The sequence below is a fragment of the Bartonella sp. W8122 genome (genome assembly GCF_016102485.1).
In the GTDB taxonomy this organism is placed as follows: Bacteria; Pseudomonadota; Alphaproteobacteria; order Rhizobiales; family Rhizobiaceae; genus Bartonella; species Bartonella apihabitans.
The window spans coordinates 461,372-576,714 of the sequence record NZ_JACFOO010000001.1 but is presented as its reverse complement, the minus strand read 5'-3'; the positions used below and the strand labels follow the sequence as shown (position 1 = coordinate 576,714).

94 protein-coding genes, 1 tRNA gene and 1 pseudogene (2 of these 96 running past the window's edge) are annotated in these 115,343 nt (G+C 46.0%); 52 read left to right on the top strand and 44 right to left on the bottom strand.

Going from position 1 to position 115,343, the window contains the following annotated elements; all coding sequences use genetic code 11:
- Together H3S83_RS02565 and H3S83_RS02560 are read right to left on the bottom strand one after the other, a co-directional pair.
- Positions 1-336, bottom strand: partial view of a PLP-dependent cysteine synthase family protein gene (locus H3S83_RS02565; RefSeq protein ID WP_369459004.1) — the 5' portion only. 771 nt of this gene lie to the left of the window's left edge; the window shows 336 of its 1,107 coding nt (coding positions 1-336); the start codon lies at positions 334-336; the stop codon falls past the left edge of the window.
- A 155-nt stretch (positions 337-491) separates the two neighbouring features.
- Complete coding sequence (locus tag H3S83_RS02560) at positions 492-1,058, bottom strand: GcrA family cell cycle regulator (protein ID WP_077973402.1); 567 nt, start codon at positions 1,056-1,058, stop codon at positions 492-494.
- Between the two features lie 573 nt (positions 1,059-1,631).
- Between H3S83_RS02560 and H3S83_RS02555 the strand changes: the two genes are divergently transcribed.
- From H3S83_RS02555 to H3S83_RS02535, 5 genes are all read left to right on the top strand, one after another.
- The gene (locus tag H3S83_RS02555; RefSeq protein WP_198238831.1) at positions 1,632-2,831 is read left to right on the top strand and encodes an aspartate aminotransferase family protein; all 1,200 of its coding nucleotides are present in this window, start codon (positions 1,632-1,634) and stop codon (positions 2,829-2,831) included.
- A 10-nt stretch (positions 2,832-2,841) separates the two neighbouring features.
- Positions 2,842-3,765 carry an ornithine carbamoyltransferase gene (argF, locus tag H3S83_RS02550; RefSeq protein ID WP_077973400.1) on the top strand — a complete coding sequence of 308 codons (924 nt, stop codon included), beginning with the start codon at positions 2,842-2,844 and terminating at the stop codon, positions 3,763-3,765.
- Positions 3,766-3,963: 198 nt separating this feature from the next.
- On the top strand, positions 3,964-4,989 hold the full coding sequence (locus tag H3S83_RS02545) for an Hsp33 family molecular chaperone (RefSeq protein WP_198226541.1): 1,026 nt from the start codon (positions 3,964-3,966) through the stop codon (positions 4,987-4,989).
- A gap of 507 nt (positions 4,990-5,496) precedes the next feature.
- Positions 5,497-7,566: a transglycosylase domain-containing protein gene (locus H3S83_RS02540; RefSeq protein WP_198238830.1), complete on the top strand. Its 2,070-nt coding sequence runs from the start codon at positions 5,497-5,499 to the stop codon at positions 7,564-7,566.
- A gap of 133 nt (positions 7,567-7,699) precedes the next feature.
- Positions 7,700-8,653 carry a DUF1402 family protein gene (locus tag H3S83_RS02535; RefSeq protein ID WP_198239638.1) on the top strand — a complete coding sequence of 318 codons (954 nt, stop codon included), beginning with the start codon at positions 7,700-7,702 and terminating at the stop codon, positions 8,651-8,653.
- Between the two features lie 335 nt (positions 8,654-8,988).
- On the opposite strand, the gene H3S83_RS02530 is transcribed toward H3S83_RS02535, so the two are convergent.
- Both H3S83_RS02530 and H3S83_RS02525 read right to left on the bottom strand, forming a co-directional pair.
- The gene (locus H3S83_RS02530; protein ID WP_198239637.1) at positions 8,989-9,546 is read right to left on the bottom strand and encodes a Smr/MutS family protein; all 558 of its coding nucleotides are present in this window, start codon (positions 9,544-9,546) and stop codon (positions 8,989-8,991) included.
- A gap of 64 nt (positions 9,547-9,610) precedes the next feature.
- Complete coding sequence (locus H3S83_RS02525) at positions 9,611-10,300, bottom strand: Tim44/TimA family putative adaptor protein (protein WP_198238829.1); 690 nt, start codon at positions 10,298-10,300, stop codon at positions 9,611-9,613.
- 184 nt (positions 10,301-10,484) lie between these two features.
- Between H3S83_RS02525 and H3S83_RS02520 the strand changes: the two genes are divergently transcribed.
- Positions 10,485-11,006: an FxsA family protein gene (locus H3S83_RS02520; RefSeq protein WP_198238828.1), complete on the top strand. Its 522-nt coding sequence runs from the start codon at positions 10,485-10,487 to the stop codon at positions 11,004-11,006.
- Positions 11,007-11,131: 125 nt separating this feature from the next.
- The gene (gene secB, locus H3S83_RS02515; RefSeq protein WP_077970048.1) at positions 11,132-11,611 is read left to right on the top strand and encodes a protein-export chaperone SecB; all 480 of its coding nucleotides are present in this window, start codon (positions 11,132-11,134) and stop codon (positions 11,609-11,611) included.
- Between the two features lie 677 nt (positions 11,612-12,288).
- On the opposite strand, the gene rpsA is transcribed toward secB, so the two are convergent.
- From rpsA to aroA, 3 genes are all read right to left on the bottom strand, one after another.
- Entirely contained in the window at positions 12,289-13,989 is a 1,701-nt protein-coding gene (gene rpsA, locus H3S83_RS02510) for a 30S ribosomal protein S1 (RefSeq protein WP_198238827.1), read from the bottom strand.
- A gap of 150 nt (positions 13,990-14,139) precedes the next feature.
- Entirely contained in the window at positions 14,140-14,787 is a 648-nt protein-coding gene (gene cmk, locus H3S83_RS02505; RefSeq protein WP_198238826.1) for a (d)CMP kinase, read from the bottom strand.
- Positions 14,784-16,112 carry a 3-phosphoshikimate 1-carboxyvinyltransferase gene (aroA, locus tag H3S83_RS02500; RefSeq protein WP_198238825.1) on the bottom strand — a complete coding sequence of 443 codons (1,329 nt, stop codon included), beginning with the start codon at positions 16,110-16,112 and terminating at the stop codon, positions 14,784-14,786. The genes cmk and aroA overlap by 4 nt, the downstream gene beginning before the upstream one ends.
- Before the next feature lie 302 nt (positions 16,113-16,414).
- Here aroA and H3S83_RS02495 point away from each other — a divergent pair, with 302 nt between their 5' ends.
- The 6 genes from H3S83_RS02495 to H3S83_RS02470 all read left to right on the top strand — a co-directional run bounded on the left by H3S83_RS02495 (position 16,415) and on the right by H3S83_RS02470 (position 23,030).
- A complete protein-coding gene (locus H3S83_RS02495) occupies positions 16,415-16,816 on the top strand; it encodes a TIGR02300 family protein (RefSeq protein ID WP_198232586.1) in 402 nt (133 codons plus the stop codon).
- 139 nt (positions 16,817-16,955) lie between these two features.
- A tRNA-Ala gene (locus H3S83_RS02490) sits at positions 16,956-17,031 on the top strand.
- 503 nt (positions 17,032-17,534) lie between these two features.
- A complete protein-coding gene (gene bluB, locus H3S83_RS02485; protein ID WP_198238824.1) occupies positions 17,535-18,170 on the top strand; it encodes a 5,6-dimethylbenzimidazole synthase in 636 nt (211 codons plus the stop codon).
- Between the two features lie 143 nt (positions 18,171-18,313).
- Positions 18,314-20,152 carry a dihydroxy-acid dehydratase gene (gene ilvD, locus H3S83_RS02480; protein WP_198238823.1) on the top strand — a complete coding sequence of 613 codons (1,839 nt, stop codon included), beginning with the start codon at positions 18,314-18,316 and terminating at the stop codon, positions 20,150-20,152.
- A gap of 128 nt (positions 20,153-20,280) precedes the next feature.
- Entirely contained in the window at positions 20,281-21,855 is a 1,575-nt protein-coding gene (locus H3S83_RS02475) for an AMP-binding protein (RefSeq protein ID WP_198238822.1), read from the top strand.
- Positions 21,856-21,857: 2 nt separating this feature from the next.
- Positions 21,858-23,030, top strand: a complete 1,173-nt coding sequence (locus H3S83_RS02470) for a thiolase family protein (RefSeq protein WP_077970034.1) — start codon at positions 21,858-21,860, stop codon at positions 23,028-23,030.
- Positions 23,031-23,330: 300 nt separating this feature from the next.
- Here H3S83_RS02470 and mutS read toward each other — a convergent pair.
- Positions 23,331-26,000: pseudogene (mutS, locus tag H3S83_RS02465) on the bottom strand (DNA mismatch repair protein MutS); the annotation flags it as partial.
- 375 nt (positions 26,001-26,375) lie between these two features.
- Between mutS and H3S83_RS02460 the strand changes: the two are divergent.
- The 3 genes from H3S83_RS02460 (at position 26,376) to pncB (ending at position 39,017) form a co-directional block, all read left to right on the top strand.
- Positions 26,376-28,670, top strand: coding sequence for an NADP-dependent malic enzyme (locus tag H3S83_RS02460; RefSeq protein ID WP_077970029.1), 2,295 nt, complete (start codon positions 26,376-26,378; stop codon positions 28,668-28,670).
- Between the two features lie 330 nt (positions 28,671-29,000).
- Complete coding sequence (locus tag H3S83_RS02455; RefSeq protein ID WP_198238820.1) at positions 29,001-37,595, top strand: GH36-type glycosyl hydrolase domain-containing protein; 8,595 nt, start codon at positions 29,001-29,003, stop codon at positions 37,593-37,595.
- Positions 37,596-37,712: 117 nt separating this feature from the next.
- Positions 37,713-39,017 carry a nicotinate phosphoribosyltransferase gene (gene pncB / locus H3S83_RS02450; RefSeq protein ID WP_078040292.1) on the top strand — a complete coding sequence of 435 codons (1,305 nt, stop codon included), beginning with the start codon at positions 37,713-37,715 and terminating at the stop codon, positions 39,015-39,017.
- A gap of 1,192 nt (positions 39,018-40,209) precedes the next feature.
- Here the strand turns inward: pncB and gyrB are convergent.
- The 4 genes from gyrB to H3S83_RS02430 form a co-directional block, all read right to left on the bottom strand.
- Positions 40,210-42,639: a DNA topoisomerase (ATP-hydrolyzing) subunit B gene (gyrB, locus tag H3S83_RS02445; protein ID WP_198233432.1), complete on the bottom strand. Its 2,430-nt coding sequence runs from the start codon at positions 42,637-42,639 to the stop codon at positions 40,210-40,212.
- Between the two features lie 369 nt (positions 42,640-43,008).
- Positions 43,009-43,224: a hypothetical protein gene (locus H3S83_RS11430; RefSeq protein ID WP_210327908.1), complete on the bottom strand. Its 216-nt coding sequence runs from the start codon at positions 43,222-43,224 to the stop codon at positions 43,009-43,011.
- A gap of 8 nt (positions 43,225-43,232) precedes the next feature.
- A complete protein-coding gene (locus H3S83_RS02435; protein ID WP_077970022.1) occupies positions 43,233-43,586 on the bottom strand; it encodes a RidA family protein in 354 nt (117 codons plus the stop codon).
- A complete protein-coding gene (locus H3S83_RS02430; RefSeq protein ID WP_198238818.1) occupies positions 43,583-44,578 on the bottom strand; it encodes an ornithine cyclodeaminase family protein in 996 nt (331 codons plus the stop codon). The genes H3S83_RS02435 and H3S83_RS02430 overlap by 4 nt, the downstream gene beginning before the upstream one ends.
- Before the next feature lie 147 nt (positions 44,579-44,725).
- Here H3S83_RS02430 and hrpB point away from each other — a divergent pair, with 147 nt between their 5' ends.
- The 3 genes from hrpB to H3S83_RS02415 all read left to right on the top strand — a co-directional run bounded on the left by hrpB (position 44,726) and on the right by H3S83_RS02415 (position 49,274).
- Positions 44,726-47,221: an ATP-dependent helicase HrpB gene (hrpB, locus tag H3S83_RS02425; protein ID WP_198238817.1), complete on the top strand. Its 2,496-nt coding sequence runs from the start codon at positions 44,726-44,728 to the stop codon at positions 47,219-47,221.
- Between the two features lie 116 nt (positions 47,222-47,337).
- Positions 47,338-48,630 (top strand): ActS/PrrB/RegB family redox-sensitive histidine kinase, encoded by a 1,293-nt coding sequence (locus tag H3S83_RS02420; protein WP_198238816.1) that lies wholly within the window; start codon positions 47,338-47,340, stop codon positions 48,628-48,630.
- A gap of 83 nt (positions 48,631-48,713) precedes the next feature.
- Positions 48,714-49,274 (top strand): ActR/PrrA/RegA family redox response regulator transcription factor, encoded by a 561-nt coding sequence (locus H3S83_RS02415; protein ID WP_077970019.1) that lies wholly within the window; start codon positions 48,714-48,716, stop codon positions 49,272-49,274.
- 193 nt (positions 49,275-49,467) lie between these two features.
- Here H3S83_RS02415 and H3S83_RS02410 read toward each other — a convergent pair whose 3' ends face one another.
- Together H3S83_RS02410 and H3S83_RS02405 are read right to left on the bottom strand one after the other, a co-directional pair.
- The gene (locus tag H3S83_RS02410; protein ID WP_198238815.1) at positions 49,468-49,971 is read right to left on the bottom strand and encodes an MmcB family DNA repair protein; all 504 of its coding nucleotides are present in this window, start codon (positions 49,969-49,971) and stop codon (positions 49,468-49,470) included.
- Positions 49,972-50,150: 179 nt separating this feature from the next.
- Positions 50,151-50,870: an arylesterase gene (locus H3S83_RS02405; protein WP_198238814.1), complete on the bottom strand. Its 720-nt coding sequence runs from the start codon at positions 50,868-50,870 to the stop codon at positions 50,151-50,153.
- A 73-nt stretch (positions 50,871-50,943) separates the two neighbouring features.
- Between H3S83_RS02405 and H3S83_RS02400 the strand changes: the two genes are divergently transcribed.
- From H3S83_RS02400 to H3S83_RS02390, 3 genes are all read left to right on the top strand, one after another.
- Positions 50,944-51,633, top strand: a complete 690-nt coding sequence (locus H3S83_RS02400; protein ID WP_198237960.1) for an ABC transporter ATP-binding protein — start codon at positions 50,944-50,946, stop codon at positions 51,631-51,633.
- Positions 51,630-54,188, top strand: a complete 2,559-nt coding sequence (locus tag H3S83_RS02395; protein WP_198238813.1) for an ABC transporter permease — start codon at positions 51,630-51,632, stop codon at positions 54,186-54,188. The genes H3S83_RS02400 and H3S83_RS02395 overlap by 4 nt, the downstream gene beginning before the upstream one ends.
- A 165-nt stretch (positions 54,189-54,353) precedes the next feature.
- Positions 54,354-55,124, top strand: a complete 771-nt coding sequence (locus H3S83_RS02390) for a Bax inhibitor-1/YccA family protein (protein WP_198238812.1) — start codon at positions 54,354-54,356, stop codon at positions 55,122-55,124.
- A gap of 181 nt (positions 55,125-55,305) precedes the next feature.
- Here the strand turns inward: H3S83_RS02390 and H3S83_RS02385 are convergent, their stop codons facing one another.
- A complete protein-coding gene (locus tag H3S83_RS02385) occupies positions 55,306-55,665 on the bottom strand; it encodes a DUF2794 domain-containing protein (RefSeq protein ID WP_246741760.1) in 360 nt (119 codons plus the stop codon).
- A gap of 220 nt (positions 55,666-55,885) precedes the next feature.
- Here H3S83_RS02385 and H3S83_RS02380 point away from each other — a divergent pair, with 220 nt between their 5' ends.
- On the top strand, positions 55,886-56,764 hold the full coding sequence (locus tag H3S83_RS02380) for an endonuclease/exonuclease/phosphatase family protein (RefSeq protein WP_198237964.1): 879 nt from the start codon (positions 55,886-55,888) through the stop codon (positions 56,762-56,764).
- A gap of 186 nt (positions 56,765-56,950) precedes the next feature.
- On the opposite strand, the gene H3S83_RS02375 is transcribed toward H3S83_RS02380, so the two are convergent.
- Positions 56,951-58,411 carry a phospholipase D-like domain-containing protein gene (locus tag H3S83_RS02375; protein ID WP_198238810.1) on the bottom strand — a complete coding sequence of 487 codons (1,461 nt, stop codon included), beginning with the start codon at positions 58,409-58,411 and terminating at the stop codon, positions 56,951-56,953.
- 191 nt (positions 58,412-58,602) lie between these two features.
- On the opposite strand from H3S83_RS02375, the gene H3S83_RS02370 reads away from it, so the two are divergent.
- Positions 58,603-59,175 (top strand): HdeD family acid-resistance protein, encoded by a 573-nt coding sequence (locus H3S83_RS02370; protein WP_077970008.1) that lies wholly within the window; start codon positions 58,603-58,605, stop codon positions 59,173-59,175.
- 50 nt (positions 59,176-59,225) lie between these two features.
- Here the strand turns inward: H3S83_RS02370 and H3S83_RS02365 are convergent, their stop codons facing one another.
- Positions 59,226-59,618: a septal ring lytic transglycosylase RlpA family protein gene (locus H3S83_RS02365; RefSeq protein ID WP_198237966.1), complete on the bottom strand. Its 393-nt coding sequence runs from the start codon at positions 59,616-59,618 to the stop codon at positions 59,226-59,228.
- 172 nt (positions 59,619-59,790) lie between these two features.
- On the opposite strand from H3S83_RS02365, the gene H3S83_RS02360 reads away from it, so the two are divergent.
- Positions 59,791-60,174, top strand: coding sequence for a YbaN family protein (locus H3S83_RS02360; RefSeq protein WP_198225407.1), 384 nt, complete (start codon positions 59,791-59,793; stop codon positions 60,172-60,174).
- 250 nt (positions 60,175-60,424) lie between these two features.
- Here the strand turns inward: H3S83_RS02360 and H3S83_RS02355 are convergent, their stop codons facing one another.
- Positions 60,425-61,045 (bottom strand): L,D-transpeptidase, encoded by a 621-nt coding sequence (locus H3S83_RS02355; protein WP_198238809.1) that lies wholly within the window; start codon positions 61,043-61,045, stop codon positions 60,425-60,427.
- Positions 61,046-61,518: 473 nt separating this feature from the next.
- On the opposite strand from H3S83_RS02355, the gene H3S83_RS02350 reads away from it, so the two are divergent.
- Positions 61,519-61,722, top strand: a complete 204-nt coding sequence (locus tag H3S83_RS02350; RefSeq protein WP_078038899.1) for a hypothetical protein — start codon at positions 61,519-61,521, stop codon at positions 61,720-61,722.
- Positions 61,723-61,765: 43 nt separating this feature from the next.
- Here H3S83_RS02350 and H3S83_RS02345 read toward each other — a convergent pair whose 3' ends face one another.
- The 5 genes from H3S83_RS02345 to H3S83_RS02325 form a co-directional block, all read right to left on the bottom strand.
- Positions 61,766-62,542: a glycosyltransferase family 25 protein gene (locus H3S83_RS02345; protein ID WP_198238808.1), complete on the bottom strand. Its 777-nt coding sequence runs from the start codon at positions 62,540-62,542 to the stop codon at positions 61,766-61,768.
- Between the two features lie 61 nt (positions 62,543-62,603).
- Positions 62,604-63,512, bottom strand: coding sequence for a metal ABC transporter permease (locus H3S83_RS02340; protein ID WP_198238807.1), 909 nt, complete (start codon positions 63,510-63,512; stop codon positions 62,604-62,606).
- Positions 63,509-64,360: a metal ABC transporter permease gene (locus tag H3S83_RS02335; RefSeq protein WP_198238806.1), complete on the bottom strand. Its 852-nt coding sequence runs from the start codon at positions 64,358-64,360 to the stop codon at positions 63,509-63,511. Before H3S83_RS02335 ends, H3S83_RS02340 begins: the two co-directional genes overlap by 4 nt.
- A gap of 5 nt (positions 64,361-64,365) precedes the next feature.
- A complete protein-coding gene (locus tag H3S83_RS02330; protein WP_198239636.1) occupies positions 64,366-65,190 on the bottom strand; it encodes a manganese/iron ABC transporter ATP-binding protein in 825 nt (274 codons plus the stop codon).
- Between the two features lie 8 nt (positions 65,191-65,198).
- On the bottom strand, positions 65,199-66,119 hold the full coding sequence (locus tag H3S83_RS02325) for a metal ABC transporter substrate-binding protein (RefSeq protein ID WP_198238805.1): 921 nt from the start codon (positions 66,117-66,119) through the stop codon (positions 65,199-65,201).
- 162 nt (positions 66,120-66,281) lie between these two features.
- Here H3S83_RS02325 and H3S83_RS02320 point away from each other — a divergent pair, with 162 nt between their 5' ends.
- On the top strand, positions 66,282-66,788 hold the full coding sequence (locus H3S83_RS02320) for a Fur family transcriptional regulator (RefSeq protein WP_077969991.1): 507 nt from the start codon (positions 66,282-66,284) through the stop codon (positions 66,786-66,788).
- Here H3S83_RS02320 and H3S83_RS02315 read toward each other — a convergent pair whose 3' ends face one another.
- Together H3S83_RS02315 and upp are read right to left on the bottom strand one after the other, a co-directional pair.
- Entirely contained in the window at positions 66,789-67,061 is a 273-nt protein-coding gene (locus H3S83_RS02315) for a PepSY domain-containing protein (RefSeq protein ID WP_078038894.1), read from the bottom strand.
- Positions 67,062-67,697: 636 nt separating this feature from the next.
- Positions 67,698-68,324, bottom strand: a complete 627-nt coding sequence (upp, locus tag H3S83_RS02310) for a uracil phosphoribosyltransferase (RefSeq protein ID WP_075869670.1) — start codon at positions 68,322-68,324, stop codon at positions 67,698-67,700.
- A 162-nt stretch (positions 68,325-68,486) separates the two neighbouring features.
- Here upp and ubiE point away from each other — a divergent pair, with 162 nt between their 5' ends.
- Positions 68,487-69,269 (top strand): bifunctional demethylmenaquinone methyltransferase/2-methoxy-6-polyprenyl-1,4-benzoquinol methylase UbiE, encoded by a 783-nt coding sequence (gene ubiE, locus H3S83_RS02305; protein ID WP_077969987.1) that lies wholly within the window; start codon positions 68,487-68,489, stop codon positions 69,267-69,269.
- Complete coding sequence (ubiB, locus tag H3S83_RS02300) at positions 69,270-70,850, top strand: 2-polyprenylphenol 6-hydroxylase (RefSeq protein ID WP_198237971.1); 1,581 nt, start codon at positions 69,270-69,272, stop codon at positions 70,848-70,850.
- Between the two features lie 363 nt (positions 70,851-71,213).
- Here the strand turns inward: ubiB and H3S83_RS02295 are convergent, their stop codons facing one another.
- On the bottom strand, positions 71,214-71,969 hold the full coding sequence (locus H3S83_RS02295) for a S1C family serine protease (protein WP_198238804.1): 756 nt from the start codon (positions 71,967-71,969) through the stop codon (positions 71,214-71,216).
- Between the two features lie 248 nt (positions 71,970-72,217).
- Here H3S83_RS02295 and coaBC point away from each other — a divergent pair, with 248 nt between their 5' ends.
- Positions 72,218-73,594, top strand: a complete 1,377-nt coding sequence (coaBC, locus tag H3S83_RS02290; RefSeq protein WP_198238803.1) for a bifunctional phosphopantothenoylcysteine decarboxylase/phosphopantothenate--cysteine ligase CoaBC — start codon at positions 72,218-72,220, stop codon at positions 73,592-73,594.
- Positions 73,595-73,756: 162 nt separating this feature from the next.
- Entirely contained in the window at positions 73,757-75,061 is a 1,305-nt protein-coding gene (locus H3S83_RS02285) for a serine hydrolase (RefSeq protein ID WP_198238802.1), read from the top strand.
- 327 nt (positions 75,062-75,388) lie between these two features.
- On the opposite strand, the gene H3S83_RS02280 is transcribed toward H3S83_RS02285, so the two are convergent.
- Positions 75,389-76,393, bottom strand: a complete 1,005-nt coding sequence (locus H3S83_RS02280; protein WP_078038887.1) for an adenosine kinase — start codon at positions 76,391-76,393, stop codon at positions 75,389-75,391.
- A 112-nt stretch (positions 76,394-76,505) separates the two neighbouring features.
- Here H3S83_RS02280 and H3S83_RS02275 point away from each other — a divergent pair, with 112 nt between their 5' ends.
- The 8 genes from H3S83_RS02275 to H3S83_RS02240 all read left to right on the top strand — a co-directional run bounded on the left by H3S83_RS02275 (position 76,506) and on the right by H3S83_RS02240 (position 84,197).
- Positions 76,506-77,210: a sulfate transporter family protein gene (locus H3S83_RS02275; RefSeq protein ID WP_198238801.1), complete on the top strand. Its 705-nt coding sequence runs from the start codon at positions 76,506-76,508 to the stop codon at positions 77,208-77,210.
- 67 nt (positions 77,211-77,277) lie between these two features.
- Positions 77,278-77,928: a phosphoribosylanthranilate isomerase gene (locus H3S83_RS02270; RefSeq protein WP_198238800.1), complete on the top strand. Its 651-nt coding sequence runs from the start codon at positions 77,278-77,280 to the stop codon at positions 77,926-77,928.
- Between the two features lie 64 nt (positions 77,929-77,992).
- Entirely contained in the window at positions 77,993-79,159 is a 1,167-nt protein-coding gene (trpB, locus tag H3S83_RS02265) for a tryptophan synthase subunit beta (RefSeq protein WP_077973392.1), read from the top strand.
- A gap of 16 nt (positions 79,160-79,175) precedes the next feature.
- Positions 79,176-80,006, top strand: a complete 831-nt coding sequence (gene trpA / locus H3S83_RS02260) for a tryptophan synthase subunit alpha (RefSeq protein WP_198238799.1) — start codon at positions 79,176-79,178, stop codon at positions 80,004-80,006.
- 38 nt (positions 80,007-80,044) lie between these two features.
- Positions 80,045-80,941 carry an acetyl-CoA carboxylase, carboxyltransferase subunit beta gene (gene accD, locus H3S83_RS02255; protein ID WP_198238798.1) on the top strand — a complete coding sequence of 299 codons (897 nt, stop codon included), beginning with the start codon at positions 80,045-80,047 and terminating at the stop codon, positions 80,939-80,941.
- 6 nt (positions 80,942-80,947) lie between these two features.
- Positions 80,948-82,267 carry a folylpolyglutamate synthase/dihydrofolate synthase family protein gene (locus tag H3S83_RS02250; protein WP_198238797.1) on the top strand — a complete coding sequence of 440 codons (1,320 nt, stop codon included), beginning with the start codon at positions 80,948-80,950 and terminating at the stop codon, positions 82,265-82,267.
- Positions 82,268-82,383: 116 nt separating this feature from the next.
- Complete coding sequence (locus H3S83_RS02245; protein ID WP_198238796.1) at positions 82,384-83,403, top strand: complex I NDUFA9 subunit family protein; 1,020 nt, start codon at positions 82,384-82,386, stop codon at positions 83,401-83,403.
- Between the two features lie 512 nt (positions 83,404-83,915).
- Positions 83,916-84,197: a hypothetical protein gene (locus tag H3S83_RS02240; RefSeq protein ID WP_198238795.1), complete on the top strand. Its 282-nt coding sequence runs from the start codon at positions 83,916-83,918 to the stop codon at positions 84,195-84,197.
- A gap of 116 nt (positions 84,198-84,313) precedes the next feature.
- Here H3S83_RS02240 and glpK read toward each other — a convergent pair whose 3' ends face one another.
- The 11 genes from glpK to nth form a co-directional block, all read right to left on the bottom strand.
- A complete protein-coding gene (glpK, locus tag H3S83_RS02235) occupies positions 84,314-85,822 on the bottom strand; it encodes a glycerol kinase GlpK (protein ID WP_198238794.1) in 1,509 nt (502 codons plus the stop codon).
- A gap of 45 nt (positions 85,823-85,867) precedes the next feature.
- On the bottom strand, positions 85,868-86,641 hold the full coding sequence (locus H3S83_RS02230) for an MIP/aquaporin family protein (RefSeq protein ID WP_198238793.1): 774 nt from the start codon (positions 86,639-86,641) through the stop codon (positions 85,868-85,870).
- 56 nt (positions 86,642-86,697) lie between these two features.
- Positions 86,698-88,200 carry a glycerol-3-phosphate dehydrogenase gene (gene glpD, locus H3S83_RS02225; protein ID WP_198238792.1) on the bottom strand — a complete coding sequence of 501 codons (1,503 nt, stop codon included), beginning with the start codon at positions 88,198-88,200 and terminating at the stop codon, positions 86,698-86,700.
- A 263-nt stretch (positions 88,201-88,463) separates the two neighbouring features.
- Positions 88,464-88,751, bottom strand: coding sequence for a hypothetical protein (locus tag H3S83_RS02220; RefSeq protein WP_198238791.1), 288 nt, complete (start codon positions 88,749-88,751; stop codon positions 88,464-88,466).
- A gap of 336 nt (positions 88,752-89,087) precedes the next feature.
- Entirely contained in the window at positions 89,088-91,502 is a 2,415-nt protein-coding gene (gene pheT / locus H3S83_RS02215; protein WP_198238790.1) for a phenylalanine--tRNA ligase subunit beta, read from the bottom strand.
- 42 nt (positions 91,503-91,544) lie between these two features.
- On the bottom strand, positions 91,545-92,630 hold the full coding sequence (gene pheS / locus H3S83_RS02210) for a phenylalanine--tRNA ligase subunit alpha (protein ID WP_078038876.1): 1,086 nt from the start codon (positions 92,628-92,630) through the stop codon (positions 91,545-91,547).
- 15 nt (positions 92,631-92,645) lie between these two features.
- Positions 92,646-93,467: a serine/threonine protein phosphatase gene (locus tag H3S83_RS02205; RefSeq protein WP_198238789.1), complete on the bottom strand. Its 822-nt coding sequence runs from the start codon at positions 93,465-93,467 to the stop codon at positions 92,646-92,648.
- Between the two features lie 87 nt (positions 93,468-93,554).
- Positions 93,555-93,956 carry a 50S ribosomal protein L20 gene (gene rplT / locus H3S83_RS02200; RefSeq protein ID WP_075869652.1) on the bottom strand — a complete coding sequence of 134 codons (402 nt, stop codon included), beginning with the start codon at positions 93,954-93,956 and terminating at the stop codon, positions 93,555-93,557.
- Between the two features lie 26 nt (positions 93,957-93,982).
- On the bottom strand, positions 93,983-94,186 hold the full coding sequence (rpmI, locus tag H3S83_RS02195) for a 50S ribosomal protein L35 (protein ID WP_075869939.1): 204 nt from the start codon (positions 94,184-94,186) through the stop codon (positions 93,983-93,985).
- 137 nt (positions 94,187-94,323) lie between these two features.
- Entirely contained in the window at positions 94,324-95,376 is a 1,053-nt protein-coding gene (locus H3S83_RS02190) for a bifunctional transcriptional activator/DNA repair enzyme AdaA (protein WP_198238788.1), read from the bottom strand.
- Positions 95,377-95,581: 205 nt separating this feature from the next.
- A complete protein-coding gene (gene nth, locus H3S83_RS02185; RefSeq protein ID WP_077969940.1) occupies positions 95,582-96,322 on the bottom strand; it encodes an endonuclease III in 741 nt (246 codons plus the stop codon).
- Between the two features lie 115 nt (positions 96,323-96,437).
- Here nth and H3S83_RS02180 point away from each other — a divergent pair, with 115 nt between their 5' ends.
- The 6 genes from H3S83_RS02180 to H3S83_RS02155 all read left to right on the top strand — a co-directional run bounded on the left by H3S83_RS02180 (position 96,438) and on the right by H3S83_RS02155 (position 101,949).
- The gene (locus H3S83_RS02180; protein WP_198225427.1) at positions 96,438-96,866 is read left to right on the top strand and encodes an Hsp20 family protein; all 429 of its coding nucleotides are present in this window, start codon (positions 96,438-96,440) and stop codon (positions 96,864-96,866) included.
- A gap of 17 nt (positions 96,867-96,883) precedes the next feature.
- On the top strand, positions 96,884-97,132 hold the full coding sequence (locus tag H3S83_RS02175; RefSeq protein WP_077969936.1) for a DUF1150 family protein: 249 nt from the start codon (positions 96,884-96,886) through the stop codon (positions 97,130-97,132).
- Between the two features lie 762 nt (positions 97,133-97,894).
- The gene (locus H3S83_RS02170; RefSeq protein ID WP_198238787.1) at positions 97,895-98,224 is read left to right on the top strand and encodes a hypothetical protein; all 330 of its coding nucleotides are present in this window, start codon (positions 97,895-97,897) and stop codon (positions 98,222-98,224) included.
- Positions 98,225-98,257: 33 nt separating this feature from the next.
- On the top strand, positions 98,258-98,758 hold the full coding sequence (locus H3S83_RS02165) for a hypothetical protein (RefSeq protein ID WP_077969932.1): 501 nt from the start codon (positions 98,258-98,260) through the stop codon (positions 98,756-98,758).
- 227 nt (positions 98,759-98,985) lie between these two features.
- Positions 98,986-100,356: a hypothetical protein gene (locus H3S83_RS02160; protein WP_198237980.1), complete on the top strand. Its 1,371-nt coding sequence runs from the start codon at positions 98,986-98,988 to the stop codon at positions 100,354-100,356.
- Positions 100,357-100,638: 282 nt separating this feature from the next.
- Positions 100,639-101,949, top strand: coding sequence for a hypothetical protein (locus H3S83_RS02155; protein WP_198238786.1), 1,311 nt, complete (start codon positions 100,639-100,641; stop codon positions 101,947-101,949).
- A gap of 8 nt (positions 101,950-101,957) precedes the next feature.
- On the opposite strand, the gene H3S83_RS02150 is transcribed toward H3S83_RS02155, so the two are convergent.
- The 4 genes from H3S83_RS02150 to H3S83_RS02135 all read right to left on the bottom strand — a co-directional run bounded on the left by H3S83_RS02150 (position 101,958) and on the right by H3S83_RS02135 (position 105,083).
- On the bottom strand, positions 101,958-102,326 hold the full coding sequence (locus H3S83_RS02150) for a hypothetical protein (protein WP_198238785.1): 369 nt from the start codon (positions 102,324-102,326) through the stop codon (positions 101,958-101,960).
- Positions 102,327-102,557: 231 nt separating this feature from the next.
- Positions 102,558-103,148 (bottom strand): DUF992 domain-containing protein, encoded by a 591-nt coding sequence (locus H3S83_RS02145; RefSeq protein WP_077969926.1) that lies wholly within the window; start codon positions 103,146-103,148, stop codon positions 102,558-102,560.
- Between the two features lie 255 nt (positions 103,149-103,403).
- Positions 103,404-103,982: a hypothetical protein gene (locus tag H3S83_RS02140; RefSeq protein ID WP_198238784.1), complete on the bottom strand. Its 579-nt coding sequence runs from the start codon at positions 103,980-103,982 to the stop codon at positions 103,404-103,406.
- Positions 103,983-104,162: 180 nt separating this feature from the next.
- Positions 104,163-105,083: a DMT family transporter gene (locus H3S83_RS02135; protein WP_077969924.1), complete on the bottom strand. Its 921-nt coding sequence runs from the start codon at positions 105,081-105,083 to the stop codon at positions 104,163-104,165.
- 484 nt (positions 105,084-105,567) lie between these two features.
- On the opposite strand from H3S83_RS02135, the gene H3S83_RS02130 reads away from it, so the two are divergent.
- Entirely contained in the window at positions 105,568-106,185 is a 618-nt protein-coding gene (locus H3S83_RS02130; RefSeq protein ID WP_198238783.1) for a hypothetical protein, read from the top strand.
- Between the two features lie 131 nt (positions 106,186-106,316).
- Here H3S83_RS02130 and H3S83_RS02125 read toward each other — a convergent pair whose 3' ends face one another.
- Positions 106,317-106,904, bottom strand: coding sequence for a hypothetical protein (locus H3S83_RS02125; protein ID WP_077969920.1), 588 nt, complete (start codon positions 106,902-106,904; stop codon positions 106,317-106,319).
- 183 nt (positions 106,905-107,087) lie between these two features.
- Between H3S83_RS02125 and H3S83_RS02120 the strand changes: the two genes are divergently transcribed.
- Entirely contained in the window at positions 107,088-109,550 is a 2,463-nt protein-coding gene (locus H3S83_RS02120) for an autotransporter outer membrane beta-barrel domain-containing protein (RefSeq protein ID WP_198238782.1), read from the top strand.
- 235 nt (positions 109,551-109,785) lie between these two features.
- On the opposite strand, the gene H3S83_RS02115 is transcribed toward H3S83_RS02120, so the two are convergent.
- Entirely contained in the window at positions 109,786-110,976 is a 1,191-nt protein-coding gene (locus H3S83_RS02115; protein ID WP_198238781.1) for a DNA recombination protein RmuC, read from the bottom strand.
- A 101-nt stretch (positions 110,977-111,077) separates the two neighbouring features.
- On the opposite strand from H3S83_RS02115, the gene def reads away from it, so the two are divergent.
- The 5 genes from def to H3S83_RS02090 form a co-directional block, all read left to right on the top strand.
- A complete protein-coding gene (def, locus tag H3S83_RS02110; protein ID WP_198238780.1) occupies positions 111,078-111,608 on the top strand; it encodes a peptide deformylase in 531 nt (176 codons plus the stop codon).
- Complete coding sequence (fmt, locus tag H3S83_RS02105; protein WP_198238779.1) at positions 111,608-112,537, top strand: methionyl-tRNA formyltransferase; 930 nt, start codon at positions 111,608-111,610, stop codon at positions 112,535-112,537. The genes def and fmt overlap by 1 nt, the downstream gene beginning before the upstream one ends.
- A 1-nt stretch (position 112,538) precedes the next feature.
- Positions 112,539-113,282: a tRNA pseudouridine(38-40) synthase TruA gene (gene truA, locus H3S83_RS02100; protein ID WP_198225437.1), complete on the top strand. Its 744-nt coding sequence runs from the start codon at positions 112,539-112,541 to the stop codon at positions 113,280-113,282.
- Between the two features lie 644 nt (positions 113,283-113,926).
- Complete coding sequence (ppk2, locus tag H3S83_RS02095) at positions 113,927-114,859, top strand: polyphosphate kinase 2 (protein ID WP_343211355.1); 933 nt, start codon at positions 113,927-113,929, stop codon at positions 114,857-114,859.
- Positions 114,860-114,947: 88 nt separating this feature from the next.
- Positions 114,948-115,343, top strand: the 5' end (the start) of a protein-coding gene (locus tag H3S83_RS02090) for a transporter substrate-binding domain-containing protein (RefSeq protein ID WP_198238778.1). It continues 459 nt past the right edge of the window; 396 of the gene's 855 nt are visible here — the first part of the coding sequence; the start codon lies at positions 114,948-114,950; the stop codon falls past the right edge of the window.

The window sequence follows — 115,343 nt, the reverse complement described above, 5'->3', positions numbered from 1 at the left end:
AGGAACGCCGATCAATTTTGCAAAATAGGCTTCCGACACGGCTGTCGAACCGCTCGAAGCTTCGACAATAGTCGTCTTGGGCCCAATTTTTCCATTGCAAAGAGAATAGAGAAAAAGCGAACGCGCCAAACGATGTTTCAAACTTCCTGTCGGATGGCAGGATTCATCTTTCAAATAGAGCGTTATCCCGCATGAAGCCGGTAAATCATAACGGATGAGATGGGTATCGGCCGAACGGTTTATTTCCGCTTCGATAATTTCAATTGCTTTTTTAAGCCATTCCTGACTGCAAGAATGCGGCGCGTCATAGCTTACGATTGAATCAACTTTATTCACTTTAAATCTTCCTTTTGGAGAGATTTAAATTATAGAATTGAATATTAAATTTGAAGAAAATACAGTTCGTTTTTTCTAATAAATAAAAAAACCTTGGAATAAACATTCCAAGGTTTTGCTTATTATTAGTATTTTATGCTCTTCTAGTTCGGCATTCAAGCTCTTACGCGACGGCGTTCCGAAACCGGCTGGAAAGCAAGTTTTGCATGGAAAGCGCAATAGGGACCTGACTCTCCCGCATCGGCACCGCAGAAATAGAAGTCATCCGACAGCGGGTCGCCAACAGGCCATTTGCATGTATTTTCACTCAATTGCAAAAGGCTCAAATGTCGTGACATCGGCACAACAACATCCGTTGAAGGCTGTTCTTCCACTTCGGAAACCGCATCGGCAACAAAATCCAGTTTCAAAGCTGTGGCGCCGATCGTTGAAGGCTGTGGTTTTTTGGCTGAAGCCGCAACAGCAGCGGCAACCGGTGCGACCGGCGTATTGCGGGGAGCACGTGGTGCCTGTGTTCCATTATTGACAACTGTTTCGACCGGCTTCTTTGTACGTGGCGTTGCTTTTGTTGTTTTGCCACGTCCTGACAATTTCAATCGATGAACCTTACCGATAACGGCATTACGGCTAACTCCGCCAAGCTGGGCAGCAATCTGGCTGGCACTCAACCCGTCACTCCAAAGCTTTTTCAAAAGTTCAACACGTTCATCTGTCCAGTTCATACCGGCACTCCGTTCCTTAATTTCCATCATTGCCTCATATCAGATAAGTGGCATGACAATTAACTTTATCATCTCTTTTATTGCCGGAATCCATCCCTGCGCTAAGAAGCGCAAAGCAGTCATACTTGTTATGATAATTATCCGGCAGAACCAAAAATGTTCCAGTTTTACGCTAAGTACTACTATACGCTTTGACTCTATGACAAGGGTCTACATGACCTTATATAGGTGTTTTGAGACGTTTTCCCCAACTTGCGAATCACTTTTTTTGGAAAATTCGAAAATTGCTCGTGAAAAATGTGATTTTTGCAAGATATTTTTTAAATATGGTCTTTCAAAGGCATCAATTGACTTTTTTCCCGACAGGCAGGATATTGAAAATGGATAGATTTTAGCAGCGTCGTGGCAAAATACGGCGCTGTTGATATTTTATCTCTGATAAAAACTGTTTTTCAAAAAACCTAACGTTTCATTCAGAAAAACAGAGATAATATTGTCCCTGCTATGACAGAGAGCCGGACTGTCCGGATTTTGTCACAGAGGAAAATTGACGATGGAGTAGGAGACCAGGCAATGACCCAAAACAATGCGCAACCACTTTATGATACTTTTGCACGTATCGGTTTGCGCTTCACGCGAGGAAATGGGGCCTGGCTGATCTCCGATAATGGTGAGCGCTACCTTGATTTTACCTCCGGTATTGCAGTCAATGCACTTGGCCATAATCACCCGAAGCTTGTCAAAGCCGTTGAAGAACAGGCCAACAAGCTCTGGCACGTATCAAACCTCTTTCAGTCTCCTGAACAGGAGAAAGTAGCAGAAAGACTTTGTGCAAATAGTTTTGCCGACAAGGTGTTTTTCTGCAATTCCGGCGCCGAAGCAATCGAATGCGCGATCAAGACGGCCAGACGTTACCAATATGTCAGTGGACACCCTGAACGTTATGAAATCATAACTTTTGAAGGTGCTTTCCATGGCCGCACACTGGCCACTCTTGCAGCCGGCGGCCAACAAAAATATCTTGAAGGCTTCGGCCCGAAAGCTCAAGGTTTCGTACAGGTTCCTTTCGACGATGAAAAGGCCTTGCGTGCTGCAATTGGCGAAAAGACTGCCGCTCTTCTTATCGAACCTATTCAGGGTGAAAGCGGGTTACGTCCGGTTCCGACCGAATTCATGCAATTATTGCGCCGCATCTGTGATGAAAACGGATTGTTGTTCATTGTAGACGAAGTCCAAACCGGTATGGGGCGGACAGGCAAATTATTTGCCTATCAGTGGTCGGGCATAGAACCCGATATCATGGCGCTTGCCAAGGGTCTTGGAGGCGGTTTTCCAATCGGTGCTTGTCTCGCAACAAAAGAGGCAGCCAAAGGCATGACACCGGGGACCCATGGTTCGACATTTGGTGGAAATCTTCTTGCTATGGCTGCGGCCAATGCGGTACTTGATGTTATGTTGGCCGACGGTTTTCTCGACCATGTCAATGCCATGGCCAACCTGTTCAAACAGGGATTGGCTTCCATTATTGACCGTTTTCCCGATGTCGTAGAGTCAATTCGTGGAGTAGGGCTTTTAACCGGGCTTAAATGTGTTGTTAAAAACACTGAAGTTATTGCTGCTATGCGTGATGAAAAACTTTTAGGCGTTGGTGCAGGAAACAATGTTATTCGTCTTTTACCGCCATTGACTGTCACCGAAGATGAAATTCGCGACGGCCTTCACCGCATTGAAAAAGCTGTCCAATACGTTTCTAATGCCCACAAACAAAAATAGGCTTGATATTATGACGAAGAATATTCGCCACTTTACTGATTTGTCCATTCTCTCGCCGGAAACTGCCCGCAACATCATCGAGCACGCCAAAAAGGTCAAGGCACTTCTTAAAAAAGGCCAATCGGAAAAACCTTTTACTGGCAAAACACTCGCCATGATTTTCGAGAAACCGTCAACACGTACACGCGTATCATTCGATGTCGGGATGCATCAATTGGGCGGCGAGACGATCATGCTCACCGGCTCGGAAATGCAACTTGGACATAGTGAAACGATTGCCGATACAGCTCGCGTACTTTCCCGCTTCGTTGACATTATCATGATACGGACAACGGCTCACACCAGAATGCTGGAACTTGCAGAATATGCCGGTGTTCCTGTCATTAATGGCCTGACAGATGATACCCATCCTTGTCAGATTTTGGCTGACATTATGACCTATGAAGAACATCGCGGACCAATCACCGGCAAAACTTTTGCGTGGATGGGTGACGGGAACAATGTTTTACATTCATTCATTGAAGCATCCGCACTTTTCAAATTCAATTTGAGAATTGCAACCCCCAAAGGCAGCGAACCGCAGCAAAAATATATTGATTGGGCTCGTCAAAATGGTGCGAACATTGTTCTCACCAATAATGCCGAAGAGGCCGCCAGAAATGCCGATTGCATTGTTACCGATACATGGGTTTCAATGGGACAGGAATTCCGGGCCCGCGGACACAGTGTATTCCAGCCTTATCAGGTTAACGAAGCATTGATGGATTTGGCCAAACCGGATGCCTTGTTTATGCATTGTCTTCCGGCCCACCGTGGCGAAGAAGTTGTCGACGCGGTCATTGACGGACCACATTCTGTTGTCTTTGACGAAGCCGAAAACCGCTTGCACGCCCAAAAGGCTGTTCTTGAGTGGTGCTTGCAGGCGTTAAAATAATACCTATCTATAAAGGCTACTTGCAAAAGGTTCTACTGTATTTACCGGCTTCAGGCATTATGAAGTATTCATCTGGACAATATGTCCAGAGACTTCATTGTGCCGGAGCATCTTTGCTTTTTAAAGTAAAATCAAACAGAACCATTTTTGCAATAATACTCTGGCAGTCTTTAAGGAAATGCGGTTTTGACAAAAGAAATGAATGTAAACGACCAATCGGCTCAATACAAAAAGAGCCCTTCCCTTGGTGATTTCAATTTTGCTGGCGATGATGCAGTTGTGCCTTTCGAGGTGGAAGAGCTCGACGCACGTGGCCGCGCTGTACAATTGGGAACCGCGGTCAACAGCATTTTGTCGCGCCACCACTATCCAGAACCAGTAGCGCGGTTGCTGGCTGAAGCAATGGTTTTAACCGTTTTACTCGGCACATCATTGAAATTTGATGGTAAATTCATTTTGCAGACTAGTTCTGACGGGCCGGTCAACCTTCTGGTGTGCGATTTTAAAACCCCGTCCAGTTTGCGTGCTTATGCAAGATTTAATGAAAAGAAACTTGAAGAGGCTGTTGCTTCCGGTCACGATGCCCCTGAAGAACTTCTTGGCAAAGGGACTTTGGCACTCACAATCGATCAGGGCGAACATATGCAACGCTATCAGGGGATTGTTGCACTTGACGGTTCGAGTCTTGAAGAAATAGCGCGTAACTATTTCAAACAATCGGAACAGATTCCGACCGAAGTCAAGCTTGGCGTTGCGACACTTTTCGACCGTGATGAAAATGGCCATTCAAGAGAAAGCTGGCGGGCTGGCGGTGTGCTTGTCCAACATCTTCCAAAGTCTTCCATCGAAAGCAAAACGACCAAGAAAATTGATAAGAAGACCGATCTCGACCATTGGACCGAAGTCAAGGCACTTGTCGACACGATCGAAAGTTCCGAGATGACGGATCCACAGGTAGGAGCGGAAAGACTATTGTTCAGATTATTCCACGAACATGGTGTCAGGGTTTTCAATGCAAGAACTATTCTTGATCAATGTTCATGCTCGCGTGAAAAAATTGAAAATGTCTTGAATACCTTCACCGCGGACGAGATAAACTCCAGCATTGAAAATGGCAGAATTACTGTAAAATGTGAATTCTGTTCGACGGTATATAATTTTAATCCGGAAGAATTCCGGAAAACTCAAGACAATGTAGCCAATCTGAAGGCAAAACAAAATTGAAAATTCAATGCAGCCGATTGGCTAAAACGCCATTCGGCTCCATTGCCATTTTAAACCTCGTTCCTCGAATAAAACCGGACAATCCCTTGAAGCTGATTTATCGTATTTTAACGGAAATCAGGAACTGATCTATTATTGGACTTTTCGATAAAAACACTTCTAGAGAAAAATGATCCCCTCCAAAAGACATCAAACCACTCCCATGCGGAAACCGGTTTGTTAAATTGCGGAAATCTCTGGTAGCGCGATATTTCGCTTCTCTTGAGAGAAAAATATAACAGATCATAAATAATAGTGAGGAAGTGCTTGAAGCTTTTGAAATGATTGGATAGTGCAATCGATCTTACTTAAAATTGCCGGAATCATTCTTCTATGCTAGCAAAACAGCGAAATGTTCAATCCGGTTTCCGGTTTAACGCTCAGGTTCTTGAAATTTTTTAAAAGTCTTTCCATGTCGGCAATATTCAATAAAAATGCTAGTCTTGAAAAAATCGGAGCGTTTCTGATATGCGCTTGACTGATGAAGACCGTGCATTGCCGCCGCAAGGCGGTTCCGGCGCAAAAAGGGGCAAGTCGCGGGAAAAACGAAAAAATCATGGGCTCATGTTCCGTCTGATCAAATGGTGTTTCATTCTTGCTATCTGGGGCGCGATAGCTGTCGCAGCTTATGTCGGCTATGTCGCACTTAAAATGCCGCAAGCTTCAACGTGGAATATCCCCCAACGACCGCCAAATGTGCGCATTATTGATCGCAACGGATTTCTGATTGCCAACCGCGGAACAACAGGTGGTGAAGCACTTTCATTGAAAGAAATGAGCCCGTGGATACCGAAGGCCGTGGTAGCAATTGAAGACCGCCGTTTTTACGACCACTATGGCGTTGACCCGATCGGAATTGCGCGCGCAATGGTAACCAATATTATCCATAGCCGCAGCAAACAGGGAGGCTCGACACTTACCCAACAATTGGCCAAGAATCTGTTTCTTTCTCCCGACAGGACATTGGAAAGAAAGGTGCAGGAAGCGCTGCTGGCGCTCTGGCTCGAGCATAAATATACCAAAGATCAAATTCTGGAAATCTATTTGAACCGTGTTTATCTTGGGTCAGGTGCTTATGGTGTCGAAGCAGCCTCAAGGCGGTATTTCGGAAAATCGGCTAAAGATATTGATTTGATGGAAGCCGCAACTCTGGCAGGATTGTTAAAAGCACCCTCGCGCCTTTCGCCTGCACGTGATCCGAAAGCTGCCAATGACCGTGCCAAACTTGTTCTTGCTGCCATGAAAGAAGAAGGCATGGTGAGTGATGCCGAGGTAGCGATGGCAGAAGCCGAACCGATGGCAAGGGCTCAATCCTATTGGACCGGCTCGGAAAACTATGTTGCCGATCAGGTTGTTCAACAATTACCGTTTCTCATCGGCGAGACAGATAAGGATATTGTGGTCGAAACCACGCTTGATATGACACTTGAAAGGGCTGCCGAAGAAGCAATCCGCACACAAATTTCCGAAAATGGAGAAAAACGCGACGTGAGCCAGGGCGCACTTGTATCGATTGATAAAAGCGGTGCAATCCGCGCCATGGTGGGCGGTGTCGACTATGCGCAAAGCCAGTTCAACCGCGCGACCGATGCAAAAAGACAACCCGGTTCAACCTTCAAACCCTTTGTCTATCTTGCTGCACTTGAAGCCGGTCGTACCCCCAATACAATCCGCAACGACGCACCGGTCAGAATTGGCAACTGGACGCCAAAAAATTACGGCGGCAAATATATGGGTGAAGTCACATTGACCACCGCTTTATCCCATTCGCTAAACTCTGTTGCCGCCCAATTGATTATGGAGGTCGGTACCGACAAGGTTATCGAAGTGGCTCACCGTCTCGGTATCCATTCGGCACTTTCGGACAATGCCTCTATCGCACTTGGCACGTCGGAAGTGAGCTTGCTTGAATTGACCGGCGCATTTGTGCCTTTTGCCAATGGTGGTTATAAGCCGCAATTAAGACTTATCTCGAAAGTAGAAGATACAAACGGTAAAACCATATATGATTTTGGTGAAATTACGGCCAATCGCGTCGTTCAATCAGATATTGTCGGCATGATGAATGCGATGCTTGAACAGACTGTCGAGAACGGTACTGCACGAAAAGCCGCAATCGACCGTCCGTCTGCCGGAAAAACCGGCACAAGTCAGGATTTTCGCGACGCATGGTTTATCGGCTATACAACAGATTATGTGACAGGCATATGGTTCGGAAATGACGATGGTCATCCGATGAAAACAATTTCCGGCGGTTCGCTTCCCGTGCGCGCTTGGAAATCCTTTATGACGGTTGCCGAAAAATCCTTGCCGGTATTGCCACTTCCGGGCAATTATAACCTGCAAAATGCGGTTCCCGGAGGCAATGATATTTTGCCTGAAAGCGAACAACCGTCGACAACGCCTTATCCGGCTCCGCCGCCTGAACCGGGTAGCAATGACGATTATTGGGCCCCCCGCCCGCCTGCCGATGTGAGTGAAGCACAACCTGCTCCACAAAAAAAACGTTCATTTTTTGACTTTTTACGTGGGCGGTAGTGCGTAAGGCGCTAAAAATATCCGATATATCTAGAAATTTACTATCGACTCGATAAAAATGCTCTTGTAACGACTAGACCTTTAATGAACAAACCTTTGCAATCTTAGATAGGGTAAGCACATGCCAATATTCATGAAGAAGCTGTGTTTGATTATCCCGTTGATTTTATCATTGCTCACCGAAGCCGAGGCCGTCACACTCGTTCCTCCCGGTAATCGTAATACGGTACAACCGCCCGTTCCCGGTGCTTCGGCAAAACGCACGCGTGAACTTTCAACAAGCTATGCTGCAAAATATACGAAAATCTATAATCTCCTGAAAAATGACACAAAACTAAGGGCACGCATTGTCGCAACCGCAAAAGATTACGGCATCGCCCCTATTCATATCGCTGGAGCAATCATCGGCGAACACACTTATAATGTCGATGTCTATGACCGTTTGCAGACCTATTATGTGAAAGGCATGTCCTATCTTAATCAGGGCGTACAATTTGCCTATAACGGCGAAGACGTAACCGATTTTGTTAAACGCCCGCAATTTTCTTCATGCAATGGTCTCCCGGATAGCTATAGATTGTGGACATGCCGTGAAAATATCTGGAATAAGGATTTTCGTGGCAAAACGGTTGACGGCAAAAAATATCCCGATAACCGTTTTAGCGCGGTTTTTTTCCAACCGTTTTTTGCCGGACAGACCTTCGGACTGGGACAGGTTAACCCGCTCACTGCTTTAATGATGTCCGACCGTGTCAACCGGATTTCCGGTTTGCCCAAGCTTTCTGCGGAAAATGGCGGACAAGTCTATAAAACAATTATGGACCCCGACCAGACCATTCCCTATATTGCTGCAACAATTCGCCAATCCATCGACGCTTACCGCCAGATTGCCGGTTTTGACATTTCGGATAATCCGGGGTTGACTGCAACGCTTTATAATACCGGTGGTGCAGAAGCACGTGCGCGCGCATTGGCAGAAGATAACAAGCAAGCCGTTGCACATGGAGAACAGCCCAAATTGCCACAAGAAAATTATTATGGCTGGTTTGTAAACAGCAAAATCAATGATCTTGAAAAGCTGTTTTAAAAACCTCGTCATTATTGCTCTCTCTGCTATTTTCTCTATATCTTCACTGTTACATAATCCGGCGATCTGATAATTCTTTTCATGATCCAATTTCGGCAGATCTTATTTCATATTGCCTGTTTCAAAAGCTTTCCGGTTATTTTCTCTTTCCTGTCAGAAATAGAAAACGACAATTTTTTTTCAAAGCGCGGATAGGTTGATCAGCCAATCAAAACTATCTGTTTTGAAAACACCGCATCTGCTTGAACGTCAATTATATCCGCTACCAATTAAATTATGGGGTACAGAAAATAATTCCTGACGATCAGAAAAACAGGCAGAACAGTTTTATCAAATCAGTTTTTTGATTGCCGCCGCAAGCGCACATAAAGCGCACCTTTACCACCGTGATTTCGCGGAGCATCTTCAAAGGAAGATATAATCTGGCGGAAAGGTGCAGTCTCCAGCCAATGGGGAACGGCTTGCCGCAAAACACCTTCGCTGCCCTGTGACAACCCTTTACCGGTTATAACAAGGACATGTCGTAAACCTCGGTGGCGCGCTGATTGTAGAAAATTAAGGAGCAACGAATAGGCTTCATCGCGATAGAGGCCGTGGAGGTCGACACGTCCTTCGATATTGACACGCCCGCGCGATATTTTACGATAGGTCGGTTTATCAAAAGGAAAAAGCTTCGGCAGAGCTTCTTTCCGATCACTCTTATCATCGGTTATAGTGTTCAGTCTGGTCTGCCGTAAAAGCTCCATTGAGAAAACGGCCGGCATATCCTTGATCTCAAGAGTGAAACGCTCCGATTTTGCCAAGGGAATTGCAGTACTTCTCACTTTATCCCATAAAATGCGGTCTTCAAGTTTCAGCCGATCAAACTCATCCCGATTATTGTCACGAGCCATGGTCATTCAACCTTCAAATTATACGCCCGATGTGATCGGCTGAACCTAGCGTTTCTAGAGAAAATTACTCACCATCTTCTGTGCCGATAATTTTCCAGTTTGGATCGCGCGATTTGACATTGCGTGCAAACGTCCAGATATCCTTGATTTCAGCTATTGTTTGCGGGTCACCATCTATAAGTTTCTGGCTATCATCGTAAGTTGCCGAGATAATCTCGCTCTCGACCCTGACGGTCAGTTGCGCAATATCTGCCTCACTCGACGCATCAATAATTTCAATTTTATCAATGCCGACAAATGTAAATTTGACAGTTTCACCTTTTTTATCACGCTCATCAATGGCGGAGGAAAATCCGGCAAAGACATCATCGGATAAAAGTGATTTCAAGGTATTTTTATCCGCTTTTGCAAAGGCTGTTACAACCATTTCATATGCGACCCTTGCCCCATCCAGAAATGAATTTGGTGAAAATGTTGCGTCTTCTTTGCGGATCGAGCGCAAGCCTTTATTAAGGTCGCTGTCTTCAGGTGCGATTTTATCAATATCGGAAAAATCGTCGGCTGCTTTTGCTTCCGGTTTCGGCAATGCAACAACCGTATCGTTTTCCTTTTCTTCCGCATTTTCCGGCTGGCGTGAATAAGGGTCGAAAGGCGGTCTTTCAAAGCCCGTACGTTTTCCCAACACACTGCGTAGCTGCAAAAACACCACTACGGCAATAACCAGGGCAATAACCAGTACAATGTCGAAATCCATCTTTGCGGCCAATCTCCAAAATTAAAGGGGCACCACGACGAAGAGTGTGGCAATAATCATTGACATAAACATATAGAACAGCAAAAGCCATCATTCAAATATGGCTTTTTAATCCCTATTTAAAGAAGGAATTGTACTATAGAGCGCATTAAACTCATAAAAAACCGTCGAAAGGATAGCGTTGGTGGGAAATATCTACCGTAACACACCCAATATTGCCGGTGTGATTTTGCTCATCGCAATTTTTATCGAGATTGCCGGTTTCATCATTGTCGGAAAACAGATCGGCGTTCTCGCAACTTTAGGTCTTATCATTTTATCAATGGTTGCGGGAGTTGTTCTTTTGCGCGTTCAGGGAATTACGCTTCTCGCCAAAATGCAAAGCGAGCTTGCCGCCGGTCATATGCCTGATCGTGAACTTGCCCACGGAGCGTTGGTTATTATAGCCGCTATCCTGTTGATCATTCCGGGTTTTGTAACCGATATTATCGGCCTTTTGCTTTTTATCCCGCAAATACGCGATCTCTTATGGAAATGGGTGTCGAAAAAGATGATAGTCCGCACCTCTTTTTCATCCGGTTTTACAAAAAACAATTACGATAACAGCCATTCGCAAACAATCGATCTTGATGCCGAGGATTATCATTCATCCGACCCCGAACATTCGCCGTGGCGAAAAGATGACGATAACAAGCGTTTAAATTGATCATTGAGTGAAAAATGGTGAAAGGCCGGGCCCCATTTATTGCAACAATGCACGTGACATGCTAGCCCATATTATCTCTAACCACACAAGGCGCGTTTTGGCGCTAATCATAGAAGGTTTTCATTATGGCCGAAGGCGATGCAAATAAAAATGGCGAAGCTCCCGTATTTACGGTCCTCACCCAATATCTGAAAGACTTTTCGTTTGAAAGCCCGAATGCTCCACAGGCATTACGACCAAGAGACAAAGCTCCCGAAATCAATATCGGAATCAACGTCAACGCCAATCCTATGGAAGATGGTAACTATGATGTTGTCCTTTCGCTTACCGCGAAAGCCGGTGAAGGCAAGGATATGCTCTTCAACGTCGAACTCGTTTATGGTGGTGTCTTCCGCGTAAAGAATATTCCGCAAGAACACATTATGCCGTTGGTTTTCATTGAATGTCCGCGTTTGCTTTTTCCTTTTGCACGCCAGATCGTTGCCGACGCAACAAGAAATGGCGGCTTTCCTCCTTTGATGATCGACCCGATCGACTTTGCAGGACTATTCCAGAAGCGCATTGCCGAAGAACAGGCAAAAGCACAAAAGTCCAATCCTTCGTAAGAATTTAAAGATTCTTCGATTATTCCATTATTCCCGCGAAATTCGCGGGAATTTTTTTGGTCACTCCCTATCCCCTCGCCTAACATTTACAAAAGAATGACGTAGCTCGCCAAAGATAAACAAATCAACGAATGCCTCTATCTTTTGTCATTTAATTTTTGAAACAAAATATTTTAAAAAACAGACCAAAGCGCATTCCGCTCAATCAATTGCAAAACGGAACTTTATTGATTTTTCAAAGCATAAAAAATCCGTTTCCCTTTGCTTTGATAAAATAGGGAGAGACAATCGCCACCGCACTTATCAAACGGGATTATATATGGCTCCGCCTTCAATGATATGAAGTGATTATTGGCCAGAAGTACCTGCCAGGCTTTGTTCAAAAACGGAAGAAACCTCCTTATTCTCGTCGCTGAAAAATAAGCTTATAGCCGCTTTTTTAATTACTAATTTTCGCAAATTATTTATTTTTGCAAATCCTTAATTCAACGTGCTTCACCGGTTGTGTTGATCAGGCAGGAATAATGCAGTTTTTCAGGCTTTATAAAGGAAAAACGGCAATTCAATTAAAAACCGCAAAAAAGCTATTGCCTATAAAAAAACCCGCCTCAAAAGGCGGGTTTCCTGATTTTGTCTCAAAGCCATCGCAGTCACCTACGATAACAGGATCGGAAGGATTATTCCTGTTCCTGCTTCTTCAATGCGGCACCCAGAATGTCACCGAGTGAAGCACCGGCATCTGATGAACCATATTGTGCAACAGCTTCTTTTTCTTCGGCAATTTCCAAAGCTTTGATTGAAACTGAGATTTTGCGGGTCTTTTTGTCGAATGCGGTAACGCGTGCATCAACCTTCTGGCCGACTGTAAAGCGTTCCGGACGTTGTTCATCACGATCAAGCGACAGATCCGAACGACGGATCGTTGTTTCGAGATCATGGTCGACCAGTTTTACATCAATGCCATTGTCGTGGATTGCAGTCACTTCGCAAGTCACAACAGCACCTTTGCGCAATTCACCGGAAGCAACGGCTTCACCGACCTTGTCGCCGGAAAGCTGCTTGATACCGAGTGAAATACGTTCTTTGTCGACATCAACATCAAGAACAACAGCCTTGACGACATCACCCTTGTTGTATTCCTCGATAACCTGCTCGCCAGGACGGTTCCAGTCGAGATCGGAAAGGTGAACCATACCGTCAACATCGCCTTCAAGACCAATGAACAGGCCGAATTCGGTCTTGTTCTTGACTTCACCTTCAACAACAGAACCAACAGGGAATTTGTTGGCAAAAGCTGTCCACGGGTTTTCGAATGTCTGCTTGAGACCCAAAGAAATGCGGCGTTTTGCCGGATCCACTTCCAGAACAACAACTTCGACTTCCTGAGAGGTCGAAAGAATCTTTCCGGGGTGAACATTCTTCTTGGTCCAGCTCATTTCTGAAACGTGGATAAGACCTTCGATACCCGGCTCGATTTCGACAAAAGCACCATAATCGGTAATGTTGGTAACAGTACCTTTGATCTTCTTGCCAACCGGATATTTATCGCTGATGCCTTCCCACGGGTCGCTTTCAAGCTGTTTCATGCCCAAGGAAATACGATGTGTTTCCTGATTGATACGGATGATCTGTACTTTTACAGTCTGACCGATCGACAGGATTTCAGACGGATGGTTGACACGGCGCCATGCCATATCGGTAACGTGCAAGAGGCCGTCAATACCGCCAAGGTCAACGAATGCACCGTAATCGGTGATGTTCTTGACGACACCTTCAACAACCTGACCTTCTTCAAGGTTCTGTACGATTTCAGAACGCTGTTCGGCGCGGCTTTCTTCAAGAACTGTACGGCGTGAAACAACAATATTGCCACGACGACGGTCCATTTTCAAAATTTCAAAAGGCTGCGGATTGTGCATCAACGGCGTTACATCGCGAATCGGACGAATATCGACCTGACTGCGCGGCAAGAAAGCAACTGCTCCGTCAAGATCAACCGTGAAGCCACCTTTGACCTGACTGAAGATAACGCCTTCAACACGTTCACCGGCGTTGAATTTTTCTTCCAGACGAACCCAGCTCTCTTCACGGCGGGCTTTTTCACGTGAAAGAACAGCTTCACCCATAGCGTTTTCGATACGCTCAACATAAACCTCGACTTCATCGCCGGGCTTGAGCGAACCGTCTTTACCCTTGGCACCGAATTCCTTTAACGGAACGCGGCCTTCTACTTTAAGACCGGCATCAATGATTGCCATATCTTTTTCAATTGCAATGATGCGGCCTTTGACAACCGAACCCTCGACGAGATCATGGGTCTGGAGGGATTCAGCCAAAAGGGCTTCGAAATCCGCTTTTGTGGGATTGTATTGTGACATAGAAACTCCTGAAGAAGTGCCTTTTGATAGAATTATGAAATAAGGCACGAGCGCGCCGGGTTAGTGTTAAAACGATGTTATTTTCCTGCCGCCCGCTCTTTGCGGGGTAGTTTGGCGCATGGCCGGAAATAACATTTCTCTTAAAGTCTTTTACCGTTTTGCCAAAATTGGATCAATCATAGCACAAGCGGCAGTAAACGCGCCTTCTATACTCAATTTTGTTGTATCAAGCAAGTGCGCATCTTTTGCAGGTTTCAACGGGCTTTCGGCACGATTCATATCGCGTTCGTCACGCCGTTTAAGATCGGCAAGAATGGCATTATAATCGGCTTTCTCGCCTTTCTCCATCATTTCTTTATAGCGCCGTTCGGCGCGAACTTCAGGTGTCGCAATAATATAGAGCTTAACATTTGCATCAGGACAGACGACTGTTCCAATATCGCGCCCGTCAAGAACCGCCCCTTTACTTTGTTTTGCAAAAGCTTTTTGCATGTCGACCAATGTCTTGCGCAAACGCCCCATTACCGCCACTTTCGAAGCCGCTTCACCGATTTCATGTTCGGATAAATGCGCCCGATCAAGTGAAGAAAAGTCAATCAACGAAGCGGTTTTTACAGCAATATCCTCGTCATCAAGTGGCAAATGACGTTTTAAGAGCTCATCGGCAACCGCACGATAAGTCAAACCGGTATCAAGATAGGAAAATTGGTAATGGGCGGCAAGTTTGCGCGCCAATGTGCCCTTTCCTGAAGCGGCCGGCCCATCAATTGCAATAATAAACGGCTTTTTCAGGTTCATTCGATATGCGCTCCCAATTTGGCCATCAGCCCCATAAATTCCGGAAAACTTGTTGCAATCATGCGTTTGTCATCAATTGTTACACGCTTTTCAGCTCCAAGACCAAGGACCAGAAAGCTCATGGCAATACGGTGGTCAAGATGTGTTGTGACTGTTCCGCCGCCAATGTTTTTTGCCGAAGGCTCGCCAGTCACGATCAGGAAATCTTTTCCCTCTTCACAGTCAACGCCATTTTTTTTCAAACCATTGGCGACGGCTGAAAGCCGGTCCGATTCCTTGACTCTCAGTTCTGCAAGCCCTTCCATAACTGTTTTTCCCTCGGCAAAAGCGGCTGCAACTGCCAGAACAGGATATTCATCAATCATGGAAGGTGCGCGCTCTTTTGGCACTTTTACGCCCTTTAATCGGGAGGAACGCACGCGAATATCGGCCACCTCTTCCCCGCCGGTCTGGCGTTTGTTTTCAAAGCTTATATCGGCTCCCATTTCCAAAAGTGTGGTGATTAATCCGGTACGGGTGGGATTTAACAATACATTTTCTATTGTTATATCCGAACCTTCGGTAATTAAGGCCGCCACAATCGGAAATGCTGCCGAAGACGGATCGCCGGGAACGATAATATCCTGCCCGTGCAATTCCCCCTGCCCCTCTAAATGGATATAGCGCACACCGTCATTATCAGTCTCGACCTCAAGATCGGCACCAAAGCCCACAAGCATTTTTTCGGTGTGGTCACGTGTCATGACCGGCTCGATGACGGTGGTAATGCCGGGAGTGTTGAGACCGGCAAGCAAAACGGCCGATTTCACCTGTGCCGATGCCATAGGAACACGATAGGTAATCGGGTTGGGCGTTACTGCGCCCCATAATGTCAACGGCAACCGATCACCTTCCGAGGCTTCAACCTGCACGCCCATCAACCGCAAGGGATCAAGGATGCGCCCCATAGGCCGTTTTGACAAAGATGCGTCACCTATAAATCGCGTCTTCATCGCATAAGTGCCGACAAGCCCCATCGTCAATCTTGCTCCGGTTCCGGCATTGCCGAAATCAAGCGGTTGTTCAGGTTCCAAGAGGCAACCGTTTCCGGTTCCGTGGATAACATAAACATCATTATCCTTAGTTATTTTTGCTCCCATTGCCCGCATGGCATTGGCAGTGTGAATAACATCGTCACCTTCCAAAAGGCCGGAAATGCGGGTTTCTCCACTTGCCAGAGCACCGAACATCAATGAACGGTGGGAAATGGATTTATCGCCCGGTATCCGGATATGTCCGGAAAGATCGGCAGATTTTTTCGAGGTAGCGGGAAGCGGTTCAGACATGGCAAACGTATTTCTTCTTTATATATAGGAAAAGCATGCTTCTAACATAACGAGTTTCATACGTCATGAAAAAATACATCGCTTCAAGGAAATTGAACATGGTTCTTATTGTTTATCTTTGACAAAAGCATATTTTTGCGCTTAAGCACCGTGAACGGATTTTTTGATTAATCTCAACGGCATTTTTATGGACGCGTAAATGCTCGTGTCCGGTTAAAATGCTTTCAAACAAAGGCGCGTGGCTATTTTTATAAGCATATAGCAAATAGAAACAGCACGACCAACCAAAAGAGGCTCGGTCCATGGCAAAACCTGAACTTGGAACCAAAAGAATAGACCCGGAAACGGGCAAGAAATTCTATGATCTCAATCGTGACCCGATTATTTCGCCTTATACTGGGATCTCCTACCCCAGATCCTATTTCGACGCCACAGCCGATGCTAAGGGCGAAGATGAGGAAGAGGAGACAGAGACGGAAGACCTTGAGACGGCATTAGAAAAGCCCGAGTTCATCTCGCTTGAAGATGCCGATGATGAAAACAAAGGTGGCGAAGATATACCCGATATCGGCGACGACGAGGATGTCGATCTTGGTGACGATGATGACGACGCATTCTTGCCGGATGATGAAGACGACGAGGATGATGACGTTAGCGGCATTATCACCGGTGGCAATAAAGTTCATAAAGACGACGACATTTAATGAAATACAAAGAGGGAAGTCGCTTTCTTTATAAAGATTGCAATTTCCCTCTTGATCTTTGGCGCCACTCAATTTAAGAAGCCGCCAGACAGTTTGTCTTTATCCCTGAGGGTCACAACGTGACCTTCTCATCCTGAATGGGGCTATAGCTCAGCTGGGAGAGCGCTTGCATGGCATGCAAGAGGTCAGCGGTTCGATCCCGCTTAGCTCCACCAATCTTCAAAATGCGCCCGCTTCATAAAGAGAGCTTCCCTAGGCTCTAATCCCGAAATTTTGCCGTTTAAATTTTTTGCCCGCTAACTTTTTTGCTAGTTAACTTCTTTGCCAGTTAACTTCCTTGAATGAAGACCCGTTTCTTCAAAGCGGCTTTATCTTTCCATTCCCAACCGGTCTTGTTCATTGCTTTTTCTATCCCGCTAATTCCCGTTTAAAAAAATCACCGTTTTTATGGTCCTTGAGAGACAGGCTGAAACTATTGGCAAACAATTCCGGTTTTTTAGCACTTTGCCTTCTTCAATCATAACCAAAAACATGTTCGACTATTTTTGTGCTTTCAAATTGGCTCACGAGAGCGGCGATAAACTTGATTGCTTCACATTATTAATTATAAGGCATTTGTTAGACGGCTAATAAATTTCGGAAAGCGTTCTTACGCCGCCAAGAGAACGATTTTCATTCAACCATCGGCACGATCAATAAGGAGTTCGGCACAGAATTTATGTTGGAAGATATCTATAAAGTTATTCATGAACGGCGCGATGTGCGCGACGAATTTTTACCTCAACCACTCGAAGAGGCTGTTATTAAAAGGCTCCTTGAAGCGGCTCATTCAGCGCCTTCGGTAGGCTTCCAGCAACCATGGAATTTCCTTCTTATCCGCGATAAAAAGCGAAAAAACCAAGTCAAAGAAATTTTTGACCGGGCGGCAGCCGAGGAAGCAAAAATTTTTAACGATGAAAGGCGAGAACTTTATAACCGCCTGAAATTACAGGGTATCGTCAAAGCACCTCTTAATCTGGTTGTCACATGTGACCGCTCGCGCGATGGCCGCACCGGTCTTGGCCGTTTTCATAATCCGCAAATGTCGGCCTATAGTTGCGTATGTGCTGTGGAAAATTTATGGCTTGCGGCACGGGCTGAAAACATCGGCGTCGGCTGGGTTTCGATCTATCATGATGACGAGCTAAAGGAATTGTTAAAGATTCCCGCCGAAATAGACATTATCGCCTATTTGTGTATCGGTTATGTCAGCCACTTTTATGACAGTCCGGAACTTGAGCAAAAAGGCTGGCGCAAACGCGTACCGCTCGAAAGCCTTATTTATCATGAAGAATGGCCAAAGGGTGCGCAATAATATTGCGTTTAAATTTAAAATTGTTTTTGATTCTAATCTAAATGTGATTGAGCATTGATCAAAAAAGCGTTTAAAATCCTTGCGTTTATATGATCTGTGCGGCAAAACCGTTACTACATTGGAATTATTCAAGGAAATTCGAAATGCCTCCCTATCGCTCAAGAACTTCTACTCATGGCCGGAATATGGCCGGTGCCCGTGGCCTTTGGCGTGCCACAGGAATGAAAGACGGAGATTTTGGTAAGCCGATTATTGCGATTGCCAATTCCTTTACGCAATTTGTGCCAGGCCATGTCCATCTTAAAGATTTAGGCCAACTTGTCGCGCGTGAAGTGGAAAAAGCTGGCGGCGTTGCCAAAGAGTTCAATACAATTGCTGTTGATGACGGCATCGCAATGGGGCATGACGGTATGCTCTATTCTCTTCCCTCCCGCGAGATCATTGCCGATTCGGTCGAATATATGGTCAATGCCCATTGTGCAGATGCTCTGGTCTGTATTTCCAATTGCGATAAAATTACTCCAGGAATGCTGATGGCGGCTTTGCGGCTCAATATTCCAACGATTTTTGTGTCCGGCGGCCCGATGGAAGCAGGAAAGATCAAATGGAAAGGCAAAGACCTTGCGGTTGATCTTATTGATGCCATGGTTGCGGCAGCCGATGACCATAACAGCGACTCGGAAGTTGCCAATATGGAACGGGCAGCTTGCCCGACATGCGGTTCATGTTCGGGCATGTTTACAGCAAACTCGATGAATTGCCTGACCGAAGCTCTGGGGCTTTCGCTTCCCGGCAATGGTTCAATGCTCGCAACCCATGCCGACCGCAAACATCTTTTTGAAAAAGCCGGTCACCGGATTGTTGAATTGGCCAAGCGTTATTATGAACAGAATGATGACAGTGTTCTTCCACGTTCGATTGCAACATTCAAATCTTTTGAAAATGCAATGACGCTTGATATTTCAATGGGCGGTTCAACCAATACGGTTCTTCACTTACTAGCCGCTGCGCAAGAAGGTGAAGTTGATTTTACCATGTCCGACATCGACCGGCTTTCACGCCATGTTCCGGTTATTTGTAAAGTCGCTCCGGCCGTTGCCAATGTGCATATGGAAGATGTCCACCGTGCCGGCGGCGTGATGGCAATTCTGGGCGAGCTTGACCGTGCAGGTCTTATTCACAGCGAAGTTGCAACTGTTCATGAAGCAACCTTGAAGGATGCTTTGCGTAAATGGGATGTCAAACACACAAATAATCCCGAAGTCCATGAATTTTATCGTGCAGCTCCGGGTGGTATTCCCACACAAATACCATTCAGCCAGTCACGGCGTTATGAAACAGTCGACCTTGACCGCGAAAAAGGCGTTATCCGCGATGTCGACCACGCCTATTCGAAGGATGGCGGCCTGGCCGTTCTTTACGGCAATCTTGCCAAGGATGGGTGCATCGTCAAAACTGCCGGTGTTGACGACTCGATTTTGAAATTCAAAGGTCCTGCACGGATTTTTGAAAGTCAGGATTCGGCCGTGGTTGCTATTTTGAACGGCAAAATCAAACCGGGGGACATTGTGCTTATCCGTTACGAAGGTCCACGCGGTGGCCCCGGAATGCAGGAAATGCTTTATCCGACAAGCTATCTGAAATCGAAAGGTTTGGGAAAAGCCTGTGCCCTCATTACCGATGGTCGTTTTTCCGGTGGTTCGTCAGGGCTTTCCATCGGCCATGTTTCACCGGAAGCTGCTGAAGGCGGCACAATCGGCCTTGTCGAAGAAGGCGATACAATCGAAATCGACATACCAAATCGCAAAATCCATCTTGCTGTCGATGACGCTACACTTTCCAAACGTCGCAAGGAAATGGAACAGAAAGGCGACAAAGCCTGGAAGCCGGAAGAGGTTCGCAAACGCAAAGTCTCCAAGGCATTACGCGCTTATGCAGCCATGACAACATCGGCAGCCAAAGGTGCTGTTCGCCAAATCTGATTTTAAAATTTTCTCTCCCGTTATGATCGTTGAATTGTAACGGGAGAGTTTTATGATCATTTTAAAAATACGTCGGCGCTTAAAAAAGCAGTCGCTCCATAATTATTTCCGAACCGTTAGGGGAACGAATGTCGGTTATTGATGTATTGGCAAAACATGCCGGTTTAACACCTGACAGAATTGCGATTTCGATCGCCGGAAATGAAATCACCTATAAAACACTCTGCCAACGCGCCGAAACTTTCAGGCGCAAGCTTTTCAATCTGGAAAAACGCCACCCTGACCGTTTCGGTTTACCGGATGATGGTCGGCTGGTTCTGCTCGCACTGCCGAACCATTTCCGCTTTGGTGAAATTTTTGTCGGCGGTTCGGCAAGCCCGCATTGCGTTGCTGTTCTTTCTGTTGCCACACCATCGAACCAGATTGAAGAAATCATGCGTCGGCTTAGTCCCGACATTGTCATTTGCGAGAATAAAGACTGTGTTATCGCTGAAATTGCCCGCAACCTTGATCTACCAGCGCTTTATGTTGAGAAAGGTGCTGACACCCCATCAACTTATGACCGTTTTCTGGCAACTTATGACCGTTTTCTGGAAGGAATCGTTCCTGATCGGGCAATAGCCGATTTACCGCTCGGGCCGTTTTTTATCGGTTTTACATCCGGCACAACAGGGCTTCCCAAAGCTTTTATCAGAAATCGCCAAAGTTGGCGAAACTCACTCGTCACCGGACGAAAACTCTTCGGCCTCGACAAATTACATAAATCAGTTGCCCCAGGGCCGATGGCGCATGGCGTGAGCCTTTATGCGCTTATTGAAACATTGGATAGCGGCCAGACATTTGAAAGCGTCAGGAAATTCAATGTCGATGAAGTATTGGAGCTTCTTAAAACTGCCACCCGTTTTGTCGGCGTTCCAACCATGCTCAACGAATTGAAACAACGGGCAGATGAGCGTAAGTTGGTTTTTAAAGGAGTGAAGCAACTTGTGACCGGAGCTTCAAAATTCGATCGTCAGCATTATGACGATGCCCGTGCGCTTTTCCCGAATGCGGAGATTTTACAATATTATGGCGCCTCCGAATTAAGTTTTGTTGCAGTCAACAAAATGACGCCCCGAACGCTTTCGCATGAAACTTCCATGTCGCCGGTAGGAAAACCGTTTCCCGGTGTCAAAGTCACAATACGCGATGAAAATTTGTCACCGCTCGCGCCTAATAAAATCGGCACGATTTTTGTCGAAAGCGATTTGATCTCGGACGGATATTTATGGGGCGACAATGGCAAGTCATTTGTCCGTAACCAATATGGTGCAACGGTTGGCGACCTCGGCATGATGGATAAAAATGGCGAGCTTTATGTGATGGGTCGTGCCGGTGGCATGATTATTTCGGGCGGCAACAATATTTATCTTGCCGAAATAGAAACCGCATTGAAAACTATTCCTCAAATCAGTGAAGCGATTGCGTTCGGCATTGCCAATAACGTTTATGGCGAACGTCTTGTCAGCGTTGTTTCATTCAAAGATGCTGCTTTAACTGAAAATGAATTGCGCGAGTTTTGCCGCCCGTTAATGGAAAAATTCAAAATTCCGAAAGATTTCTATTTAATCAATCATTGGCCGATGACATGGAGCGGAAAAATCGCGCGTGTCATCGTGAAAAAAATGGTTGAAGAGGGCAACCCCGAAATCACAAGGCTTTAAAAATGGATGAAAGCAGAACACCAGTTATTATTGCGGTCGCAAGAACAGCTATAGCGCGCGCATATGGTGCGCTTTCATCTGTTGACGTGGAATATCTTCTAAGCCCGCTCATTCAGGCACTCGTCGAAAGCACAAAGATCGAAAAAACCGGAATTGACGATGTTATGATCGGTAATGCTGCGGGCGGTGGCGGTAATCTCGCACGCCTTGCCGCTTTAACCGCCGGATTGCCTGTCGAAATTTCGGGGTTAACGCTCGACCGACAATGCGGCTCAGGTCTTGAAGCAGTGGTTATGGCGTGCAGACTTGTTGAAGCGGGAGCGGGTGACATTTATCTTGCCGGTGGTGCAGAAAGTGTATCAACTGCGCCTTGGCGCATAAAACGCCCGAAAACGCCGCGCGAATTGCCGCAATTTTTCTCCCGTGCACGGTTTTCACCGGATAGCGTCGGTGACCCCGATATGGGAAACATGGCTGAAAATATTGCCCGACATTTTGGTGTATCGAGACAAAGACAGGATCGTTTTGCGCTTCAAAGCCATCGACGAGCTTTGAAAGCTCAGGCAGACCATCGTTTTGATGATGAAATCATAGCACTTCAAACAGCAAAAGGCTTATTTTCCGCTGACGATTGCCCGAGAGCCGGTTTGAAACTTGAAACTTTGGAGCATTTGCGACCGGTATTTGAAACAGATGGAACGGTTACTGCCGGAAATTCCTGCCCTTTGAACGACGGAGCGGCACTTGTTCTGGTGACATCTCTCGAAAAAGCCAAACAATTGGGTATTCAATACGGGATTGTATTCGTTGACAGTGCTGTAAGCGGTGTTGATCCCAATCTTGCCGGTATGGGAGCGGTTCCTTCGACAAAAAAGTTGTTACAAAGAATGAAGCTCGACAATTGTTCGGATTTTAAAGTCATTGAATTCAATGAAGCTTTTGCAGCACAAGTGCTTGCCGCCATTGACGAATTGGATATATCGGAAGAACAAATCAACCGTGATGGTGGCGCAATCGCCCTTGGGCATCCCTTCGGCGCGTCGGGCACTTTTTTGACGATACGGCTTTTTTCCCAGATGAAAAATCTGGCTGACGATGCCCTTGGCCTTGCAACAATGGGAATCGGTGGAGGAATGGGAATAAGTGCAGCATTCAGGCCATATCACAACGCTTAAAAATCACTTCGCTTGAGCAAAAACGAAGTGTCATTTTTTGGGCCGGAGAATCGGAGTTTCCAGCAATAATCTCCTCTCGGTTTCACCAACCAACACAAGACAAAAATGCGATTAACGATCACATTTTATAGTGCACTTAAAAAACATCCGGATAGTTTTCCGGTATCATTCCACCCTGCATCATCCCGTTGTCGTTAAATGTCTTACAAAGGCGGACTGCAAGCGACCTTGCATGGTTCGAAACGCCATCATGCGCGGCAATTGTTGATTGCTTGATACGGTATTTCTTGAACCCTGCCGTTAATTTTCAGCCAATGAAAGTTGTTTCAGGCGATAGAGTTCTTCCAAGGCTTCCCTTGGCGAAAGCTCATCCGGATTGATTGCCTTCAAGGCTTCTTCAATTTTTGAAGTTTGACGGCTGTTTTCTGCTTCGCGTGCCAAAGCAACGGAAAAAAGTGGAAGATCATCTATCAATTTTGTGGCTTTACCGGCGACTTCGCCTTTTTCCAATTGGTGGAGAACATCTTTTGCCCGCGACAAAACAGCGGCCGGAAGGCCTGCAAGTTTTGCCACCTGCACACCGTAAGAACGATCTGCCGCGCCGTTTCCCACCTCGTGAAGAAAAACAACATCGCCATTCCATTCTTTGACTTTCATCGTCACATTATGAAGACGATCAAGTTTTTCGGTGAGCGCTGTCATTTCATGGAAATGGGTCGCAAAAATTGCACGGCAATGATTGACTTCATGAAGATATTCAATGGCTGCCCAGGCAATTGAAAGCCCGTCAAATGTCGACGTCCCACGGCCGATTTCGTCGAGAATGACCAATGAACGCTCGCCTGCCTGATTGAGAATTGTTGCTGTTTCCACCATTTCAACCATAAAAGTTGACCGCCCATGGGCAAGATCATCGGCTGCACCAACGCGGCTAAAAAGCCTGTCGACAACACCGATATGGGCAGAACCGGCAGGAACGAACGACCCCATTTGCGCCATTATCGCAATCAAGGCATTTTGACGCAAAAACGTTGATTTACCACCCATATTGGGGCCGGTGAGAAGCCAAATGGCGCCATATTTCGCACCATTTTTGGGAGAAAGATCACAATTATTGGCCACAAACGGTTCCTTGGCCTGCTTTCTCAATGCCTGTTCGACCACCGGATGGCGTCCGGCGACAATCTCGAAATCGAGCGACTGGTCGACAATCGGGCGGCAATAGCCCTGTTCTTCGGCAAGAGAAGCATTGGAGGCGGAAACATCAAAAACAGCAAGTGCCATAGCGGCTTGCCGGATAAAATCGGCTTGATCTGCAATTTCTGCGACAAGCTTCTCGAACAATTCAAGTTCGATTGTCAAAGCGCGATCGGCTGCATTGGCAATGCGGCTTTCAAGATCGGCAAGTTCGGTTGTGGTAAAACGCATGGCATTCGCCATTGTCTGGCGATGGATAAAACGGCTTTTTGCTTCAGCCGTTTCTGTCAGTGCGGGTGCCTGAAGCGCGGTGACTTCGATATAATAACCGAGAATATTGTTATGGCGGATTTTAAGCGCTTTAACGCCCGTCTCTTCCGCATAACGGCCTTGCAATTCGGCAATGAACCGGCGGGATTCATCCCTCAAGGTTCTTAATTCATCAAGCTCTTTGTTATAATTCTCGCGAACAAATCCCCCGTCCCGTTTCAACAAGGGCAAATCATCGGCCAGTATGCGATCAAGGTGACTGTGTAAATCAACCGGCAATTTTTCAAGAGTTGCAAAAGCATCACTTAATTCTTGCGGTAGAAGTTTACCCGCAAACAGATGTCTCACATCGCAAATAACAGCAAAGCCGCGCTGGATTGCAGCCATATCGCGCGGGCCGCCGCGACCAAGAACAAGGCGTGAAAGTGCTCGCGGCATATCAGGAGCGCTCTTCAAAATAGCCTGCAAATTTTCGGCAAACCGCATATCATTGAGAAAATAGGCAACCGAATCGAGCCTCTCGTTGATTGTTACCGGTGAAATCAACGGCGCCATCAAGCGTTCGCTCAAAAGCCTTGCACCGCCGCCGGTGACGGTCCGGTCAATCGCTTTCATCAAGCTGCCATCGCGCTGGCCTGAAAGTGTTCGTGTCAATTCCAGATTGTTGCGGGTTGCCGGATCGATAAACAGAGAGGCATTTTCATCTTCCCTTAAAGGACGCATAAGGGGGGGACGTTCATTGATCTGTGTTTTTTCAACATAACCGATTGCCGCAGAAATTGCCGAAAGTTCGGCACGATCATAGTGTCCGAGCCCTTCTAGCGTTGCCAGTTTGAAATAGTCGCAAATATTGCGTTCGGCCATATTGCTATCAAAGAGGCTTGCTGCTTGCGGTGTGACGATACGGCCAAGAATGTTGAATAACGGTTTCAATGCCTCGTCATGGAAAACACTATCGGCAACAATCAGTTCTTGCGGGTCAATGCGCATAATATCGGCAAGCAACCGGTCGGCATGGGCACGGCTTACTTTGAAAATTCCGGTCGAAATATCAATCCATGCAAGCGCAAATTCCTGATCTTTTCCCGACTTTATGCGTGAAAGCGCCATAAGATAATTGGAGCGTGCCGGATCAAGCAGTTTGTCTTCTGTCAAAGTCCCCGGTGTGACAAGGCGGATAACATTGCGCCGCACAACCGATTTGGCACCCCGTTTTCTTGCTTCAGCGGGATCTTCCATCTGCTCGCAGACAGCCACGCGGTAACCGCAGGCAATGAGTTTTTGTAAATAATCATCTGCGGCATGAACAGGAACGCCACACATTGGCACATCTTCGCCAAGATGTTTGCCACGTTTGGTAAGAGCGATACCCAATGCTTTGGAAGCTTCAACGGCATCATCAAAAAATAACTCGTAAAAATCACCCATGCGATAAAACAGCAAATAATCGCTATTTGCCGCCTTTATCTCGATATATTGCTCCATCATCGGCGTGATACGATCATCAGAGCGATTATGTTTTCTTTCCGGCTTTTCTGCCGCCATTTCCCGGGTTACTTCTTCTGCCATGCCTTTTTTAACCTTTGCTTTCGGCTTGTCACCAAAGAGCTTTTTTAAACCGCAATGCTTTGTCGGAATATTTCAAGCTATAGCATCCAAACTATGTGTCATGCCATTCAATATGTGTTTTAATACCCAACTCTTGTCGATTGAAATGTCATCAGAATTTGTTGTTCGAAACGTCCGGACAATATATGCAAAAGCAATAAAAAAACTTGGACTATTTTTTAAATATAATCCATAATTTCCGTTTATTATCACATATATACCGGCTTAAATGGAGCGAACAAACTCGCTACCTCAGAAAATGATAGAAAAATGAGCAAAAAGAATCAAAAAAACAACGACAAATCAACAAGTTACAGTTCTCTCGATCAGGAAGCGCTGGATTTTCACAGTCGCGGGCGTCCGGGAAAGCTCGAAATTATTGCGACAAAGCCCATGGCAACCCAACATGATTTGGCTTTAGCTTATTCACCGGGTGTTGCAGTTCCGGTGAAAGCCATTGCGCAAAATCCGGCTCTTGCCTATGATTATACAGCCAAAGGCAACCTCGTTGCTGTTATTTCCAATGGCACAGCCATTTTGGGCCTTGGTCATCTTGGTGCTCTCGCCTCCAAGCCGGTGATGGAAGGCAAAGCCGTATTGTTCAAACGTTTTGCCGATGTCGATTCAATTGACCTCGAAATCGATACGACCGATGTTGATGCTTTCATCAATTCGGTCCGTTATCTCGGCCCGTCTTTCGGCGGCATAAATCTGGAAGATATCAAGGCTCCGGACTGTTTCATCATTGAAAGCCGTTTAAGAGAGTTAATGAATATTCCGGTTTTCCATGACGACCAACATGGTACGGCTATTATTGCTACAGCCGGTCTCATCAATGCGCTTTACCTCACCGGTCGGGACATGAAACATACACGTCTCGTCTGTAATGGTGCCGGTTCTGCAGGAATTGCCTGCATTGAACTCATAAAGGCCATGGGGTTCAAGTCGGAAAATGTCATATTGTGCGACACCAAAGGCGTTGTTTATGAAGGTCGGCAAGAAAATATGAACCAATGGAAAGCGGCCCATGCCGTCAAGACCGACAAACGTACACTCGCCGAAGCACTTGATGGGGCAGATGTTTTCTTTGGCGTTTCGGCCAAGGGTGTTCTGACGCCCGAAATGGTCAAATCCATGGCTCCAAAACCGATCATTTTTGCTATGGCTAATCCTGATCCTGAAATTACGCCGGAAGAAGTTGCCAAGGTGCGTGACGATGCCATTATGGCAACAGGCCGCTCGGATTATCCGAACCAGATCAACAACGTCTTATGCTTTCCTTATATTTTCCGCGGAGCTTTGGATGTCCGCGCCAGCACGATCAATGAAACAATGAAAATTGCGGCGGCAAAAGCCATAGCCCAACTTGCCCGTGAAGAAGTGCCTGACGATGTCGCCGAAGCCTATCGGGGCACCCGACTGAAATTCGGTCCGAATTATATCATTCCGGTACCGTTTGATTCACGCCTGTTATCTGCCATTCCGACTGCTGTTGCCAAGGCGGCAATGGAAAGCGGCGTTGCCGGTAAGCCTATTGCTGATCTCGAAGCTTATGCACGGGATTTGGCTGCGCGGCGTGACCCGATAGCCGCAACAATGCGCGGTGTTTATAATCGCGTACGGCAAAATCCCAAACGGATTGTCTTTGCCGAAGGTGAAGAAGAACAGGTCATGCGGGCAGCCGTTTCTTACGTCAACCAGAACCTCGGTAGTGCCATTCTGGTTGGTCATGAAGATATTATTGAAAAAAGAGCACATATAGCCGGTATCGACCTTAACAGATCCGGAATAAAAATTGCCAATGCCCGCCTGTCCGATCGGAAAGATGCTTATGCCGATTATCTCTATAGCAAAATGCAACGAAGAGGTTGGCTATTGAGAGATTGCCACCGTTACATCAATAATGATCGCAACCATTTTGCCGCATGCATGTTGGCAATGGGCGATGCCGATGCGATGATTACCGGTGTTACCCGAAATTATGAAACCGGACTTGCCGATGTCCGCCGCGTTATCGACATGAAAGCCGGCGAACGGGTTGTCGGTATTTCTATGGCAATTTGCCGCGGGCGCACCGTTTTTATTGCCGACACGGCAATTTCCGAACACCCGAATCCGGAAGAATTAGCCGATATTGCCGAGCAAGCTGCAAATTTTGCCCGTGATATGAGCTATAAGCCACGCGTTGCACTTCTGGCATATTCTACTTTCGGTCACATGAAGGGTGAAGGCGCCCAACGTATTCAGGAAGCGGTCAAATTGCTTCGCGCACGCAATGTCAATTTCGAAGTTGATGGCGAAATGAGTGCCGACGTTGCGCTCAATCCGAAAATGATGGAGCAATATCCATTCATGGGATTGAGCGAACCAGCCAATGTTCTGGTTATGCCGGGCTACCATTCTGCTTCAATTGCCAGCAAAATGTTGCAGGAACTCGGCGGGGCAACCTTGATCGGACCTATTCTCGTCGGTCTCGAAAAATCGGCCCAGATTGTTCCCTTGGGCGCACGTGATTCCGACATAGTGACGATGGCAGCATTGGCAGCCTATAACACAACAAAATAGATCTATCCGGATTTTAAAGCCCCGTTTTCTCTAACGGGGCTTTTATTAATTGCTTTATAAATAAATTCTTGAACTTTATAGCTGGCTCACAGATATGGCGGGGAAGCGTTTTATTAAACAAATGCCTTGGCTTGCTGATTTTTCCCCCGTAGCAGCGCAATTTAATTCAATTTTTAACACTATGTCCTATTTTTATCGGCATGTAATATAAAGTGTTTGGCGTTTACCAAAAAAATTGAAAATTGGGCTTAATAAAAAAGATATAGTTTATCGGTAAAAAAACAGGCTAAATTCTGTCGCGTGAGCTTTTTAAAGCAAGGATCAAATAATATGGCGGAAACTGCATCATCAATCAAATGGCTTCTTTCTCAGCAAACGGAAGTACGCTACCTTCCTGATACAGCTTTTCCAATCCGTTCGACATTCAAGTCGGAAGACGAGCTACAGCAACTGGCCCATGAAATGGCCGAGGGCAAAAAAATTGTTTTGCCGGAATATACGCCATTCGATTTCAGAGAACGGCTCACCGAAAATTCCAAGCTCATTCTTCACACCTTCCGCTCGACCGATGCCGCAGCTCGCAATAACGAGGCCATCACACCGGCAGCACAATGGCTGCTCGACAACCATTATACGATTGATAAGACCATCCAGCAGGCGCGGCGTGATTTTCCGCGTGCATTCGTCAAACAGCTTCCCCCTTATAAAGGCGAAAATGAACTGCCAAGAATTTTCGCACTGGCTTGGCTTTATGTCGCCCATACCGACAGCAGTTTTTCGCTTAAAACTTTAACGGCCATGGTCAATGGTTACCAACAGGTTGCCGATTTCCAGATTGGCGAATTATGGGCTTTGCCGTCGGCTGTCCGTATGGTTCTCATTGAAAATGCGCGGCGACTTTCCATGCGCATTGAAAAAGCCCGCCGGATGCGGCGATTTGCAAACCAGGCCGCTGACCAAATGGCTCTGGCTGAAAATGACAATGCACTTCAGAACATTTTTTCAACTTACGAAGCGCTTGTTGCCGACCCGACTTTTGCCGCCCATCTTCTTTATCGTTTGCGTGGTGCATCTGTTGATTCAACGATAGCCTTGAACTGGCTTGAAGAGCAGTTACATCGTCATGGCAGCGACCCTGAATCGGCAACTGCCGAAGAACATTCGCGCCAATCAACCGGTGGTGTGACAATGGGCAATATCATCCGTGCCCTGAAAGCGATTGATGACGTTGATTGGACATATTGGTTCGAAACGGTCAGCCATGTCGATTTCATGTTGCGTGAAAACAGCGATTTCGGAGAAATCGACTTTCCATCGCGCAATACTTATCGCGTCATCATCGAAAAAATTGCCCGCCGTTCACCGTTAACCGAACTGGAAGTGACAAAAAAAGCAATCGACATGGTCGAGAATGCAAAGAAAGACGGTGTCGCGACTGGAGCATCGGTTGCATGGTATCTTGTGGGGCCAGGACGAGAAGCATTCGAACAGGCTTGCAATTATGATTGCCCGTTCTCGACCCGTTTCATGCGTGCCTTCCGCGCGATGAAAATTTTCAGCATTGCCATTCCGGTTTCAGTTCTCACCATTCTCATTCTCATTGCAGTTTATACATTGCTGAGGGAAACCGGCTTGAGCCATGCATTGTCGCTCACTTTCACAGCACTTGCGCTTTTCCCGACAATGGATACCGCTTTTGCGCTCTTCAATACTCTTGTTGCCTGGACTGTCGAACCACGGCGATTGATCGGATATGAATATAAAGACGGCATTCCGGAAGAAGCCAAAACGCTCGTCGTTGTTCCGACAATGATAACCTCGCGCGATTCTATTGACGAGCAGATAAGAAATCTCGAAGTTCACTATCTTTCAAACCCGCAAGGGGCAATTTATTTTGCATTGGTGACAGACTGGGCCGACTCGAAAAAGGAAGAAACAGCCGACGATCGCGATCTCCTCGAATATGCACAAAATGGTATTGCCGATCTCAACCGTTATTATCGCGGTGACGGGCAGCCACTTTTTTTCATTTTACACCGCCACCGTTTGTACAATCCCGGCGAAGATTGCTATATGGGCTGGGAGCGTAAACGCGGCAAGCTGCATGAGTTGAATCTGCTTTTGCGCGGTGACCGCGACACCAGTTTCTTCCCGACAGACCCACGTCTGCCAATGGATTGCCGCTTTGTCATGACACTTGATTCCGACACCAAGCTCACCACCGAGGCAGTCACCCGCCTTGTCGGAAAGCTCAATCATCCATTGAACCGTCCGGTCATTGACCCGAAAACACATACTGTCAAAAGTGGTTATGGCATTCTTCAGCCGCGCGTGACACCCTCGCTTACCACCGGTGATGATGCTTCATTCCTGCAGCGTGTCTTTTCCGTCAATCGCGGCATAGACCCTTATGTTTTTGCCGTCTCCGATACCTATCAGGATCTTTTGGGCGAAGGCACCTATACCGGTAAAGGCCTTTATGACATTGACGCATTCGAAATAGCGCTTGCTGACAAAGTGCGCGAAAACAGCGTTTTGAGCCACGATCTTCTTGAAGGTGGTTATGCACGCGTCGGTTTTGTGAGCGATGTCGAGGTGGTTGAAGATTATCCGACGGCTTATAATGTTGATGTTGCCCGTCACCATCGCTGGATCCGCGGTGATTGGCAATTACTGCCCTATCTCTTCACCCGTCACAATATCAACCTCATTACCCGCTGGAAAATGCAGGATAATTTGCGGCGTTCTCTGACCCCGCTCATGTGGATTATCGCCTCGCTTGTAGGTTGGTGTGTTTTGCCGCTTCATACGGCTGTTTTCTGGCAATTATTCCTGCTTTTGGGCATGTTTATTGCCCCCACACTTGGTGTTCTGCGCAACATTATGCCAACGAGTATGGACAATTCGTTACGTGGCCACTTCCAATCGGTGTTGACAAATATTGCAACCAGCACAGCAGATGTTGCGCTTCGCACGACCTTCCTTGCCTATTCGGCATTTTATATGGTTGATGCGATTATCCGTACGCTCTATCGCATGTTTGTTTCACATAAACATTTGCTCGAATGGAAAACATCGGCAGCAACGCGTTCTTCGCCCAACACGCTCTCCTATTATGTCACCACTATGTGGCCGGCGACATTAATTGGCGTGATTTCCATTGCACTTCCGGCAGCACTTCATAATTCTGCTGTCTTTGTGGCCCTGCCCTTTGGTCTTGCCTGGTTCTTTTCACCGCTTATTGCATGGATCGTAAGCCGTTCGGCTGCCTTTCAGGATTCGCTTGAAATCCGGCCAGCCGATAAAAACGAACTTCGGCGTATTGCGCGCCGCACCTGGCATTATTACGAAACATTCGCCAACGCCGATAACAATTTTCTTCCCCCCGACAATTTTCAGGAAGATCCGGTACCGGTTCTGGCGCGCAGAACTTCGCCAACCAATATCGGCGTTTATTTGCTCTCGACAGTCGCTGCACGCGATTTCGGCTGGGTCAGTTTTGATGACGCTATCCAACGCATCGAACGCACACTCGATACAATGGATAAAATGGAAAGATTCCGCGGGCATTTCTTCAACTGGTATGAAACCGACACTTTGCGGCCCCTTGTACCAAGCTATGTCTCGACTGTCGACTCGGGCAATCTTGCAGGCCATCTCGTAACACTGGCCGCGGCCTTGAAAGAGTGGTCTGAAGCACCATCCGTATTCCTACAAGGTGATCTCGCAGGCCTCCTTGATGTTAATGACATTTTGCAGGAAACATTAAACCTCATCCCCGATGACCGTCGCATCCTGCGCCCGCTTCGCAGACGAATTGATGAACGCATGGCCAATTTCCGCAGGGCTGTCCGCTCGATTATGGATGAACCGGAAACGGCAACATTCCGCACGGCAAATCTCACAATTGCGGCAAACGATATAGGCCGTCTCACGAGCGAGCTTGATGGTGAAATCGGAAGCGATGAATCCCGTCATGCTGTTTCATGGGCCGAATGTTTGATCGAGACATGCGAAGCTCACACACATGACGCGACCGCCGATCATGATACGGAGGCTTTACGCAAGACTTTAAGTGATCTTTCTGCAAGAGCACGGCAGTTTGCCTTTGATATGAAATTCGATTTCCTTGAACGAAAGGAACGTCGTCTCATGTCCATCGGCTATCGTGTTCAGGAAAACGAGCTTGATGAAAGTTGCTACGATCTGCTCGCTTCGGAAGCCCGTCTTTCGAGCCTCTTTGCCATTGCCAAAGGCGATGTCAAGGTTGAACATTGGTTCCGCCTTGGTCGTATGCTGGTACCGGTCGGCTGGAAAGGTGCTCTGCTTTCCTGGTCGGGTTCGATGTTCGAATATTTAATGCCACCGCTTGTCATGCGCGAGCCTCTGGGATCGCTCCTTGACCAGACAAACCGGCTTGTTGTTCGTAGACAAATCCAATATGCCAATGAACGCGGGTTGCCATGGGGCATTTCGGAAGCAGCGTTTAATGCCCGTGACCAACAGATGAACTACCAATATTCCAACTTTGGTGTTCCCAGTCTCGGTCTTCAACGTGGCCTTTCGCGCAATGCTGTTATTGCGCCTTATGCAAGCATTCTCGCTTCCCAATATATGCCGACAGAAGCAGTCGCCAATCTTGCACGTTTGCGCAAGCTCGGTGCGCTCGGCGAATACGGTTTCCATGACTCGGTTGATTTCACACCGGCGCGTGTGCGTGAAGGCGAAAAATATGCCGTCGTCAAGAATTATTATGCGCACCACCACGGCATGTCTATTCTCGCAATTGACAATGTCATTTTCGATGGCCGCATGAGAAACCGTTTCCATAGCGATCCGGTGATTGAAGCGGCACAGCTTCTGTTACAGGAAAAAGCTCCGCGTGAAATTCCTATGGTTCATGCAAAAACAGCAAATCCGATGCGCAGTGATGCTGGCGGCTTTGAAGACGCACCGGTTCGCGTTATCAAAACCCCGCTCACCAAACCACGTTCGACAGTGCTTTTGTCAAATGGCAATTATTCGGTCATGTTGACCGGCAAAGGTTCCGGCTATAGCCGCTGGAACAATATTGCTGTTACCCGTTTCATGCCCGATGCAGCCGAAGACCAGCAAGGCACTTTCATCTTTTTGCGTGACCCTGCTTCCGGCCGCTGGTGGTCGGCAACGGGTGAACCAACGCGCGTTGCCGATGAAGAAGCTTCAGCGGTTTTCACCGACGAAAAGGCCGAATATACAAAAACGGTCGATGGTATAAAATCGACTGTGGAATGTATTGTTGCATCCGAAGGTGATGGTGAAGGTCGACGTATCGAGCTTATCAACACCACTTCCAAAGATCGCATTCTTGAAATTACGTCCTATGCCGAACTGGTATTGACAACGCCCGAGACAGATGCGGCCCATACGGTCTTCGCACGCATGTTTGTGGAAACGGAAATTGCCGATCAAGGCGGAACAATTTATGCCAAAAGGCGTAAACGCGACCCGAAAGATCCGGAAATCCATGTTGCCCATTTTGTCACCGATACATCCGGTTCTGTTCGTGATGCGGAAGCCGAGACCGACAGGCGTGTTTTCATCGGCCGCGGGCGCTCTATCCGTCGTCCGGCTGCTTTCGACCGAGGTGCCACTCTCACCGGAACAGAGGGTTGTGTGCTTGATCCAATTGCAGCAATAAGATGTCGTGTTCGGGTTCCGGCACATAAAAAAGCCGCACTTATCTTCTGGACATTTGCAGCAAATTCGAAAGAAAAGCTTGCATCCCAAGTTGAATATTACCGTCAACCGAATGTATTCCAGCGCGAATTCTCGCTTGCCTGGACCCGTTCGCAAGTGTCGCTTTACCAGCTTGGTATCAAGCCAAAGGAATCCGTTGTTTACCAGAAATACGCGACTTCCCTTATTTATCCGGATCGCACGTGGCGTTTGCCTTCGGAGGCGCTCGCTGAAAACCTTGGCAAACAATCCGATTTGTGGCCGATGTCAATATCCGGCGATTTTCCGATCTTCCTGCTCAGGCTTGATAATGAAGCCGATCTCGAAGTCTTGCGCGGACTTTTAAAAGCGCATGAATATTGGCGGATGCGCGGATTGACTGTTGATATTGTCATTTTGAACGAACGGGCTTTTTCTTATGCGCAAGATACCCAGCGCGCCATTGAATGGATGTGCGAAGGTTATCGCAACCGCACCGCCGAAGCAGACGGACGCCAGCATATTTTCACTGTCCGCCGTGACCAGATGAACGAGCAGAGTTTCAAGACTTTGCTTGCCAGTGCCCGCATTGTTTTACAAGCCCAGAATGGCTCCTTGTCCGAACAGATGCAGCGCATGGAAAATATCGATTCCGACCTTTCCCATCGCAATAAAGATGAGGAAACTGCTCAATCTGCCAAGACGCATAACAATGGCAAAGCTGCGCAACGAAAAAGCGGCAAACACGAAGAGATTGTTATGCCGCTTGAACAGGGCCAATTTACATCAATCGGTATCATCGGCGACCAGCATAAATCCTGCCCGCTTCCGGATGGCAAAGACCTTGCCTATTGGAACGGCTATGGCGGCTTCGACAAGGATAATAGCTATGTCATTCGTCTTTCAGGAAGAAATGCAACGCCAAATCCATGGATTAACGTTATTTCCAACGAGCAGTTCGGTTTCCACGTTTCGGCAGAAGGGTCGAGTTTTACCTGGTCGGGCAATAGCCGCGATTACCAATTGACACCATGGGCGAACGATCCTGTTGTCAACCGTCCGGGCGAAGCTCTCTACATTGTTGACCGTCACTCGTTAAAACGTTTCTCGCCGGTTTCGGTTGTCGAATGTGATGATAGCGCACTCTATGAAGCGCGCCACGGCCTTGGCTATTCGACATTCACATCGAAACACGGAACGATAAGTCTGGAATTGACCCACACTGTCGATAATAAACGCCCGATAAGGCTATCGCGTCTTGTCATCAAAAACGAAGACAAGAGCCCGAGAAGCCTGAGACTTTACGATTATGTCGAATGGGTATTGGGCACAGTCAGGGCAAAAGCTGCTCCCTTCATCATTCCCGATTATGACGAAAAACGCGGTGCGCTTTTTGTTCGCAATCCTTATCATACGGAGAAGTTCGAAGAAGTAAGCTTCATTGCGGCAAGCAGCACACCTTCAAGCTATACGGCCGACAGAACGGAGTTCATCGGCTCGATCGGAACTGTCAAACATCCGCAAGCGATCCGTCAAGGCGAGCCGCTGTCCAACACGGTCGAAGCAGGACGTGATCCGTGCTCCGCACTTGCTTTTGATATCGAATTGAAAGCCGGTGAAAAGAAAGAGATTATCTTCTATCTCGGTAATGCCAAAAATCGTCTGGAAGCAGAAAAGTTCCTTGATAGCGTCCGGAAAGAAACATTTACCTCTGTTCTTGAAAAAGAGAAAAAACAATGGACAGATTTTGTTTCCGGCCTACAGGTCAAAACAAACGACCGTTCATTCGATCTCATGGTCAATAACTGGCTTCCCTATCAAACCTATGCCTGCCGCATCATGGCAAGAGCCGCATTTTATCAGGCAAGCGGAGCATTCGGTTTCCGTGACCAGTTGCAGGACACATTGTCACTCTTGCTGCTCAAGCCGGAACTTGCCCGTGAACAGGTTATCAATGCCGCGTCACGCCAATTTCCTGAAGGTGATGTACAACACTGGTGGCTCCCCGACAGCGGTGCAGGCGTTAGAACGATGATTTCCGATGACGTGGCCTGGCTCGGCTATGGTGCTGCTCTTTATGTCAATACCACAGGCGATCATGAGTTTCTCAATACAGATATTGCCTTTATCGACGGCGACAAACTCAAGGAAGGCCAACATGACAGCTATTTCCAGCCAGCCATTTCGCCAAAAACTGCCACACTCTACGAGCATTGCGCACTCGCCCTTGATCTTGCAATCAAACGCACCGGCAAACACGGCCTACCGTTAATGCTGGGCGGCGACTGGAATGACGGAATGAATCTTGTGGGCATTGAAGGGAAAGGCGAAAGTGTCTGGCTTGGCTGGTTCCTTGGAACGGCCTTGCAGGCCTTCATTCCCATTGCCGACGAACGCCAGGATGAAAAACGCGTCAAAAAATGGACGCATCATCTGGAGAAGCTCACCAAAGCGCTTGAGGTGAGCGGATGGGACGGAAAATGGTACCGTCGTGGTTATTTCGATAATGGAGAGCCTTTGGGGTCACACACCAACGACGAATGCCAGATTGATACGATCGCCCAATCGTGGAGTGTTATTTCCGGCATGGGAACGGAAGAACATCAAAAACAGGCCATGCAATCCATGCTTGAGCACTTGCTTGACGAGAAAGGTGAGCTCATCCGTCTGTTCTGGCCTCCCTTTGACAAGACCGAACTTGAACCGGGGTATATCAAGGGTTATCCGGCTGGCATTCGCGAAAATGGTGGTCAATATACCCATGGTGCAATCTGGAGCATTCTGGCACTTGCCAAACTCGGAGACAAAGACAAGGCCTATCAGGTCTTTTCGATGATCAACCCGATTTCGCACGGGAAAAAACCTCACATCTATCGCGTCGAACCTTATGTGATTTCTGCCGATATATATTCGGTCGAGCCACGGCGTGGCCAAGGCGGCTGGACATGGTATACAGGTTCTGCCGGATGGCTCTACCGTGCTGCTACAGAATCTATTCTGGGCATCAACCGCAATGGTTCCAAACTTTATCTCGAACCATGTCTGCCAAAAGATTGGCCGGGTTACGAAGCAACCGTAAAATTTGACGGCGCAACCTATGTTATCAAAGTTAATCGCGGTAAAAATCTTGGCTTGACAGTTGATGACAAGAAGGTCGACAAACCTGAAAACGGCATCGGTCTGAAAAAGACAGGACATCATGAAATTAATCTGACGATCGATAAATAACTTCAAGGGGTTTAAAAACTCCTTGAAGTTCCTCGCGAAGGCTTTACTTCCTTTTGTTCTTTTATCAAGGTAACGTTCTTCCCATTGGGTAGAGGCAACAAACAGATTGAAAGTGCTATGGCGCAAACTGATATCGCAGAACGTGTATATAATCACACCTGGAAGCTTGATCCGATTATAAGATCACTGCTTGATACCGATTTCTATAAGTTCCTGATGTTGCAAATGATTTGGGGACTTTATTCGGATGTCGATGTTACTTTTTCACTGATCAACCGGACAAAAACGGTGCGGCTTGCCGATGAAATTGATGAGGGAGAATTGCGGGCGCAGCTTGACCATGCCCGCACTTTGAAATTTACCAAAAAGGAAATGATCTGGCTTGCCGGTAATACATTTTATGGTCGCAAACAGATTTTCACACCCGATTTTCTCCATTGGCTTCAAGGTTTCCAATTGCCTGAATACGAGCTGACACGTAAAGACGGGCAATATATTTTGAATTTCGAGGGGCCGTGGACCCACACCACAATGTGGGAAATACCTGCGCTTTCGATCATCAATGAATTGCGTTCGCGTGCAGCCATGCGCAATCTCGGACGATTTGAACTCGACATTCTCTATGCGCGGGCAAAAGCCAAAATGTGGAGCAAGGTCGAGCGGTTAAAAAAATATCCTGATATTCGTATATCCGATTTTGGTACGCGCCGCCGCCATTCGTTTTTATGGCAACGCTGGTGTGTCGAAGCTTTGAAAGAAGGGATCGGGCGGTCATTTACCGGTACTTCCAATGTGCTTCTGGCCATGAACAATGATTTGGAAGCAATCGGCACCAATGCCCATGAACTGCCGATGGTTGTTGCAGCCCTTGCCAATAATGATGAGGAACTGCGCACAGCTCCTTATCGGGTTATGCAGGATTGGAACCGTTATTATGGCGGCAATCTTCTGGTTGCATTGCCTGACGCTTTCGGCACAGCGGCGTTCTTACGCAATGCGCCTCAATGGGTGGCAGACTGGACCGGCTTCCGTCCGGATAGTGCACCGCCAATCGAGGGGGGTGAGCGCATTATCAAGTGGTGGAAAGACCACGGCAAAGACCCGCGCGAAAAACTTATTGTTTTTTCCGATGCATTGGATGTCGATACAATCGAAGAAACCTACAAACATTTTCAAGGGCGCGTTCGCATGAGCTTCGGCTGGGGAACCAATCTGACCAATGATTTTGCCGGTTGTGCTCCCGATGACATCAAGGAACTTGATGCAATTTCGCTTGTTTGCAAGGTTACCCATGCGAATGGCAGACCGGCTGTCAAACTTTCGGATAATCCTGAAAAAGCCATTGGTGAGCCGAGTGAAATTCGCCGTTATTTGCAGTTCTTTGGCAATGAAGAACGTGTGTCGAAACCGGTAAGGGTTTAAAAAGCTCTTTTCCGTTCATTTTTCATTGCTGCTGATTTTATCCCTCCCGTCACTTTCATATGGCGGGAGGTTTTTTGTACCCATATAAGCGACGATGAGGAGATGGTGTAGCGGGGGTACTAACATGACACCCGATTTTTGTTTCCGGTCTGTTGCAACTCTTATTTTCCGTTTTACATCAAGCCATCAAGGCGCGTAAGAGCCAAAAGCTTGAGTAAAAGTTTAGCGAAAAACTGTTTTTCAATGGTGATATCTCATCAATAACCATTAGATTTTCACCAGCCTTTTTCGTTTCACTTTCAGGATTTCAAAATCTCAGCCACCCCTTGTCTATGTTCGCTAAAGCTAACGAGACTTTCTGCTTGCTTGCCAAGAATAAGTTCTCCGGATCACTCATCATTGGTAGAAAAGAGGTTTCGCTACCCTACCCAAGACTTTTACCTCTTGCCCACCGCGCCCCCTGCCTGTTTCTGCCATTTATGCCTGTCACGCATTTTGCCTTCTATCGGGCTATATGTTGGCCGAAAAATTGATTAGGTAGGAAACAATGGCCGAGTAGTATGTTTCACCTAACGCGGCTTTTATATTTTGACATTGTTAACCAGTAAAAAAATTCCGGACAAAACTAAATCGAAAAAGAATAATTTCATCATAATAATTGAAACATTCTGTTCAGCTCATTAGATCAAAGACGCCGGTTATTTCAGTTATCCGGAACGATAGAGTGAAGTAAGCTAATTAGGATGGGAAACTGGTATCTTGTGCCTTTTAAATGAATTGTTAGAAACGGGATTGCGTCATAACGGGTGGTGCAATCATCATTTGAAATAACGTTATTTTTTAACCACACCACTTTTTGCCGTTTCATAAATTACACCCCATGGCGTTTTGACAATTGTCATTTTGGCAATTGTCATTCAAAATCCAATGACTGGCTGCAAAAAGACTTTTAGGTCTCATAGCTCAAAGCGCTTTTTTTCTTTAAAAAAGCTTCCCCGTTTCGCGGGCATGAATTTGTGCTGTTTTGAAGACAATAAAAAACCGGCCCTGAAAAGGCCGGCTTTTGAAAAAAGTTTTATACGAGAAATGCGATTTAATCCGAATTTGAAAATTGCCGTTTATGTGCCGGAAACTTTCATCAACTGTTGTTCATTCCCGGCATCATAAGCTTTTCAGGCCTGTTTCACACCGATCAGACATCAAGATTCGAGACGTTCAGAGCGTTGTCCTGAATGAATTCACGGCGTGGTTCCACTTCATCGCCCATCAATTTTGCAAAAACTGCATCGGCGTCCTGTGCATCGCCAATTTTGACCTGCAAAAGTGACCGTGCATTGGGATCAAGTGTGGTTTCCCAAAGCTGCTCGGCATTCATTTCACCCAAGCCTTTATAACGTTGCATTGTAAGCCCCTTCTTGCCATTGGCAAAAATGGTGTCGAGAAGAGCAATCGGACCCGAAATCGTTTCTGTCGTGTCTTTACGACGCAAAACCGGAAGTTTTCCGTAAATTTCGTCAAGATGATGGGACATATTATCAATCCGCTTGGCATCGGTCGAAGCAATCAATCCCATATCAAGAACGACAACATCTTTTACGCCGCGCAGAACCCGCTCGAAACGCAAGCCGCCATCGTCATTTACATGTCCCGTCCAGCCACGCTCCATATCTTCGGCAATCAAATCAAGGCGGGCGGCCACATGATCAGCCGTTGCTTGCGCTTTTTCCTTTGTCGACAAAGCTTCCGGATTAAGTGCACCGGCAATTGCCGCCTGTTCGACAACAGTACGGTTATATCTGGTATTTAAACCATGAAGCATATTTCTTATCACACGCGCATCTTCTACCAATTGGTGCAAATCGGCACCGGCGCGCATCTCGCCATTGGCAAGTTCCAGCACACTGCCTTCAAGGCCAGCTTCAATCAACGATTCCTCAAAAGCGCTTTCATTCTTGATATATTGGGAAGATTTGCCACGCGTTACTTTGTAAAGCGGCGGCTGGGCGATATAGACATAGCCCCGTTCGATCAATTCCGGCATTTGACGGAAAAAGAACGTCAACAACAGCGTACGAATATGGGCGCCGTCGACATCGGCATCCGTCATGATAATGATTTTATGGTAACGCAATTTATCGGGATTGAATTCGTCCTTGCCGATTGATGTACCAAGTGCGGTAATCAAAGTACCAATCATATCCGACGATAACATACGGTCAAAACGGGCGCGTTCAACATTCAAAATTTTACCGCGCAAAGGCAAAATAGCCTGATTTTGGCGTGCTCTTCCGCTTTTTGCAGAGCCACCGGCTGAATCACCCTCGACGATAAAAATTTCCGATTTTTCCGGATCGCGTTCCTGACAATCGGCGAGTTTACCCGGAAGTGATGATATATCCAGAGCACCTTTACGGCGTGTCAATTCACGAGCTTTACGCGCGGCTTCACGGGCTGCGGCTGCTTCTACAACCTTGCCAATCAGAATTTTTGCCTCGGTAGGATGTTCTTCAAGCCAGTTGGAAAGCCCTTCATTGACCAAGTTTTCAACCACCGGCCGCACTTCGGAAGAAACAAGCTTATCCTTGGTTTGTGAAGAAAATTTCGGATCCGGTACTTTTACCGACAATATTGCCGTTAAACCTTCACGACAATCATCCCCTGTCAAAGTGACCTTTTCTTTTTTGGCAATACCGGATGTTTCTGCATAACCGTTGACCTGACGCGTCAATGCACCACGGAAACCGGCCAGATGTGTGCCGCCATCACGTTGGGGAATATTGTTGGTAAAGCACAAAACTTTTTCATGGTAGGAATCATTCCACCACATGGCCACTTCGACAGTCATGCCGTCTTTTTCGCCATTGATGTAAATAGGTTCGGCAATGAGCGGCTTTTTGGACTGATCGATATATTTCACAAATTCGACAAGTCCGCCTTCATAATGCAATGTTTCTTCACGCACATCGGCGTGTCTGCGATCTGTCAAACGGATACGAACACCCGAATTTAAAAAAGCGAGCTCGCGAAGGCGCCGTTCCAACGTATCGAAATCGAATTCGACCATTGTAAATGTTTCGGTACTGGGAAGAAAAGTAACTTCCGTACCGGTTTCATCACCACATTCGCCAACAACTTTCAGCGGAGCATCCGGTTCGCCATGGGTGAAACTCATTTCATGAATTTTACCCTTGCGTTTGATGCGCAATTTCAACCAGACCGACAGCGCGTTGACGACCGAAACACCAACACCGTGAAGACCGCCAGAAACTTTATAGGAATTCTGGTCGAATTTACCGCCAGCGTGAAGCTGCGTCATAATGACTTCAGCAGCCGAAACACCCTCTGTCGGGTGAATTTCTGTCGGAATCCCGCGCCCGTTATCAGTCACTGTACAAGAGCCATCCCCATTCAGTGTGACTGTGATAAGGGTTGCATAGCCGGCCAATGCCTCGTCAATCGCATTGTCAACAACTTCATAGACCATATGGTGCAAACCTGAACCGTCGTCAGTATCGCCAATATACATGCCCGGACGTTTGCGCACGGCATCAAGGCCTTTAAGTACCTTAATGGATTCGGCATCATAATCGCCTTCGTGATGCTGCGTTGTTTGATCACTCATAAGTCAGTCCATTTCTGCTTTAAAAACAAGATGTTAAGCCGCCTTACGAATCAAGGCGGATAAGCTCCTTATTTATACGCCATGAGCCTTGATTTACCAAGTTTTTTCAGCATTTTTCCCGTGGATAGACGGTTCAACCGGTCTCTACAGGAAGAGCTTTATAGTCTATGTGGCTTAATTTTAGAAAAGCACCAAAACTTATCAAAATCATCTCTGCAAGAATGACTCGAATAAATATAATTTCTTTCATGTCGGCTCGTGACGAATTGCTTTTTATCGTGATGTAAAACGATCGTTTCACGCTTAAAAATTTTCGGTCATGATTATTTCATCTTAAAACATATAAAATCAACTTGCTGACGCATGCTGTTAGATTTCTTTGTTTCGGAAACGTTTGAAAAAATTGTTTTCCAATGGTGTTCTTTCAAGTTCGGCAAAAGCGCGCCTCTCCGGAGCTTCCGGAAAGAAGCCTATTATTGCCGAGAAAAACAAGATTGCGCCACCAACACTCTTTCCGCCAATATCGGAAAAAAGCGTTCGCGTTTTTCTGCCCTGAATATTTGTCTTCAAGGCTTTAAAACTCAATCATTCCATTAATTTTTTTCCAATGCAGCCGTGACGATTATTTCCACCCGATAGAGAGGAGAAGCAAGTTGCGCTTCACAGGTTGCTCTTGTCGGAGCTGCACCTTTTTCCAACCATGCTTCCCAAACCTCGTTCATAATGTCGAAATCCACCATATCGGCAAGCCAGATTGTTGCAGATAATAAACGGGATTTATCGGTTCCTGCCTTTGCTAACAATTGATCGATTGACGCGAGCGCCTCGATTGTTTGTTCTTTGGTGGTTTTTCCGGGACTGCCGACCTGTCCTGAAAGAAAAACCATACCGTTATAGATGACCGCCTCGCTCATCCTCTTATTCGCATCAATACGTTTTATAGTCATATCGTCTCCTCTCGAATATTTTTCTCACCCCGACGGCGTTCAGACAATGTTTCAAAAGCAAGTTTTGCCGCATAAAGATCTGTAAGAGCGGACCCTACTGCCTTGAACAGGGTGATATCGTCATCACCTCGTTCTGGCGGTTCTTTTGATAAAGCAAGGTCGCTTAGTGTCGCTAGAATATCGCCCTTTTTTATTGTGCCATTGCCGATCGGAATACATAAATCGCCTGCCTCTTCAAGGGCTTCAACTGTATCAATATAAAGTTTGGCGTGGCGCACCAGATCATCATCCGCTTCTCGCATCTGCGGCGTAAAAGCACCGATAAGATCAACATGGGCGCCCTTCTTTACCCAATTTTTGTGAATAACCGGTTCATTTGAAAGTGTGGCTGCCGAGATAATATCCGCCCCGTTGACAGCCTCTTCGGCAGTACCCGCTATGGTTACAGAAAAGCCTGCATCTTCAAGCTGTTTTCCCAATTTTTCAGCGGATTTTTTCGTCCGGTTCCAAATGCTTATTTTCTTGATAGGCCGGACAGCAGAAAATGCATCAGCCAATAATTGTGCAACTTCACCGGCACCGATAATAGCCAATTTTTCCGATCGTGGCGAGGATAGATAACGCGCGGCCAAAGCCGATGTTGCTGCCGTTCGTCTGGCTGTCAATGTATTGCCGTCAAATATTGCCAGCTCTTCGCCTGTATCGCCATCATAAAGAATATAAGTCGACGTGAGACCGGGTAAATTTTTCAAACGGTTGTCAGGAAAAACATTGACAATTTTCACGCCCAGAAATTGTTGTCCGACTTCGGAGTTTGTCCAAGCCGGCATCAACAACATGATCGGCGGGTTGTTTTGTTGTTTTCCCAATTTCAGATGTTGGCGCTCGGGCTTGGCACACCCGATAGCAAAACCTTTGTCCAATGCATCAATCAGGTCTTTGAATGGCAAAGCGTCTGCTGTTTCGTTTCTGTTGGCGTTCACCCTATCCATAATATGTTTTAAAACTCCCCGACCGTTTTTTAAGCGCCTCCAACGTTTTAACTATCGGCACTGTTTTATTTATTGGCATTTCATATGCGAAAGTCTATTTCTTTTATTCACATTCAAGATTAGCCAGCAATTATCCACAAACACCTTATGACCGCAGACAACACAAGCCTTCCCGTTACCGAAGCACTTCCCGAGCTCGACAAAGCTCTCGGTTCGCATGGTAAAGCTGTTCTCGTTGCCCCGCCAGGTGCTGGCAAAACCACGCTCGTGCCACTTCATCTGTTAAAACAGGACTGGTGCAAAAACAAAAAACTCATCCTGCTTGAGCCCAGGCGCTTGGCGGCGCGCGCTGCAGCACGACAAATGGCATCCCGCCTTGGTGAAAAAGTCGGTGAGACTGTCGGCTATCTCATGCGCTTTGATAAAAAAATCTCCAAAAGCACACGCATTGTTGTGGTGACCGAGGGCGTATATTCACGCATGGTTCTCGACGATCCCGAACTATCGTCAGTGGCAGCCGTTTTGTTTGACGAATTTCATGAACGCAGTCTTGATGCCGATTTCGGTTTGGCATTGACGCTTGATATCATGGAGGGGTTGCGCCCCGATTTAAAAATTCTTGTCATGTCGGCAACACTTGATGGAGCAAGAATTGCAAAAGTCCTTCAGGGAGCACCTCTCATTGAATCAAAAGGGCGAAGCTTTCCCGTCGATATTGTCTATCAACCACGAAAGGCCACAGACTCTATCGAAGAAGCTATGGAAAAAGCCATCCGTCACTGGCTGTTTTCTCAGCCTGAAAGTATTCTCGCCTTTCTTCCCGGACAAAGAGAAATAAAAAAAACGGCGCAATTACTTGCTAATGCTGTTGATAAAAATACGATCATTGCGCCTCTTTACGGAGCCATGGACATCAAAGAACAGGATATAGCAATCAAACCCGCTGATCAGGGGCACCGTAAAGTTGTTCTTGCAACCTCCATTGCCGAAACTTCGCTTACTATTGACGGTATCGGCGTTGTTATTGATAGCGGGCTTTCGCGTGTGCCGGTTTTTGAACCGTCAACAGGCGTTACAAGACTTGAAACAGTGAGAGCTTCACGCGCTTCGGTCGACCAGCGCGCCGGTCGTGCGGGAAGAACGGCGCGTGGCATTGCTGTGCGCCTTTGGCACGAAGGACAAACCTCATCGCTTCAGGATTTCCAGACCCCTGAAATATTTTCAGCCGATCTTTCCAACCTTGTGCTTGATAGTGCTGCCTTCGGAATTACCGATTTATCAAAGCTTGTCTTTCTTGACCCGCCGCCAAAACCTCAAATTGTTGAAGCGCGCGAACTTTTAAAAAAACTTGATGCAATTGATGAAACCGGCCGCATCACACCAATCGGCAAAAAGATGCGTGAAACGGCTTTGCCGGTGCGTCTATCTGCCATGCTTATCAAAACAAAAACCATAGAAGAGACCCGTTTGGCGAGCGAGATTGCCGTTATATTGACCGAACGGGGACTTGGTGGAAACGACGACGATATCGGGCGCAGAATTGAAAAATTCCGCACCGATCAATCCGACAGGGCAAAAAAAGCGCGCTTGCTCGTTCAACGCCTTGTTAACAGACAATCACTCGATAGTCGGCCCGTAAGCAAAGTCGGGTTTGAAAATTCGGCCGCGCTTTCTGTCGCTCAAGCAGGGCGGCTCCTTCTTTTTGCTTGGCCTGACCGTGTTGCAAAAGCAAGGGGCAATAAGGGACGTTTTTTGCTTGCCAATGGAAGAGGTGTTGCCGTTGATGAATTCTCAAGCTTTTTCAAGGCGGATTATCTGGTGGTTGCCGATATGATGGGAAAAGCCGAAGAGGCGCGTGTTCTTGCCGCTGCAGAAATCGACGAAGAAACAATCCGCAATGTTCTGGCTGATAAAATAGAACGCCACAGAGATCTTTCTTTCGATGTGCAATCGCGTTCTTTCCGAGCACGAGAAATTCAAAAACTTGGAGCAATCAATTTTAGCGAAAAACCGCTTCCCCTCCCCTCGGGTGAAGAAGCCGATCATGCTGTGATCAAGGCTATAAGGCATTACGGGCTTGATCTCCTCCCATGGACAAAAGAAACCGTTGCATTAAGACACCGTCTTCAATGGTTACACCGCGGTTTGGGCGAACCATGGCCTGATATGTCGGATGAAGAACTTTTGAAAAAGCTCGACGACTGGCTGTTGCCTTTTCTTCACGGAGAAGCGCGGATTGATACAATAAGCGGGAAAGTCATTTATAATGGGCTTATATCGCTTGTTCCTTATCAGCTTCAAAACGAAATAGACAAAAAAGCCCCCACCCATTTTACCGTACCGACAGGGTCTCACATTCCGATCAATTATGAAGGGGAAGCACCACTCATTTCTGTTCGCGTTCAGGAATTATTCGGGTTAAGTCAACATCCTTCCATTGCCGATGGGCATATACCGCTTGTTCTCGAACTTCTTTCCCCTTCCCACCGGCCAATACAAATCACGCGTGATCTTCCGGGCTTCTGGCGCGGTTCATGGGCTGATGTAAGAGCTGAAATGCGCGGGCGCTACCCCAAACACCCATGGCCGGAAGACCCGCTCTCCGCGCTCCCGAAGCGGCGTGCAAAACCGCGCGGCAGTTGAAATGAAGCCGAATATCGGCTTTAAACATGATGAAAGAACATTGTTTCGTTTGACCGGTTTTCCGAATAAAGAGACAAGCTCACTTCGCAAAGGCAAAATTGGCAAGGGCAAAATTGATGGAAAAGGAATTTTTTCGACGCACATCCACCTATTCGCGCCGCTTGCGTTCGACAACGCTTATTCGCATCCGCTGGCTTGCAATTTTCAGCCAGACGATAACGATTGCTTTTGTTTCCGTCTATCTCGGTTTCAAGTTCCCGATTGTCCCCTGCGCAATATTGATCGGTGCATCCATCTGGCTCAATATTTTTCTGACATTCTTTTATTCGATCAATGACCGGCTATCTTCCAATGTTGCTACAGCCATTCTGGGGGTAGATATTTTGCAATATGCCGCTTTGCTTTATCTGACAGGCGGTTTGCAAAACCCCTTCTCGGTTTTATTGATTGCTCCAGCGGTCATATCTGCAACATCTTTGCCCGGAAAACACATTATTTTCCTCAATTTGCTCGTTATCATTCTGGCAAGTTTTCTCTCGACCTATTCGGAACCTTTGCCCTGGTATTCCGGACGAACAATTGAAACGCCAAGGCTTCTTGTTGACGGTATCTGGACGGCAATTGTTTCCTCTCTCATATTTACGACGACCTATGGCTATAGGGTTGCAGAGGAAACCCGAAGTCTCGCCGATGCACTGAGCGCGACCGAACTTATTATGCAGCACGAAAAACATCTATCCGAACTGGATGGCCTTGCTGCTGCGGCAGCCCACGAACTCGGCACCCCGCTTGCAACGATCCAGCTTGTCGTCAAGGAAATGTATAACGGTTTTAAGGATGATCCGGAAATCGGCGACGATTTGAGCCTTCTGTTAAGCCAGACAGAGCGGTGCCGGAATATATTGAAACGTTTGACAACACTTTCCAGTGAAGGTGAAGAACATCTTTCACATCTCACTCTTCTCGAACTTCTAGAAGAAGTTTCGGAACCGCTTCGCGAATTCGGCATCGATATTGTTATCGAAAAGGGTGAGACGATTGGCAAAGAACCGGTTTTTCCAAGAAACCCCGGCATACTTTATGGCCTCGGCAATCTATTGGAAAATGCCGTCGATTTTGCACGCAGCAAAGTCATCATCCAATACAAATGGAATGAAAAATATGTAGCCCTCACCATTATTGACGATGGACATGGTTATGACCCGTCTATTCTCGATCGTATCGGCGAACCCTATACCACAAGCCGTCATACAGATAGTCAAGGCGGAGGATTGGGGCTTGGATTATTTATTGCCAAAACACTTCTCGAAAGATCGGGAGCAGTCTTGCGTTTCAGAAATAGTCCGAAAAAACAGTTTGGTGCAGAGGTTTATCTGGCGTGGAGCAGAAAGGGCTTAACCAAGTCCTAGATGATTTGACATTTTGTCGCAGTCAAGGCTAATGTTGACAACCAGAAGGTACATTTTGAAAACGACCGGATAAAGGACACTGCATGACTGATACTGCACATGATCAGGACGCAATCGGAGCTGACGCTTCATTGCTTCTGGTTGACGACGACAAGCCGTTTCTTCATCGTTTGGCGCGCGCTATGGAAGCACGTGGTTTTACCGTGACGACGGCCGAATCAGTGCAGGACGGGATTGCCAATGTACGCCATAGTCCACCGGCTTATGCTGTGGTCGATCTGAAATTGGGCGATGGCAATGGTCTTGATGTCATTGAAGAAATTCGCAAAATCCGCCCCGACACCCATATGATTGTATTGACCGGCTATGGCAATATTGCCTCTGCTGTCAATGCTGTAAAACTCGGGGCAATCGATTATCTCTCGAAGCCTGCCGATGCTGATGACATATTCGGAGCCCTCACCCGCCACGCCGGTGAAAAAGCTCCTGTTCCCGAAAATCCTATGTCTGCGGATCGGGTACGCTGGGAACACATTCAACGCGTCTACGAAATGTGTGACCGCAATGTTTCTGAAACGGCACGCAGGCTCAACATGCATCGGCGCACCTTGCAACGCATTCTGGCAAAGCGTGCACCGCGCTGAAATTATAATTGACGAAAACCGGAATGCCGCTTGGCACTTCTGCGCCGGTGCTGCTCTGATGCCGGTTATTCCGGCGCGCAATCTCGTGTAATCTTTTGCCGAAAACTTGTCACCAAGAATGTCCGGAATTGTCCGAGAATCCTATAGAATTACTATGAGCTGTAAACGGCCGGATTTCAGATTTCCCGTGAATTCATCCGGCCTTTTCGTCATCATCGCCCTCAAGATCAAACCCTTCAAGTTCGGCCCGGGTAAGTCTTCGCGCTGCGACCCTTGAAAAGCGTAACATAACAGCTTTGCGTGTTGCTGCCGACATACGGTGTTCCGGCGCCTCCCGCATAATATAGCCGTCAAAACCATCTGCCAGAATAAACCCGCAATCTTCAGGAAAAAGTTCCATCGGGACTTCGTTGTGGCTGGCGAAATAGAGGCGGTCGCAATGGCTACGATAATCCAGCCATTTGTGATCGGCTTTCAAATCGCCTATCGAGGATTTGATCTCGACAATAATCACCTCGCCTTTACGTGTGATTCCGACAAGGTCGGCCCGCCTTCCGTCGGCAAGTGGCAACTCGCTCAAAACGGGAATACCCAGTCGCAAAAAAAGTCTTTGAACGCCGTGGCGAACCATCAGGGCTTTTTCTGATTGGCGTCCGTCGTCCAATGGATGTTCCTTATGAAGATTGATAATCGGCATAACGAGAAAGTTTACTTGTTCCTTTTTGAATTTCTACCCGCCAGTTCCTGTTTTGCTCTTATCTTTTGATTGATACGAGCCTTGAATAACACAATTTACAAACACACTTACCGGTAATTCTCTTGTTTGTCCTAATGCTAGAGACCAGATTTTATCGATGCCTGTTTACTCATGCCAAATTATTGGTGATGAACGCCCAATTCATTCAATGTCTTTTCAATCATCGGCAACATTTTTTCGACAATGATAGCAACGCCTTTTTCATTGGGATGTTTGCCATCATCCAATTGAAGATCCGGATGCCCTGCTACGCCGTCCAGAAAGAAAGGATAGAAGGTGACATGATATTTATCGGCAAGACGTTGATAGATCGACTCGAATTGCTGCGCTTTTTCCTTGCCATAATTGGGAGCGCTTTTCATACCGACAAATATGACCGGAATTTTGCGCTCTTTCAATCGTGACAACATGAAATCGAGATTTTCTTCCGTAACTTTCGGGTCTATGCCGCGCAACATGTCATTGGCACCAAGCTCCAGAATGACAAGCCCCGTTTGTTCGGGTACCGACCAGTCAAGACGTTCACGCCCGCCTGTCGTTGTATCGCCGGAAACGCCAGCATTGATGACTGAAACATTATAATTTTTTGCTTGCAAGGCGGCTTCAAGGGCGGCGGTAAAAGATTTGTCGACGGCAAGTCTATAGCCGGCCATGAGACTATCGCCAAAGCCGACAATCTGGAACGGACGTGGCGGCGTCAAATCATCATCAAGAACTGTTGTTTCAGTGTCTTCCCGTGCCGGTTCCTGTATTTGCCCGCTTTCTTCAGCAAATAGAGGTAAACTCGCAATGCAGCCAAAAGAAAGGCCGATAAATGCGCAAATGAATGATCGCAACATTATTTCTCAATTCCTTTACGAGAAGTATAGTTATATTTTAAATCAGCTTATGGCATAAGAACAGGAGTTATTTGTGGCAAGTTCACTCGTTAAACTGAAAAATATCGATCTTACTCTTGGTGAAGGAAGCTCGCGCGTTCACGTTTTAAAGGAATTGTCACTTACGATAAATCAAGGTGAAACCGTGGGTATAGTCGGCCCCTCCGGCTCCGGCAAATCGACATTGCTTATGGTGCTTGCCGGACTTGAAAAAATCGATAGCGGTGAAATAACCATTGCGGATACGCGCATCGACAAGATGAGCGAAGATGAAGCAGCGATTTTTCGCGGGCAAAATATCGGCATTGTTTTTCAATCCTTCCAACTTATCCCCAATATGACGGCTTGGGAAAACGCGGCCGTTCCGCTCGAACTTGCGGGAAACAGAGAAGCTTTCGATATTGCAAAAAAAGAACTCGAGAGCGTCGGACTTGGCGGGCGGCTTCATCATTATCCGGCAACATTATCAGGTGGCGAACAACAGCGCGTTGCCATTGCCCGCGCACTCGCCCCCAATCCCCGTATATTGGTTGCCGACGAACCGACAGGTAATCTTGATGCCGACACCGGTAAAACAATTGCCGACCTCATATTCAAACGCGCAAAAGAACATGGATTGACGACCGTGCTTGTTACCCACGACCTTGGCCTTGCAGCACGTTGTCAACGTCAAATTCACGTAAAAAACGGTCGCATCGAAAATGAAAGCGTGATGCCTGCATGAAAAGATTTCAGGAACTTTGTCTGGCATGGCGTTTCTGTTTGAGAGAAATGCGTAGCGGCCTTAAAGGATTTTATATTTTCCTTTGCCTGATTGCATTGGGGGTTGCCGCCATTGGCGGGGTGGATGGCGTTTCAAAAAATATCAGCAATGAAATTAAAAATCAGGGGCAGGTTATTCTAGCCGCAGATATTCGTTTCAGCCATACACAGCGCGAAGCAAATGACAAAGAATTGGCGTTTTTCAAAGCGCAGGGAAAAATTTCCGAAAATATTCTCATGCGCTCTATGGCACGACGTGTGGATACCAATGATGGCACATTGGTCGAAATTAAGGCTGTCGACAGCTTCTACCCGCTTTATGGAAAATTGAAAACCGCGCCTCAAGCCACAAACGACGAATTGTTCGGAAAAGATGAGAGACGTTCTGGTGGTTTTGGTGTTGCTATCCAGAAACTTTTGCTTGACCGGCTCCAGCTTCACATTGGTGAAAAAATTAGAATTGGCGATCGTGACTTTACGATTCGCGCAGTCGTCGAGGATGAACCCGACCTCTTGTCGGAAGGCTTTCAGCTTGGGCCCCGCGTTTTTATGTCGATTGATGCTTTACGCGAAACGGGTCTTATCATTCCCGGAAGTTTGCATAATTTTGTCTATCGAATAAAACTCGATAATCCGTCTGACAGCAGCTTAGAAAACCTTCGGAATAACCAAGAAAAAGACTATTCGGAAAATGGCTGGGCAATCCGCAGCCGTGTTGATGCTGCTCCTGTTTTACAAAAAAATATCGAACGTTTTACCAGTTTTCTTACTCTTATCGGGCTTACTGCGCTCGTCGTCGGAGGGGTCGGCATTGCCAATTCTGTCAGTGCCTATATGGATAAAAAACGCAAGGTAATCGCCATATTCAAAGCACTTGGTGCGCGTTCGCGTTTCATTGAAGAAATTTATTTTTCACAAATCATGCTCATCGCACTCATTGGAATTGTGATAGGGCTTGTTTTCGCGGCAATCATTCCTTTTGTGGCAAGTTTTGTCATCAGTCACTATTTGCCATTTTTCGGGCATGCGCATTTTTCACCAACCAGTCTCATCCTTGCAGTCATTTTTGCATTATTGACAGTTTCTGCCTTTGCGATACTGCCTTTATCGCGAGCCGGCTTTATTTCTGTAACCACACTTCTTCGTCCCTTCGACGTTTCGACAGTCAAAAAACCGGATAAATCTGCGCAGCTCATTTCAGCGATATTGCTTCTCATAACTACAATTCTTGCAATTTCGACCGCATCCGACAAAAAACTTGCTTTTATATTTATCATCGCGGTCATTATTGTCTTTCTGGTTTTAAGAGCGATTTCCTCGTCCATTATTTTTGTCGCGCGCAAATGCGCCCATGTCCATTCAACCATTTTGCGCGTTGCTATAGCCAATATTTATCGGCCGCAATCCATTACCCCTTCGGTTGTTCTAGCACTCGGGCTCGGTTTGACACTGCTTGTCACGCTTTCCACAATCGACAGCAATTTGAGATCGGAATTGTCCGGTTCGGTTCCCGAAAAGGCTCCCGATTTCTTTTTTATGGATATTCTGAAAAGTGATGCAGACGATTTTTCAAGCTTTCTGCATAAGCGAGATCCGTCAGGTAGTTTCAAGATCATGCCGACATTGCGCGCGCGCATCACAAAAATAAATGGTGAACCGGTAAAGAACAGAAAGGTAAAAGAAGAAAGTGAATGGGTATTGCGCGGTGACCGGAATATTACCTATTCGGCGGCTATGCCGGAAAACACCGTGCTTTCGGAAGGCCAATGGTGGAATAATGACAGAAGTGATGCAATCGAGGTTTCTGTTTCCAAAAGGGAAGCAAACGGGCTGTTTTTGAAACTTGGTGATACCATCACTGTCAATGTGTCGGGGCGGGAAATAACAGCCCGCATTACCAGTTTCCGTGATGTCGATTGGGATTCATTCAATATGAATTTCGTGATGATTTTTTCGCCACAAGCTTTGCAAGCTGCACCACATGTTTACCTTGCAACTTTCAAAGCGGGGAAAAACCATAGCATCAATGAAGCGGGATTGATGCGCGACATTGCAAATCGTTTCCCTTCAATTACGGTCGTACCGGTTCATCAGGTTCTTGATGACGCAAGAAAAATCGTTGATGAAATCGGTATTGCAATCCGTGCATCATCCGCAATCGCAATTCTTGCCGCAATTCTTGTCCTTGTCGGCACACTTTCGTCGACCAACAGGTCACGTATCCATGATGCAGTGGTCTTGAAAACCTTGGGCGCAACCCGCAAAATGCTCCTCAAGGCCTACCTTGCCGAATATACAATTCTCGGACTTGCAACGGCGGTTTTTGCATTTGTTGCCGGAACAATAGCCGGCACAATGATTGGCCGGTTTAAAATGGAGATAACCAATACCCATTTTTTCTTCAGCTCGGGTGTCATGGTCGTCCTTGCCGCGCTTATCCTGACAATCGGGTTCGGTCTCATTGGAACCTGGCACATTTTGAGTGAAAAGCCATCCCGTTTTCTTAAAGAATTGTAATGTGCTGAAAATAATGAAAGACTTGTAATTTATCGAATTAATGCCCATAATATCGGTAAGGCATGCTGGGGTTCCGCCAGCGGCGCCCGGGATTGAAATGGGGGAAGACAGTTTTTCCAGCCATTTTCCGACACCGTCCGGAACACAAGCTAAAGGATTATTTATATGGCTGATTTTAGAAACTTTCGCCCGACGACAGTCACTCAGGCCGATGCTTCCATTGACCAGGGACTGCGCAGTTATATGCTTGGCGTCTACAACGCGATGGCAATCGGGCTTGTTATAACAGGTATTGCAGCGTTTGTTATTGCTTCACTTGCAACAACAAGCGATCCGACACCTTATGTATTACCTAATGGCGTCCATCTCACATCATTCGGTGTTACTTTCTATACGTCACCGTTTGCTTATGTTGTGATGTTTGCTCCGCTCATTGCAGTTTTCTTTCTAAGCTTCAAAATCGGGTCGTTGAGCACAAGTTCGGCGCGCGCATTGTTTTTCGTCTATGCAGCCCTTGTCGGTTTGTCGCTTTCGTCAATCGTTTTGCGTTATACACCTGCAAGCATTACGCAGACATTCTTTATCACTGCGGCTTCTTTTGGTGCCCTCTCGCTCTATGGTTACACAACAAAGCGCGATCTGACAGGCATGGGGTCTTTCCTGTTTATGGGATTGATTGGCCTTTTACTTGCCATGGTCGTCAATTTGTTCCTTGGCTCGAACGCATTGCAATTTGCAATCTCGATTATCGGTGTTCTTATTTTTGCCGGTCTTACCGCTTATGACACACAGACAATCAAGGTTATGTATTATGAAGGCGATGCAGAAGAAACACGCGGCCGCAAGGTTGTTATGGGTGCTTTGACACTCTATCTCGACTTCATCAATATGTTCGTTTTCTTGTTGCAATTCCTCGGTCAGAATCGCAACTCCTGATAATTGAACTATAAAACAATTTTTAAACCCCGCCTTTTTCGAGACGGGGTTTTCTTTTGGCAAATTTAAAAGTGCCGGAATTTGCTTATCCGATAACGAGTGCGGCTTCCGATAGAATTTAAACGGTAAATGCAACGATTTCCCGATGCTCTTCAAAAGAAGATAAATCCAATAAAAAAGCTCAAACAATTTTGAAAAGTTTTTTGTCAAACACTTTCAGAACATTGCGAAGTTCTTTGCCACGTTTCAAAATCAAACCGCTTGCCGCAATGACGCTGTAAGCACCCTGGCGGTTCGCCAATTTCGGATTTTTCTCGACACGATAAAGCGGTACTTCGGCAGTACGGCGAAATATGGAAAAAACGGCTTTATCATCAAGATGGTCAATCGCATAATCGCGCCATTCACCGGCGGCAACCATCTGACCATAAACACGCAATATCGCATTCAGTTCAATTCGGTTGAAAGCAACAGGTCCTGAATGTTTTCTGTGAGTATTCTGTGAAAAAGCTTCGATTATTATTGCTTCATCGTCGCTCATATCAGCCATAGTTTTGTCTTTCACCGTTTACGGAAGATATTGTCCCATTTTAAATGGTTACGCAATTTTTCTCGCAACAATTAAATCTTTTATCATAGTTTAATGAAAAAATAGATGGTATTAATTTTCAACTTCAAGCGACCTAACTTGTAGTTTCAAAGCTGTCACTTCATATTATGGTTAAAGCTTTCGAGCGGGGCAACTCTGCTTTCAGAAAAAAATGATGGATATCCTTAAAAATAAAAAATTCCATTGGCCAAGCCAATTAAATCAAAAAGCGCTCCAGACCAGATTGTTACAGGCTGTCCGCAACCGTCATGGACATCGTCCGAAAGATGCCGATCGCGACACTTATGATATGGTTGTCGGATCCTACAATATTCATAAATGTGTCGGCGTTGACAATGTGTTTGATCCGGAACGCATTGTACATGTCGTTGCCGAGCTCAATGCCGATATTATGGCTTTTCAAGAGGCTGACAAACGTTTCGGCGAAAGAATAGGCTTGCTTGATCCGGAACTTTTAAAGTCGGAAACCGGATTGGAACGTGTGCCGATCAATACCATGTCTCCGCGTGGACTTGGCTGGCACGGCAATGCGCTTTTCATGCGCAATGGTAAAGTCAAAGATATTGTCCAACTGAAACTGCCCGGCGTTGAACCGCGTGGTGCACTGATTGTTGAACTTGACATGCCTCTCGGGCTTATCCGTATTGTTGCAGCCCATTTCGGGCTATTACATCATTCTAGAATTCAACAGGCAAAACTCATTTTGTCCATTCTGGAAAAACGCGAAATCATGCCGACGATTATGATTGGCGATTTAAATGAATGGCGATTGGGCAGAACATCCTCGCTTAAAAGCCTTGCTCCGTTCTTTGATTTACGGCTCGGCACATTGCCAAGCTTTCCCTCCCGTTTTCCGGTTCTGGCGCTAGACCGTGTTTTTGCTTATCCACACGAGCTTGTTTCCAACATTGAAATCCATAATTCGCCATTGGCAAGGCTCGCTTCCGACCATTTGCCTATCAAGGCGGAAATCGACCTTGAAGGGGCAACAAAACTCCTCAAAGAGCGGACAGCACAAACCACAAGATAGATTTTGCCAAGAAACCGACGGCTGGTTTTAAAGACAATCGAATTTTTCCGCTGTTTTTACCGCGCTCCGGTTTTTGTCCTTTGGCCGAATGTTTTCACCTGATGCAAGGTGTGGCGGAGACCCGCAAATTGATCGCCTCGGGCTCTTTGTTTTATATATTCGACAAAATATGCGGGCGCTCTCGTGCTAAAGATAGGGTGAGCCCAACCAGATAATTTTGTCAATCAGACGCAACAAAAAGGGACGATTGACGAGATTTTCCAATTTTACCTCGCGGGCGTCTTCTCTTTCGCGAATGATTTTTTCTGACAAATAACGTGCAAGCGACCCATCGAATATTTCCATATCGATTTCGAAATTGAGTCTTAAAGAACGAGAATCCAGATTTGACGAGCCGACATAACTCCACTGATTGTCGATAGCCATGAGTTTGGAATGATTAAAAGGGCCGTTCGCACGCCAAATACGACACCCGTCACGCAACAGCTGGTCGAACTGCGCACGCATCGCCCGATCAACGAGTTTCAAATTATTATTTCCGGGAACAACAATATCCACTTCCACGCCACGACGGGCGGCCGTGACCAATGCGCTGATCAATTCGCGATCCGGCAAAAGATAGGGTGTCATGATATGGATATGCTTTTCAGCGAGTGAAAATGCCCCGATCAACATATGCTGGTTGGTTTCGATCAAGCGATCAGGACCTGTCGGGACCACGCGAATACAGACATCGTCATCGGAAACCTTTTGAACAGGCTGGATAGCCCAGATTTTTGTATCGAGATTTTCTTTTGTTGCAAAAGCCCAGTCATTGGCTGCAACTGAAAAAATATCGGCAACAGCAGGACCTTCTACACGAAAATGGGTATCATCTGCTGTCTTGTCGCCGCTGAATGTCTGGGAAAAACCGGCGCGTATATTCATTCCTCCGGTAAAAGCAACGCTCCCGTCAACAACAAGAATTTTTCGGTGCGTGCGCAAATTGGCGTAAGGCAGTCTTAAACCGATAATGATATTTCCGTTGAAGACTGCAACCGGAACTTTTTCGCGCCGCAAATCGCGCACGATAGACGGTATTGAATAACGGGCGCCAACAGCATCAATAAGAACGCGCACTTCGACGCCACGACGCACCGCAGCCGACAAGGCTTTAACGAAAAGCTCTCCCATACTATCGCGATCAAAAATATAACATTCAAGGATTAGGGAATGTTTTGCTGCACCGATTGCGTCGAGCATTGCACTATAAGCTTCATCGCCATTATCAAGAACTGTCAGGTGATTTCCATAAGTCATTCGCCCGGGAGTGACATGATCGCCCAGTCTTTTCATCGGCATGGCAAGGCGTCCGAACCGGTTTAGAATATAACTATCCGAACAATCGAAATTACCGGAACGCAGGCGGCCTTTTCCCCAAGCGTGACGATGCCGTTTATAAACGACGTTATTATGCATCCGGTTGATACCGAAAATACCGTAAATGACAGCACCTAAAATGGGAGAGAGCATGATAACACCGACCCATCCGATCGCGGTGCGGACTTCCTGTTTGGTCATAGTTGCATGGATTGCGGCACCAAGCCCCAGCAAAAAAGATAATATGGCAAGGATATGCGGCCAATAATTTTCAATAAACACATGCATATGTTACGTACTTTCACCGGTCTTTATACAGGTTGATAACCGCAAAGATGATTAACCGTCTTTATTTCTATGTTATTTCTTTTTTATATTCTATGCTAAAGGTGACGCGAAAATGGTATTGCCGGAATTAAAGAGCAATGCCATAAAAAGCATTCTTCTGAAACAGTCATTTTTGAAAAGGAAATACCGTCGTGAGTTCAAATAATTGGAATCCGCTGGAAGGCGCGCGAGAGCTATCGGCGAAATGGGGCTGGTTTTTGGTTCTGGGAATCATTCTTCTGCTGGTCGGTATTGTAGCAGCATTTACATTATCTGTTGCCACAGAAGCTGTTGCAATTTATATCGGCATTATGATGCTTGTAGGCGGCATTGTGCAAGTCATTCACGCTTTCAGTGTTAAAAGTTGGGGGCGTTTTTTCTACTGGCTACTGGCTGGACTGCTTTATACATTTGGCGGCATTGTCTGCCTCGTGCAACCGATTTTGGCTGCGGCTGTGTTTACTTTTCTACTTGGCTTTTTGCTTGTTGTTGCCGGTGTCATCCGTGTGATTATCGGCTTTCAGAGCCGGGAATTGAAGGGGCACGGATGGATTATTGCTGCCGGTATCATTACAGCTATTGCCGGTCTTATCATCACCACCGGCTGGCCGGCTAATACGCTATGGGTTTTGGGATTGTTCCTGTCAATCGATCTGATCTTTCAGGGATGGGGCTGGATCGGTTTTGCGATCGGTTTACATTCGCTCAAAAATTCGGGTCTATAAAGATCGAATAAAAAAGGGGAAGATTGCTCTTCCCCTTTTTTACGTTTATCTCAGCTTAACCGTTCATAACAGACATTTGCTAGTCCATGTTGTACAAAACCAAGCTCGGCGGCTGCACCCTTGGACAAATCCAGAATACGTCCGGCAATGAACGGGCCGCGGTCATTAATACGGACGATAATGGATTTTCCATTGAACTTATTGGTGACACGAATTTTGCTTCCGAGCGGTAATGTTTTATGTGCTGCTGTCATTCCGAACGGATTCATCTTTTCACCTGAAGCCGTTTTCGAGTGCAATGCATACCACGATGCACCACCACATTGACTACCATGACTGATATGGCCATGACTTAAGCTCGCATGTCCTTGATTGAAAAAACAGACAACAAAAATTGCTGTCAGGAACGGAAGAAGTCTTTTTTTATCGGTTAAAAAACACATATCCTGCTAACTGGTTAGAGTTTCGGGTCATTAAACGAGAAACCGATATAACCTGTGGTTGTGTTGTTCACATGGCCATGAAAAGGCATTTTTGCCATTTTTATCAATTAGTTGACCTAATTTGGGGCAATTTGTTATACAACTATGAGTTTTCAACAAGCGTAGATAAAAGATGAAAGAATTCAACACACCGGGCCCGTTACGGATTGTCTATCTGGTGATCGGTTGCCTGATGATTGTTCTGGGACTTATCGGAGCTGTTCTTCCGATCATGCCGACGGTGCCATTTTTGCTCGTCGCGTCATGGTGTTTTGCCCGCTCATCTCCGCGTTTTCATAATTGGCTTCACAGTCATAAGGTTTTTGGCCCCCCGATCAAGCAATGGGAAGAACAGGGGGTCATATCACCGTTTATCAAATTCCTCGCGGTTGGCGGAATGGCTGTGGGCTTTTGTTCGTTTATGCTCATTGCCCAACCGGTTCTTTGGTTGGCTGTGGCGACTATTGTCGTATTGGTGTTGATTTCAATTTATATCTTAACTCGTCCGTCAAGATAAATCGTTCATTGCGACTGATGACTTACTCCTTCCCACTCGCGATAAAACTGTTATACCAACTATGGGTTTCGGCTTCTGCGAATTTTGTCCGTCTGATTTCTATTGCCACATTCTCCGAATGATCCAGAAACTTTTCCATTACGGAAATTTTCACAAATCCGGTTTTTCAACGCCCCTTTACCAAAGTCACCATAAAAATAAAAAAGCGCGGGAAAACCCGCGCTTCTATTCAAAAAAAATTTGTCAATCCTTATTTAACAATAACCTTGGCACCTATTTCGGCCCGATTATAGAGATCAATTATATCCTGATTGATGAGGCGAATGCATCCCGACGAAACATTTGTGCCTATAGTCCACCATTCAGGCGTACCATGTAGTCTGAACATGCTGTCTTTACCATCCTTATAGAGATAAAGTGCGCGTGCACCGAGCGGATTTTTCAATCCCGGCCCCATACCGCCAGCAAATTCCTTCAGTTCGGGTTGACGCACCAGCATACGCTGTGGCGGTACCCAGTAAGGCCATTTGGCTTTGCGACCGATTGTTGCATTTCCCGACCAGCGGAATCCGTCACGCCCGACCCCGATGCCATAACGCATGGCTTTCCCATCCGGCATTATGTAATAAAGAAACTTGGCTTCCGTATCGATGATAATCGTACCGGGTTTCTCATCCGTCGGATAAGCAACGATCTGGCGACGAAATTCCGGCTTGATCTCGTATGCCTTGAGCGCGGGTATAACGAACCCGCCATCATTTACTTGTGAATAGGCCGAAAGGGGCGATGTCGATCCCCCTGTAGTCGTACAACCGGCTAGTGTTGCACTTGCCAGCAGGCTTGCGGCAAGCAAAATAGATTTCACGCGCATATTCCCTCTCAACTCAACAGGTTCAAGCAGCAAGCACGAATCACATTCGTGTCACTCAATTAAATCTCCGATTATTAACAGGATGTTAACCATATACAGTTTGCGCTATTTTGATAGACAAAACTTTTTGACACAGAATTTTTTGCCCACTTTTCTGTTTCAATTACCTTGACAAAAAATCTCGGACCATATCCGGATAAATCAAATATTTTATTTTAAATTCAACATAAATAAAAAACCCATTTTGGATTATATGATTCAAATCTTTTCCGGTATTGATCGCCTGATTGTGAATTCGAAATAACAATTTTACTGGATCAGAATACTCTTTCTTCGTAGCATTTATTAGAGATTGCATATTAACCGTATCAATTGTGAGAGTAAGAGCCTTATGGATTGACGGAACTCTATTGCGAAACGGCAATTGCGCGAAATCTTTTTGAACGTGAAGTGATAAAGGAAAGATCTGATCAATGCCCCAAAAGCGGGGGACCGAACAGAATTATATCGGAAAAGAAAAAGGCCGCGCGGGAGGAGATGCGCAGCCTTTGATTCCGAATGCAGCTATGGGAGGAGGAGGTGCTGCATTCAACTTGCTGGATTTGGGAGGAGGAGTAATCCAGCGAGAGGTAAAATATTTCAACGCTCCCCGAACAACAATAGACAATATTGCATAGCTGTTATGCATATAGAAAAGTATGTGTTTTCAAATGGTTATCTTTAACGAAAGGGAACAACGCCCCAGAAACAGCCACGGAAAGTCTTCAAAGCCCAAGGAACGAGATAGCGTTTTTTAAACCGTTTTAATTCGCGCTTCATTTTTTCCGGCATTGTTCTTCGCGAATGTTTGGGACCTTTTATTGTCTTTCTTTCATACAAAATGGTACTGGAAAGGCCGATTTGAACAACAATAGCCGGAAACATTTGTTCAATGTTAAGGGTGCTGAATATACCGCATTCCGGATTATACATGATTTCATCGACGGGTGCTGTGATCTGTTTATTCTCGTCATAAAGTCGTTTGGCGCAACTTTTGGAAATGATATACCCGCCAGAACAATAATGTTTGGTGAGTAACGGCGCCAACTTATATCCATCAAGCAATTCTTTATTGAATTTTCCCAATACGCATGCGATTTCAGCTGTATCGAGTTTAACGATATCGCAACCTTCCGGAATCCAATCGAATTTTGTCAAAAACAGATGTGCATGTGGAGACAGTTTCACATCATCCTCGAACACTGCTCCATAAGGGTCATCACCTTCCGCAATTAACCGCCAGCATTCACGATGACTGAGAAAACAGGCAACCTCTGCTTTGGTCAATTTTTTAGGCCAGATAGACGTTTGTGTTAACCGGTCATAGTCTTCTTGCGACAAATTGTGCCCATCAACAGCTTTAACGCGTGTAAAATCGAGACCTTCTTTGGTAAAGACGCTTTTTATATGTGTTAAGCGCTCCTCTGAACGGTCAAGATTAATCACATATCGTTTCATAGAGTTTAGAGCTCCGGTGACAAGATTCACCTTTGCTTCTATCATTAAATGTCAAGGATACTCAAGCAGTAGGTGCCTTTTTACGTATGTTAAATGATACTACAAAAAATACAACTATAAAGAGTAACGTCATAATCAATACAATTGTTGATGCCGCATCCGAACCGATAAAAGCACTTGAATAAACGCCAAGAAAACTGCTTGTCACGGCAATCAGTATCGCAATCACCAACATATGTGAAAACCGTTTGGTCAAAAGATAGGCAATCGCCCCCGGAGCAATCAACAGCGAGATTGCCAGAATAATTCCGACAGCTTTGAGCGCTGCAACGATCGTAAGGGAAATCATCGTGAGTAAAGCATAATGAAGAAAGCCGACATTAAGGCCAACCGCTTTTGACTGAACCGGATCGAAGCAAAACAGCAAAAAATCGCGCCATTTGGCTCCAAGCACTGCTGCAACCAAAAAGGAGATGATCAATGTTTGCAAAATGTCCAGCCAATTGACACCCAACAAATGGCCGAACAGGATATGATTCAAATGAAGTTCGCTTTCTATACTGGTTGCCAAGACGAGCCCCAAACCGAACATTGAGGAAAACACCACCCCCATCACTGTGTCTTGCTTGATACGGCTGTTTGCTCCCAAAAAACCGGTGAGAACAGCACAAACCATGCCTGCAAGAAAGGCACCGAAGGCCATCATTGCCATAGTAACATCGGACCGGTCGACAGCCTCGATTGCGACAAAGGGCAAAAGTCCCAGAACAAACATAGCGGCAGGCGTCATCATATAACCGACAACAACGCCGGGAAAAACGGCATGTGAAATGGCGTCGCCCAATAGCGACCAGCCTTTCAGAATCAAAAAACTTGAGAGCATCGCCATGGGGATGGCAACAATCATCGTGATCAGCATTCCCCTGATCATAAAAGGAAATTGGAAGGGAAATAAAAGTGCGTCCATCATTGTTGAACTTTCCTTGCGCGCAAGCGTGCAGCGATAAAACCGTGTTTGGGTGCGAAAATGAAAGCGAGCGCGAAAAGCGTCGCCTGCAACAATACTATGACGCCACCGGTCTGCGCATGGATAAGATAACTTGCATATACGCCGATGATACTTGTGAGAATTCCGATGATAACCGAAAGAACAATCAAACGCTCGAAACGGTCGGTTATCAGATAAGCAGTTGCCCCGGGGGTGACCACAAGACTAATGACCAGAAAGGCTCCAACTGTTTGCATGGCGGCAACTGTTGAAGCTGCAAGCAATGCAAAAAACAAAATTTTCAACCCCTTGGTATTTATACCGATTGAACGGGCATGATTTTCGTCAAAGAAAGTCACCATCATATCTTTCCATTTAATAGAGAGAATAATGAGTGAAACGACACCGATCATTGCTAGCTGAAAAATATCTGTCGGGCTCACCGCCAGAATATTGCCGAGTACGATTGTATCAATGCTCACCGCCATCGGCTTTAACGATTTCATGAACAGTCCGAGTGCGAAAAAGGATGAAAAAATAAGACCTATGATCGTGTCTTCTTTCAACTTGGTTCGCTCGTTGAAGAACAGCATGGCAGCGGCAGCAAGCCCACCTGAAAAAAAGGCCCCCAGAGAAAATGGCAAGCCCAACATATAGGCTCCGGCAACACCCGGCACAATCGAATGGGAAAGCGCATCACCGATCAGCGACCAGCCTTTGAGCATTAAAAAAGCGGAAAGAAAAGCGCAAACGCAGCCCACCAATGCGGAAACCCACATGGCATTTATCATGAAATCATATGAAAAAGGTTCCAAAAACTGGTCTATCATTGTGGTTACATTTTTTGCTGATAAGGAGAAAGTACAAGAGGATCTTCGTCATCGCTGACAATATCCACTCCGGCGGATGTTTGTTGAGGGGTGACCACCTGATGTCGTAATGCGCCACCAAAGGTTTTTGTGAGATTTTCTTCGGTAAAAATTTCCGAAGTCGGACCATACCCCAAAACCGTGCCCTTTATCAAAACCGTGCGGTCACAAAATTCGGGCACCGAACCGAGATTATGCGTGGAAACAAGCATAACAGCGCCACTTTTTCGCATTTCTTTCAGCAATGTGATGATTTGATCTTCGGTTTTGACATCAACGCCGGTAAAAGGTTCGTCAAGTAAAATGACCTTTGCTTCCTGCGCTATAGCGCGGGCAAGAAAAACGCGTTTCTTTTGCCCTCCGGACAATTCCCCGATCTGGCGTTTACGAAAGGGAAGCATATTCACCCGCTGCAAAGCGTCTGTCACAGCGGCATAATCGACATCTTTGGGCTGGCGCAAAAAATTCATGTGTCCGTAACGGCCCATCATAACGACATCTTCAACCAGCACCGGAAAATTCCAATCGACATCTTCCGCTTGAGGGACATAAGCAACAAGATTTTTCTTCAGTGCATTACGCACCGGCATATCGAAAATAGTGATGTTGCCGCGCGATAAACGGACAAACCCCATGATGGCTTTGAAAAGCGTCGACTTGCCGGAACCGTTGATACCAACCAATGCCGTAATAGAACCGGTCGGCGTTTCAAAACTTGAATCGCGAAGCGCCGTATGACCATTACGGTAGGTTACCGTAATATGTGATGCCGAAATCCCCACTATGTTCATCTCGGTGTTCATTTGGCTAGTCCTTTGGCAATGGTGGAACTCGTGACTTTCAGAAGATCAATGTAAGTGGGGACAATGCCGTCAGCTTCGGACAGCGAGTCGACATAGAGCACACCACCATATTTGGCACCGGTTTCACGAGCGACCTGTTTTGCCGGTGCATCCGAAATTGTGCTTTCCGAGAAAACAACCGGAATATTGTGTTTCTTCACAGCGTCAATAACATGTTTGACCTGTTGGGGCGTGCCTTGCTGGTCTGCATTGATCGGCCATAGATAAAGTTCTTTCAAATTGAAATCACGGGCAAGATAGCTGAAAGCACCTTCACTTGTAACCAACCAGCGCCGCTCTTCCGGCAAACTTGACAGTTCTTCCTTGATCGGATCAATCGTTGCTCTGATCTTGGCTTTGTAGATTTCTGCATTTTGCTTGTAGGTTTCGGCATTTTCCGGATCATATTTGACAAATGCATCACGTATATTGTCAACATAGATCAAAGCGGACGTAGGCGACATCCATGCATGAGGATTGGGTTTGCCATTATATGGCCCCTCATTGATGCTCATAGGTTCAACGCCGGTTGAAACGACAACACCCGGCACATCGTGAATATTGTCAAAAAATTTCTCGAACCATAACTCCAGATTCAATCCGTTCCACAAAATGAGATTGGCACCTTGTGCCCGCATCAAATCTTGCGGTGTCGGTTGATATTCATGAATTTCCGCCCCCGGTTTGGTTATGGACTGAACCTCGGCTGCATCTCCTGCAACATTTTGTGCCATATCGGCAATAACGGTAAATGTTGTCACAGCTTTGAATTTCTGGGCTGCATAACTACTCGCTGTCGAAAAAGCGCTGATAGATATCGCTATGAGCGCAAATATGATTGTTTTGAGACCAACCTGTTGCAAAAAAGCAGGTTTCATTTTCAAAATTCCTCTCACTTATTTTTTCTTATTGCAAATCATTTGCAATTACTTTACTGCGTATCAGACCGTTGTTCTAATTGCAACTGCAAATCATTAGCAGTTAAACAAAATGATTTGGCCGGCATTTTGGCCAATCATTGCACTTTCAGGGGAAAATTTATGACGGGTGAGGTACAGCACATTCAATCCGACGCCGGACAAATGAAAAATGGAAAACAATTGTCGGCTTTACTGGGAAAATATGGGCTTCGTGTAACGCATCAAAGATTAATTGTGGCAACACATATCTTCGGGAGAAATAACCGGTTGATTGATGCAAGCAAACTTTATGAAGACATTGCTTTCTCGGGTGAAGATATTTCTCTTGCAACAATATATAATACCCTGCACCACTTCACAAAAGCAGGGCTGGTTCGACCCGTTGCATCTTCGGGACAAAAATCGTTCTTTATCGTCAATTGTCGTAACAGCAGTTTTTTCTACTATCAGAACGGAGAGGTGATTGCGCTTTACGGACATGAGCCGGTCGTCCAGAAACTTCCGCTTCCACCTGAAGGCTTTGAAATAAGCCATATTGACGTTGCTATTCATCTTGTCAAAAAAACCGGCTTCCCGAATGTTTCAGGAAAACCGGTTACTAACTTAGACGCCGTTTACGCCCGATAATCAATCATCGACTTTTTGGCGGGTTATATTCCCCTGACGATCAATATAAAGCTTGAGACGTTGGTTGTTTTTGTCGGTAACTTCGGCTTTCCAGCCTTCGTGCTTTTCATCAAGCTCGTGAATTTTAAAACCGCTTTGCTCCAGTTTTGTGGTTAAAGCCGACCAGCTGATACGCCCGTTTTCTGCTGCAAAAGACGAGCTTGAAAAACCGGCAAGACCAATAGTCGCAGTGGCAGCAGCAAGTGCAATCATGCGAATTTTGTTCATTGTCATATTTTAATCCTCCATTCGTATTGTTCACCCGTTGTACCACCAGAAATTGCATAAAACTTTTGGTACCCGCTTATTGCATATGGTTTTTATTCCACGCGATGCAAGGGTAGTGCCTCACCACAACCCCACTACCAATAGTCCCGCTCACTGATTAAAAATCGCAAAAAGAATTGTTAACCGATCAGAACTTTTGCATCCGAGCCATGTTGCCTGAAACAATTTTCGCGTGGCTATAAAAATCCTTGAATAATCTTATCCGCGTTTTAAAAAAGAAAACTCTTGGTCCCGTCTGGCATATCACCGCCCGAATTCTGACAGCCGGACCGAACAATCAAGGCTTTTATTAATGATATGTATGAAAAAGCATTTTCATAGATGCAACAGCTTTTTACCTGATAATGCTTGGCGGGAATGCAAACAAAATTTGTATTTTAATTCGGGCTATTACTTTAAAAAGCGGGTTTGATTGTTTTTGCAAAAGATTGAAGCTTTGTCTCAGAGATCGTACGAAAAACCCGAAAGAACCGAAATTAGCATATTAAAAGACGCGATGGCAGAACATGAAACAAGCATTTGTTGTGCTTTTTTATATTCTGCAGACAGAGTTTGTTACACTCTCTATTGCCTTAAATAGTGCTATTTTGTCCCGAACATACGGTCACCCGCATCGCCCAAACCGGGAAGAATATAAGAAGCGGGATTAAGTGCCCGATCAACCGATGCGGTAAAAATATCGACATCGGGATGGGCCTTTTGCAACTGTTTGATTCCCTGTTCAACACTTAATATGCACACAAACCTTATTTCTTTAGCACCATGTTTTTTCAGTTGTTCAATGGCTTTTACAGCAGAATTTCCCGTTGCAAGCATAGGGTCGACCACAATAACCAGACGCTCGGAAATATCTTCGGGGGCTTTGAAATAATATTCGACCGCTTCAAGTGTATTATGATCACGGTAAAGGCCGATATGACAAACACGTGCAGACGGTAAAAGATCGAGCATACCGAAAAGCAGCCCCTCACCCGCTCTCAAAATCGATGCAAGAACGAGTTTCTTACCCTTGAGCATCGGCGCTTCCATTTCTTCCATCGGTGTTTCGATGTGAACAGTTTCAAGCTCCAGATCACGCGTGACTTCATAGCCGAGCAAGAATGCTGTTTCCCGCACAAGCTGGCGAAATTCGGCAGTTGATGTTTCTTTGCGACGCATCATCGTCAATTTGTGTTGGACAAGAGGGTGGGAAACAATTGTTAAACCCATGGGCTTTTCTCCTCATTACAGCATTCTATATGTCGTATAAAACCATTAAAGTGGAATGAAAAGGGCGAAGCGTCTGCAGCGCTACTTTTTCATCAGAGCCCATTCCCTAAACGGGCAAGTTAGGCTAGAAAAAAGACGGTATAAATTTGAAAGGTCACAAATATGACTGCTGAAACAGAGCGCGTCGGCGCAAAAGGCGGGATGGAAGAAACATTCGGTTTCAAGAAGGTCGACGAATCGGAAAAACAGTCGATGGTTAACGGAGTTTTCCATTCTGTGGCCAAAAAATACGACATCATGAATGATGTCATGTCGGTTGGCATGCACCGCTTGTGGAAAGATGCATTTGTTGCATGGCTTCACCCCTCGCATCTTAACGGGTATAAAGTTCTTGATGTGGCTGGTGGTACGGGTGACATTGCTTTCCGTATCGTTGAAGCGTCCGGTCGCCACGCCCATGCAACGGTTCTTGACATTAACAGTTCCATGCTGGAAGTGGGGCGCGAAAGAGCAAAGAAAAACGGCCTCCTGCCCTATCTTGATTTTGTCGAGGCGAATGCAGAAAAACTGCCCTTTGAAGACAATACATTCGATGCTTATACGATTGCATTCGGCATCCGTAACGTTCCCCACATTGCCAAAGCCTTGTCGGAAGCCTATCGCGTTTTGAAGCCGGGTGGCCGATTTATGTGTCTGGAATTTTCGGAAGTTCAAATGCCGATTCTTGATAAACTCTATGACATCTGGTCGTTTCAGGGCATACCGCGCGTTGGCCAAATGATTGCCGGTGACAAAGAATCTTACCGCTACCTTATTGAATCAATCCGCAAATTTCCCAAGCAGGAAGATTTTGCCGCAATGATACGGGAAGCCGGTTTTTCCCATGTAAGCTACCGTAACCTTACCGGTGGCATTGCTGCCATGCACTCTGGCTGGAAGGTTTGAATGTCGAAACTTGCCGCATCCTTACGTCTTTTACGTGTCGGTTTTATTCTGGCACGAGAGGGTGTGCTGAGCGCACTTCCAAGCGATGGCTTACCTGCGTCAATGGCGTTTTTCCATCGTATCGCTGGCTGGTTTGCCAGAAAAAGAAGTAAACAAACCAATCGCTCCGAAAATATGTCACGGGCAATAAACAAACTCGGGCCTTCCTATATCAAGCTCGGCCAGTTTCTTGCAACACGTCCTGATATTGTCGGCTCGGAAGTTGCAAAAGATCTGTCGCGACTACAAGATCATGTCGATACCTTTCCTCATGAACAGGCTGTTGCCCAAATCGAAGGGTCGCTCGGCCGCAAAATAGATGATCTTTTTGTCGAGTTCGGTCCGGCAATTGCAGCCGCCTCGATGGCGCAAGTTCACCCCGCAACGGTGAGGAACCCCGACGGGAGTCTGCGTAAAGTGGCCGTCAAGGTTATCCGCCCCGGTGTAAGACGGCGGTTTGCCAAAGATCTTGAGGGGTTTTATCTTGCAGCCGAAATGCAGGAACGCTATGTGCCGGCTTCCCGACGGCTAAAGCCGGTAAGCGTTGTTGACACATTGGCACAAACCACAAAAATCGAGATGGATTTGCGCCTTGAAGCGGCGGCACTTTCCGAAATTGCCGAGAACACACAAAATGACAAAGGTTTTCGTGTTCCCGCAGTCGATTGGGAGCGGACAGGGCGTGATGTTCTGACCATGGAATGGATTGACGGCATCAAAATGTCGGATATCGAGGGGCTTAAAGCTGCCGGTTTCGACCTTGATGCTCTTGCCGTTACGCTCATGCAATCCTTCCTGAAACACACATTGCGCGACGGCTTTTTCCACGCGGATATGCATCCGGGAAATCTCTTTGTAGATAAAGACGGTTGTATTGTCGCTGTCGATTTGGGCATTACCGGAAGGCTTGGCAAACAGGAAAAACGTTTTCTTGCTGAAATTTTATATGGCTTTATTACCCGTGATTATCGGCGTGTTGCCAATGTGCACTTTGAAGCCGGCTATGTGCCTCCCCACCAAAATATGGAAAGCTTTGCACAGGCGAACCGCGCCATCGGCGAACCGATCCACGGTCAATCGGCCGAAACAATTTCCATGGCAAAACTGCTGACCCTGCTTTTTGAAGTGACTGAACTTTTCGACATGCAAACACGGCCGGAGCTATTGCTGTTACAAAAAACCATGGTGGTTGTGGAAGGTGTTTCCCGTTCACTTAATCCTCATTTCAATATGTGGAAAGCTGCCGAGCCCGTTGTAAAAGAGTGGATTACAAAAAATTTGGGGCCCATCGGCATGGCAAAAGATTTGACCGAAGGTGCGCAATCGCTCCTTACTTTTGCCCGCAGAACACCGGAACTTGTCCGAAGCGTCGAACGCATTCAGAAAGGTGCTGATAAAATGGCGCAGGAAGGCCTTCATCTTGATGATGATACACTGAAGAGATTTGCTCTGATGCAGGGAAAACAAAATCGATTTGGTCGATATGCTGTCATTCTAATCGCTGTTTGCATGGTGATCATCACTTACAAGCTTGTCATATAACCTGCCGGACTAATCTAATAGACTGCAAAATCATCATTTGACGGGAAAAGTTTTTCTCTCCTCCGGAATGTGTCAACGCTTATGTCAGCGCCATTAAAATGGCGCATATATTTGGCACATATTCAGAGCTTCTATTCGGCTCGATTATTTCTGCGTCACGCTGCCCCGAACGCTATTTCAACATCGGGTCATACTGCCTTTGAATTGCTTTTAAAGGCCTTAACAGACAGTGTGCGAGGTTAAAAAACGCAGTTGACAATAATATTTTCGGATTGCGGAAAAGGATAATATTTTCACCGTCATTTTCGTGTTCAAGAGGAAAAGACCAAAAAACAAAGTTCGGAGCGGCCAACCGGAAGCTCGTTATTTCTGTTCTTTTCCATCACTGCGAACGGCGTCATCCGTCCCGCTATTTTTTTCGCCATAACACAAAATTTTATAAACCGAAGGAGATGTTGATTCAGCAATGTCGGCTGTTGAACGAAATGATCCGCCCTTATCTTCGTCGGCATAGGAAACAGCAATGCCTTCGGTTTCCAAAAATAGCTCGGCTACTCTGGCTCTGATTGCAAAATTGACATTCTGTGCGATAAAACCCGACTCGTCGGCAAAAGTTTTCGACAAACCGGATGTGGTGATGCCTATGACATGACCTTGCCGGTCGATAACAGGACCACCGGAGCTTCCGGGCTGTATCGGGGTTGAAATCTGGAGATAGCGGATGTCATTTTCAACGCCTGAAAGCGAATTGACATTACCGGTCGTCGTTTTTATCGAGTCCGACAATAGACCATCAAGAGGAAATCCGAGTGCGATGATATCTTCGCCAAGCCTGATAACATTCCGCCTGAGATAGAGGGGCCTTGTTTTCACACCGTCAGGTAACTTTATGAGAGCAAGATCATCATGAGAATCGATACGGATGTCCTTTCCGGTTCCGAAATCACCGATTTTCACATATTGGCAATTTTTTACCACATGGGCATTTGTTAAAACCCATCCGTTATTCGTCACAGCAAAACCGCTCCCTGTAGAAGCTGGCGGTTGCGCGTAAGCAGGATTGAACACTATGAACGAAAAAACTGTAAGGCATGAAAAAAAGGAAAATGAATAACGCATAAATTTTTCCTCAATATATAAATTTATTCTTTATAAATATGACACATGTCCAGATTTATCGCGGAAAAACTATTTTTCCAGAAAACTATTGATAAAAAACCGGTTCCACAAATAATATCTATTAAAAGCCCGGCGGACTCTTCATTCGGAAAATGAACCGAAAAAAACGCCTCCAGCTTGCCGACAGTTCAAAAACGCATTAAAAGACTAATTAAATTTTGATTGCATTGATTGCATAAGAGGTTTTTATGGCGAGCATCACAATTCGCAATTTACCGGATGAAGCAAAGGAAAAACTTCGTCTTAACGCTGCAAAAAACAAACGTTCCATGGAGGAAGAAGCGCGGCTTTTGTTGATGTCCGGCAACAATGGCGAAATATTTCCGGAAAAAGCCAGCACCAAAGAAGTGCAATCATTGAAATCAAATTCGATAGTTTTGATTATAACCGGCGGAGTTGCGGCTTATAAAGCGCTTGATCTCATTCGCCGATTACAAGAGCGGGGAGCAAATGTTACTGTTGTGATGACAAAAGCGGCAACAGAATTTGTGACGCCTCTTGCTGCGGGCAGCCTTTCAGGGGGGCATGTTTTTACCGATCTTTTTTCCCGCCAGGATGAACATGATATTGGCCATATCAGGCTCGCCCGTTCTGCCGACCTGATTGTTGTTGCCCCTGCGACAGCAGACCGGATTGCAAAAATGGCAAATGGCATTGCCGATGATCTTGCGGGAGCTATTCTTCTTGCCGCCAATTCCCCGATTCTTATTGCGCCAGCGATGAATCCGGCAATGTGGAACCATCCGGCAACACAACGCAATGTCGAGCGTTTACTCGCAGACGGGATCAGAATGATTGGTCCCGATCGTGGAGAGATGGCCGAACGGGGTGAAGCCGGACGGGGGCGTATGAGCGAACCGCTCGAAATTGTTGCCGCTGTCGAATCCATTATCGGTTTTTCGGAAAAGCCGCTTTCGGGCAAACATATCATTGTTACATCAGGCCCTACCCACGAGCCGATAGATCCGGTGCGCTATCTTGCAAACCGCTCTTCAGGTAAACAGGGGCACGCAATTGCCACAGCTCTCCACCATCTTGGCGCCCGTGTCACACTCGTTTCCGGCCCCGTCAGCATTCCCGACCCGTATGGCGTTGAAACAATTCATGTTGAAACGGCAATAGAAATGCTTGATGCAGTCAAACGCGCTTTGCCTGCCGATGGTGCCATATTTGTTGCCGCCGTTGCTGATTGGCGCAGTGCCGAAAGTGCTACGCAAAAAATCAAGAAACAAGCCGACCAATCTGCCCCGACATTGGAAATGGTCGAAAATCCGGATATTCTTGCCACAATCGGCCATGCTGCAAACCGGCCGAAACTCGTTATCGGTTTTGCCGCAGAAACCAATGATCTTATCGAAAATGCGAAAAAGAAGCTCGATAAAAAAGGTGCCGATTTCATTCTGGCCAATGATGTTTCTGTCGATAAAGATGGAAACAGCATTATGGGGGGAGATTATAACAGAATTTCATGTGTGAGCCGTAACGCTGTCGAAGCGTGGCCGAAAATGAACAAAGAAGAAGTTGCTAAAAAACTTGGCGAAAAAATAGCAACATTTTTTTCGTGAAAGCAGATTTTTTGCGGTAATAATTGTATTCTGATAAATTTACATTTCGTAATTTTTATCAAAATTGTCTTTTTAGAATGTGTTGATAATTGGAAGCATACTACCAATACGCTATTTGAAGCTTACATATTTTAAAAGTTGTTAAAAAGGATATTGGAAAGAATGAAAACGAAATTATTTGGATTAAGCGTCATATTGGCGGGGCTTGGCTTATTTCCGAATGCTTATGCGAGCTCCCCTTGCGGAGTTCCGGAACTTACAGAATGCCCCACACCGGTGGATGAAAAATTGCCCGATGTCAAAAATATGTTGAAATGGAACATGGAAGACCGGATGATCGGCTTTCGCAATGATTATCGCGCTTATCCCGGTGATGTCTTCAAACACGCAACCCCTCGTCCATTGATGCGACAAATTCGTGATATGTCGAGTGTTTCCTACACTGTTGACGGCCATTCCTATAATCTTCAGGAATATGTAGCGCGCAACAAGATTGCCGGATTAATGGTGATAAAAAACGGCGTTGTAGTGTTGGAATTTTATGGCCGCGGCAATACACCCCAAACTTTATGGACATCCCGATCTGTCGGTAAATCCGTCGTTTCAACCCTTGTCGGCGTGGCTCTTAAAGAAGGGAAGATCAAATCCCTCGACGATAAGGTCGTTCGCTATAATCCCGACGTAAAAGGCACTGTGTGGGCAAATGTCACCATAAGAGAATTGTTGCAACATACATCCGGTGTCAAATGGGATGAAAATTATGAAGATGACAATTCCGATTTTGCCAAACTTACTCAATGTGAAGCTTTGGACAATGCCTATTCTTGCGTCCATGACCTTGTGATCAACAAAAAACGCGTGAAACAGGCTGCTCCGGGGAAAGTGTGGTCATATTCATCAGGTGGTGCTTGGCTTTTAGGTGACACTTTGGAAAAAGCTGTGAAGATGCCCCTTGCCCAATATTTACAGGAAAAAATCTGGAAACCTTACGGTATGGTCAGTGACGGTGTATGGCACAGCTATCAAAAAGGAAAGCATGATACCGGCGCTCACGGTTTCAATGCGACGCTGGAAGATTGGGGAAAATTCGGACAATTTGTACTTTATAACGGGTTCCTTCCTGAAGGCAAAACGATACTGCCTGATCATTGGGTTGTTGACGCACGCACATGGAACAAAGCAACAAATTCCGTTACTGAAAATCATCCGGAAGGAAGTTACGGATTTGAATGGTGGAACAATGCCGTGCCTCAAGCAGCAGAAAATGTTTCGCCGAAACTTGGTCTGAGCAGTTCGGAAACAATGTGGGGCTTGGGAATTTACGGGCAGATGCTCGTCGTCAACCAGCAGGAGAATATGGTGATTGTCCAGTGGTCAACATGGGAAAAAGCCGAACCATCTTTTTCTGCCGAGCCACTTGAAGCTTCATTGATGTTCAATGCAATTTCGAACAGTCTCAACCAATAAGTGTTCATAGAAAACCCAAGCTTTCATAGAAAACCAAGTGTTCATGGAAAACGGCAAAAGCGGGCAAAGCTGATTTATTCCCGCACTTGTTTTACCCCCCCACACTTGTTTTATTCTTTGCCAGAATCGCTATTTTGCATTGGTGAACAAAAATTCAAAGGGGGGCCTTCCTGTCGACAAGAAGGACCCCCTTGTTTTTGAGAGTGTTCTTTCACTCACCCAATTATTGTCGGGTATATTACGCGCGTAAAAAGCTTAAGCTCCAACGCTATTGCTACGCACGGAAGACAAGGTAAAAACCCACCGTCCGAATAAGTGTCACCCGACTTATCCGGCCTGAATAAGCCCCGCTTGCGTTGCAACATCTCTTAATGAAAACTGTGCACGTGGTCCGGTTTGCTGGATAATGGTACTGGCACACAGAGCGCCAAGCCGTGCGCTATCTATAAACGACATATCATTGGTATAGCCATAGAGGAAACCGGCCGCATAAACATCACCGGCACCGGTCTGGTCAACAACCCGTTCAACCGGATAAATACCGGCCGTGAATGTTTCTTGCCGCGATGTAATGATGGAGCCTTTGGCATTGCGCGTGACGCAGGCAAAGCCGCGAACGTCGTTACGAATAGCGGTAATGGCCATATCGAATGATGAAGTTTCATAAAGCGAAAGCAGTTCCGATTCGTTTGAAAACACAATATCGACCGTGCCTGTGCGGATGAGTTCAAGAAATTCGCCACGATAACGATCTACACAGAAGGAATCAGAAAGGGTAATTGCCATCTGGTTTCCATTTTCATGGGCTATTTTTGCAGCCAATCGCATAGCCTGTTTTGCGCGTGGCGGATCCCACAGATAACCTTCAAAATAAACAACTTTGGAATTGGCAACTTTCGTTGCTTCGACATCTTCCGGCCCGAATTCGACACAAGCACCAAGATAGGTATTCATGGAGCGTTCGCCGTCGGGTGTATTGAAAATCATGCAACGAGCAGTCGGTGCACGACCTTCCAGAGGCCGCGTATCATAAACAACACCTTGTCCACGAAGATCATGGGCAAAAACCTGCCCCAAATGATCGGCTGCCACTTTCCCCATAAAAGCAGCTTTGCCACCAAGATTGGCAAGTGCTGCGGCTGTATTGCTTGCACTGCCGCCCGATGTTTCGACTGCCTGCCCCATACGCGAATAGAGAAGTTCGGCACGTTTCGCATCAATCAAATTCATTGCCCCTTTGATGATACCGTTATTGACCAGAAAATCTTCGTCCGTACGGGCAATCACGTCGACAATTGCATTGCCGATTGCCAAAACATCATAATGTGCCATCTCGCTCTCTCCGTATTTTATTCTCCCTCGCTCATTACTCGTTCAGAACACAAAAGACCAGAGAGCTAAAGCCCCTCTTGTTTCTTTTTGTCTGCTTTCTATCTATATCCCCATGATTTTTGACGCAGCCTATCGCGCTTTCTCGCGCCTTTTTACCCCGCCCTTCCGTTCCATGCTATGGAAAGCATTGAGCGCAACATTGCTGTTATTGGCAATTTTATGGTTCAGCTTGCGCGAATTATTCCTTTATTATGTTTGGCCGTTCCTACAACAATATATGCCTGATTTTCCCGATTGGGCGGGCTGGCTCGGATTTGTTGCCGTGATCGTCTTTTCGGTGGGGTTGGCTCTGCTTATGGCACTCTTAATTGCCCCGATTGCATCCTTGATCGGCGGTTATTTTATGGATGATGCAGCCGAAATCATCGAGAAAACAGATTATCCCGACGATCCGGTCGGCGTTGCAATGCCGCTCGGCCGTTCGCTTGTCATCTCGCTGAAATTTCTGGCTTTGAGCATTGTCGGTAATATCATTGCGCTGGTTCTCTATTTCTTCCCCGGCGTCAATCTCTTCGCTTTCTATGTAATCAATGGCTATCTTCTCGGCCGCGAATATTTTGAATTTGCCGCCTGCCGACACCGTACAGAGGCTGACACCCGCCAATTCTATAAACAGAATGCAATTTATGTATTTTGTGGCGGTGTTATCATTGCACTTTTTGTTTCTGTGCCGGTGTTGAACTTGCTGACGCCGCTTTTTGCTGCGGCAATGATGACCTATCTCCACAAAAGTCTGTCTAAAAAAATCAGTCAATAACGAGATAGATTACCGACATTTTCAACATCTTCTCGACTTTATCCGACTTTTGTGACAACAAGAGATCATGAAGCCTCTTGTAAAAATATGCGGATTGAAAACACCTGAAGCAATTAAAGCTGCCATCGACAACGGTGCGCATTATCTCGGCTTTATCTTTTTTGCCAAAAGCCCGCGTCATCTTTCAATTGAAGAGGCAGAGCTATTGCGCCCGCTTGTCAAAAAGCCGGTTAAGCTTGTTGCTGTCACGGTCGATGCCGATGATGAATTGCTTTCCGACATTGTTGCTCATGTCAAACCGGATATTCTTCAGCTTCATGGACATGAATCACCCGAACGCGTGAAACAGCTTGCCAAAACTTTTGGCTTGCCGGTTATCAAAGCTTTTTCCATCCGTGAGCAATCGGATTTCGATCAGGTTTCTGCCTATCGTGGTATAGCCGATATGTTTTTATTTGACGCCAAAGCTCCAAAAGGCTCACAATTGCCGGGAGGAAATGGCGTCTCTTTTGACTGGTCGCTGTTAAAGTCGCTTGACGAAGATAGTCAAACCGTGCTTTCCGGTGGATTGAATGCGCAAAATGTGGAAGAAGCGATAAGGATTGCCGCTCCCGACATTCTTGATGTTTCAAGTGGCGTTGAAAGTGCCCCCGGTGTTAAGGACACAAAATTGATTGAAGGTTTTTTTGATTCTGTCAAAAAAGCCGTTGAAAATTAAGGAGACTGACGTGGAAAAGTCGGCTGAAATCAATTCCTTTAAAACAGGCCCCGATGAAGCGGGGATGTTCGGCATTTATGGCGGGCGTTTTGTTGCCGAAACTTTGATGCCGCTTATTCTGGAATTGGAGAAAGCATATAACGAGGCCAAGGATGACCCGGCTTTCAATATCGAACTGAAAAATCTTTCCACCAATTATGCGGGCCGTCCATCGAAACTTTATTATGCCGAGCGTTTGAGCAAGCATCTTGGCGGTGCGAAAATCTATTTGAAACGGGAAGATCTGAACCACACCGGTAGCCATAAAATCAATAATTGTCTGGGACAAATTCTGCTTGCGCGGCGCATGGGCAAAACCCGTATCATTGCCGAAACCGGCGCCGGACAACATGGTGTCGCTGCGGCTACAGTTTGCGCGCGTTTTGGTTTGCCTTGCGTTGTCTATATGGGCTCGACCGATGTCGAACGGCAAAAGCCAAATGTGTTCCGCATGGAACTTCTCGGTGCCAAGGTCAATGCGGTCAAAGCCGGTAACGGCACATTGAAAGACGCTATGAATGAAGCTTTGCGCGATTGGGTAAGCAATGTACGCGATACCTATTATCTGATCGGCACGGCTGCAGGCCCGCATCCCTATCCGGAAATGGTTCGGGATTTCCAATCCGTCATCGGCAAAGAAGCAAGAGAGCAAATCCTCGAGCGCGAAGGTCGCCTTCCCGATCTGTTGATTGCTGCCGTTGGCGGCGGTTCGAATTCGATTGGGCTGTTCTACCCCTTCCTTGACGATAAAACTGTCAGAATTATCGGCGTTGAAGCAGGTGGCCGTGGCCTTAAAGGGAACGAGCATTGCGCTTCGATGACGGCCGGAAGTCCGGGGGTTTTACATGGCAATCGCACTTATCTTATCCAGAATGATGACGGCCAGATTCTTGAAGGCCATTCGATTTCGGCAGGTCTTGATTATCCCGGTGTGGGGCCGGAACATTCGTGGCTCAAAGATAAGGGGCGTGTTGAATATGTGCCGATTCTTGATACAGAAGCATTGGAAGCCTTCCAGCTTTTGACACGTCTTGAAGGCATTATACCGGCGCTCGAATCTTCGCATGCTGTTGCGCAAGCCATCAAGGAAGCGCCGAAGATGGATAAAGAACAGATTATCATTGTCAATCTTTCCGGTCGTGGCGACAAGGATGTGCACACTGTCGGAACACTTCTTGGCATGAATATGTGAGTTTGAGAGAGCGGCTATGACAACACGTATCAAAGAAACATTTCAAAAAGCCAAGAATAACAATCGTCCGGCTCTTGTGACCTATATGATGGCAGGGGATCCGGATTTTGACACCTCACTTGAAATTATGAAAGCACTTCCGAAAGCCGGTAGCGATGTTATCGAGCTTGGAATGCCATTTTCCGACCCGATGGCGGATGGCCCGACCATTCAGGCTGCAGGTCTGCGCGCGCTAAAAGCAGGCCAGACACTCAACAAAACTTTAAAACTCGTTAGTGAATTCCGTAAAACCGACCAGACCACACCAATTGTGCTGATGGGATATTATAATCCGATCTATGTGCACGGGGTGGATCAATTTCTGGTTGACGCAAAAAAAGCCGATATCGACGGTTTGATTGTTGTTGATTTGCCGCCGGAAATGGATAACGAACTTTGCTTGCCCGCAGTCAAAGCGGATATCAATTTCATTCGTCTGGCGACACCGACAACCGACGACCAACGCTTGCCGAAAGTACTGGAAAACACCTCCGGTTTTGTCTATTATGTCTCGATGACGGGCATTACCGGCCAAGCCCTGCCTGATACCGATATTGTAGCAAAAGCGGTGGAAAATATTAAAAAACACACGTCTTTGCCGATTGCTGTTGGTTTTGGCATCAAGACCGGAGAACAGGCAGCAAAAATTGGTCGCGCTGCTGATGGTGTTGTGGTCGGAAGTGCAATTGTCAACGCCATTGCTTCTACTCTTGATGAAAATGGCCACCCGAAAGGTGATGCGGCAAAAGCGGCAAGCGACCTTGTAAAGCAATTGAGTGCAGGTGTATTGGAAGCCAGAAAAGGCTGAATTGAAGCTTTGCCAACAAACAGGATAAGGTGACATAGATGAACTGGATTACCAATTATGTTCGTCCGAAGATCAACTCGATGTTTGGTCGTCGTGAGATGCCAGAAAATTTATGGGTCAAAGACCCTGCCAGCGGTGAAATGGTCTTTCACAAGGATCTGGAAAAAAACCAATATGTCGTTCCGAACTCGGGCTATCACATGCGCATACCTGCAAAAGCCCGTCTGGAAAGCTTTTTTGACGATGGCGCCTATGAACTTCTGGAAAATCCGAAAGTTGTCATTGACCCGCTGAAATTCCGCGATGAAAAGCGCTATATCGACCGTTTGAAAGATTATCGTTCAAAACTCGGTGTTGACGATGATATTATGAATGCACGCGGTACTATTGAAGGCCTTCCTATTATAGCGACCGTGCAGGATTTCGCCTTTATGGGTGGCTCGCTTGGCATGGCGGCAGGTGAAGCCATTATCAAGGCTTTCGAAACAGCCATACAGGAAAAACGGCCTTTGGTTCTGTTTGTGGCCTCTGGCGGTGCCCGTATGCAGGAAGGCACACTTTCTCTCATGCAAATGCCACGCACCACTGTTGCGGTCGAGATGATGAAGGATGCAAAGCTTCCTTATATTGTTGTTTTGACCAATCCGACGACAGGTGGTGTTACCGCGTCTTACGCCATGCTGGGTGATGTCCATATAGCAGAACCCGGTGCAATGATCGGTTTTGCCGGTCCCCGCGTGATCGAGCAAACCATTCGCGAAAAGCTGCCGGAAGGTTTCCAGAGCGCCGAATATCTTCTCAAACATGGTATGGTTGATATGGTGGTCTCACGACTTGAACTGAAGTCGACCATTGCCAAGCTTTTGCGCTTGATGATGAAATTGCCGGCACCTGAACAGCATTCGGGCAAACATCACGGTAATAAAGCTGCTTGAAATGAAATGACCGAAAATCGGGTAGATACGCTTATCAATAGCCTTCTCAAGCGCTATCCGAAAGGGTTTGACCTTTCGCTCGATCGTATTTCGCGGCTTTTGGAAAATCTCGGCAATCCGCATTTGAAATTGCCGCCGATTATCCATATTGCGGGAACCAATGGAAAAGGGTCAGCGGCGGCGGTTTGCCGTGCGCTTCTTGAAAGTGCCGGATATAGCGTTCATGTCCATACCTCTCCCCATCTTGTTCATTGGAACGAGCGCTACCGCTTGGGTGGAACAGGTGGTGGCAAATTTGTTGATAATGATACTCTTGCCGATGCAATAGAGCGGGTAACAAAAGCCAATCGGAACCAACCGATTACAGTTTTCGAATTGTTGACGGCCGTTGCCTTTTTGCTTTTTTCCGAACATCCGGCAGATGCTGTCATTCTTGAAGTGGGGCTGGGTGGGCGTTTCGACGCAACCAACGTCATTCAAAAGCCGGCCGTTTCTCTTATTATGCCCATATCGCTCGATCACGTTGCTTTGCTCGGCAATACGGTTGAAAAGATCGCTTTCGAAAAAGGCGGCATTATCAAAGAAGCTGTCCCGCTTGTTATTGGCAAGCAGGAAAGCGATGGTGCTATCGACGTTTTGACAAGCATTGCGCAAAAACGCCATGCTCCTTTCGTCATTTATGGTCAGGATTTTGAGGCCTATAATGATCATGGGCATATGGTTTTCCAAAACGAAGAGGGCCTTAAAGAACTTCCGCTCCCCTCTCTTCGCGGTGACCATCAAATCAGCAATGCAGCGAGCGCCATTGAAGCTCTAATCCATGCCGGTTTCAAATTGACCGATCAGGATATTGCCAAAGCTATGGAAAATATTGTCTGGCCTGCGCGAATGCAGCGCATCAAAGTCGGCAAGCTCATTGATTCTTTGCCAAAAACGATGACAGTTTTTCTTGACGGCGGGCATAATCCGGCAGGTGCGAAAGTCATTGCACAGGAAATCAGGCATTGGAAAGAAAAAGGAGCGGGACCGGTAACCATGGTTGCCGGTATGATCAACACAAAAGATTCCTTCCATTATTTCAAAGAACTCAAAGGTCTTGTCGACAAAGTTTACACTGTACCGGTCTTATCAAGCGATAGTGGTGTAGCGCCTCAAGAATTGGCTAAAGTTGTCGGTTCGGCCGGTCTGGAAGCCGAAACTACGACATCAATTGAAGACGCTTTCCAAAAAATTTCCGGTCTCACACCTCAAAGAACCATTCTTGTTGCAGGTTCGCTTTATATGGCCGGTGACTTTTTGAAGAAAAATGGGACACCACCGGAATAAAACGATTGTTAATCTCTTCAACATTTAATGAGAATAGTTCAAAAGACTTGCGTTCGGGCCAAAACAAGCTAAACCATATAAAGGCAAAGATTGAAGATTTTTGAGGAGTGCACCCTATGACGCTCAGTACCGAACTTTATCAATACCCGAAACTCATTACCGTTTTTGGTGGTTCAGGTTTTGTCGGTCGCCATGTGGTCGAAACATTGACAAAACGTGGCTATCGGGTTCGCATTGCTGTGCGTCGGCCTGAAGTTGCCTATTATATGTTGCAAATCGGTGAAGTCGGTCAAACGCAAATGATGAAGACCAATGTGCGTAACCGTGAATCTGTCGGACGTGCACTGATTGACGCTGATGCAGCCGTTTTTCTACCCGGCCTTCTTTATTCGCAAGGCAAAAACAATTACAAAAATGTGCAGGTTGAAGGTGCAAAAAATGTTTCCGAACTTGCAGCAAGTGCCGGTATTCCTCTCATTCATATGTCGGCCTTGAATGCCGATATCAATTCCAACCTTTCCTATCCGAAAACCAAAGCACTTGGTGAACAAGCCGTTCAAAAAGCCCATAAAGGTGCCATTATCATGCGGCCATCGGTGATTTTTGGTCAGGAAGATTCGTTCTTCAACAAACTCGCCGATATGTCGCGCTTCACATGGATGTTGCCAATGTTCGGCGGTGGCGAGACAAAACTGCAACCGGTTTATGTGGGTGATATTGCCAATTTCGTTGTTGCGGCAATTGAAGGAAATATTCCGGCAGGCAAGATTTATGAACTGGGTGGCAAAGAAGTCATAACCTATCGGCATGCTATTGAAGAAATGCTCAAAGTTATCATGCGGAAAAAAGCTCTGGTTTCCGTGCCCTTCGGAATTGGAAGCCTTATCGGCGGAATTTTTGGGCTCCTTGGAAAAATTCCGATGATCCCGACAGTGACAACCTCCGAACAGATCAAAATGCTCAAAAAAGATTGCATTGTTTCGGAAGAAGCAAAGCTTGAAGGACGCACATTGGAAGGTGTCGGCATTACACCAAGAGCAATGGAAGCTGTTTTGCCTTCCTATTTGTGGCGCTTCCGTCCTCATGGTCAATTTGCCAAGAATACGAAGAATTACAAAAAAGATATAAAAATCTGAACACAGAATTTTTCTGTTTGAAATTCGCAAATAGAACGGGCGCTGATAAAATAGCGCCCTTTATTTTTCATCGTCTATTCATCTAGACTTTGCAAATTGCTCGCAATCTATCATTCTGATTTATTTCATTTCAATGGTAGGATTTCTGTCGTTTTAATAATATGCTTTCTACCGTTTTAATAATACGGGTTCTGTTGTTTCAATAAGACGCTTTTCTTATCGGATATTTTGACGCTGTTCATTGAACCGTTAAGCTATAAAGCATGACATTATTCTTAAAACTTCCGCACAAATGAAATGTCTTTTTCTAAACGTAAGGTTGTTTTATTGTCATATTGAAAAATTTCTTTGCCAATTTTTTTGTATTTCTCTCCTCGTTACTCTCCTAATGTCGCATCTGTTGCATATCTGCAATTTCAATAATGATTTTTAATAGAACATTAACTATTTTTAGAGCCGCGCGATTTGGACTGTGCTATATAAACACACATTGAGGGTTCTGGAGTTAAACCATGAAAAAATTGTGTTCATTATTTATCGTTTTGATGTTCGCATTCTCGACAGTTGCTTGTACGCAGAATGAAAAAACAGTTGCCAAGTGGGGTGCCGGTGGTGCTGCTCTTGGTGCTTTGGGTGGCGCTGCATTCGGTCACGGTGGCAAAGCTGTTGCCGCTGGTGCAGCTATTGGTGCTGTTGCTGGTGGCCTGATCGGCTATTCACGCACCAAGAATCACGTTCGTTACTGCCATTATCGCGATCGTAACGGCAAAGTATTCGAAGCACGTTGCAAATAATTTCAATTTTGTTTGATTTTGAAAGGCACGTAAAATTTTACGTGCCTTTCTTTTTTTCAAATTTTCCGATTCTTTAAACAGCTTAATAAACTATCCGTTCTTAGTGCCTGCGGCTTTCATTCAAGAACCGAATCCCATGAACATGCCCGCTCGACAGCCTTTCGCCAACCGGCATAGCGTTTTTCCTGTTTTGCCACATCTTTGGAAGGCTTGAAGACACGTTCTATTGTTGCAACCTTCCGCAATTCATCCAAACTCGACCAATAGCCAACTGCAAGACCGGCAAGATAAGCCGAGCCGAATGCTGTCACTTCCAATATATGCGGGCGCTCGACCGGTTTTTGCAAAATATCGGACTGGAACTGCATAAGAAAGTTATTGGCAACAGCGCCGCCATCAACACGCAATGTCTTCAGATCTGTCTGTGCATCTGCCAACATAGCGGTAAGAACATCTTTTGTCTGATAGGCAATCGATTCGAGCGTTGCGCGGGTAATATGGTTGCGGTTGACGCCCCTTGTCAGGCCTAGAATGGCACCACGGGCAAACGGGTCCCAATAAGGCGCGCCAAGGCCGGTAAATGCGGGCACCACATAAACGCCATTCGAAGTCCCAACTTTTTCGGCAAAATATTCCGAATCTTCAGAATCAGTGAAAAACTTCAATTCGTCGCGAAGCCACTGGATGGCAGCGCCTGCCACAAAGATCGAACCTTCCAGAGCATAAGCAGGTTTGCCTTTTGCATCACAGCAAAGCGTTGTGACCAGACCATGGGTTGATTTGACCGCTTTTTTGCCGGTATTCATCAACATAAAACAACCGGTTCCATAAGTATTTTTGGCCTGCCCCTCTTCAACACAGATATGACCGAACAATGCGGCTTGCTGGTCACCGGCTGCTCCGGCAATCGGAATACGTGTACCACCGCGCCCGCCAATATTGGTTTGACCGTAGATTTCGGACGATGCTTTGACTTCCGGCAGCATGGAACGGGGAATATTCAATGCTTTGAGCATTGTTTCGTCCCAGTCCAGTTTATGGATATTGAAGAGCATAGTGCGCGAAGCATTGGTATATTCGGTAACGTGAACGCGCCCTTGCGTCATATTCCATATAAGCCAGGTATCAATCGTACCAAAGAGCAATTCGCCATTATCGGCTTTTTGCCTCGCGCCTTCTACATTTTCCAATATCCAGGCGATTTTTGTTCCGGAGAAATAAGGGTCGATAACCAGACCGGTATTTTCTCTGATGTAATCCTCAAGCCCTTCTTTTTTCAGTCGTGAACAGATATCTGTGGTACGCCGACACTGCCAGACAATGGCATTATAAACCGGTTTGCCGGTTGCTTTTTCCCAAACAACGGTCGTTTCCCTCTGATTGGTAATTCCGATTGCTGCTATTTCATCTGAACTAATGCCGGCTTTTGCCAGAGCTTCTGTCAAAGTTGAACTTTGTGTCGCCCATATTTCGCGCGCGTCATGTTCGACCCAGCCGGGATGGGGATAGATCTGGGTAAATTCGCGTTGTGCGACACTGACGATGTTGGCATCGTGATCAAGCACCAAAGTGCGTGAACTGGTCGTACCTTGATCGAATGCGACTATATATTTCTTTTCGGCCATGAAAGCCTCCCTGTCCTATAGAAAAATGATCAATTATCTTGCTAATTATCTTGCCAATGATTTCGATTGTCTGCGGGCAAGAGGCTCGCCGATCAGTTTCGTATAGAAGGCTGCACCCACACATCCTCCGATGGCGGGAGCAATAAGCGGCACGAGAAAATATGGAATTTCCCTATTGCCTGTCATAACGCCATTGCCCCAACCGGCGAAATAAGCAAAGAGGCGGGGTCCAAAATCACGTGCGGCATTCATTGCAAATCCTGTCAGCGGACCAAAAGCACCGCCAAGCACAGCAACCAGTATACCGACAAGAAATGCAACCAAGGCACCACGCGGCAAACCGTTGCCATCATCACTCAAACCTAAAATCACTGCTACCAAAACAGCCGTGATAAAAAATTCTGTCATAAAGGCTTGTGAGAGAGTGATGTGGGGATTTGGAAAAGTGGTAAAAACACCGGCTGTATCAAGTGTTTTTGCCGAGAAGAGATTATAGTAAAGTCCATAGACAACGGCGGCTGCGACAAACGCACCCAAAAATTGCGAAATGACATAAGGCAATATTTTTTGTTTTGGAAATTTTGCAAAGAAAGCCAGTGCAAAAGTGACTGAAGGATTGAGGTGAGCCCCCGAAACACCCCCTGTCAGATAGGCTGCAAGTGCGACAGCCAACCCCCAGATAATGCTTATTTCCCATTGTCCGTAAGCGGCGCCGGCCAATTTTAATCCTGCAACGCACCCCATACCGAGGGCCAGAAATAAAAATGTGCCGGCGAATTCCGCAACGCATTCATCACGTAAAGTATTCACATCAGACATGTTTCCTCCAGTGGTTTGCTGCCTGACCCGCTTTACTTCATTGGACGGCGAACCCTTTAGATGGTTTTATGTTTTTCAAGGTATTGTCTTAAAGCTTCTTTTTCTTCGTCATTAAAATAGAGGCCAAGTTTCGAGCGACGCCACAAGACATCGTCGACATCCTTCGCCCACTCTTCACGCATCATCCATTGAACCTCGGCCTCATAAAGGCCGTGTCCAAAATGTTGCCCCTTGTCTTTTTTGCCATTGTCAAAAATTTCCAGGGCTTCGGTGCCATAGTTTCTTGCCAGACGGCGATGGGTTTTTGCATCGAGATCGGGCAAAATACTGGCAACTCTCGCTTCCATGACTGAAAGCGAATCATGCGGGAAATCGCCACCCGGAAGGCTGACTTCGGCAGTCCATGCAGGTTTGCGCTTACCCAAAGCTTTTTCGATAAAGACCAGAGCGTCTTCCGACAATTTACGGAAAGTGGTGATTTTCCCTCCAAATGCATTCAGCATGATAGCACCATCATTTTCCCGCATTTCTTTCAAAACATAATCGCGCGTTGCTTCCTGTGCTTTTGAAGCACCATCGTCATAAAGCGGGCGAACACCCGAATAAGCCCAGACGATAGAATCGCGCAAAACCGGTTTGGTGAAATATTCACTTGCAGCCGAACAGATATAATCAATCTCTTCGTTACTGATATGAACCTTCGCCGGATCACCTTTATAATCGCAGTCGGTTGTTCCAATCAGCGTAAAATCTTCCTGATAAGGAATGGCAAAAACAATTCTTCCATCCTTGTTCTGGAAAATGAAAGCGCGGTCATGTTGATAAAGTTTTGGCACAACAATGTGCGACCCCTTAACCAAACGAACCGGCGGATGGCCTTTAAAGCCCAAAGCATCCTGCAAAACGTGATTAATCCATGGGCCCGCCATATTTGCAAGATAATCGGCTGTGACTGTCCACTCTTCACCATTCAATTTGTTTTTAAGGCCGATTTTCCATTTCTTGCCATCGGCTTTAAGCGAGACAACTTCGGTGCGCACCATGATGTCTGCGCCCAGTCTTGCCGCATGACGGGCATTGGCAACAACCAGACGCGCATCATCAACACGGGCATCGGAATATTCGAACCCTTTGACGAAACCGGGTTTCAGAGATTCACTATATTCTTTGGTAAGATCAAGAACCTTGGTCCGCCACAATTCCTGATGACGGCTTCCCAGATGATCGTAAATGAATAAGCCCAAACGCAGCATCCATGCGGGACGCAACCCCTTATTATAAGGCAATATAAAGCGCAAAGGACGAACAAGATGCGGTGCCATGTGCCAGATCACCTCGCGTTCCATCAATGCTTCTCTGACCAGACGGAAGGCATATTGTTCGAGATAGCGCAAACCACCATGAATAAGCTTGGTAGAGGCACTGGACGTACCTGAAGCAAGATCATTCATTTCCGCCAAACCGACGGAATAGCCACGGCCAACAGCATCGCGAGCGACACCACAACCGTTGACGCCACCACCTATAACAAAAAGATCATAGTGTTTTTCTTTTTTCATTTAATCGACTTTCGACAAGGATGGTTTTTGTTTTTTAAAAGATAGAATATGGAAGAAAACAAATGTCAACTGTAAAGCGAAAAAATCACAACATGCGCCAGGTCAGAAGAAATCCATCGTTGATCGGGATCAAAAAACGAAAATTTAATGTCGTAAAAATGCTTTTTATCAACTTCCGGTTTTATACGGTTTTGTAATTTCTTCCATAAGGGTCAACAAATTCGGGAGAAACCTGCTCTTCTATCGAATAAAAATTATGAGCCTTAAAGAATTAAAGGAAGCGCATTTCCCTTTCTATCGAACGGAAAAATCCCTCCCAACAAATAAGGGCCCAAAAACTGTAATGACGGTTTAACGGCTTTTTCAAATCGACCCAAAAAAGTCCGGTGCCAAAATTTATAGTGCCAAAAAATTCCAGAGCTAAAAAATTCTGGAGAATCGTATTTTAATCCGGAATATGGATGACCATCCCCGATAGAAAAGCCTCGATTTTTTAGTGACGCAAGAAACACATATTGATCAGGAACGATTATGAGCCGTGTCTCGGCCATTTCTAGCTCCGATCACCTGAAGCGCAGAAAACGTCTATTCGCTTTCAACCAGCGACATCAAGACAAAGCGTTCCGTTTTTTAAAGTACTCGTTATTTTTATGAAAAAGACAAAATCTGTTTTCGGTCGGGAGGGGCATATTTGGCTCGAAAATATTTCAAAAATAACAGTATTAAAGGCTATTTTTATATTCGAATATCAAAAATTCGAAAGAGAATAGCCGGTTTTATACGACTAGTTTCTTTCGACATCGACCGATAAAATGAAGGGGCAAATAAGCTTCGCCCCTCACTTTTTTTATAGAAATTCTTCTCTCGACCCTTAAGATCAAGAAAAATTATTGGCGCAATGTCGCTCCGGTCGATTTCGCAACATTATCGATAATTTTTTTCGCCAGAGCTTCAATATCTTCATCTGTCAAAGTGCGTTCATGCGGCTGGATTGCCACTTCGATCGCAATCGATTTCTTGTCTTCACCAAGGCTCGCCCCCTCGAAGACATCAAATATCTCGACAGACTGGATAAGCTTTTTATCGGCACCGCTTGCCGCACGAATGACCGTGGCAGCATTCACAGATTTATCCATAACAAAGGCAAAATCGCGCCGTATCATCTGATATGGCGACAGCACCAAAGGCGGGCGTGTTTTGGTTGCCTTCTTGCGCGGTTCGGGAATACGGTCAATATAGACTTCAAAACCGCACAATGGTCCGGCTACATCGAGTTCCTCAAGCGTATCGGGGTGGAATTCGCCAAAGGTACCAAGAATAATCTTCGGCCCCAATTTGATAACGCCCGAGCGTCCCGGATGATACCATTCCGGCGCACCCGCTTCTATCTGCACCTTTGAAGAATCAAGCCCACAAGCGTCAAGCACACAAAGCGCATCGGCCTTGGCATCAAAAACATCGACCGGTTTGGCAGAACCGGCCCAAAAACGACCCGAACCGTCAAGCTTGTAAGTACCACGGCGTATACCACCAGCAACGCGCCTTTGTGTCTCGGGCGTATTGCCTTCAAAGGTTGCCGAGATCTCAAATAGGCCGAGATCGGGAAAGCCACGATCGGCATTGCGCTGGGCAGCCGCAATCAGTCCCGGAAGCAGTGAAGGACGCATATCCGACATATCGGCAGCAATCGGGTTCAATAGCTTCAATTCAGGCTTGCCGCCGCCAAATGCTTTGGCCTGTTTTTCCGAAATGAAAGACCATGTGATTGCTTCCATCAATCCGCGAGAAGCCAGAGCACGACGTGCGGAACGCTGCCTTATCTGTATTGTGGTGAGAATTTGCCCGCTTACAGAAGACGGCCGTTCCAATGGTTCCGGCTTGATATTGTTCAGCCCATGGATACGCATAACTTCTTCAACAAGATCAGCCTTGCCATCAATATCGGGTCGCCATGTTGGCACTGTTACCGTGACAACGTCACCTTTGCCTTCCACCACAAAGCCGAGGTGCTGCAATATGGTTTTTGCTGCCTCATGGCTTAATTCCAGACCGGTCAAACGCTTGATTTCGGCAAACGGGAACTTAATTACTTTTTGTTCAACGCTCTTTTCCCCGATAATATGGGCTTTTGAAGGCTTGCCACCACAGAGTTTCATGGCCATCTCGGTGGCAAAGGCAAGTCCCGGTTCCATAAATTTTGGATCGACACCGCGTTCAAAACGATAACGTGCATCCGAAACAATGCCAAAAGAGCGCCCTGTCGCCGCAACATTGCGCGGGTCCCACAAAGCCGATTCAATGATAACATTTTTCGTGTTTTCATCGCATCCTGTTGCCTCGCCGCCCATTATGCCACCGATAGATTCAACACCATTGTCATCGGCAATAACGCAATTATCCGGCCCCAAATTATATTCCTTGCCGTTAAGGGCAAGGAGTTTATCACCCTTGCGCCCACGACGGACAACAAGTTTTCCTTTTACTTTATCGGCATCAAAAACATGGAGCGGACGGCCGAGATCAACCGTGATGTAATTGGTCATGTCGACAAGTGCATTGATCGGGCGCAACCCGATAGCAGTGAGACGGCGTTGCATCCATTTGGGTGACTGGACATTGTTAACATCGCGAATTTCACGCCATGAAAAGCCGAGACACAAAGGTGCGGCGTCACCAAAATCGAGCGACACTGTGACCGATGGCTCTCCTTCACCGGAAATAGAAGGAACTTGAAGCGGCTTCAATTTGCCGATGCCACTTGCTGCAAGATCGCGGGCAATGCCATAAACACCTGTACAATCCGGCCGGTTCGGCGTGAGGCCGACATCAATAAGCGGGTCGTTCAGACCATAAAAGGCTGCAAATGATTTGCCGACAGGTGCATCGGAGCCGAGTTCGATAATGCCGTTATGTTCATTTGAAAGTTCAAGCTCGCGTTCGGAACACATCATGCCGAAACTTTCGACACCACGGATTTTTCCGACCGACAATGTGACATCAAGCCCCGGAATATAAGCTCCCGGAGGAGCGAAAACCCCGATCAACCCCGCTTTAGCATTAGGAGCACCACAAACCACCTGAAGTGGCTTATTCTCCCCCGTATCGACAGTCAAAATCTGCAAATGATCGGAATCGGGATGTTTTTTGGCTGTCAAAACTTTGGCAATTACAAAAACTTCAAAGCTTTTGCGGTCATCGACGCTATCAACCTCAAGGCCTATATCGGTAAGCCGGTCACAAATCTCGCCGAGCGATGCGTCTGTCTCCAGATGATCTTTCAACCAGGACAAAGTAAATTTCATTGTTCAAAACCTCTTTTCAAAACGCAAGACGCGGGTGTGAGTTTATGAATTGCTGAGACCGCCAAAAAGCGTCGGCACATCAAGCGGACGGAAACCGTAATGTTGGATCCAGCGTATATCGGCATCAAAAAATGCCCGCAAATCCGGCATGCCATATTTCAACATAGCGATACGGTCGATTCCCATGCCCCAGGCAAAGCCCTGATATTCATCCGGATCGAAACCGACATTTTTCAACACATTCGGGTGCACCATGCCGCAGCCCAATATTTCGAGCCAGTCATTGCCCTCGCCGAATTTTACTTCTGTACCGGAGCGGTCACATTGAATATCGACTTCCATAGACGGTTCGGTGAAAGGAAAGAACGACGGGCGAAAACGCATCTTCAACGAAGGTACTTCAAAAAACGCCTTACAGAATTCTTCATGCACCCACATAATATTGGCAATGGTCGACTTTTTATCGACAACCAGCCCTTCTACCTGATGGAACATCGGCGAATGGGTGGCATCCGAATCCATACGATAGGTTTTTCCCGGAATGATAATGCGAATTGGGGGTTTTTGCTTTTCCATCGTACGAACCTGAACAGGCGATGTATGCGTGCGCAAAAGCCGCTTTTCACCTTTCTCGTCGGGATTGAAAAAGAAGGTATCATGCATTTCGCGGGCAGGATGGCCTTCCGGAAAATTGAGTGCGGTAAAGTTATAATAATCGGTCTCGATATCCGGCCCTTCGGCAATGGAAAAGCCCATATCGGCGTAAATGGCGGTAATCTCGTCAATCACCTGCGAAATAGGGTGGATACGACCACGCGCTTCAGGGGAAAGGCGAACCGGCAATGTAACATCGACTGTTTCGTTTTTGAGCCGCGCTTCCGTTGCTGCCCGCTTCAATGCCGTACGTTTTTCGCCCAAAAGCTCTAAAACCCGATTTTTCAAACCGTTTATCACCGGTCCGGCTTTCTGGCGCTCCTCGGCACTCATACCACCGAGGCTTTTAAGTTTTTCCGAAACACTGCCCTTTTTCCCGAGGGCGCTGACACGCACTGCTTCCAGTGCCTGCTCGTCTTGTGCAGCGTCGATTGCCGCACAGATTTCTTTTTCCAGACTATCAATGTCGTTCATGTCTTTGCCTGTTCTTTAAAGTGGATGTCTGTTTTTCAAATTGGAAGAAAGAAACTCCGTAGCGCTTAACATACGTTTGCCATCACCACCAAGATAAATAAACCTTGCCAACTTCAACGGAGTAATAAAAATAGAAAAAAACCGGACAATTTTTTCAAGTTGTTTCAAGGTTTCAGGGGAAACCTGCTTTTTCCACGCGTCAAAAGCGGCATTATCGGTTTTATTTTTTTCAAGCGATTGTGCCGACACTTGAAAAAATAACAACCACGCATCACGCGCCTGCGCTGTGGGAATTGGCATCACGGCTTCCGGCTCTTCCTCGAAATCGAAAAAACCCAGCTCATTTCCTGCCATAAACATATCACGCGGATGCGGCCTGCCGTGGACAAGTCCGGCGTGATGTACTTTGCCCAAAGCTTCACCGCATTGAATCAATAATTTCTCGTGTGCCTCGCCATCGTTCTTTTTTAAAAAATCAAGGCGTTTTTGCACCGTTTGGCCAACATCGGAAATCATCAAAGCCGGTCCATCAACAGCTAGAATTTCAGGAACAGCGATACCTGCCTTCCTGAACTTTTCAATTTTGCGTATTTCCTGTCCGTTCATGGCGAGAGCGTCACGCAATGGCGAAGATTTCATAAAAGCTGCCGGTAATAAAAACGATAAACTGCCATGAAGCCGCTTGCCCCACGGACGCTTTTCGATTCCCTGCCGCTTGATCCAGACCTTTTTGCCATCGCGCATGACGCTGGCAATGCGCTTGCCCTCACAAGATTGAAAAAGCTTCTTGTCAGTATCGCTCAGTGGCTTGGATATGAAAGGATTTATCTCGCTCATAACGCCTCAAAAACAAAAACCCGCAACCGGCTTAAACCAGTGCGGGTTCCGAAAGAATGTTCTGTTTTTTAAAGGAACGCGACCGGCTTACTTGACGGCGCCTTCAAAAGCATTCGGTGTGGTTTTCTTCAAATATTCCAATGCCTTTTTTGCCGAAGCAACAAGCTTGGAGAATGTTGCGGGCTCATGAATAGCAATATCTGAAAGAACCTTGCGGTCGATCTCGATTCCTGCCTTGGCAAGACCGTCAATAAAACGGCCATAGGTCAAGCCCTCAAGACGGACAGCAGCATTGATACGCTGGATCCACAATGCGCGGAAACTGCGCTTGCGATTCTTGCGATCGCGATAGGCATATTGCCGTGAACGGTCGACAGCAGCTTTGGCTGTACGGATCGTATTTTTACGACGTCCGTAGAAACCTTCAGCAAGTTTAATAACTTTTTTGTGTTTGGCGTGTGCAGTTACGCCGCGTTTTACGCGTGCCATGTCATAATCTCCTTAAGAGCTAACTTTTAAAGGCCGTTCGGCAAATAGTTTTTGATGATTTTCTTGGCGTCGGGTGCACCAAGAACCATGGTGCCACGTGCATCACGCAAAAACTGGTTGGAACGTTTGATCATGCCATGCTGCTTGCCTGCGGCAGCTGCCTTGATTTTGCCTGTAGCAGTAATTTTGAACCGCTTTTTGGCAGCCGATTTGGTCTTCATTTTGGGCATTTTGCTTCTCCATTGTTGTGATTGATGTTCGTACTGACCAAAGTACGAACAAGCATAAAAGTCGTCACGGCATGCCCTGCCGGACGGCTTGAACTGGGTTCTCATAAAACAGAGCCTAAAAAATAGCAAGCAGACTTTTATGTAAAATACTTTTTTTCATGGCGCAAAAGCCAGTCTTTACGCCATAAACCGCCACCATAACCGGTAAGCGTCCCATCTGCACCGATCACCCTATGACAGGGGATGATAATTGCAATCTGGTTTTGCCCGTTTGCCCGCGCCACAGCCCGCATGGCTGTCGGTCTATCCAAAGCGCGCGCCAATTCACTGTAAGAGCGTGTTTCTCCCGCCGGTATTTTGCGCAAAGCCTCCCAGACAAGAGGTGCAAAGCCACCAGAAACTTTGGCAAGCGGTGTTTCAAAACGGCAGCTTTTTCCTTGATAATAATCGGCCAACTCGGCTTCTACCTTTTCGATGACACTGGTTCGTTCAAAACTGATGGAAGAGCGCGTGACTGCTTGCAATTTTTTCAGTTCTGTCAACAGCCCCTTGCGGTCAAAAAACTCCAAGAGATGCAAGACATGTTGGTCACTGACAGCAAGCATTTCGCCTATCGGCGTTTCAATCCATGCCGCTTTTAAAAGAGTGCGGTTTTGTATGGCTTTTGGTGGATGACCGATGAGCTTGAGAATTGCCTCACGAAAGCCGCTTCCCGAATCGTAACCGGCGGAAAGTTGTGCTTCAATCACCGGCTGACCATGGGAAAGCAGCGCTGCACCACGGCTTGCTCTTTTCAAGCGCGCAAATTCCAGAAATGTCATGCCGATCTGGCGCTTGAAAATGCGCCGCACCGTGGAAGGGTCAATTTCCATCCGTACAATATCGTCTTCCGACCATATGTGATCGGGATTTTCATCAAGTTTCGCCATCAAATGACGAAAAAGCGGATCAACGTGACCACCTGCTTCGAGCGGGTGGCATTTCTGGCAAGGCCGATAGCCCTGTTCAAGACATGCAGCCGCACTATCACAAAAAAAGACGTTTTCCTGCTTGGGCTTTCGCGCCGGACATGACAGACGACAAAAAATACCTGTCGTTGTCACGCAAACAAAGACATGCCCGTCATAGGAGCGATCACGGTTGATCAGAGCTTCATAAAGCTGGTCTGTATTATTGGTTAGAAGTGTCATGAAAGTTTATATAAGCCTAAAAAAAGCAATTGTGCGCCGAAAAACGGGCACACATTTTATGGAATTTAAAACCCCGAACCAGTCAAACCCATCTTTTATTTTACTGGCATTTCAAACGATCACGATCAACTATCGAGATAATGTATAATTTTTGTCTTTTCATTGGCTATCCGGATTGCCGCAAACAGGATTAATCTTCTGATTGTTAAACCGGAACCGGAGCGCCATTGCCTTTCACTTCGACAAGTGGTGCGGGAATAGAATTTGTTTTAATAGCCGCCTTGCAAATATCGGCGATAATACAATGCACACAATCCGGTTTACGGGCTTTACAGATGTAACGACCATGTAAAATCAACCAATGATGGGCGTGGGCCATATATTTTTCGGGTATTATTTTGACAAGTTTTTTTTCTACCTCTTCAGGCGTTTTTCCCGGTGCCAGTTCTGTCCGGTTACAAAACCGGAAAATATGGGTGTCGACGGCCATGGTCGGCTGGTTGAAAGCAACATTAAGCACAACATTTGCAGTTTTGCGCCCGACACCTGGAAGTGCCATCAACGCTTCTCTCGTATCAGGCACTTTGCCGGCATATTTTTCGTTCAATATTTTTGAAAGCGCATAGACGTTTTTGGCTTTTGCACGCCACAGGCCAATCGTGCGAATATAGCGGGCAATGCCGTCTTCTCCGAGAGCTGCCATCTTTTCGGGCGTATCGGCGACAGCAAAAAGCGGCTTTGTTGCCTTGTTCACGCTTGCGTCTGTCGCTTGTGCCGACAAAACCACGGCAACTAGCAAAGTGAACGGACTTTCATAAACAAGATCACTTCTCGGATTTGGTCGTTGAACCGAAAACCGGCGAAAAATTTCTTCGATTTCCTCGGCTTTATAGGCAGTTCCCGCTATTTTTCTAACCTTTGACCTTTCAGCCTTCACACCCGTCATTACCTTTTTAAAACCCGTCTTGAACTTCGATCTTGAAATTTCCATATAACAGCTAAAGGCAGAAAATGCCAAAACGGGTTTTCTGTTCAATAGTCGCTTCGAAGAGGACTACCTTATGACACGCATGACACCTTTTTCCAACCCGTTGCTGTTAGGCTTCGAAACAATGGAAAAGACGCTCGACCGTTTGAATAAATCGGGCGATGGCTATCCTCCTTATAACATTGTGCGTTTGTCCGGTGAGGAACCAAATGAACGACTGCGAATTACATTGGCAGTCGCCGGTTTCACTCCGGAAGACCTTGATGTTACGGTAGAGGATAATCAGCTTATTATCCGCGGTCGGCAAACTGACGATGAGGAGTTCGAATATCTCCACAGAGGTATTGCCTCTCGCCAATTCCAGCGGGCTTTTGTGCTGGCAGATGGAATAAAGGTAGGGGCTGCGGAGCTCAAAAACGGCTTACTTTCAATAGATCTTGAAAGACCGGCTCCCGAGAAGCGCGTCAAACGCATTACGATCAGTGCCATAGACGACGAGTAATGCGACAGGAGAAGAAAATGAAAAACGAAAAATCTTTGTCCATGCAGGAATTTGCTTTGCTCGGTGAGGGCGAAATCGCCTATCTGCGCAAAATTCGTACCGATGAATTAAGTAAGAAATTTCCGAATATGCCACCAATGACACCAGGCATTTCTTTATGGGCCTTATTCGGAGCCGGTGGCGAACCGATTATTCTTTCCGATGTCCGTGCCAAGGCTCTGGAAGGTGCAAATGATCAGGAATTAAGGACAGTAACCTTACAATAATCTACAAAAGGACGTTTGCTTGAATTAAACTTGTTTTTCAAGTCAACTCCTTCGTCATAAAAATCGGGTATTATCGACCATCAACATTTTTCCTTCAGAAATAGATGAGGGAACAAGGCGCGACAGATAATACCCGAAGATCTGTAATCAAAACCTACCCGTTTTCAAATTCCCGACTTTTAAAAATCCAAAAAGAAAACCAGTTATCTTGTAAAAATATATTTAAGATTATCATCGTGACGATTTTTCGCTTTGTTGATTATCATTCACATGATTGGATAACAGAACAATTCTAATCTGATAAAAAAATTTACAATTGTCAACAATATCTTTTTATAGACTTTCCTAAACTATATTTTCTATATTTTTATGAAAAAATAGAAAATATGTTTTATTAATATTATTATATTAGAAATTTTCAGTATATTATTATTGATAATTTTATTGCTAATAACGAATTTTTACAAATTTTTCATCGTTCATATAATTTTATTTAAATTACGTTTTTTAAACAATTGTTCGATAAGCTCGTATTAAATCAGAACAATCAGCATTCTTGAGAATTTTATTGAATTGAATGAAACAAGTTTTATAATTTGTCTTGTGAATGTTAGTGCAACGGGGATAATTTTGCGAAAGCAGGCAGTCATAGTTTTTGTTATTTTTTCATTTTTCGGGGGACTTGCATTATTTGCGTGTCGTTGCCTGACGAACTATTTTCTATATTCCCGTTTTTTCAATGACCGTTTCATTTTAGCGATAATGGAAAATTTCAACAGTTTTGTGGCATTCGGTCTGTTTCTTGCTGAAAATCTTTTGTTTGCCGCAATCTTTTCAATTTTTCCGACAGTCTATCTCTACCAGTTGAAAAAGCTGCCGCTCGTTTTTGTTATTACCTATGCCGGTGTCATCTATCTCGTTGCAGCAACCGGTATAGCTTTCTATCTTAACCTCGCTCGCGTTACGCTGCCTCTCGGCTCTATTCTGGTTTATGTTTTGCTCACACCGTTCCTTTATGTCATTGTACCGATCTGTTTTGTCTATCTCGTCTATTGTATTTATTGGCTTGCACAGACCGAAACGAAAACCTAAAGTCATCTCACAATTCGATGACTTGTGAGCGTTATGACAAATCATAATAAAACACCCCTTTATAGCTACCCCATGCGGGGCTTCGGTATTATTACAATTTTTCTGTTGCTTGGGCCGGCCGTGCAGACAATTGCCGGAGTTTATCTTCTTCATCATTGGGTTGGCGGCACAAATCTGCTCGTAGAGATTTTTGATGTTTTCGGTAACGAAGTGCGTCCGAGATTTTTATCGGGTTATTCCTATTACATGCCTTCGGTATTTTTAAGCGGTGTATTTTGTTCTCTTCCCCCCTCACGGGGACTGGGGCTGTCACTTTCAGCATCCATTTGGCGCACCATTCTTGTCAGTTTATGCGTGGAAATATTCTATATTGTTATGTCGCAGATTGTTATTTCTGAGCCAAATATAGAGCCTATAACAAGTGAAGATATTCTTCGCAGGCTCTCTTATGGTTTCATCCAATGGATATTTGTCGGCTGGGTTTGCTGGATTCTTGCAACCGGTTTCAGACTTGATAAACCGGTCGAGCAATAATATTGCAGGCTTTAACCGCTTTATCTAAAAAACGGCATGAATCCCAGTCAATGCAGCAGACAAATTCAATTGAACAGACAAGGCCGAATTCAGGAAAAACCTGAAAAGAGCGTAGAGTTTCGTAAACATTAAAACCGCTGCACTGTTTTTTATAACCAAGTGATTTTAATTCTAAAATAACGTTATATTATTCCTGCTTTGCCGGAACAGAGAAAAGGATATTTATCTTGCTACGCGAAAAAACCGACAAAAAATTCAGGCCGGTCGGTTTTCTGCAGGCCCGTTTTCTCCAAGCTATACTTGTCGTTCTTGCAGCTCTCGTCATTTTGCCCACGGCATGGTCATTTTTTTTCCTGCTTCTTGGCGGGTGGTTCAAGACATTCGGTTTTTCTCTAACCATAGCCTTTTTCAGGCCTTATCAAATCTACTTGCCAAGTTTTATCACTGCCTGTCTGATTGCATTTATTTTGGGATTGAGAAGCGCAAGCTGGGGAAGTATTTCACTCAAATTTTCGTTAATTACCTCGGTTTTGATGGCACTTTTTTTCGATGGCACCATTCGCATTATGAAGCTGTCTTTTCCTCAGTTACTTTCGTCTGTCGGCATTTCCAATGAATCGTTTCCCTATTGGATGGCCGCCTGGTTTTTTGCCGGAGGATTGTTCTGGATAATACTGAACATGAGTGGCCTTACCAGACGCTACAAAGAGGAAGAACGTGCGCGGCTTGTTGATGCCATGAAGCTCACCGTTATTTATGCAATTTATGGACCAGTGCTTTATATCATCGTCACATTATGGGTCATGGTGGGGGATGATTTGAGTTATCTTGGAGCTCGCGGGGTCATATCCGGAAAAATAAACACTGCAGGACTTATGCTTGTAAGCCTTACCATCTTTTGTGGTGTCCGGAAATTACGTCTCTATGGTACGCTTACCTGGCGTTGGCTCTTTGCTGTAACAATCGCAATTTCATTAAGTTTCTGGATTGTCGACAGTATATTTGTCTCCAAATCCGATTGGCAGCAAACCGGTCTTTATATTTTGGCCGTTTATCTTTTAACTGCTATCAGCCTCACTGTGATCGGTGGAGGATTGTTATGTTTATCGGGTGTTCCTTTTAACGGCAAAAGTCTTAAAACTACAATTCGGCCAAATCCGCGTTATCATCTTGGAAGCAGAGTTTATTTCGCTTTATTCGTTTTTTTCATCTTTTTTATTTCTGCCCCACCTCTTTGGCAATCAGGAACAATTTTATGGCGGGCATTGCTTTTTTCTTTTCCACCTGCCTCTTTTTTTACTGCAAATCTTTCCTTTGCTTATCTCGATGCCGGTATTGTTTTTGCCGGATGCGTCGCAATCATCGCATTTATCAAACGTGAAATCGATTTCAATTCGATATTTTTGGCCGCGCTTATTTGCGCTTTCTGTAGCCTATTTCTACCGGTGAGCTATCTCGGCGTGAATTTCGGCATTTTCTTCGACTTTGTCGGTTGGTCAATGCTGCTTCTGGCCCCTTGTTCGGCTTTCGGCTATTATATTCTAAGCCTTTGTAAACAGGTTGTCCGGTCGTCAAATTTCCCTCGTAAATTGCCGTAATCAGGATGCCCTCAAAAACGGTTGACGACGTGTTTCCACATTCAATCCTGTTTATCAATTGCCAAAGTCATGTCTATTCCGGCTAAAGACTAGAGATATTTCCCGAAATTGACCGTTTAAGGTACAAATTTTCGGGCAAAACTATGTATAGTTGTAAACTTGACCGCATTTTTGTTTATCAAAGCCCAATTCACACGACTCATATGCCCGACACATTGCAGAACACCGGTACCAGTGGTACAAATTAACCGAAAATTAATATTTCCGGGTGGAGTGTTCTTTATGAAACCTGTCGTGGCTGCGGTTTTTATGTGTCTTACTTTGTGCTCTCTCGCCTTTGGTCAGGAGAACCAAAATAACGACAAGGCAACCGATACTCCTTCCGGATCAACACCGGTTGAAAATAATCAGGCATCCGAAAATCTGTCGCCAACAAAAAACACAATGAGCGAACCGCCGGGCAGACCGATGGTCTTTACACTTCGAAAAGTCGATGACGGTCAGTGTCCGACATGCAGATGGATTAGTGCGGAAGGTAATATTGTTTCCGATACACCATCCCAATTCACTCATTTTCTTGAGGAAAACAAGCTTGATGACCCCCTCTCGACAAAAAACGGATTGTTGGTTTCATTTCACTCTGATGGAGGAGATATTCTTGCTGCAATTGCACTGGGACGGGAAATCAGAAAACACAATTTCGATACAACCATTGCCGAGACGATTGATAAACCGGTCAATGTTATAAAGGTCGAAAACCAGAATCCAGAGAAATCTCCCGATCAAAATTCCGAAAAAGAAGGAAATGAAAACAATAATTCCGGTTTAGCGGCTAACACCATTAAAAGCACGTCTGAACGAATCGAAGGAATATGTCGGGAAGCCTGTCTATGGGCTTTTCTGGGAGGGAGAGCGCGTAATGTCGGAAATGGAAAACTGGAATTGCGGACCTACCGGCCGCCACTCGACGGGGCTGGAACAAGTTCCGGTCAAGAGGTCAGTGTACGTCAGCAACAACTGGCCGATATTGCTTATATAGCAGATTATTCACAAGAGATGGGTTTTGATCCCCTCATTGCCTTTTTAAACTGGGATAATGCCAATTCTCATGTTTTTTCTGCCGAGGAAATCCGGATTTATAACATCGATTTTTCTCCCGATGTTATCGGAAAATGGCAACTCGCTCCGACAGCAGATGCACTTGTTGCAATAGCAATAAGCAATGATAAAAAAACATCAGCGCGGCTTTATTGTGATAGCCATAAAACAACATTTCTGGAAATAAGCGGACCAACGCGGTTTACTGCTGAAAACTTCCAGAATTACCAGCAGACTGTCTCGACTTTAACAATTTGGGGAATGTCTGTTGATATTAACCGGATGCAGGTCAACCTTTCGGAAGGGCGTGTGGTCTATACGATCGAACTCCCTAAAACGTCATTGCAAGACTGGCATGTCGATGTACCTTATCTAAAAGGCGAAAATGTTCCGGAAACTCTGGATGGAATTGCTAATGTCGAGTTTTCCGATATGCCGGGTCTTAAACAAGCTGCACGATTTGTTATGGCCAACTGTCCTTCTTCATTGCGCTGATCAGACATTCATTTTTCCAGTTTGAAAAAGACTTCCAAAATAGCGAAGGGTACAAAAATACCGAGCAGAAAGAATACAATACAAACAGGTAGAGAATTCAGAATTTCACCGAGCCAGCTTGTCTCGCTAACCGTGCCTTGCGAAAGCATAAACATTTCTGCCAAGGTTGTCAGATGTCCGACACCGGTTTTTACATAAACAATAAAATCCGACAAACCATATAGTCCTGCAATAATAAAGAGCGGAACACAAACGAAGAGTGCAGTCAGGCAAATAACGTTTTCCTTTTTGTCACGGCGGCCATTTTCCTGATCCAGGTCATCATAAATGACCGGATGACCAAAATTATCATTATCATAGATATCAAGTTTGACCATTTCCATTCACCTCGCAACATCGATAATATCTTTTTAAACGACCAAACTTGCGCGAAGGTGGAGACATGAAAAAGCGGCCGGTAATTCTACCGGCCGCTTGGAAATAAATAGGCGAATTTTAATTCTATAAATATGTGGTCATTGACAACTCTTTTCTTTGTCGATGATCACATTTTACCGTCTGCCAGTTCAATAGCAACTGAACAGCAGCTTCTCTATAACAGTACTTTTTTAGTGCTTTTTATGTTGAGAAACGGCTTTTTTGTGATGAGCATTAACTTTCTTATGATGGACTACCGCTTTTTTATGATGGTAGACAACATGTTGCTGTGTATAGGCTGGTGCCAAAGACATCTTGGACACACCAAGAGCGAGGTTCAAACCTTCATGGGCATCAACGCTCAATGGTTGAAGTGTAAGTCCGTTTGCCGGACCAAATCCGAGAAGCTGGCTGCCAGCGCCGGCTGCAAGACTGATGCTCGAACCGACACCACCATAATTACCGGCAAGAGAACCGTTTGAGTGGGCATTCGGGGAGGTTGCAAGAACCCACCATGTCATTTTTGTGCGTCCCGTTACACCCAAATCAAGACCATAATTTTCGATACGACCGACATAATGATCATTGATCGAATGTCCACTTATCGGAATAAACTCGCAATTGAGTTCTTTTGAAGAACTTACAAACTGCCCGATTCCGCCCTTGCTATCGCAAGTGAGGGTGCCCGAAACCAAACCGGTTGCACCGGCTTGTGTTTGTAAAGACAATAATGCTGTGGCCGCAAAGGCCAAAGATGTTAAAACTGTTCTTTGATATTTCATCTTTCACGTTCCTTCCTAAAACGCTTAACTCGCTCGCAACCAAAAAGTTCCAAAACGGAGTTCCGATGCAAATATAGGGTATTAAGCGCAGAAACTGAAATAGTTTAATAAATTATTACATATCTGTGAAGTCGCAGCTATTTTGATTATAAAACCACATTTTCGGATAAAAAAACCCGGTCTTTCGACCGGGCGTAAATTTAGTGCTTTAATAAAGTTTCATCACTGAGAATGCAGCGATGTCTGACATACCGCTTACGGATGTGGTTCTGCCGGAGGTTCCGGAGCATCCGAACCTTTCGGACCTTCAGGCCCGTCTTTTGGTCCCGGATGTGGCAACGCATAGCGTTCCAACTTGTTCAATTGATCAGCGTCCAATACTTTGCGTAGTTCTTCGGCTGCTGTTTTGAATTTTTTGGCTTTTTCCGCCCGATCAATCGCTCTATCGGCAATGGGTTCACCAAAAATAGGTTTCACAGCATCGGGAGCAGGTTTTGCATCGGGAGCGGGCGGCGGCGGAGGCGTAACATCAACCAAATCGACAAGACTGGACGTATATTTGCGCCAGGCATCCAACTGGTTCGAGCGAATTCCCAAAGCCGTTTCCATTGCCGAAAGTTTCTCGGCCATGTGCAATCCTGCGTGTGGTCCTTTGAAATGTTCCGGCCCTCTTGGCCCCTTCGGGCCTTCGGCTTCCGGCCCCTTGTGATGAGGCGGCTTTGGCTGATGTTCACCATGAGCTGGCGGCGGTGTTGGAGCAGCCAGGGCAGAAGAAATAAAAGCCGGTGCAAGCATTGACAAAGCAAACACTGACGCAAGCAGTATTTTTTTCAATTTAATACTCCCTTTACAAATGAATAAAATAACATGTCCTTATGACAAGTTTGTACAAGTAACTAACTGAACTTATAATAAGGCAAAATTTCGATAAAAAAAGAGCCTTTAGTCTGAACTTTATTAAATCTTAGTAATGTTCCGGTGAAAACCACTTTTCTAAAACAAATAATATGCCTTTCACTGTTTGATTCTGGCGATATCCTCTTTGGGGATTTTGTGGTCGACCACCTGTTTGCGGTGGAAAATAAAAAGTCCCGCAAAAATAATGATCGCCGCCCCGATAATAATGTAGCGATCGGGATAATTATTGAAAAATACGATCCCGAAAATAATGCCCCAGAGTAGAAGTGTATATTGCAACGGAGCAAGAACCGATGCAGGGGAAAGTTTTAACGAGCGGGCGATTAAAAGATGGCCACAGCAAGACACAATGCCCAAAAGCGCCATAGCACCCCACTGCAACATTGTCGGTTCGACCCAATGATTGATTGTCAAAACCAGTCCGACAAGAAGTGCACCGATTGTTTGCCACGTAACAAGGACAGTATCGGTGACATCTTTTAAAACACGGCTCAAAACGATAACCATCGAAAATCCGAAACTGCCGAGAAGCGCAAAGATTGATGGCCATGAAAGCATAGCCGACGAAGGACGAAGCGCAATGATAACACCGATAAAGCCCACAAAGATTGCAAGCCAACGACGCCAGCCAATACGCTCGTTCAGGAAAAAGTGCGAAACGGCTGCGACATAGATCGGTCCTGCCATATAAAATGTCACGACATCTGCAAGAGGCAAATAAGCGACCGCAGCATAAAACAGCCCCGTGTCCATTGTAGCGAAAATCACTCGCAGCAAAATAAGAAACGGTTTTTTGGGCTTGAACAAATTTTGTGTGGTGACGGTGGTAAGCATCGGCCCCAGAATGAGGAATGCACCAATTGAACGCAACATCAAAACCTGACCAACCGAAAATGTTGCAACCAGCCATTTACCCATGGCGTCATTGGCCGCGAACATGAAGTCACCCAACAGCATTAACAACATGCCGATGAGGACAATATGATCAGACATTTTTACCGCTTTAAACCAGTTCATAAAACAGTCTCACGAAGCCGAATTATTTAAAGAATCGCAGTTCAGAAACGAGCATTGACAGATAAGTCAAATTTTGTCCATTGCAATCTCTTTCACTATAAAAAGTAGCCCACCGTTAACCGGATAAAACGGCCAAGCCTTTTAAAAAACCATCCCTTTTAAAAATCTTTGCCAAGTGGGTTAAGCCGCTTGCGTTGCCCCTATCGGGTTGTGTTTCACCATAAAGCCCGAAGATGGCAAAGACGTAAAACACTTTTGCGCTTTATATAGTGATACCATCATCAATTGTTACTATTTGTCTCCGGTTGCAATAAAAATGACGATAGCGTTTTAGAATTGCACCCGCGCGTATAACAAAATTATAGTAAATATGAAGAGACCGCTTTATAACGGTCTTATGACTGTCAGGAAATAATAGCTGACACGTCGTTTGAAAATCGAAAATTAAGGGGCAGATTCCAGCTTTAAAAATTGGGAGAAAAAATTGGCCGACAAAAAACTCGAAGAAACCCATCTTATCAGTGATGTCAAACTTCCCAATGATGAAAAAAGCCTTAAATCTATCATCAATGAGGCGAATGGCCGAATTACAGTTTGGGAAGGTGGGGTGTTTATTCCTCTTGCCTTTCTGGTATTGGGAATCGCGCTTACTGGCACTGCCTATCAGAATTTTCAAATAGGAAAGATGATGACAACTGTCATTCTTGGTGCCTTGGCTCTTTTGTTATTTGTCATTCTGATCCGCACAATGATGCGTCGCCGTATTCCCTATATGGTATTGGCGCCGGAAGGATTGGAAACCACCGTATTCAAAACGCCTGTGCCATGGCGCGGAATAACAGATTTCCAGATCAATTCTTCAAAAAGCAATTCGATGAACATCGCTGTCGGTATGGAATTTGTTATAGACGACAGATTTTTACCTGAAGAAAATGCAAAATGTCGTGGCGGCTCCTATTATGACAAGGCAAAAAAGAAATTGATGATTTCCGGTTTCAATTTCCGGCTTGAAACCAATCGGGATAAATTGATCAACGAGCTTGATACATATCGCAATGCAGCTCTTGCCCGTCATAAACTTGAAATGAAAAAATATAAATGATTCCGGGAAAGTTTTTCCCGCGTCAAGCACAAAGAAAAGGCGCATGATCCTGTTTGGTCATGCGCCCATTTTTTACCCGATTTTATAACAATAGGCCAAATCCCGTTTTTACAGATAACAGCACTTGTTATTTAACGACGCCCGCAACGGCGCAATTGCTGGTCATAACGGCGAGCCATCTGGTCTGTTCTTTCGGCTGCTGACAAAATAGCACTGCTTGCTCTTCCGCCGGTACGGGCATAAGCGCTATGGCCCATATAATAATTAAGATAAAGAGCATAAGCGTTATTCGGGTTGATGCCATTCAGCCTTACGCTTTGACTATGATACCAGCCAATAAAATCGGCTGCATCGGCAAAATTGGTACGCTTTGCTCCACGGTTGCCTGTCGCACGGATATAATGTTCCCAGGTCCCGTCAAGAGCCTGCGAATAGCCATAGGCGGAAGAACGCCGCTTCCATGGAATAAACCCGAACAATTTTTTTCTGGGAGGACGTGCATTATGCTTATAGCCCGATTCGGTATTCATCGTTGCCATGATAATCGGCATCGGAATGCCATAACGGCTTTCAGCTTTTTTGGCCGATTTCTCCCAATTATTGAAGAAACCATCCTTTTGGTCAAAGACGGCGCAAACATTATTTGTATGTGTGGGGGCCTTTGATGCACAACCGGCCAGCACCGCTACAAGCGCCACGAGAAACACTATGCGCTTCATGATCAATACCTCTTTTTAATTGGTAAAGATATAATGCTCCTCTTAACAGATTATTAAGATGTTCATTAACCATGATTTCAAGTTTTCTCCCGTTTACGTGTTAACGAGCGGCGATTGCAACCTTTTGTTTAGACTTGAAAAAGAGAATTGAACTCAATTTTATTCATTCCGAGGTCATTTCTCATGTACTGCTTAAGTCGAAAATTTCGTTCCAATTGGTTGGGAGCCACGGCACTCGCAGGAAGTTTAGGAATTAGCATTTTTTCCCTGACAGCTATCCAACCGGTTATGGCACAATCGATTTATCTGTCCGGTGGCGGCGGCGGTGGCGGGTCGCTAACCGGAAATGGTGGTTATGGTGCAGGTGCTCTTATTAGCGCGGAAAAGCCTGATATTCGCGGTCATGGTGGCCAAGGTTCGGGCGAGAATGGTGGCGCTGGTGGTGCTGGTGGTGCAGACGATGCAAGCAACAGTGATAAGATAGCCGGAAAAAACACGTTGACTGACGATCAGAAAAATGCGCTCGATGGCTTCAACGTTGGCGATATATCGTCAGGTCAACAATATCAAGGCGATATAGGCGGCAAAGGAGCAGATATTACCGCCAATTTCACCAAGGATATTTCCATCGAAAACATTATCCTTGAGGCCGGGAACGGTGGCGAACCAGGACAAGATCAGGAAAACACAACGGGTACTTTTGGCATCGGCGGTCAAGGTGGTGATGTGCGTTTGGAAGGCACCGGTCAAGCGGTCACGGTTAATAACACTGTGAGCCTTACGAGTGGCCGTGCCGGTGGTTCCGGTGATCAGAAAAGTAAGGGGGGTAATGTTCGTTTTACGACGGATAAAATTATCGTAGGTGCGGACAAAGAAGCGAAGATAAATCTGGAACGCAATGATGGACAACTCATATTCAGGATTGAGGAATTTGACGCAACAAAAGGCGATGCCATTATCAGTCTGGCCAATACCAAAGCCTGGACCAACAATGATGACGATGGCGTCAAATTAGGCAATTTGAAAATCGGGATGGGTCGCAAAGTCACAATCACAGGAAATGGTGAATATTCTATTTCGTCATTGACAATCGGAAATCCAGTCAACGACCCCGATAGCGAAAATATCAACGTTGGCGATTTTATAGATCCTGCAAAATTTTCGATTACAAACGATCTGACTTTAGGTTTAAATCCAAAAGATCCAAATTCAAAATTAATTTTCTATCTCCCTGAAAACGTTCAAAATGGCGATTCCTTATTGAGGATGACGGGTAATGGCAAAGTTGCAATCAATAATGCCGCAGTCGAGCTGAGACTTGCCGGCACCGATTTACGCCGTTTAAGCCCGGGTGATCAGATCAGATTGATTGAAGGTGATGTTGTTGGAAATTCTAAAAACACAGAAGCGAGTGTCTCGAACGGCGCTAAAAATTGGAACTTTGATATTGCCACAGAGAGAGAAAATCTGGTTGCTTCTCTCAAAGGAAACAAGGCGACCGAAAATAACGGCGAGGGAACCGATAAAGCCGATAATTCCGGAAACAACCAGAACAACACCGGTGACGACAATTTAGCAAACAATGCCGGTAGTGAAAATGACAGCAATAATAATCAAGATAAAGCCAAAAATAATGGTGACAACAATAAGCCTGACCTTATCGGAAAAGATGACGGAAAAGGCAACATCTATACCGACAACCATGGTGCAGTAACCATTAACCGTGCCAAAGCCAATGCTTATTTCCAAAGTAATGCTGCCGCACTTAATGCCCTTAATTATGGTGCTGACCAGATTGCATCAATTGATGACTATGTTTTGCCGATGGATGTCAAAAAATTTGGCGAAACTGTTGAAGGGGTAGCTTTTTTACAAGGTAGCGGTTTCAGACAAAAAGTAGAAACCGGAAGCCACATCAAGAATGACGGTTATCATTTGATGGGCGGCGCCGGTATCCGTTATCATGAAGATCAAGGCAATCTTCTTGCGACTGTCTTTGTCGAGCATGGAGACGGCGACTATGATACCTATCATCAAAGCATTCATGGAAAAGGTGACTTCAGCTACACGGGTGCCGGTCTTTACGCGAAACAAACCTGGGATAATGGCTGGTTTATCGACGGGTCGGGACGCGGTGGACGTGTCAAACGGGATTTCAAGAGCAGCGACATCGTGAATGGCCGCTTCGACGATAAAAGCTCGAATTATTACGGTTTCCATATTGGCGGTGGTAAAGAACTCGAAATTTCGCCTGACAACAAACTTACTTTGAACGGCCGTTTATTGTGGACACGAATTGAAGATTTTAGCACCGTAACGAAAGCTGACGAACATTTAGGCTTCGACAGTGCGAACTCCGTGCGCACACATTTGGGAGCACGTGTCGACCATAAAGTAACGCAAGAAGCAAAGCTTTATGCAGGTGCCGCCTGGGAACAGGAACTTGATGGCGAGATCGAAGGCAAACTCGACAGCTATCGCGTTGACAAGCCTGACTTCAGCGGGGCAAGTGCCGTCTTTGAAGTTGGCGGCAAATACGAGCAAAATCAGGGTATGCAAGGCTGGGTTGCCAATGCTGGTGTTAAAGGCGTTGCCGGCAAACGGGATGAAATTTCCGGTAAAGTGGGCGTTGGTTACCGCTGGTAACACTTTCATCCGGCGTTCGTGAATAAATACAAGGTTGCGGCAGAGATTTCGTTGTCTATGCCGCAACCTTTTCATGTTCATGCAACCTTTTAATATGCCGCTATAGATGCCACTGTTGATATGTCGGCGCCGAATGGGGCGAAATAACTCTCTATGTTGATTTTTGAATTCTGGCAGTTCTCTTGATGAAGTTCTGGCAGCTTGCTTGGCTACATTGCCGTGAAAGATGATAAAGCTATTTTTGAATATCGAGCCCCAATTGCTGAGCAGGCTCTGTAGATGGCCTATTGGTTTTTTCCGGTTCTTTCAAATCGAGTTGTTCAATACGGTCTCCACGGTTTTTGATTTTTCCGGTGGTCGTAAGAATTTCGTCCACATCTTTGCAAGCATTTTTAAAGTGACCTTGCAATTTGGTTACCCGATCATCAAGCCGCACAACCTCTTCCATCAAGCGGCCAACTTCGGTTTGTATCAAATGCGCCTGTTCGCGCATACGGGCATCTTTCATAATGGCTTGCACCACCTGAATTGATAACATGAGAAGAGATGGTGAAACAATGATGACACGCGCACGATTGGCTTTTTGTACGATTCCTTCAAAATCTTCGTGGATTGTCGCAAAGATAGATTCGGAAGGTACAAACATGAAAGCTGTATCCTGCGTTTCTCCGGGAATGATATATTTTCCGGAAATCGCTTTTATATGCGTATCCATATCGGTCTGGAACTGGCGTTCGGCAGCCTGTTTTTCCTGAGGCGTCGGTGCCTCGCGCATATTATTCCAGGCTTCCAGCGGAAATTTTGCGTCAATAACCAATGACGGGGCATGATTTGGCATAAAAACCAGACAATCCGGCCGTGTGCCATTGGAAAGCGTTGCTTGAAAAGCATAAGCATTGGGTGGCAACGCATCGGAAATAATGGCTTCCATTCTGCCCTGCCCGAATGCACCGCGGGTTTGCTTGTTGCTCAAAATCGCTTGTAACTGGACAACTTGGCCAGCAAGCGACTGGATATTGTTTTGCGCCGTATCAATAATTGCCAGTCTTTCCTGTAATCTGGCAAGATTTTCGTGCGTCGATTTTGTCTGTGCATTGATTGTCTGGCCAAGATTATTGCTCATGCCGGTCAATTGTTCACGAATCGACTGGTTGAGTTCGGCCTGCCGACGACCGAATATCTCGGCCATTGTTTGCATGCGCCCTTGCATTTCGGCTTGTGTTTTCAAAAGCTCGTTCATGTGGATTTCGGCGTCTCTCGCCCGCTCTGCAACCTGAGTTGCAAGAATCGAACGACGGCGGTTACCGCCAATAATCGTAATAACCAAAATAACGAGAATGGCAGCAAGGATCAGAAGCATGCAATCCATCAGATTAAAAGCGAAACCTGCAATTGTGATTAAAGAATGTGAAGACGAATCAAACATTTTTCAAGATTAGCGGTTTTCCGGTCACAAAGCGATCAAAAGGCTGCGAAAATCAACATTATCACATTGACGTATGAAATGTGATTGATTACCTCTTCTTTATGTCAATAAAACCATTAGTTATTCTTCCCGATCCTATTCTGCGCAAGGTTTCAAAACCGATCGAGCGCGTTGATCAACCGTTGCAAAAACTGGCCGATGATATGCTGGAGACAATGTATGAAGCCCCCGGCATCGGACTGGCAGCAATCCAGATCGGAGAACCGTTACGCCTGTTGGTGATTGATGTTGCCGGTAAAGACGAGCCCAAAGAACCTCGGGTCTTTATCAATCCACAAATTTTGTGGCGCTCCGACGAACCGAATGTTTATGAGGAAGGGTGCCTTTCCATTCCCGAGTATTACGCAGAAGTCGAGCGGCCGAAACGTGTACGCGTAAGCTATCTTGATCGCGAGGGAAAAGAGAGTGAAATTGAGGCAGACGGATTGCTCGCAACCTGTTTGCAACACGAAATTGACCACCTCAATGGTGTTCTGTTTATAGACCATATATCCAGACTGAAACGTGATATGGTCATTCGCAAATTTAAAAAACTGGCCAAAGAAAAAGCACAAAGCGGAGCACGATTATAATGCCGTTGCGGCTTGCCTTTATGGGAACGCCGGAATTTTCGGTTCCCGTCCTTGAAGCACTTCATCAGGCAGGCCACGAGATTGTGGCTGTCTATAGCCAGCCACCACGACCGGCAGGCCGGCGCGGATTGGAGCTTACCCCCACACCGGTTGCCTCGGCAGCCGAAAAATTGGGAATTCCGGTTTTTACTCCGAAAAGCTTGAAAGACCGGCATGAGCAGGAACGTTTTTCATCATTCAATTTGGATGCGGCAATTGTCGTGGCTTACGGGCTTTTATTGCCAAAAGCTATTCTTGATGCTCCGCGTTTTGGCTGTTTTAATGGTCACGCTTCACTGTTGCCACGTTGGCGTGGTGCGGCTCCCATCCAGCGGGCAATTATGGCCGGTGATAAAACAACCGGTATGATGATTATGAAAATGGATGAAGGCCTTGATACCGGCCCTATCGCACTTTCAAAGTCAATCGACATTGCCCCCGATATGACCGCAGGCGAACTTTATGACGAGTTGGAAAAAATTGCCGCCCCTCTCATGGTGGAAGCCATGGAGAAGCTTGAACAAGGTGATCTGACACTGACCCCCCAGAAATCGGAAGGGGCAACTTATGCAAAAAAAATCACCAAGGATGAAACCCGCATTGACTGGTCGAAACCGGCAAAAGAGCTACAAAAACGTATATGCGGGCTATCGCCTTTTCCGGGAAGCTGGTGCGAGATGGAAATTTCCGGCAAACAGGAACGCGTCAAGTTATTAAAAGCAAAACTTGTTGAAGGTTCTTCCCTTGGTGCTGGTCATGTCGACCCTGAAACTTTGACAATCCATTGTGGCGAAGGTCGTTTGCAAATTACACGGCTACAAAAAGCCGGTGGCAAGGCCATGGATGCTGAAACTTTCTTGCATGGTTTTCATGTAACCAAAGTCTATTAATATGGCGCGTTTCAAATTAACAATTGAATATGACGGGACAAATTATTGCGGTTGGCAAAGACAGGATGGCTTAAGAACCGTTCAAGCTGCCATTGAAGAAGCCGTTTTTGCGTTTTCAGGTGAAAAAGTGACAATTTTCGGTGCAGGTCGTACCGATGCCGGTGTCCATGCGACAGGTCAGGTTGCTCATGTCGACCTTGAAAAAAATATTCGAGCCGACCGTTTACGGGATGCCATTAACGCGCATTTGACCCTTAACAAAGAAAATGTCGCTATCTTGCAATCGGAAGAAGCAGATGCCGATTTCGATGCGCGTTTTTCTGCACGAAAGCGCCACTATCACTTCATTATTTTGAATAGAAGAGCACCGGCGGTCCTCAAAGCAAACCGCGTCTGGTGGGTGCCCAAAAAACTTGATGCCGAAAAAATGGACGAAGCGGCAAAACGACTTTTGGGACTTCATGACTTCACCACTTTCCGCTCCAGCGAATGCCAAGCCAAAAGCCCGGTAAAAACCCTCGACCAGCTTGATGTTGAACGTATCGGCGAAGAAATTCATATTTATGCAAGCGCCCGTTCGTTTCTTCATAACCAGATACGCTCTTTTGCCGGAAGCTTGATGGAAGTTGGCGTCGGTCGCTGGAGTGCAGATGATCTTGAAGATGCATTGAATGCCAAAGATCGCCAGCGTTGCGGTATGGTTGCTCCGCCATCCGGACTTTATCTGACAAAAGTAGATTATTAGGAACGGTCGAAGGCGAAGTTCGAAAGCCCGATTAAAATTTAAAGCAGTGCTCAAAAAAAATCGATTGACGCGGTGTGTTTATCGTCGCCTCTCACATTGCAAGCTTGAGCAAAGCTATAAAATATTCATAAATATGTTCTTGCCTTTTAAGCTACAGTGAAGCGTCCATAAAAACGCATCCGAACAGCCACATTTGACGATACAAATTCCCGACAGATGCGGTTTTGATAAGGGCAAAAACCGCGTCTCCAATCTATTCCAATTAAAAAATCTATCCGACCATCCAAATCCGTTTTTTTGAGCGCGCCGTTTTAAGATTCAAGTATGACAAGTTGAAAAATTCGGAAAACCGGACAACAGACCGGAAAGGTCATTGGCCTCTTCATCCGGTTTGAATTTTTAACTTTTTTCCATGTCATTTGATGATTTGAAAAAACCGTCTTAACTTTTTCAACAAAAGAACCGAAAAGCCATTTTCTTTTTTGAAGATGAAGTTTTATAGTCATTTTATTGGGTAGTATTTTTGTGCCTGGCACATTGCACTCAGAGGGATTTTATTTTGAACATAGCTTTCAACCGGTTTCAATAATTGGCTTTTTGACTGTGTTTATGAAAGCGGTTGTTTTATTGATAAGGGAATTATTGTGGCTCAAAAATCAAAAAAATCAGACCAAACAAAACATGACAAAGATGAAGTCGGTATCAAACTTACGGTTGCGGGGAAAAAACGCGTTTTTGATATTAACGAACCGAAACTTCCCGAGTGGATCCAGAAAAACGCTTTGACATCGGGAAACTATCCTTACGACAAAAAAATGCCGCGTAAGGAATATGAAGAAACATTGCAGGACCTGCAAATCGAGCTTGTCAAACTTCAATCCTGGCTGCTTGAAACCGGTGAAAGAGTTGTCGCTTTGTTCGAAGGGCGTGATGCCGCCGGTAAAGGTGGTACAATTTTTACACTTCGCCAATATATGAACCCTCGTACTGCGCGCAATGTCGCTTTGCCGAAACCTGATGAAACCGAAAGCGGTCAGTGGTACTTCCAGCGCTATGTGCGTCATTTTCCGACCCATGGCGAATTCGTCACATTCGACCGTTCGTGGTATAACCGCGCAGGTGTTGAATCGGTGATGAAATTTGCGAGCCCCGCCCAAGTTGAAACATTTCTTGCCGAAGCACCGACTTTTGAAAAACTGATTGTTTCGGATGGCATAAGATTTTTCAAAATCTGGCTCGATATCGGGCAGGAAATGCAATTGAAACGTTTCCATGAACGCCGCCATAGCCCGCTGAAACACTGGAAATTTTCCAAAATGGATGAAGCCGGAATTACCCTTTGGGATGATTATGGCAAGGCTGCCGACCGCATGATTGAACGCACCCATTCGGCCATGGCTCCTTGGACTATTGTTAAATCCAACGATAAAAGGCGGGCACGACTTGCGGTAATCCGCCGTGTACTTTTGTCTATTCCCTATGCCGACCGTAATATTTCGGCAATCGGTCCGGAAGACGAAAAAATTATTGGCACAGGACCGGAATTTTTGCGTCATGCCAGCGAAAATCTTATCTGAATAAACAAACCGGACAGGCATGAATAGAACACGTGCCTGTTCTTTTTATTGTCGATTTCATACCATTTGTGTTAAGCGGATAAATGTTATGCTTTTTCGTAAAATATCGTTTACCGCGTGGGTTTTCTTTTCGTTCTGCACCTTTTTGCCGGCAACGGGAAAGGCGGACGAAGCATCTGTGCTACCGCATTTTTTCGATGCACAGGAACGATTGAACCACCCCAATCTCGGCACTCTTTCGAGACTTCGATTCCTGACCACTGTCGATTTTCCGCCGTTCAATTTTGTTGATCGAACCGGAAGGCTTTCAGGATATAATATCGATCTCTTACGAGCTATCTGTACGGAACTGAAGCTGCAACAGGTTTGTGAGGTAGAAGCTCTACCGTGGGATGAACTTGTTTCACATATGAACAATCATCAGGGTGAAGCGATTATTGCCGGTATGAATGAAACACCGGAGACCACCAAAAGCCTGATTTTT

Excerpts from the sequence above, each read along its gene's own strand:
- H3S83_RS02285 (WP_198238802.1), top strand. The coding sequence starts at position 73,757 with ATGAAAACGAAATTATTTGGATTAAGCGTCATATTGGCGGGGCTTGGC.
- H3S83_RS02390 (WP_198238812.1), top strand. The coding sequence starts at position 54,354 with ATGGCTGATTTTAGAAACTTTCGCCCGACGACAGTCACTCAGGCCGAT.
- trpA (WP_198238799.1), top strand. The coding sequence starts at position 79,176 with ATGACAACACGTATCAAAGAAACATTTCAAAAAGCCAAGAATAACAAT.
- gyrB (WP_198233432.1), bottom strand. The coding sequence starts at position 42,639 with ATGAGTGATCAAACAACGCAGCATCACGAAGGCGATTATGATGCCGAA.
- H3S83_RS02530 (WP_198239637.1), bottom strand. The coding sequence starts at position 9,546 with ATGGCTCGTGACAATAATCGGGATGAGTTTGATCGGCTGAAACTTGAA.
- H3S83_RS02245 (WP_198238796.1), top strand. The coding sequence starts at position 82,384 with ATGACGCTCAGTACCGAACTTTATCAATACCCGAAACTCATTACCGTT.
- rplT (WP_075869652.1), bottom strand. The coding sequence starts at position 93,956 with ATGGCACGCGTAAAACGCGGCGTAACTGCACACGCCAAACACAAAAAA.
- glpK (WP_198238794.1), bottom strand. The coding sequence starts at position 85,822 with ATGGCCGAAAAGAAATATATAGTCGCATTCGATCAAGGTACGACCAGT.
- H3S83_RS02270 (WP_198238800.1), top strand. The coding sequence starts at position 77,278 with ATGAAGCCTCTTGTAAAAATATGCGGATTGAAAACACCTGAAGCAATT.
- H3S83_RS02330 (WP_198239636.1), bottom strand. The coding sequence starts at position 65,190 with ATGAACATAGTGGGGATTTCGGCATCACATATTACGGTAACCTACCGT.
- H3S83_RS02275 (WP_198238801.1), top strand. The coding sequence starts at position 76,506 with ATGATTTTTGACGCAGCCTATCGCGCTTTCTCGCGCCTTTTTACCCCG.
- H3S83_RS02320 (WP_077969991.1), top strand. The coding sequence starts at position 66,282 with ATGACGGGTGAGGTACAGCACATTCAATCCGACGCCGGACAAATGAAA.
- rpsA (WP_198238827.1), bottom strand. The coding sequence starts at position 13,989 with ATGTCACAATACAATCCCACAAAAGCGGATTTCGAAGCCCTTTTGGCT.
- H3S83_RS02360 (WP_198225407.1), top strand. The coding sequence starts at position 59,791 with ATGAAAGAATTCAACACACCGGGCCCGTTACGGATTGTCTATCTGGTG.
- H3S83_RS02315 (WP_078038894.1), bottom strand. The coding sequence starts at position 67,061 with ATGACAATGAACAAAATTCGCATGATTGCACTTGCTGCTGCCACTGCG.
- H3S83_RS02150 (WP_198238785.1), bottom strand. The coding sequence starts at position 102,326 with ATGGTCAAACTTGATATCTATGATAATGATAATTTTGGTCATCCGGTC.
- H3S83_RS02540 (WP_198238830.1), top strand. The coding sequence starts at position 5,497 with ATGCGCTTGACTGATGAAGACCGTGCATTGCCGCCGCAAGGCGGTTCC.
- H3S83_RS02335 (WP_198238806.1), bottom strand. The coding sequence starts at position 64,360 with ATGATAGACCAGTTTTTGGAACCTTTTTCATATGATTTCATGATAAAT.
- H3S83_RS02345 (WP_198238808.1), bottom strand. The coding sequence starts at position 62,542 with ATGAAACGATATGTGATTAATCTTGACCGTTCAGAGGAGCGCTTAACA.
- H3S83_RS02220 (WP_198238791.1), bottom strand. The coding sequence starts at position 88,751 with ATGGCCGAGACACGGCTCATAATCGTTCCTGATCAATATGTGTTTCTT.
- ubiE (WP_077969987.1), top strand. The coding sequence starts at position 68,487 with ATGACTGCTGAAACAGAGCGCGTCGGCGCAAAAGGCGGGATGGAAGAA.
- H3S83_RS02380 (WP_198237964.1), top strand. The coding sequence starts at position 55,886 with ATGATGGATATCCTTAAAAATAAAAAATTCCATTGGCCAAGCCAATTA.
- H3S83_RS02375 (WP_198238810.1), bottom strand. The coding sequence starts at position 58,411 with ATGCATGTGTTTATTGAAAATTATTGGCCGCATATCCTTGCCATATTA.
- H3S83_RS02555 (WP_198238831.1), top strand. The coding sequence starts at position 1,632 with ATGACCCAAAACAATGCGCAACCACTTTATGATACTTTTGCACGTATC.
- H3S83_RS02175 (WP_077969936.1), top strand. The coding sequence starts at position 96,884 with ATGAAAAACGAAAAATCTTTGTCCATGCAGGAATTTGCTTTGCTCGGT.
- H3S83_RS02455 (WP_198238820.1), top strand. The coding sequence starts at position 29,001 with ATGGCGGAAACTGCATCATCAATCAAATGGCTTCTTTCTCAGCAAACG.
- accD (WP_198238798.1), top strand. The coding sequence starts at position 80,045 with ATGAACTGGATTACCAATTATGTTCGTCCGAAGATCAACTCGATGTTT.
- cmk (WP_198238826.1), bottom strand. The coding sequence starts at position 14,787 with ATGAACCTGAAAAAGCCGTTTATTATTGCAATTGATGGGCCGGCCGCT.
- H3S83_RS02350 (WP_078038899.1), top strand. The coding sequence starts at position 61,519 with ATGCCCCAAAAGCGGGGGACCGAACAGAATTATATCGGAAAAGAAAAA.
- H3S83_RS02125 (WP_077969920.1), bottom strand. The coding sequence starts at position 106,904 with ATGAAGCGCATAGTGTTTCTCGTGGCGCTTGTAGCGGTGCTGGCCGGT.
- ubiB (WP_198237971.1), top strand. The coding sequence starts at position 69,270 with ATGTCGAAACTTGCCGCATCCTTACGTCTTTTACGTGTCGGTTTTATT.
- glpD (WP_198238792.1), bottom strand. The coding sequence starts at position 88,200 with ATGAAAAAAGAAAAACACTATGATCTTTTTGTTATAGGTGGTGGCGTC.
- argF (WP_077973400.1), top strand. The coding sequence starts at position 2,842 with ATGACGAAGAATATTCGCCACTTTACTGATTTGTCCATTCTCTCGCCG.
- H3S83_RS02355 (WP_198238809.1), bottom strand. The coding sequence starts at position 61,045 with ATGCGCGTGAAATCTATTTTGCTTGCCGCAAGCCTGCTGGCAAGTGCA.
- trpB (WP_077973392.1), top strand. The coding sequence starts at position 77,993 with ATGTTCGGCATTTATGGCGGGCGTTTTGTTGCCGAAACTTTGATGCCG.
- H3S83_RS02115 (WP_198238781.1), bottom strand. The coding sequence starts at position 110,976 with ATGTTTGATTCGTCTTCACATTCTTTAATCACAATTGCAGGTTTCGCT.
- pncB (WP_078040292.1), top strand. The coding sequence starts at position 37,713 with ATGGCGCAAACTGATATCGCAGAACGTGTATATAATCACACCTGGAAG.
- H3S83_RS02190 (WP_198238788.1), bottom strand. The coding sequence starts at position 95,376 with ATGACACTTCTAACCAATAATACAGACCAGCTTTATGAAGCTCTGATC.
- H3S83_RS02230 (WP_198238793.1), bottom strand. The coding sequence starts at position 86,641 with ATGTCTGATGTGAATACTTTACGTGATGAATGCGTTGCGGAATTCGCC.
- H3S83_RS02560 (WP_077973402.1), bottom strand. The coding sequence starts at position 1,058 with ATGAACTGGACAGATGAACGTGTTGAACTTTTGAAAAAGCTTTGGAGT.
- H3S83_RS02170 (WP_198238787.1), top strand. The coding sequence starts at position 97,895 with ATGGAAAATTTCAACAGTTTTGTGGCATTCGGTCTGTTTCTTGCTGAA.
- H3S83_RS02295 (WP_198238804.1), bottom strand. The coding sequence starts at position 71,969 with ATGCGTTATTCATTTTCCTTTTTTTCATGCCTTACAGTTTTTTCGTTC.
- H3S83_RS02180 (WP_198225427.1), top strand. The coding sequence starts at position 96,438 with ATGACACGCATGACACCTTTTTCCAACCCGTTGCTGTTAGGCTTCGAA.
- H3S83_RS02395 (WP_198238813.1), top strand. The coding sequence starts at position 51,630 with ATGAAAAGATTTCAGGAACTTTGTCTGGCATGGCGTTTCTGTTTGAGA.
- H3S83_RS02280 (WP_078038887.1), bottom strand. The coding sequence starts at position 76,393 with ATGGCACATTATGATGTTTTGGCAATCGGCAATGCAATTGTCGACGTG.
- H3S83_RS02415 (WP_077970019.1), top strand. The coding sequence starts at position 48,714 with ATGACTGATACTGCACATGATCAGGACGCAATCGGAGCTGACGCTTCA.
- H3S83_RS02545 (WP_198226541.1), top strand. The coding sequence starts at position 3,964 with ATGAATGTAAACGACCAATCGGCTCAATACAAAAAGAGCCCTTCCCTT.
- H3S83_RS02340 (WP_198238807.1), bottom strand. The coding sequence starts at position 63,512 with ATGATGGACGCACTTTTATTTCCCTTCCAATTTCCTTTTATGATCAGG.
- H3S83_RS02165 (WP_077969932.1), top strand. The coding sequence starts at position 98,258 with ATGACAAATCATAATAAAACACCCCTTTATAGCTACCCCATGCGGGGC.
- H3S83_RS02120 (WP_198238782.1), top strand. The coding sequence starts at position 107,088 with ATGTACTGCTTAAGTCGAAAATTTCGTTCCAATTGGTTGGGAGCCACG.
- secB (WP_077970048.1), top strand. The coding sequence starts at position 11,132 with ATGGCCGAAGGCGATGCAAATAAAAATGGCGAAGCTCCCGTATTTACG.
- H3S83_RS02435 (WP_077970022.1), bottom strand. The coding sequence starts at position 43,586 with ATGACTATAAAACGTATTGATGCGAATAAGAGGATGAGCGAGGCGGTC.
- H3S83_RS02525 (WP_198238829.1), bottom strand. The coding sequence starts at position 10,300 with ATGGATTTCGACATTGTACTGGTTATTGCCCTGGTTATTGCCGTAGTG.
- rpmI (WP_075869939.1), bottom strand. The coding sequence starts at position 94,186 with ATGCCCAAAATGAAGACCAAATCGGCTGCCAAAAAGCGGTTCAAAATT.
- nth (WP_077969940.1), bottom strand. The coding sequence starts at position 96,322 with ATGACGGGTGTGAAGGCTGAAAGGTCAAAGGTTAGAAAAATAGCGGGA.
- H3S83_RS02470 (WP_077970034.1), top strand. The coding sequence starts at position 21,858 with ATGGATGAAAGCAGAACACCAGTTATTATTGCGGTCGCAAGAACAGCT.
- bluB (WP_198238824.1), top strand. The coding sequence starts at position 17,535 with ATGTTGGAAGATATCTATAAAGTTATTCATGAACGGCGCGATGTGCGC.
- H3S83_RS02535 (WP_198239638.1), top strand. The coding sequence starts at position 7,700 with ATGAAGAAGCTGTGTTTGATTATCCCGTTGATTTTATCATTGCTCACC.
- pheS (WP_078038876.1), bottom strand. The coding sequence starts at position 92,630 with ATGAACGACATTGATAGTCTGGAAAAAGAAATCTGTGCGGCAATCGAC.
- H3S83_RS02250 (WP_198238797.1), top strand. The coding sequence starts at position 80,948 with ATGACCGAAAATCGGGTAGATACGCTTATCAATAGCCTTCTCAAGCGC.
- H3S83_RS02460 (WP_077970029.1), top strand. The coding sequence starts at position 26,376 with ATGAGCAAAAAGAATCAAAAAAACAACGACAAATCAACAAGTTACAGT.
- upp (WP_075869670.1), bottom strand. The coding sequence starts at position 68,324 with ATGGGTTTAACAATTGTTTCCCACCCTCTTGTCCAACACAAATTGACG.
- H3S83_RS02205 (WP_198238789.1), bottom strand. The coding sequence starts at position 93,467 with ATGAGCGAGATAAATCCTTTCATATCCAAGCCACTGAGCGATACTGAC.
- H3S83_RS02145 (WP_077969926.1), bottom strand. The coding sequence starts at position 103,148 with ATGAAATATCAAAGAACAGTTTTAACATCTTTGGCCTTTGCGGCCACA.
- H3S83_RS02405 (WP_198238814.1), bottom strand. The coding sequence starts at position 50,870 with ATGTTGCGATCATTCATTTGCGCATTTATCGGCCTTTCTTTTGGCTGC.
- H3S83_RS02155 (WP_198238786.1), top strand. The coding sequence starts at position 100,639 with ATGAAACCTGTCGTGGCTGCGGTTTTTATGTGTCTTACTTTGTGCTCT.
- H3S83_RS02410 (WP_198238815.1), bottom strand. The coding sequence starts at position 49,971 with ATGCCGATTATCAATCTTCATAAGGAACATCCATTGGACGACGGACGC.
- def (WP_198238780.1), top strand. The coding sequence starts at position 111,078 with ATGTCAATAAAACCATTAGTTATTCTTCCCGATCCTATTCTGCGCAAG.
- H3S83_RS02495 (WP_198232586.1), top strand. The coding sequence starts at position 16,415 with ATGGCAAAACCTGAACTTGGAACCAAAAGAATAGACCCGGAAACGGGC.
- H3S83_RS02240 (WP_198238795.1), top strand. The coding sequence starts at position 83,916 with ATGAAAAAATTGTGTTCATTATTTATCGTTTTGATGTTCGCATTCTCG.
- aroA (WP_198238825.1), bottom strand. The coding sequence starts at position 16,112 with ATGTCTGAACCGCTTCCCGCTACCTCGAAAAAATCTGCCGATCTTTCC.
- truA (WP_198225437.1), top strand. The coding sequence starts at position 112,539 with ATGGCGCGTTTCAAATTAACAATTGAATATGACGGGACAAATTATTGC.
- H3S83_RS02420 (WP_198238816.1), top strand. The coding sequence starts at position 47,338 with ATGGAAAAGGAATTTTTTCGACGCACATCCACCTATTCGCGCCGCTTG.
- hrpB (WP_198238817.1), top strand. The coding sequence starts at position 44,726 with ATGACCGCAGACAACACAAGCCTTCCCGTTACCGAAGCACTTCCCGAG.
- H3S83_RS02385 (WP_246741760.1), bottom strand. The coding sequence starts at position 55,665 with ATGAGCGACGATGAAGCAATAATAATCGAAGCTTTTTCACAGAATACT.
- H3S83_RS02325 (WP_198238805.1), bottom strand. The coding sequence starts at position 66,119 with ATGAAACCTGCTTTTTTGCAACAGGTTGGTCTCAAAACAATCATATTT.
- H3S83_RS02135 (WP_077969924.1), bottom strand. The coding sequence starts at position 105,083 with ATGAACTGGTTTAAAGCGGTAAAAATGTCTGATCATATTGTCCTCATC.
- H3S83_RS02430 (WP_198238818.1), bottom strand. The coding sequence starts at position 44,578 with ATGGATAGGGTGAACGCCAACAGAAACGAAACAGCAGACGCTTTGCCA.
- H3S83_RS02475 (WP_198238822.1), top strand. The coding sequence starts at position 20,281 with ATGTCGGTTATTGATGTATTGGCAAAACATGCCGGTTTAACACCTGAC.
- pheT (WP_198238790.1), bottom strand. The coding sequence starts at position 91,502 with ATGAAATTTACTTTGTCCTGGTTGAAAGATCATCTGGAGACAGACGCA.
- H3S83_RS02365 (WP_198237966.1), bottom strand. The coding sequence starts at position 59,618 with ATGTGTTTTTTAACCGATAAAAAAAGACTTCTTCCGTTCCTGACAGCA.
- ilvD (WP_198238823.1), top strand. The coding sequence starts at position 18,314 with ATGCCTCCCTATCGCTCAAGAACTTCTACTCATGGCCGGAATATGGCC.
- fmt (WP_198238779.1), top strand. The coding sequence starts at position 111,608 with ATGCCGTTGCGGCTTGCCTTTATGGGAACGCCGGAATTTTCGGTTCCC.
- coaBC (WP_198238803.1), top strand. The coding sequence starts at position 72,218 with ATGGCGAGCATCACAATTCGCAATTTACCGGATGAAGCAAAGGAAAAA.